The sequence below is a fragment of the Alteromonas sp. LOR genome, from assembly GCF_000753865.1.
Classification (GTDB): domain Bacteria; phylum Pseudomonadota; class Gammaproteobacteria; order Enterobacterales; family Alteromonadaceae; genus Alteromonas.
Genome location: NZ_JQFW01000001.1, coordinates 1 through 115,343, shown reverse-complemented (window position 1 = coordinate 115,343; position 115,343 = coordinate 1). Strand labels below are relative to the sequence as shown.

Genomic DNA, 115,343 nt, shown 5'->3' with positions numbered 1-115,343 from the left:
CATTGCAAATTTCCAATATGCGCAGACAGCCGAGCAATGTTCCGCTGCATTTTGGCTTTGTCTATCAAGCAACAGGGTGTAGGTAAGTCTTCAATGTTGGTTGGAGTAAAATGCATAAGCGCCACACTGTAATTTAGATACTATATACAGTAATGCACTAGGGCTCAGGTTTCGAGTGCATTTCCCTAGGAGAGCTTAGAATTTCACACAAACTTATCAAGATTTAAGTGCGCATGCATATGCGCATATTTATGCGTATACTAAACTGTAATCTCATTGAAGGAGCTGTTTATGGATAAGGTCTACGATCTTCAAGCACCCAAAAAAGCAACTAATGTAAGCATTAATAGCGATTTACTGCAAAAAGCGCGAAAGTTGAAAGTTAATTTATCAGCTACTCTAGAAAGTGCTATTGAAGAGAAGCTAAAAGTTATCGAAGCAGAGCAGTGGCGAAAGGACAACAAGCAATCAATAGAGAAATATAATGATTTCGTAGAGGAAAATGGCTTACTAAGTGATGAGCACAGGGCGTTTTAATGGCGCAATTTGAGGTATATAGAAATCTTAGCAAGTCATCTAAAGATGCATATCCATTTTTAGTTGATATTCAGCATTCAGTGTTAAGTGACTTATCAACTCGATTAGTCGTACCTTTAGCTAAAAGTAATCAGGGTAATAGCTTGGCTATTAAAAAGCTGACTCCTGAAATTGATTTTGACGGTGTCAGCTATGTTTTTCTCCCACAGCAAATAACAACCGTTCCAATAGACACTCTTAAAGTCGCAGTTGGAACGCTTGTGGAATCAAGAGTCATACTTATCGACGCGATAGATTTTGCGATTACGGGTTTTTAATACGTTGTCTATATACTAAATAAACAAAGCCGCAGCATGCATGACTCACACCGCGGCTTCTTGTGATTTTTTCTTGCAACGGTTAGGCTTAGGCCTTACGGCGCACGCTTACTAGTCCGGCGATAGCCATTGCCATTAAACCTAATGATGCTGGCGCAGGAACGTCAACCGCATTATTAACATTTACTAACGCTGGTACAGTGTCAGTAGCAATGTTAACGTCAGGCGTATTGGGGTCTATAAATGATGCAGCGACAGTGCCAAAACCGATAGTTGAACCTGTGACACTCTTCAGTCCACGTAATTCAATTTCTAATACCGAGTATTCGCCTGCCGAAACTTCAAGAAAGTTGGCAAAATCAATGCTAAAGCCATAGCTTTCATCACCAAATAAAAAAATAAAATCTGAAAATGGTGTTAAGTCGCTGCTGAACGTTCCATCAACGAACTCAAATATCGTATTGTCAAACTCAAGTTGAAGCTGAAAACCAGTAAAGGCTTCGGTCATATCAGCAAGGACCGAGACAGTAACGGTTTCGCCAACATCAATATCGTTGTCGCTTACAGATAATGAAATTAACGATGCATTGGCCTGCATTGTCACGAATAAAAATAAGCTAGCTAAAATCTTTTTCATGTTATTTTCCTACTGCTTTTAAGTTTTTTGCCCTTATGCCGCGCAACGGGTGCGCGAGCATAAGGTCATCATTGTTTGAACATCGACAATATTGAATTGACCGTCTTTATTGAGGTCAAAATCGTCGCTAATCGGCTGACGTGTGCGAATAGCTATCATGAAGCTACGCACATCGTTAATATCAACATCGCCGTCTTTATCCCAGTCTCCACGTAACGCTTGAGCTTCAAGCTTCAGTGACACGATAACGGGGTCATGGTCTGACATGCGATATGCATCAGGTGCATACCAACTATCTATCTGCGCGGCTGATTTAAAGTTAAGGTTGTAATCCAATACGATAGGCTCATCAGCGTTAATGTGCCATTCGGTAGTGTCTATCACGCTATCAATTAGAATGTCATTGGCAAGCGCATGGTCCAAGTACCCCAACTCGCCACCAAAGGTGTAGGAGTATGCACTCGCGCCGCCAAATTCATTTGCTAAATCGGTGTACCCTTCGGCTAAGATTGCACGGATAGGGTCTTCTTTCGCATACGCATTTAAATCGCCAATAATCAAAGCCGGTGTATCAACAAACTCATTGGCAATAAACGCGGTCAACGCTTTAGCAGCACGCGTACGAGTTAAATTACAGCTTCCCTGACCAGTTTCATTATCGTCGTCACCTGCACCACAGCTTGACCCTTTAGACTTAAAGTGATTAACGCTTATCACCACTTCTTCGCCGTTTGCATTTAGTGCAAATTTTTGAATAAACGAAGGACGATTGCGGCGGTCGTTAAATAAAGGACCACCTTCATCGCTGATCGAGTTAATACCATCGAGAATGCGTAATGCGCCGCTAAGCGAAACTACACTGGGCTTATAAATCATCGCGACGGTAATCGCATCGGTACCAACTGTTGTTCCTGGGTCAACAATTGCGTAGGCGTCTTCACCTAATTCTGCATTTACCGCATCGACAAGCTCAACAATTGCACTACCTTCACCAAACCCGTTATTTTCAATTTCCATTAAGCCCACGATATCGGCATTCATTGACGCAATGGCGGCAACAGTTTTGAGAGTCTGGCGTTCAAACTCTGACCTGCCAGCGCTATCTGTACCGTTATCGTCAGCTCCGCGACAATCGGCGTTTCCTGCTGGGCCACAAATATCTGGGCCACTGTCGATGTTGTTGAAAAAGTTAAGAACATTCAGACTGGCTACCGAAAGGTTTCCTGTTGCTAGGTCAGGCGCTTCTGAACGAGGGTTTGAGGCAACGAACGTTGGTTCAGCAGTCGAATAAACCATGTATTCACCACGTGTAAAGTCAAGCACACCCGTAAGTGACGATACCGTATCGCCCAATCGCAACGTGTTTGATGCTGACAAATCACCAGTAGGGAATGGCACAACAGCAGGGTTTTGGTTGTCGCTACCGTCATCAAGAATGATGCGGTTCAATCGATTTTGCTCAGCCAATTCAAGATTGTCAGTTGTACCAGGCTCAAAGATATTATTCGGGTTGAATATACGACCGTTTGACAATGTTACTCGACCAAAGCGACCCAAACCAAAGTTATCACTTACCGTCAGCGGTGCAGAAAAATTAACTAGCATTCCTTCAAGCGATTCAAGCACACTTAAAGACTCGACAGGCAAGCTTAACGACGTAGGTGTTATTGCCGCAACTTCTTCTTCGCAAGGCGTTGTTTCCGCGAGTAAACTTAGTTGCGTACGACCAAATCTCTCTGACACGTTACCATTTACTAATACCAGTTCACCAACGTTAGGTAACGTGAAGTTAGTATTTTGAACATACACCCCTTCTGATGTGTCAGGGTTGCCATCTTCGTCTGCTGCTAATTGTTGTACAACAAAAGCATTCAGTTCAGGTAAAACCGATGTGACTACTGCTTTTACCAATACATCCTGGCCTGATATCGGGCTTTCGCTAGCGTTACCCTGAATGGTGGCAATTGGTGTAAAGGAGCTATTCGCATCACAAGATAATGCTTCTACTGTAGTGAAAGAACTTGAGAAATCAGCAGCCAATGCATCTGTTCGCCCGTCAACATCACTGACTTGATCAGCCGATACCAGCAACGTGCACGTTTCACCGTCTGCCAATTCTGTTTCTGGTGTCAGCGTGAGGGCGGTACCATCTAATTGACCGTCAAGTAATACTTCACCTGAAATTGTGCAGTTAAGAGATGGCAAATCACCAAGACTCACATTTTCGCTGAACGTGACAGTGACGGTAGTATCAACACTGATTAACGTAGCTTGATCAGCTGGCGTAACATCAACGATAGTTGGCGCCACATCTGGCACACTACAGCCGGCAAAGTTACTTCCATCTATTCTAGTCCCTGGCGAATAAAGTGCGCCTTCAGAACCAGTCGCAACGCTATGCTTAACGAAGACTTCGCCAGTAATGTCTGGGTCACGTGTGAGTGACTGATTGTCACCGCCTGCAGAGCCATACGCCTGCTCTATACCAATGGCACCGTTACTTAACGTAATAGTGTCACCACCGTTGTTCAAGCCAAGGGCTCCGGTTGATGCCGCTTGAACAAGCGCGCCTGCTAAACCATCGTTTGGTGCGTTTGCGCCGAATACCACCAACGCACAGCCCGCTTCAACACTTGAGCCGCTTGGGAAAACATGACGAACTTGTGCACCATCGCTCAGTTCCCACCCAGTGAGGTCAAAGGCTTGTTCGCTGTTATTAACAATTTCTACAAATTCATCGTCTGAGAAATCTCGTGCGCCATCGCCATTTGCATCGCCTGCATCACCCGAGGCTGGGTCGGCGTGTATTTCATTGACTAACAAAGGAGCGGTGGCCGACTCATCAACCACGCTAAAAGAAATTGTGAAGTCTTCTGCTAGCGTGTCTTGCTCGCCGTCCAAATCAAACACATCCTCTGCGCTTATTGTGAATGAGCATTCATCTGCTGATGTGAAGTTAGTATCAGGAATAATCGTATACGTCGCTTCTTCACCCGACAGCGTACCTTGAATAGCAACGTCGCTAGAACATTCAATGGAATTGATAGCACTTATTGCAACATTTTCACTAAAGCGGAGAGAGATTGATGCGTCAATCGCTACGTTTGTGTCGCCATCAGAGGGGGTGGTCGATACAACCGTTGGCGCATTGTCTACAACTACGCCACCAAACGCTTGATCATTATTAGAAGTGCTAGGAGTTGCTGTCGCTGGTGATTGCCAAACAAAGTCATTGTAGGTCGACCCAGAGCCCGAAAGCTGCAATGAATCACCAATAGCGGTTGAGCCAGGTTCGGAAACACCAATATCAGCGCTTGTCATTCCGAGAGCTACACCGTTAGTCGCTGTTAACTGGCCCTCATAACTTAAAAATTGAACCACGTTACCTGTCGCATCAACCAGTGCCAGTCCATCAGGTGAGCCATTTTGGATACCAGCACGACTGATAGTAGCGAAGCCATAGCCAGCAGCTTGATCGCCTACCACTCCAGACAGAGCTTGCGTACCGTAAGTTGTGCCATTACTTCCGTTATAAAAAACGACAGACCAACCGGTAAGGTCAGTTCCGGCAGGTGCTGCGATTTCCACAAACTCGCCTGTATCACCACCAGTGTTATCATAGTGAATTTCATTTATAAACACAGTTGTAGCTTGTGTTGCTGATGCAAATGCAACAGACATAGCTGCTGCTATCATTGCTTTCATATTGTCTCCCCAGACAGTGATGCGCCAGTTTTCAGTTCTTATGATGTCAAATTTTTGTCGCGTTATCTTCAACCACCAGTGTGACAAACTGATGACAGCTTTTTAATGAGCAAATAAGCCAAAAAATGAAATAAAAAAGCCGGGTATGGAATTTACCTACCCGGCTTTATCGTAAGCGCCTAAAACTATAATAATGTAAAAATTTACGCCATATAGGCGCTACATCACATTAAAAGTTATAACGTGCATTCAACCCAAACGTGCTGAGGTCGTCTGAAGTTTCATAGCTAACACCTACAGCAAAGGCAGGAGAGAAGAAGTAGTCGCCACCAATGAGAAGCGATGTGTCGCTGCCACTGTCAGTATCAATATATTTCACGGCACCGCGAAGTTCTATGTTGTCCATTACCATAGAGCGAGCACCGGCTGTTAAGCCATACCCGTCTTCGCTTTCAGACTCACCACTTCCTGATATTTCAACATCTTCATAGCTAACAATACCGTAAAGGTCTGTTTTGTTTGATAGGGCATAGCGATAGCCTAAACCGAGTGACAATCTATCGAAGTCTACTTCAGTGCTAAAGATATCGTCGTTTTGCATTGAATAGCTACCGGTAACAAACACGTCGTCTGTCACTAGTTTTGATGCTGAAATGGCAAAGCCATCAGGCTCATAGTTTAAATCAGCATCATCAAAATCGGTCATTACATAGCTGGCTTGGACAAAATCCCAAGCAGGAGCAGCTGCGAAAGAGGCTGCAGAAACTGCACTAAGTGCGGCAGCAAGAATTAGTTTTTTCATTTAATCATTCCTTAATGTTTAGTGCCTGTGGTTGGGAACCCCGAATTTGCGACCAGGACCAGGCAGCGTGGAAATATACGCTCTATTTAGAATTAATCTACTTTTTTCAGATGCTTATATGTTACGAGATGTAATTTTTGACACATATCTTTCGCTAATCAGAAAACCCAATTTATTACCGTCAAGCGAGCTGTTTTTTACTAATAATGATAATACTTAATCGATTTACATGTTAACTGAGTGTGAAAGATTAGCTCATTATTTAATCAGCGTGTTGTCTTTTTGTTATTATTTGGCGAGAAAGTATTATCCTAAAGTAGTAATTCGATATCGGGGCAATAGTGATGAATAGTTCTTAAAGATCGAAATAGCGAAATACTTGTACTAATAAGGCGCATTATTGTAGCATCAAAAATGCACAGGGTGAGATTTCACCTCACCGCGTCATTTTGAATATCACAAAACATAATAAAAATAATATTTATACAAACAACACGTCTTGAAGGAGACACACAGTGAACCAAAGTAACTTCACAAAAGGTCGTAAACTTAATCGTATAACCTCAGCGCTGCTAGCTGGGTCTATACCATTATTTGCCGCACTTTCTGCTCCTGCATTGGCACAGGAAGCGGAAGAAGAAGCAGAAAGTTTTGAGAATATTATTGTTACCGGTACGCGCATGACTAACCGTTCTGCGGCAGATTCTCCGGTACCTGTTGATGTGATCAGTGGTGACGAGTTTCGTCAAAACTCATCTTCTGACGTACAAGACATGCTTCGCACCAACGTACCGTCGTTCGATGTAAACACTCAGCCAATCAGCGACGCGGCAACCATCGTGCGTCCTGCCAACATGCGAGGCTTATCACCCGATAACGTACTGGTGTTGGTTAACGGTAAGCGTAGACACCGTGGCTCAATTATCTCATTTTTAGGTGGTGGTATTTCTGATGGGGCACAAGGTGTCGACATTTCAGCTATACCGTCACTGGCATTAAAGCAGGTTGAAGTACTGCGCGACGGTGCATCATCACAGTACGGTTCTGATGCCATTGCCGGTGTGCTTAACTTCTTGCTTCGCGATGACGACGAAGGTTTCGAACTTCGCGCTAACTATGGTTCTACCTATGAAGGCGACGGAGACAACTACACTATTTCTGCTAACGCTGGTTTCTCTTTAGGCGATAGCGGCTTTGTAAACGTAACTGGTGAAATTCGCGACGTAGAAGGCACTATCCGCTCGGTAGTGCGCAACGATGTTGCGGCTATGGTTGATGCGGGATACTTAGCACAGTCAGACTTCTCTACCATTAACGCGTATACAGACGAAGTGCCTCAGTATTGGGGTCAGCCAGATGTTGAAGACGATGTAAAAGTGTTCATTAACTCTGGGTATGAGTTTAGCGATGCAGCCGAGGTTTACCTGTTTGGTAACTACGGTCAGCGTACGGTTACTGGCGGTTTCTTCTATCGTAACCCGGTAACCGAAGGCAGTCAGCGTGGTGGTGTTTACGCCGGCCCATTAGTTGACCCACTAACAGGTATGGAAGATGAGAACGGTGTGCACTCAGTGCTTGTTGGTGACCTAGACGGAGTAGGGGTAGGCGGAAGCTGTATTGCAGGTATCCCAATTGGCGGTAACGGTAATGTCTTTCCAGACCCAACGTTCCTTCAGCAAGTTCAAGCCGATGACAACTGTTTCTCGTTTATCGAAACCATTCCATTGGGCTTTGTGCCGCGCTTTGGTGGTGAAAACGAAGATATGGCGTTCACGGTTGGTTTACGTGGCGACCTAGAAGTGGGTACAGGTCTTTATTACGACGTTAGCGCACAGCGTGGCTCTAACAGAACTGACTTCTTCATTAACAACACAATTAATGCATCGTTAGGTCCTGATACGCCGCGGGATTTCAATCCGGGTGGTCAAGAACAAACAGAAACCTTGTTTAACCTTAACTTTGTGTATGGCATAGACGTTGGTTTTGAATCAGATTTAAACGTAGCCTTTGGTGCTGAATACCGTGAAGAAGAGTTCGACCTGTATGCAGGCGACGCCGCTTCATTTGCGTTAGGTCCATTGGCAAGCCAAGGGTTTTCATCAAGCTCTAACGGCTTTGGTGGTTTCCCAAGCAACACCAGCGCGTCTCAAGACAGTACAGCGTTCTATGTTGATTTAGAAGCTGACGTTACAGAGTCACTTACTTTACAAGCCGCAGTTCGTCGCGAAGATTTTAGCGAGTTTGGTGATACTACCGACTTTAAACTGGCGGGTATTTTCCACGTAACCGATGACTTCCGTATTCGTAGTGCTTATTCAACGGGCTTCCACGCACCAACAGCGGGCCAGGCGAATATTACAAACGTAACTACACAGAACGTGAATGGCGTGCTTATCGACCAAGGTACATTGCCTTTATCATCGGCGGCGGGTCAGCTAGCCGCTGATTTCATTGAGAGCCAGGGTAACGGTCGTCCAGACTTAGGCCCAGAGGAAGCGAAAAACTTCTCTGTTGGCTTCTCGGTAGACGTTGCGGACATGAGCTGGACAGTAGATTTCTACAACATCGAGCTTGAAAACCGCGTAGCACTTGGTGCTAACGTAGACTTCCTAGACGCGCTTAACTTTGCAGGTGGCGGTACGAGCTACGCGTCTGTATCTGAAGCGCTAACGGAACTTGATTCTTCTGGCATCATCGATCGTCAAAACTTTATTGGCTTAGACGACCTATCTCAGTTCAGATTCTTCTCTAACAGCTTTGATACCACCACGCGCGGTATCGACGTAGTTGGTAACTACAGCTTTGATGCATGGGGCGGTAGTTCACGCATAACGTTAGCGGCTAACTACAACGAAACAGAAGTGGACGATGTTGGTACGCTTAACCCAATTGGTGAAGGCCGTGTTGCTGCCATTGAAGACTTACTGCCTAACTTACGTGGTAACGTTTCGTGGACACACACCCAAGGCGACTTCAGAACGCTAGTGCGCGCTAATTACTTCGGTGGTTGGGACGATACTGGCAACGGTGTTAACGGTATTGGTGCTGAGGTATTGGTTGACGTGGAACTACTCTATTCTTACAGCGAGAATCTTGATTTGGTAGTTGGCGCTAATAACTTGTTCGACACTTACCCTGAAGAAAACCCAAGCGCGGGAAGCTTAGGTCAGCTTTATTCTGAAGCTAGCCCGTTTGGTTTCAACGGTGGTTCGTACTACGTACAAGCACGCTACACGTACAAGCACGCTACACGTACTAAACGCTCTACTTACAGAGTACTTCAGTACTGATAATGTGGCTGCTAGCAGCCACATACAAAAATGCCGCTTTCTTGTGTTCTCATATTGAGGCACTGAAAAGCGGCATTTTTATTTATGGAGTGCTAGAGCGTGTGGCCAAAATCTACATGAATTAGCTCAATACGCCCTAGATCAGCACACCCTCGCTCAACACGCGCTAAATCACTTACAGATATTTCTTAAGCTCTAATCTAGACACCATGCCTTTATGCACTTCATCTGGCCCATCGGCTAAACGCAGTGCACGAGCCCCAGCGGCAAAACGCGCTAGCGGGAAGTCGCTACACATACCTGCACCACCGTGTAATTGCAGTGCCATATCTACCACGTCTTGAAGCATGTTTGGCACGACGACTTTAATGGCTGAAATTTCAGTCATGGCGTGTTTAACGCCTAAATTATCAATTTTCCATGCAGCATGCAGTGTGAGTAAGCGGGCCTGCTCAATAGCCATTCGCGCATCGGCAACTCGCTCTAAGTTACCGCCTAATTTTATAATAGGCTTACCAAATGCAACTCGCTCGTGGCCTCGTTTAAGGGCAAGTTCAAGGGACTTTTCTGCCATACCAATGGCGCGCATGCAGTGGTGAATTCGGCCTGGGCCTAAGCGCCCCTGCGCAATGGCAAACCCTTTACCTAGCCCGGTGATCACGTTGGCTTTGCTCACGCGTACGTTATCAAAGTGCATTTCGCCATGACCATATGGCGCATCAAAATCACCATAGGCATCTAGCATGCGTTTAATCGTAATTCCCTTGGTATCAAGAGGCACTATCACCATGCTATGACGGCTGTGTCTGTAGTTGTCAGGGTTAGATAAGCCCATGAATATAGTAAAGGCTGCATTAGGATGGCCAAGCCCCGTAGACCACCATTTCTTACCATTAATAACCACGTCATCGCCATCTTCAATGATGGTGGCGGCCATATTAGTTGCATCAGAAGAGGCCACATCTGGTTCGGTCATGCCAAACACAGAGCGTATTTCACCTGCAAGTAGCGGCGTTAACCACTGGGCTTTTTGTTCGTCATTACCAAAATGGTAAAGCACTTCCATATTGCCCGTGTCGGGAGCATTACAGTTAAAAATTTCTGGCGCGAATAAAAACTTACCCATGCGCTCTGCCATTGGGGCATATTCAAGCGTGGTTAACCCTTTCCCTAATTTATCATCAGGCAAAAAGAGGTTGGCTAGCCCAGCATCGCGTGCCTTCTTTTTGAGCTCTTCGGTTTTAGGGTGCAGCTTCCAGCTTTTCCAATCACTGTGATTATTTTCTTTGTGGTGAAAGTCGTACACCTCATTTTCGATAGGCTCGATATGCTTGGCAATAAACGCATCGAGCTTTTCTAGCAAAGCGTTGGTTTTGTCGTTATGTGAAAAGTCCATGGATACCCTTATTAAGCTAAATATAACACTGCAATGTTACCGCTGTGATGCTGCTAAAAACCCAACTGTGCGGCTCAACGTGTTCAAACTCTGTGTAATTAACCACTGCGGTTAATTGTTGATAGCACCTAGCTTAGTAGAAGAATGGCTTTGAATGAAATGAAATATAATACCAGTAACATATGAATGGTGTTCATAGTATGGTTTACTGAAATGCATTATTGGTGTGGTCGTTTACAGCTCATCAGATGGGTGTAAAAGAAAGCATTTACAAGAAGGGTATGCAGAAAATGATTGATACCAGGCAGTTTGAGAAACTTGATTTAAATTTATTAAAAGTGTTCGAAGCCCTGTGGCAGCAGCGTAATATGTCTCGTGTTGCTGAAACTCTGCATATTACGCCTTCTGCTGTTAGTCACGCCATGCGCAGGTTTAGGGAGTTGCTAGGCGACCCACTGTTCGTGCGAGAAAAGCAGCATATGTTACCTACAGCCGCCTGCGAGCGACTTGCCCCCGATATATTGCATGCCCTTACCCAAATACGAAGTGCGCTAGAGCAGTTTAACCATTTCGACCCTGCTTTAAGTCATCAGCGTTTTGTTATTGCTATGCAAGAGTCTTTAGAGTTAGGTGTGTTGCCCACTTTGCTTAGCCGGCTTGAACGAGCAGCGCCAAACATAGAAATAGTAAGTACACGCTTACAGCGCGATATCATGGAAGCTGATTTAAGCAACCGCAGTTTACATTTGGCCATTGATATTGGCCGCGCTGTGCCAAAGCCCATATCTCACAGCATGCTGCGCCGAGATGATTATCGTGTATTGATAAATCGCAACAATACGCTGGTAAATCAACTAGACAAAAAACACTACCTTGAGGCTAGGCATATTACTGTGTCTAATCGCGCGAAAGGGGCCTCGGTAGAAGAAATAGCGTTACAGCAGCTTGGAGTAAATAGGCCCTCGCTGTGGCGCTGCCAAAATTACCGTGCTGCTGCCGACGTGGTAGCCTGTACTAACGCCATACTTACGCTGCCAGGCTCTGTTGCGGTGGCAATATCAGACGACAAACTTATTTCTGCGCCGCTACCTTATGGATTACCTGCACTAGAAACTCATTTATATTGGCACAGCCAGCACGAGAGTGAGCCGGGCCTTATGTGGTTAAAGGGGTTAATGCTACAGTTGTTCGCCGAATCTGGTCTTACCAGATAATTTTTGCTAGCATGCGAAATGTGCTTATTTAGGTTGTTCTATGAAAATTCATACGTTGCCAGGTTATATACAACACATTTATCTTGCCGAAGATAACGAGGGGCTGCTGTTACTAGACGGCTGCAGCCGCGCGGATGTAGACAAAGTGTGCTTGTATATTACGAGTACGTTAGGGCGGCCATTAAGTGATTTAAAGCTGATAGTAGTTACTCATATGCACCCAGATCATGCCGGTGGCGCCATGCGCTTGCGTAAGAGAACCGGCGCGCAGGTGGCATCTCATCCTAAAGCCGCAGCGTGGTATAAGGGGCTTGGGGGGCGCACTGCTCATATTATCGATTTATTACTCACTTGGTGGGTGGCCGATAGAATTGGCAAAGCGAAAGAGTCTATTTGGTACAACCCTATTCTTGCCCCCGATATACTTTTAAAAGATAAACAAGCGTTGCCTACATTTGCGAATTGGCAGGTGCTTTATACGCCGGGGCATACCGATCACGACCTTTCAGTTATGCACGTACCTAGCAAGCAAGCCTACATTGCCGATGTGCTGGTAAAGGTAAAAGGAAAGCTGGTTCCTCCATACCCTCTTTGTCATCCTAATCAGTACAGAGAAAGTTTAAAAACCTTGGCTCAATCATCTATAGACACTTTCTTCTGTGCCCACGTGCCGCCTACGGCTAAAAGTGATATAGACTTTGAGCATGTCATCGATAATGCCCCTATAAAGCCAAAGAACCACTGGCACTCAAGTAAAAACCGCATCAAGAAAAAACTGTTTGGTTTCACCAAAGATCATTAGCAGCATCGCGTTAATATCTGGCACTGCCCTTGCTTTTAACAACGAAAGAACCACTATTAATAGAACGTACTACCGATAGTTTATGCTGCGTGTTACACAATGCAGACTTTTGCTTGCATGCCACGCGGCTTTAAAAGCGCTGTGAATAACAGTGCGCACCGGTTTACTAGCCATTTTATAGCGATATTAATAGCCGCACAAAACGGGACATTACCTCTACTATGCAAAAAAATATTGCCGCATTGTTTGATAAAACAATGGCAGCAGCGTCGCTGACAAGCAACACGTTAGCGGATGTTTTTAGTAAAGAAACGCATCGATTCACTATTACTGGGCTTAGTCGCAGCGGAAAGTCTATGCTGTTTACTAGCCTTGTAACTATGCTGAAAAGTAGAAGCGAGGAAGGTTATGCCTGCTTACCGCTATTGCGTTACTTGCCGCCATCTCAAGTGCTCGATATTCGAATTGAGCCAATAGAGGGCTATAAGTCTTTTCCCCAAGCAGAAAATTTGGCCGCTTTAGAGCAAGGTCAGTGGCCCGCGGCGACAGAAGAAGCGTTTGGTTTTAAGCTTATTGTTAGGTTAAAGCAAACCGCGTCGATTAAGCGCCACGTGCTTCCCCATACCGACATTGTGTTTGAATTTATTGACTATCCCGGCGAGTGGATAACCGACATTCCCATGCTAAGTAAAACCTATGCACAGTGGTCAGACTCTGCATGGGCACAGCTAAGCGGCGGCCCACAACAGCACTTTGCGCACGATTGGAAGCAAGTCGTTAACAGCTTTGACTTTGAACAGCCGCCAACGCCACAGCGTATTCAACACCTTGTGCATGCATACAGGCAGTATTTAATTGAAGCCAAACGCCAAGGAATATCTTTGCTGCAGCCAGGCAGTTTTTTACTGGATTCCAGCGATTTTGATTGGCAAAGCTTTGGCTTTACGCCACTGCCCTCAAGCATTACCAGTGATGTATCGCACCCCTGGTACAAAGCGTTCGAACAGCATTTTGGTGCGTTTCAAGACAAATGGCTAGCCCCATTGAAGCAGTCAATTTTTAAAGAGACAGATAAGCAAATTATCTTGGTCGATTTGTTTGAAGGGCTTAACCACAGTCGTCAGCATTTATATCAGCTAAAAGAAACCCTCAGTCATTTGGCTGACACCTTTGTGTACGGGCAAAGTAGCTGGTTTTCGCGCAACGTGCTGAAAAAAGAGCAGATAGGAAAAGTGGCGTTTGTGGCAACAAAAGCCGATTTAATTCCTGTTAGTCAGCGAGAGAATTTACTGAGTTTACTGACTCAGATTACCGAAGGTGCAAGAGCTCGCTTTACCGACAAGCCCATTGAGTTTGAGCATTTTTTAGTGTCGGCTATAGAGGTAACAGACAAAGGCAGCACGCCGCAGGCAATTCGTTATAAAAATAGCGATGGTGCTTACGTTGAATCTACGTTCGAGCCTGTGCCTAGTGCGTTAAAAGAAATGGAAGAGGGGGCGCATTTCCCCGTGCCTAATGCAAAGGTGCCCGCAGACTTTAAGGCCAGAATATTAGCCGGCAAAGGACTAGACAGGCTTCTACAATTTTTACTGGGTAAAGGAGAGCAATAATGAAAGAGCGTAATGAAGGCCCGTTTTATACCAGTGATGACTTTGATGATGATGCACCTTCTAAAGGCTCTGCGCACTTAAAAAATAAGCCGGAAACAAATAGGGCTGCAGAGGCCGGGTTTGATTCACACGATGGTAAAAATTACGATAATAGCGACGCTTGGGGCAATGCTAAAGCTGATCAAGCAGCCGACCGCAGCTCTGAAAATAAAGCCGAATACAAAGCGCCTTATCGTTCAAAAGTGACGACGCAAACCCTAGATATAGAGCCCCCGGAAACTAAGCTGCCCGCGCGAGTAGAAAACGATAGCTGGATCTTAGAGGTAGAAAAAGAAGGCGTGTCGTTAGGCAGTGCAACCCTGATATTTGGTGTGCTGTCGGTTTTGGGTTTTTTTACGTTTGATGCTTATACCACCTTAGTGGCCAATGTGAGCGAGCACCCCATTGGTACTGGCGTATTAGGCGCACTGTTAGCAGGTTTTGTTAGCACATTGAGTTATTTAAGCTTTCGTGAATGGCGAGGCTATAAGCAGGTTAATACAGCAATGAATGACGCTGCTGCTATTCGTACATTGCTGCAAGAAAAAAGGGATGCAGCAAAGCAAAGTGATATCAGTATTAATGACGTTAATCGCGTACTTACCGCTCATGGACAGCGTTTTACAAAAGGCTCTTATGCGGCTCACTGTTTTGCGCGCTACAAGCAAACAGTGCAAAGCGATATGACGGCAAGTGAGCTGCTTGGGCTTTATGAAGATACGGTATTAACCCCAGTGCAAGCGAAAGCCCACAAGGTGCTCAACAAAGAGTCGGTAACAGCCGGTAGCTTAGCGTTTATTAGCCCAAACAATCTTATTCAAACCTTTGCGGTTATTTGGATAAGCTTTCGCACAATACGTCGTATGGCCCGGGTATACGGCTTACGCCCAAGTACGGCGGGTAATTGGAAGTTATTAAAAGTGCTGGCGCAAAACATTGCTGCTCAGGGCATTTTCGATTTAGCCACCGACGAAGTCGCCAATCAAATTGGTGGCAGCCTATCGGCTAAATTCATGGAAAATTCCGCCGAAGCCATTGCCGCAGGCGCGCTAAATGCGAGACTTGGCCGAGCGCTTATCGCGTTGCTTAAATAAGGTTTTAGATAGCCTTTAAAGCGATGTTAAGTCGAGTATCAATATGATGACAAAGGCGCTGTTACAGCGCCTTTTTCGTGGGCATAACGACGTTGGCAAATATGAGTCCTGCCACTAAGGACATGAAAATGAGAAACACCTCTTGGCCTAAATGATCAGCCTGCACAAAGTCTTTTCCTGTCATAAACGAGTTCAGCCCAATATAGGTTTTTGAGCCTGGTACCAATACTATTAAGCCATGCATAGCCACAATGGTTGCTGGTTGGTCAGCAATGCGGGTAAACCCGTTGGCAAATATGCCTAATGCAAATGCGCCTACGAATGCGCCTAAGCCTGGGCTCATGTAATCGGCACTCCACGCTGTAGCACTGTAGGCAATAAAAGCTGCAGCCAGTGCCCATGGTATGTGCTTTACCCGGGTTCTAAAAATGGCCACTAGGGCAATGCACAGCAATAATACCGATAGCCAGGTTGCCCAGTAAGGCAGTGACTGCGCTGGAGTATAGATGTTTTCGCCAAACAAATTAAAGCCTGCAGTAACGCCAAGAAAAGCCCCAAAATACAGTTTGAATAACTGCATAATGGCATCCATGGTACGCGCTGTTCCCGACACCATGTTCCTCGAAGACAATTCTGCTAACCCCATAGTTAGGGCAAGACCAGGAACAAATACAATTACCGATGACAGCACAACGAGGGGAATATTAATGCCCGGGTCGATATAACTGCCAATGGCGCAAGCTAATAAGCCTGCGATAAACGCGGTCATTGGCTCTAGCATCAAGTTAACCCGTTTAGAACGGGTTGCCCAAAGTGTCCACACAAAGGCAAGTAGGCCAAGAGCGCTAGACCATCCAATTTCAGACCAGCTGGCTCCCATCAACATAGCAAATGCGCCGGTGGCCATGCCATAAGCAATACCCGTTGGAAGTTTGCCGTATGGGCTGCCCATTGCGTCTATTTCGTCTAGGCGAGTATTGGCTTCACTTAAGGAGAGTTCGCCTTTTAATAAGGAACTGGCTAGCTCATCGGTTAACGAGAGCGCATTCATGTCTAACTCACCAGGCATTAGGCGCGCTGAGTGGTTGTATTCATCTTCGTGGCGATCGCTCCAAATAACAATGGTTAACGAGGTAGGCGTAGAAATAAATGAGGCGTGGACACCAAGGTACGTGGCAATTTCAGTAAGGTAGGCCTCTAGTCTGAATGCAGGCGTACCGTACTTGTGCAGCATTTTGCCAAGCTTAACAATAAACTTTCGAATTTGAATAAATTCAATTGTGTCCAACAGAGTTCCTTAGTGAGTTAGGGCCAAAAACAAATATATAAACTAAATAACCTGAATCCTGTTTAAGAAGCGGCGCTCAGCACCACTAGAAATGCGAATTACTGCGTTGCAAAAGTAAGTAATAGAACAACTATTACGTGACTTTTGCGCCTTGCACTTCGCATTTCTAGCAGTACTGAGTTTGAAATTTTAATTTATATTTAATAAAACAAATGCTTGCACCATTCTTTAAACAGGATTCAGGTTAAATAGCGAGTGAGAAAGCGTTTAAAGATGCAGCTATACCTGCCTTTTAAAAAGTATAGGGCAACACATAACGTCTGGCTAAAATTTGCGCTAGCTAAATTTGTGCGGAGTGTACGGACGCTTGTTTGCGAAAGCAAAACAAATTTTCTCGCTTTTGAGATTAGAAAAAATAATAGTGCGATATAGCAGGTTCTACTGTGGCAGGTACAAAAAAACGCGCCTTTATTTTCATAAAAGCGCGTTTTAAATTGAGCAGCTTATTTGTTTAGCTTACGTGTAAAAAACACGGTGTACTAGGCCACATTAACCCGCTATTTGTTGCCCTTCTTTGTAAAGCTGAAGTGCTGTTGCGGTATCGTGCTGACGTTCACTAATGGCTGACAGTAGCAGTAAATCTTCTTTGCGCGACGCCATTTTGGTGGCTTTTAATAGCGCTTTTTCTGCCAATACGTCGTCGCCAGAATTAAAGGCAACTTGTCCTAAGGTAGAATATAGCTCGATGTTCTTTTCGTCTTTTTTAATCCAGCTCTCTAATAGGCGCAGAGACGGCGACGAATCGGGAATGTTAAGCTGAGTGAACAGAGGGAATAAGCTGCTGTTTGGCCCTCGTTTCTGCCATTCTACTAACAGGGTTTGCGCATCAGAATGCATGCCTTGGTCAAGCAGTTGCTGAACATACGCCGCCTGATAAATATCGTCGTTGCGCATTTTACGGGGTAAGTCTTCCCAGTAACTCTTAAGCTCAACGGCGCCTTGTTTACTGGCAATTTCAGCAAATTTACCTTTTGCGATGCGCTGCGACCAGGCTTTGTAGTCTTCTTTCGCCAGGGCCTTTCGCCATCCGGATAATTTGTTCTGCAGCTCTTGCCACTTACCCAGTTCCGCTAGTATCTGTGCTTTAAGGCGAATAACCTGCTTATTCTCTTGGTCTTTCTCATCTAACGCATTTAGCTTTTCTAATGCTTCAGTATGTTTACCTTCATTGATATCAATGCGGGCTTGCATAACTGTAGCGGCTACTTTTGCATTGGCGTAATCGCTTGCTTGCTCTAAAAAGTAACGGGCTTTGTTTAGCTCGCCACTTGTAAACGCAATTTGCGCAGAGGCAAGATAATTTACCCCTTCAAAATCGCCGTTGGTGGTTTTGCCTAACGATTTTTGAGCCAGTTCAATATCGCCTGCGGCCATCGCGTGTAAGCCATCGTAAAACGCGCGCTTGCGCTTACGTTCGCCTAAGGTGCCAAACCAGCGATGAGAGCCAGTAATTAAACTCAGCGCCCAAAGTGTTAATCGAGACAGCACGTACCATGCGATTACGGCGCCTATTACCAGAATACAAAAGCTGATCACCGTCATTTCTACCGCGGTTTCACCGAGCGATATTAATACGTAACCTTTGTCGCCTAAAATCATAGGGCCAACAATAAGCGCGACAACGAATGCGGCTAATACCGCAAGGGCAATAGCTAACCATTTCATAGTGCGCTTGCTCCTTGACCAAAGACCTGTTTAACACGGCGGTCTAGAAGTTGCTCTAGCGGCTTTTGCGATACAAGCTCGGCAGGAATAGGGCGCGCCACATCAGTTTCTAGCAAGTTTTGTAAAGCGTTTACAAACCCGCTGACCTGGCTTTTCTCCGTATCAAACTTTTCAATAAGCAGGGTTTGTGCATATTGTAGAGACTGCTTATAAAGACCGGCGTCGCCAGTTAATGCACCAGATTGTGCGTGCATAAGCTGCAGTCGCAGCTGCTCTTTAATAAGAAACTGTGCTTCAAGCGACAATACCGGCTCAATAGGGCCTTCAATAGATTTTACCGTTAAAAAGTCATCAACTAATGAGTGCCATACTTTTGCTAAGTTGTCTTTCCAGTCGTCGGTAGACTCAGAAAGGGCATTATCTGCAGCGTCTTTGTCTTCGGGCTTTTCAAAAGTGTCTAAGGGCAGTTTATCAATTTGCGCTACCATGCCAGTTAGCGCTAGGGCTACCGAACTCTGCGACACAGGATTTAGCTGCTGAAGGGTTTGAATATCTTGTGCTAGTGCGGCGCGTACGGGCAATACTGACGGATCGGCTAACGATTTTAAGCGTTTGTCGGCGTTTACTAACAATAAGATAGCGGTGCGAACGTCGTTTTCTAGCCACAGCTTTCGGCCAGCCATACGCACTAAATAGTCAGCTTCGGCAATAAGCCAGTCTGCGGGGCGACGCCCTTCCATTTGATTCAGTTGCTCAAGGGTCGACTCTGCTTGTAGAGACAGAGTTTCGTTTTGCTTTTGAAGGTCGCTAATGGTGTCTTTTAAAGCGTCGTTATCACGAGTAATTCGGCTAAGCGTGCTGTTTACGTCGTCTCTTGCAGAAGCTAATGCATTAATCTTTGCCGTAGTTTGCTGCTGTGCACTTGTCATAGAACTGCTGCTTGATTGCTGCTGCGTGTAATACCAGTAGCCAGCGCCGGCGAGGCCTATTACTAATAAGAAGAGAATAAAAACGACAAACCACAGCAGGCCATTTCCAGATGATTTCTTTTTTGCCTTTTTGTTGGCGTCTGGCTTGGCAGAAGTTGTTGAATCTTCTGCATTGCGTTTTACATCGACACCAATCACTGCGTCATCAGTCTCTTTGCTATCTTGCACGCCATTATCTTTATTATCGGCCATTCAATACTCCCAGTTGTCCTTTACCCAAGCAATTAACGCTTGGTCAGTGGCACGGTGGCATACAAACACCTCTGTCACTCCTCGTTTTCTCAGCGATACGGCTATGCGTTCGCTAACCGTAAGCCAGGGCAGAGATAAAATTGCATGCCCTTGGCTGTGTATAAGTTGCATTGCCATTGCTTCGCTTGTAGCGATGATGCCGCGAACATCTTCAACTTTCCAGCACTTTGTGTAAATTGGGTCAGCAAGTTGCTCGGTTCGGTATACGCAGAAGCTTTGACACGAGGCTCCTTTTGCAGTCAGCCCATCAGCTATGGCCTGTCTACCACCTTCTCCTTTTATAATAACCACTTGTTTGCCTCTTGGCTCATTGAGTAGAGGCATAGCCAATATACCTTCTGATGTATGTATCTCAGGAGTCAGTATAATGAGCGGTGATATTTGCTGTGGTATAGCGCAAAGGGCGTGATGAAGCTTTTTAGCAGTGGCATCACCAACGGCAATAATTAACGGTAGGCTGCTGTTAGGCACCGCTTTTTCAATCAGAGACTGCACCGCATCTTCAGCCGCATCAACAGCGTAAACACTGGTGACAATGATTACATCTACCCTCGTTTCTGCTAAAAATGTGCTAATGGCATTGCGTTCAGATTTAACGTAAACAATGTCACAGGTGGCCGCGCCTACTGCATCAAGTCCGGCAGCATCAAACGCTTTCGCGCTAGAGGCAAGCTTTGGCAGAGGGCGGGTAAAAAGCAGCACTTGGCGTTACTTACTCGTAAAGGGCTTTTAAGATTTCGCCAGCGCCTTGCTCTAGAAGCGCATCGGCGACTTCTACACCAATGTCTTTTGCTTTTTCTGCAGATGCGGTAGCCGAGGCAAACAGTAATGTTGTGCCATCGGGTTTTCCAACCATGCCGGTTAGTGTCAGTGTATTACCGTCGAGGGTAGCAAAACTGCCAATAGGCACCTGACAGCCGCCTTCTAAACGCTCGTTCATTGCGCGTTCTGCAGTTACTCGCACATGAGTTTCGTCATGGTTTAACGCGCTCAATAACTCAATAAGCTGGGCATCATCGTTGCGACATTCAATGCCTACAGCGCCTTGGCCTACTGCTGGCAAAGACACTTCAGCAGGTAACGCCATTTTAATGCGATCTTGCATTTCTAATCGAATAAGGCCCGCCGACGCTAATATGATAGCGTCATAGTCGCCGGCATCAAGTTTGGCTAATCGGGTATTAACGTTACCGCGCAAGTCTTTAATAATGAGGTCAGGGCGGTGTTTGCGAATTTGGCACTGACGGCGCAGGCTGCTGGTTCCAACTACGGCACCATTTGGCAAGGCATCTACGCTGTCATAGTGATTAGACACAAAAGCATCAAACGGATTTTCACGTTCGCAAATGGCGTGTAACCCAAACTCTTCAGGGAATGCCACCGGTACATCTTTCATTGAGTGCACAGCAATGTCGGCTCGGCCTTCAAGCATGGCAATTTCAAGCTCTTTAATGAAAAGGCCTTTACCGCCAATTTTGGCAAGGGGAGTATCTAAAATCTTGTCGCCCTGCGTACTCATCGGCACCAACTCAACGGTTAGCGATGGATAGTGCTTTAATAACTCTGCTTTCACATACTCGGCTTGCCATAGCGCTAGTGCACTTTTTCTGGTTGCAATTCGAATGGTGCGAGACGTACCTTGGTGACTCATGATAATTCCACGCTATAAATAGTTAAAATGATGTCGATGCTAACACTAGGCTATAATGCTGCTCAAATTGGATGCGATACCTGACATTTAGAATTATATTCAGGAAAACGTAAGCTATATTATACGCATATCAGACGAAAATGTGTTGCATTCACATGGTTTTCCTCTGGTTTATATGGAACAAATGCATTGAGTCCAGCGTATTAAAATTTTAAAGAGGCACCGTTCGAAGTGCCACCACTACGTTTAATGAGTAAGAGCTAGGTATATGGAACATTCATTTTTACGCAACCTATTAAAAGGCGCGCACAAGGACGAAGCTGAAGCAAGACGTCGACGCTTAACCTTGTATTTTATTTCCTATGTAGGTGGCACCATCATGGCCATTATGGCGGGAATAAATGTAGGTGGTGATAACCCGTTTTTAGTCACCGCGCTAACTGTGTCAGCCACAGTTATTTACCTAAACTTAATAGCCTCGCATATTTTTCCCCACTCAGTCGTTTCTTATTATGTAGCGGGTCTTATTGTACTGTTTACTTTTAATGCACTTATTTATACGGGGGGATACAACAATACCGGCCTGTATTTTTTATACCCGCTTATCTTTATTCAGATTATTGTAGTGAGCTTTAGGCCAGCGCTACTTTATGTGGCAGCCACCATGATGTTGGCTGTTGTTATGCTATTTAATCAGCACCTTATTTACGCGCAGTACGCTGAAGAAGACGTGTCCCGTTTTCTTATCTCTATGGGGTGCTTTATTTGCGTTGCCTTTATTGCAGAAAACTTTTGGCATCAAAGTAGAAAGGAAATGCTAGAAGAAAACCTAGAGCGCATGCGTCAGGCCAATACCGACCCTCTTACGAAACTGCCAAATCGACGCTTTTTAGAAGCGGTATATTTTGAAAAAGTGTCGAAAGACCCCGCCAGCTATTTTCCACTAAGCACGGTTGTCGTTGATATCGACCACTTCAAAGTGATTAACGATTCTTACGGACATGATGTGGGCGATGAAGTGCTTATACACTTTACCGAGATAATGAAAAGCGCAGTGCGCACAACGGATATTGTAGCGCGCACTGGCGGCGAAGAGTTTTTGGTGATATTTCCAAAGGCAACGCTGACTCAGGCATTAAAATTAGCCGAGATTATTCGCGCTAAAGTGGAGGCTAAGCCTTTTGATAAAGGTGATATTCACCACAAGATAACGGCAAGTTTTGGTGTGGCAACCGCGTTAACCGATGGCAACATCAACGCGACACTAAAGCAGGCCGATGACAACTTGTATCAAGCTAAAAAAAGCGGCAGAAACAAGGTTGTGTGAGGTTTAGGGCTTAAGTTAAAACAGCCAGTCACGTTCTCTTAAGCCTGGCTTTTCAAAAGCTAAATCCATAAAAGCTAAGCCCATAAAAGCTAAGCCCATAAAACCTAAGCCCATAAAACCTGGGCTCACAAAACCTCAGACCATAAAAAGCACTCTTAAGAAAGCACCGACTGCAGCCATGCGCTGATGTCGTTTAGCTCCTGCATGCATACGTTATGCTGCATGGTGTAAGTTTGCCATGTGGCGTTAAAACCATTTTCTGTCATGGTTTTAAACGCGGCGTTACCCATGAATACCGGCACTACCTCATCTTGGTCTCCGTGAGCCATCATTACCGGTGTTTCTTTGTTAATATCGTTTGCCTGGTTTGCCAGCAACGAGGGCTCGCACATATAAGTTGATAACGCCATTACACCTGCCAGCTTAGCGTTAAACCGGGGTGCCAAATGCAAAGCGATGACGCCACCTTGAGAAAAGCCTGCAAGCACAATACGGTTAGCAGGAATTCCACTGTCTATTTGCGCATTGATCAGCTGTTCTACCTGAGTTGCCGATTCTTCAACGCCATCTAGGTCGGCGCGACTTTCAAAATCGAGTGATTTTATGTCGTACCAAGCGCGCATTCTCATACCGCCGTTTATCGTAACAGGGCGCTCAGGGGCGTGAGGAAAAAGAAACTTAACTGCCATGGAGCCAGGAAGCTTGAGCTCTGGCACGATAGGTGCGAAGCCATGCCCTGAGTCGCCAAGTCCGTGTAACCAAATAACGCAGGCGTCAGGCGTGGAGGCGGGTGTGCTTTCTACACAGGGTAAAAGGGGCTGAGTCATTGTTTCCGTTCCTAGTGAGTTATAGTTCACAACCTTCATTGGCGGGTTGTTTTGATTTTTAGCGCATATGCCTAACGTGATAGTTACGGCATAAACATCCAATATGCTATCATTGACATCTAAAATCACCATACTTTAACAAAACTTTATTATTTCATGGCCTCACTACTCGGTAATTTGTTCATTCTTGCAGCGCCATCTGGTGCTGGAAAATCTAGTCTTATCAAAGCATTAATGGAAAAGTATGAGGGTAATGCAAACACCCCCATGCAGGTGTCGGTATCGCACACAACGCGACAGCCTCGACCTGGCGAAGTGGACGGTGTGCATTATCATTTTGTGACTCGTGAGCAATTTGAAGCGCTAATCGAGCAAGGCGTGTTTTTTGAGTATGCAGAAGTATTTGGTAATTATTACGGTACGTCGCGAGTGACCATAGAGCAAACGCTGTATCGTGGAATAGATGTATTTTTAGATATCGATTGGCAAGGTGCGCGACAAGTCACCAAGTTGATGCCAGATACCTGCGGTATTTTTATATTACCGCCATCATTAGATGTTTTAGAGCAACGCTTGAATCAACGGGGCCAAGACAGCGACGAAGTTATCGCTAGCCGCATGGCAAAGGCAGTGGATGAAATGTCTCATTTTAATGAGTTTGGTCATATTATTATCAATGATGACTTTGCTACAGCATTAAATGAGCTAGAGGCCATTGTGATAGCCCAACGCTTGCGCTCTGCTAAGCAGCAAATTCGTCATCAGCCTCTGTTCGACTCGCTGCTAGGAAGCGCATAAGCGCGCCGCCTTAAACCTTCAGGATCGACGCTGCCCAACTGTGTTATATTTCAACAAAGTGCTAGGATCGCAAATGGTATGCGTGTATACTGCGTGGCTGTTTTTTGTATTCCTCGCTCAACCTGATTTTCGGAGAAATAGATGGCTCGCGTAACTGTAGAAGATGCCGTAGATAAAATTGGTAACCGCTTTGACCTAGTGCTAGTTGCTGCACGTCGTGCACGTCAAATTGCCACTGGTGGGAGAGAGCCTATGGTTGACGTTCAAAACGACAAGCCAACCGTAACGGCTTTGCGTGAAATCGAACAAGGTTTGGTTACAGCAGCCACCCTTGAACAAGATGCTCTTCAAACACAAGAGCGTGAAGATAACGTAGAGTTTTCTTCTGTTGCGAATATCCTATCTGAACAGTAAAAATTGTTTAGCTAGACATTGTAACCAGCCCTTTTTAGGTCGGTTACAAGCGAATTTGCGCCAGTGCTTTGAAAAAAGCACTGGCGCTTTGCTTTTAGCGTATTGGATTAATGCGAAAATAAACGTATTCTTAACGAAGTACTGAAATTAGGGGCCGTTTTACGCTGTGTATTTGTTTGAAGGTTTAAAGCAGAAAGTTGTTAAGTATTTGCCCGCTGATTTAGTGCAGCTGGTTCAAGATGCTTTCGTGTTGGCGCAAGAGGCCCATGATGGTCAAATGCGTTCTAGTGGCGACCCATACATCACACACCCTGTTGCAGTAGCCAGCATACTTGCCGATATGCATTTGGACCATGAAACCCTCATGGCTGCCTTACTACACGATGTTATTGAAGACACCCATTACAGTCAGGACGACCTTGCCAAAGCCTTTGGCGATACTGTTGCCGAACTGGTAGAAGGTGTAAGTAAGCTAGATAAAATTGCATTTAGCAGTAAGCAAGAAGCGCAGGCAGAAAACTTTCGTAAAATGATGATGGCCATGGTGCAAGACATCAGGGTTATTCTTATTAAGCTTGCCGATCGAACTCACAATATGCGCACGCTGGGGTCTTTGCGACCAGACAAGCGCCGCCGCATAGCGCTGGAAACCCTTGAGATCTATTCACCTATTGCTCATCGCTTAGGTATTCACGATATTAAAAATGAGCTTGAGGACTTAGGTTTCCAAGCGATGTACCCCATGCGTCATCGCGCGCTTAAATCGGCGGTACGCCAGGCTAGAGGCAATCGAAAAGAAATTATCGAGAATATTCGCGAAGAGCTGAGTCTTCGTTTAGATGCGTATGGCATTGAATCTAATGTGTTAGGCCGTGAAAAGCATCTTTACTCTATTTATCGCAAGATGAAAAACAAAGAGCTTATGTTCGGCGAAGTCATGGACGTGTATGCATTTCGTATTGTGGTAGGGTCTGTAGACGACTGCTATCGTGCGTTTGGCGCTATGCACGGCTTATATAAGCCCATCGAAAACCGTTTTAAAGACTATATCGCCATTCCGCGTACCAATGGTTATCAGTCGCTTCATACCTCTCTTATTGGCCCTCACGGTATTCCAGTGGAGGTTCAAATTAGAACCCACGAAATGGACCAAATGGCAGATAAAGGGGTTGCGGCCCATTGGCTGTACAAAGAGCCTGGTGACAGTGGTACTACGGCGCAAATGCGTGCAAGAAAATGGGCACAAAGCTTATTAGAGCTTCAGCAGTCAGCCAGTTCATCGTTTGAGTTTATTGAATCGGTTAAAACCGATTTATTCCCAGATGAAATTTACGTATTCACTCCTGATGGCCGCATTATTGAGCTGCCTATGGGAGCCACTGCTGTAGACTTTGCCTATGCGGTACACTCTGATGTAGGTAATACCTGTGTTGGCGTGCGCGTAGAGCGTCGCAACTTCAGTTTAAGTAAGCCACTAGAAAACGGTCAAACGGTAGAAATCATTACCTCGCCACGGGCGAAGCCCAATGCCAACTGGCTTAACTTTGTGGTAAGCGCCAGAGCCCGTACTCGTATTCGCCAGTATTTGCGCAAGCAGCATTCACAAGAAGCGGTGAATATGGGTAACCGACTGCTAAGGCATGCGCTTGGCAGCGTAAAATTAGATGAAATACCCCATGCAGACATCGACCGCGTGGTGGCTGAAACGAAGCATTCTGACTTCGATGCGCTGTTAGTAGATATCGGCCTTGGCAACGAGCTAAGTGCTATTGTGGCTCGACGCTTATTGGGCGAGAGCACAACCGATCTATCCAATAAGAAAGGCAACGTTGCAATTCGTGGTACAGAAGGCTTGTTAGTGAATTATTCTCGCTGCTGTCACCCCATACCCGATGACGAAATTGTTGCAGTGCTAAGTCCTGGTCGAGGTATGACCATACACCAAGCGGGCTGTAATAATATTCGCAAGTTAAGCAAAGAAGAGCCGCAGCGCGTGCTGCCTATGCAGTGGGACGATGAACCTCAGGGTGAGTTTAAAGCGTCACTTCGCATTGAGCTGATTAACCATCAAGGTACGCTGGCAACGTTAACAAACACTATCTCCGGGTGTGAGTCCAATATTATTGGTCTGCAAACCGAAGAGAAAGAGAGTAACATTTACTTTATTGACCTAGAGCTAACCACGCACAATCGCGTGCACTTGGCCCGCGTTATGAAGAAAATACGCACCATGCCAGAGGTTCAAAGAGTGTCTCGTCACAGTCAATCTCGACACTAATTTTATCAAAATTTAGGAATATTTATGTCTAAGTCTATTATTCAGACCGATAAGGCACCTGCTGCTATTGGTACTTACAGCCAGGCGGCTAAAGCTGGCACTACGGTATATGTTTCAGGTCAAATTCCACTGGTACCAGAAACAATGGAAATGGTGTCTGAAGAGTTCGAAGCACAAGCCGTTCAGGTATTTGAAAACCTAAAAGCAGTGTGCGAAGCAGCCGGCGGCACCACTAACGATTTAGTAAAGGTAAACATCTTTCTTATCGATTTAGGTCACTTTGCGTTAGTGAACGAAATAATGAGCCGTTATTTCAACCAGCCTTACCCAGCACGCGCTGCGGTACAGGTGTCTGCACTACCTAAAGGCGCTCAAATAGAGATAGACGGAGTTATGGAGCTGCCGGAGTAAGCCATGTCGCCAGAGCGTTATCAGCGCATACGATCTGTGCTGGACAAAAGGCAAACCGACCTTACGGTTTGCTTAGAAAATGTGCATAAACCACATAATGTATCAGCTGTCGTGCGCACCTGCGATGCCGTAGGCATTCATCGTGTGCACACGGTGTGGGAAAAGAAATACCAATTTCGTGGCGGCACCGCCATGGGTAGTCAAGATTGGGTGCGTCAAACCAATCACGACAATATTGGTAGCGCCATGGACACATTGAAAGCGCAGAACATGCAGGTGCTGGTTACTCACCTGTCTGACTCGGCAATAGATTTTCGTGACGTGGATTACACCAAACCCACCGCTATTTTATTTGGTCAGGAAAAGTACGGTGCCACTGACGAAGCGATTGGCCTTGCCGATCAGGACATTGTTATTCCTATGATGGGCATGGTGCAGTCGCTAAACGTGTCTGTAGCGGCAGCGTTAGTGCTTTATGAAGCCCAGCGTCAGCGCACTATTGCAGGTATGTACAACACTCAGCAATTACCAGAACAAGAGTGCCAAGCATTGGCATTTCAAAATGGTTATCCGCGTTTGTTTAAGTTATGCACGCGAAAAGGTCTTCCTTATCCCGCAATCAATAACATGGGTGAAGTGATTGCCGATGAAAGTTGGTGGCGTGAAATGCAAATAACCAAAGCTGAGGCTGAAGCACTAGAAGCCAACTAGCAAGTGGTGTAAGCCTAAGGCCAGTCAGTAAAAACTGGCCTAAAGCGTACTCGCCAACCCCGCAACAATCCTTTACACTTCATTTATCGTTTTAGTATCACAATCAACCGTTTGAATTGAGGATTAAGCTGCATGCAAGCACTCGCCACCACACCTATCACTGCCCTTAAAGGGGTAGGCGCAAAGGTGGCAGAAAAACTCAACAAAATCGGCTTGTTTACGCTGCAAGATATCCTTTTTCATCTTCCCCTTCGCTATGAAGACAGAACTCGCGTTTACAGTGTTGCCGAGTGCCGGCCGTTTACCCATGTAAGCGTGCAGGGCGAGGTAATGAATGCCGATATTCAGTACGGCAAAAAGCGTATGTTGGTAGTCAAAATTAGTGACGGCACTGGCACTATAACGCTGCGCTTTTTTCACTTTGGCGCAGTGCAGCGCACAATGATGACTCCAGGCAATGTGGTTCGCTGCTTTGGCGAAATTCGCACGGGCAAGTGGGGCATCGAAATGATGCATCCCGAATTTAAAGTGGTAGATGAAGACGCGCCGCCAATTGAAGAATCGTTAACCCCTGTTTATCCAACGACAGAGGGCATTAAACAGCTTACCCTTCGCAACTTAACCGAGCAGGCATTAGCGCTTTTAGATAAAGGCGCTCTAGCAGATTTGTTGCCTGAAGGTATTTACGATAATCAAGTTTCCCTTAACGAAGCCCTGCACACAGTGCATCGCCCGCCTCCAGATGCCGATGTGCATGAAATAGAAGAGGGGCTTCACCCTGCGCAATACCGTCTTATTCTTGAAGAGCTATTATCTCACAACTTAAGCGTGCTTAAAGTACGTAAGCAGTCAGACGCCCAGCCGGGGATAGCCATAAAAGTAGACGACAACCTGATTGAAAAAATGCTGGCACAGCTGCCATTCTCGCCTACCGGCGCACAGCAGCGGGTAGTGAAAGATATTCAGCAAGACATGCAGCGCGCCAGACCTATGATGAGACTGGTGCAGGGCGATGTAGGCTCAGGTAAAACCTTAGTGGCAGCCCTTGCTGCTTTATCAGCCATTGGCGCAGGTCATCAAGTGGCGTTAATGGCGCCCACCGAGCTATTAGCAGAGCAGCATGCTAACAATTTTAGAGGATGGCTAGAGCCATTAGGTATTGAGGTAGGCTGGTTAGCAGGCAAGCTTAAAGGCAAAGCTCGAAGCGAAGTGCTAGCAAGGCTTGAAGCTGGTGATGTGCAAATGCTGGTGGGTACCCATGCTGTTTTCCAAGAAAGCGTAAATTACCAGCAGCTGGCATTAGTTATTGTTGATGAGCAGCACCGATTTGGCGTGCATCAGCGACTTGCACTGCGAGATAAGGGCGAGCAGCAAGGGCGCTTTCCTCATCAGCTTATTATGACGGCAACGCCCATACCTCGTACCCTTGCCATGACGGCCTACGCCGACTTAGACACGTCAATTATTGATGAGCTACCGCCGGGGCGTACCCCAGTTACTACCGTTGTCTTGCCCGACACCCGCCGCGCGGATGTTATAGAGCGGGTACGTCAGGCATGCAAAGACAACGGCAGACAAGCGTATTGGGTGTGTACGTTAATAGATGAATCTGAAGTATTAGAGTGCCAAGCCGCCGAAGAGGCTGCCATTACCCTACGTACCGCGTTGCCAGATTTACAGGTTGGATTAGTTCATGGGCGTTTGAAATCTGCCGAAAAAGCGCAAGTGATGGCTGATTTTAAAGAAGGTAAGCTTGATTTGCTGGTTGCCACTACGGTTATTGAAGTGGGCGTAGACGTACCCAACGCCAGCATAATGATTATCGAAAACCCCGAACGCCTTGGTTTAGCACAGCTGCATCAGCTGCGCGGTCGAGTGGGGCGTGGCGCGGTGGAAAGCCAGTGTGTGCTTATGTATCAAAGCCCGCTATCTAAAACCGCCACTCAGCGACTAGGTGTATTGAGAGAAAGTAGCGATGGCTTTTATATCGCTCAGCGAGACTTAGAAATACGCGGGCCGGGTGAGTTTATGGGCACGCGGCAGACCGGCATGGCAGAGCTTAAAATAGCCGATTTAGTGCGCGATGCAGCTCTCATCCCTAAAGTACAAGAGATTGCTTATACCATGTGGGGCAAATACCCCTCCCATGCGCAGGCCATTATTAATCGGTGGATTGGTCATAAGGAGCAGTATGGCAATGCCTAATAATAAAAACATTAGCGCGTCAGACCGCTCGCTCCCCACTTCCTCTGTGCTGATGCCGATAACGGTTGCTACCGACCCAAGCAGTAACTTATATGAAGGTGACAGCCTGCTACTTAACCATGTGGCCGTAAAGTGGGCCAAGGCGATACGTATAGAAGAAAACAAACCCAATGAGGGGTTGTACTTACAGATAAAAGACAATGTGTTGGGTTTAGCCGATGCCAGTGAGAAAAAGGTACTGCCCGTAGACGTTGATTTTGCCTCTCCTGCCAGCATGTATCGCAAGCAGCATGGCGGCGGAAGGAAAGAGCCCATAGTGAAAGCCATTGGCCTAAAAGGGAATGACAGCTGGCATGTTGTAGATGCCACCCCCGGGCTTGGCCGCGATGCCTTTGTGATGGCAAGTGTGGGGTGCAAGGTTACCATGATAGAGCGTTCGCCCATCGTTGCCGCGTTATTAGAAGACGGTATTCGGCGACTAGCGATACATTTTCCAGAACTTGCTGAGAGAATTTCACTTCAACATGGAAATAGTACAGAGGTGATGCAATACTTCGAAGGTGAGAGTGTGAATGCTATTTACTTAGACCCAATGTTCCCACATAAAAAGAAATCAGCCTTGGTGAAAAAAGAAATGCGGTTGTTTCAACAATTGCTTGGTCACGATCCAGATGCAGATGCGTTATTACCGCCGGCCCTTAAGCTTGCTACACACCGCGTGGTGGTTAAACGTCCAAACAGTGCAGATGTATTAGCAGGTGAAAAACCATCAATGGCTATTGAAAGTAAGAAACACAGATTTGATGTGTATTTGTGTCAAAATAAATAGGAGAGCAGCATGTTACGAGTTGGAAGCACTTTACCAGAGGTCGATTTTAGCCTTTTAGTTGACGGAGAAATTACCAATCCTGGTACTAACGAGCTTTTTTCTGAAAAACGCGTGGTAGTGTTTGCCGTGCCGGGAGCGTTTACGCCAACCTGTTCACATTCTCACTTGCCAGGCTACATCGCATTAGCTGATAAAATAAAAGCTAAGGGCGTAGACAGTATTATTTGCCTTTCGGTAAACGACGCATTCGTTATGGACGCGTGGGGTAAAGCAAATAATGCAGAGCATATTACTATGCTTGCCGATGGAAATGCGTTTTTCACCAGCCAAGTAGGCTTAGATATGAATACAAGTAACTTTGGCGGCGTGCGTTCGTTGCGCTACTCGATGCTTGTTGAAGACGGTGAAGTGAAACAGCTTAACGTTGAAGATCCAGGCCGCTTTGAAGTCAGTGATGCAGAGTCGATGTTAAAAAGTTTATAACCACTGCAGACACTACTATTCCATTAAAAAAACCCGCTTTTTAGCGGGTTTTTGTTTTCTAGCGTATTTGTAAGAAAGAGTTAATGTACCTGAGACTCATTTTTATTAATATAACGCCACTCTCATAATCTATCGCATAAAAAAGTGCGCTAACTTACGCAAAACGCGATGACTATCAGTGCTTTTTACCGCTTGAGCAAACAGCTTCCGTCGAATATGTCGCGGGCCTTCCGGGAGTGCGCAAGGCGGGTAGGTCACTTTGAACCTGTGTTAAAACGGACCAGTATTGAATGAGTTCATGCTCTTAAGCATAGGTATACAACCGGTAGCCGAGGTGAGTTGCCTTTACTTAGTTAATGATAATAAGTATCATTTGCGCAGATGCCAACGTTACAGAACAATGTTTTAGGAACAAGTATGACAACAACATTGAAAAAAATGAGTGCTCTTTTGGCTGTATCAGTGATGTCACTATCTATGGTGACAGGACACGCGATGGCGAATGGAGCTATAGGCGACCATGTAAATAATCTGCACGCTCACATCACAGAATATACTGAAGAAGTAGAGTGGTTGGAAAGCAAGTTTGGTGGTGTGGTAGATGCCTACGCCAACAAAGATAAAAGCCTTAAAACAGACGCCCTAATGGAATATTGGGAAGAAGTGGATTTTCACTCGGCAATTGAAACTCAGTATGTCCCTATTTATGCCTCAATTTGGCAGGGTATTTACGGCGTAAAAGTGGCCATTGATGAAGGCAAACCTCTTGATGTAGTGCGTCACGAGCAAGAGAAATTGAACCACGCCTTGTGGCAAGCGCTGGGCGCAGTTAAACTTGCATCGCAATATCAAAAGCGCGGTCTGGTTGGTGAAGTGCAAACCACTGAAGTTGAACCTACCAACGGTCCAGCTGTTATCGACGATATTAAAACTCGACTAGATCGCGTTGTCGCCAAATATGCAGAGCAGCTTAATGAAGTGGCTACCACATTAGTTCACGATACTTACCTTCAGCGCTTTGAAGGGGTAGAAGGCGACCTAATTGCAAAAGACGCTGCATTAGTTGAGTCGTTGGAAAAAGATTTTAACGTTACATTGCCGCAAGCTATCTCCCTAGATAAAGGCGTAGACGGTGTGCGTAGCGTGGTAGAAACCATGCAAAGCAAACTAGACAAAGCGCGTGTACTGCTTGTAGAAGCAGAGAAAGGCCGTAAAGACGTATTTTAAGGAACCTAGATGCAACGAAGAACATTCTTACAAGGTTTAGCTGCCGCTGGTGTATTGGGCAGTGTACCTTTCAGTTTAGCCCAAGCCGCATCTGTAGCCGGTAGCGTTTCTGTAGAATCGCTACCCAAGTTAGAGGGCGACCTAACGCTGTATTTAGGGCGTGGGGAAGGCGGGCTCTACGAGAATGTTCTCGATGCGATTAAAAAACGCAATCCTAAGTTAAGCCTTAAAATTCGCCGCGGTGGCTCTGCCGCGTTGGCGAATACCATTGTTGCTGAGACTAAAGCAGGCGTGAAGCGCGCTGACTTATTCTGGGCGGTAGATACGGGCTCTATTGGTATGGTTACCGATTCGGGCGCAGCAAAGCCCCTTCCTGCAAGCATTACCAATCAGTTAAAGCCCGGTTTTCAATATCCTAGCTGGTCTCCGGTAACTGGCAGAGTACGTACGATACCGTACAACACCGAGCGCGTTAATCTCGAACAAATTCCTGATAGCGTAATGGCATTAGCCGACAGCGATCTAAAAATTGGCTGGGCGCCTGCATACTCTTCATTTCAGTCGTTCGTTACGGCAATGCGCGTGCTAGAGGGCGAAAAAGCCACTCGTATGTGGTTAAAAGGCATTAACCGCAATGCTAAGAAATATGCTGGTGAGCTTGGTGTAGTCATGGGCGTAGAGCGTGGTGAAGTGGATATTGGTTTTGCCAATCATTATTACACCTTACGCTTAAAATCGGGCAAGCCTGACGCTAATGTGGCGTTAGCCTACACCAACAACGATGCGGGCTGTTTGGTCAACGCATCGGGCATTGTCGCCTTAAGCGATGGCGATCTGCCGGTTAACTTCATTCGTTATTTATTGACTCATGAAGTACAAAGCTACCTTGCACGAGAAGCTTATGAAATTCCATTGGTGCAAGATGTTGCTGCACCAGAAGGGCTGGCGAGTTTGACCTCGCTGTCTCCCCCTGAACTCGACCTCCGCAAACTTGCAGACTTGCGCCCAACCCTAAATATGATGAGGGATGTTGGCGTACTGTGACAAATTGGCCAAAGTCGTATCCACTGGCACTACTCATTGCGCTGATGGCTTTATTGCCCGTCGGCGTTTTGTTTTCTCTAGCTCAAGACAGTGCGCAATTATTCGATACTCATAATTTACGAGTACTAGGCAACACGGTTGCATTAATGGTACTGACCATTATTGGCGCAGTGATCATTGGCGTGCCGCTGGCAATGTTTACCGCCTACGTGCAATTGCCGTTTAAACGATTTTGGCTAATTGTATTAGCCGCTCCGCTGGCGTTACCAAGCTATATTGGCGCGTTTGCCATGTACTTCTCGTTTGGTCGCGGTGGTGAAATAGAAAACGTGCTGGGTATCACCACGCCGCCTATCAGCGGCTTGTGGGGCTCGGCGCTTGTCATGAGCCTGTATACCTACCCGTTTGTTATGATGACCACGCGTTCTAGCTTACTCAGTTTAGACGCCAGTTTAGTGAATGCGGCTCGTACGCTAGGGCTTTCATTAGGTGCAAGCCTTTGGCGTGTAGTGTTGCCTCGAGTAGTAAACAGCATTGCGGCGGGGGCTTTGTTGGCCGCGCTTTATGCGCTTTCCGATTTTGGAACCCCAGCCATAATGGGCCTCGATACCTTTACCCGCGTTATTTTCGTTGAATATAATGCGTTTGGTTTAAGCCAAGCTGCCATGTTGAGCTTACAGCTTATGGTGATAGTTGGTCTTATCCTATTTATTGAAAGTCGCATTAGTGGTGCAACAGAGCGCCCTGGTCGACACCTGTCACTTTTCCCAGCGCGTTGGAAATGCAATTTAATGCTGCTTTCTGCTATGCCCATCGTGTTTATGGCAATTGTTTTGCCTCTCACTATATTTACCCTCTGGCTGGTGCGTGAGGGAACCGGTGGTTTCGAACTAAGCTATGCATGGAACTCTGCCCACGCTTCTTTCCTCGCGGCTCTTGTGGCTGTGCTATTGGCAATTCCTGTCGCCCATGCTGCTATTGCAGGGAAAGCAGGCCGTTTGATGGAGCGCATTACCTACTTTGGCTTTGGTGTACCTGGCATCGTTATGGGTACTGCACTGGTTTATGTTGGCCTACAGCTTCCTGCGCTATATCAAACCCTAGGGCTACTAGTCATGGCTTACGTACTGCGCTTTTTGCCATTGGCAGTAGGCAGCGTAAGAACCACCGCCGAAAATATCGATTCAGGCTTAGTAAAAGCGGCAAGAGTACTTGGCGCAAGCCCCAGAGAAGCCTTTACACGAATTACGCTACCGCTAACCCTTCGTGGTATGATTGCCGGTGCTGCATTAGTCTTTCTAGAAGCTATGCGAGAGCTCCCGGCTACCCTTATGCTTGGGCCAACGGGGTTTGAAACACTAGCTACTTATATGTGGCGTGTTTACGAAGCAGGCTATTTTGGCCGCGCCGCTGTGCCGGGCTTGCTGCTAGTTTTATTATCAGGCGTTGGGTTAGTCCTAATGCTGTCGGGCGAACGAAAAGCCCAATTTACCGTTACCGAGGATGAACGTTCGTAATGCTAAGTGTTAGTAATTTGTCAGTGAATTATGGGTCTACCCGCGTTGTCGACAAGTTAAATTTAGAACTTGGGCAAGACGAAATACTCATGTTGGTAGGGCCTACAGGCTGCGGTAAAACCACTATTTTGCAGGCGCTAGCTGGCCTAATACCGTTATCCGAAGGTGAAATTCGCCTAGGTAAGTGGACAAGCACGCCGGCTAAGCATGTTCCGCCTGAAAAGCGCAATGTAGGCATGGTGTTTCAAGACTTTGCGCTGTTTCCTCACCTTACTGTGCAGCAAAACGTATGTTTCCGTTTAAAAGACACCTCCCTTGCCGATCATTGGCTAACGCTGTTGGGGCTAGACAATTTTCGCGACGTTAAGCCAGCCAGCTTATCTGGCGGTCAAAAGCAACGCGTTGCATTGGCAAGAACCCTGGCTCACGAGCCTGCCTTTGTTTTACTTGATGAGCCGTTATCAAACCTTGATGCTGCGCTAAAAGACAGCTTGCGCTGGGAAATACGCGACGCCCTTAAAAAAGCGGGCGTACCGGCTATTTGGGTGACTCACGATCAAGAAGAAGCGCTCAGTGTGGGTGACAGAATTGGCATTTTGAACAAAGGCGTTTTAGAGCAGTTAGACACGCCAGAGTCATGCTACTCAACCCCGAACAGCCGCTTTGTAGCGCGCTTTATGGGTGAAGCGAGTTTCTTAAAAGCCAGCTTCGACAATAGCGCGAGCAATACAGATAACACAGTGATTACCGATATTGGCCGCGTGCCGGGTACGCCACTTCAAAACGCAAACGGCTTAGTAGACCTACTGGTTCGCCCAGACGATTTAAGTTTAGACGCTACTCATGCCTCGCCCAATGGCACGGTAGACTGGGTGCGTTATGAGGGTGAAAGCCGACTTTATGCTGTCACCCACGATAACGGCAGTCAGCTTAAAGTACGCGTAAGTCACGAAAACGCGATTAAGCCAGGTGAGCGTGCGCATATGCAGCTTATTACCACTCACCCGTTAGCAGTATTTCCAAGAGAGGCTTAATACGTGATTAAACGTGATGTGATAGTGCTTGGAGCGGGAGCTGCCGGACTTTTTTGTGCCGCGCAGGCTGGTGCACGAGGGCGTAGCGTAGAGGTACTTGATCACGCCAAGAAAGTAGGCCGAAAAATACTTATGTCTGGCGGCGGGCGCTGTAATTTTACCAATATGTACGCAGGGCCAGAGAACTTTCTGTCTCAAAACCCCCACTTTTGCAAGTCGGCTTTAAGCCGCTACACGCAATGGGACTTTATATCACTCGTTGCCGAGTACGGTATTGCTTATCATGAGAAAACGTTAGGGCAGTTGTTTTGTGACGATAGCGCTAAAGATATCGTTGATTTACTGCTTAAAGAGTGCGAAAAAGCCAAAGTGACGATAACCACACGCTGCGAGATATTGTCGATAGAGAAGCGCGAAAGTAAGTACATACTATCCACTTCAAATGGTGACTACGAATGCGAATCTCTTGTGGTCGCTACTGGCGGCTTAAGCATGCCAAAACTCGGAGCAACGCCTTTTGGCTATAAAATTGCTGAGCAATTTGGGCTAGATGTGCTGCCAACGAGAGCGGCCTTGGTACCATTTACTTTGCATGACAAAGACAAAGAAACCCTTGCCGATTTAAGTGGTGTAGCGGTAGATGTTTACGCAAGCTGCAACGACACCACCTTTAAAGAGGCCATGTTGTTTACTCATCGAGGGTTAAGTGGCCCTTCTATGCTGCAAATTTCCAGCTACTGGGAAGCCGGCGATACATTAAGTATTAATACGACTCCCGATAATGACCCTCACGAGCTGATAAATAACGCCAGAGCACAAACGCCTGACGCACTGCTTGCTACCTGCTTAAATAAAATTTTTCCCAAACGCGTATCGCAAAGTTTTATTGAGCTAAATGAATGGCGCAACGTGCCGGTGAAGCAACTGTCCCACGGGGAATGCGAGAATATAGCAAACACCTTAGAAAACTGGCATATCAAGCCAAACGGCACAGAGGGTTATCGCACAGCGGAAGTCACCATTGGTGGTGTTGACACCAATCAACTGTCGTCAAAAACCATGATGGCCAACAATGTGGAAGGGCTTTATTTTATTGGTGAAGTAGTGGATGTCACCGGCTGGCTAGGGGGCTACAACTTTCAATGGGCGTGGAGCAGCGGCTGGGCAGCCGGGCAGGTGGTGTAGTGATCTGAAGTAATTAAAACGAAGACAGAAGAAATTAGAGCGAAGACAATCTTCTAGCAAACCATGTACTAAAAAAGCTTAACTCATTGAAAGTTAGGCCTTAAAGATTGTCTTCGTTTTTACGAAGCTTAAATTCTTATAACTTTGCATCGCTACTCAAACCCTTCATCAACACATCAAACATTAATCCAGCAAAGCCTTTTGCGATTGCTTCATTTGACAGAAGTTTCATCGCCATGTCGTTATGTACATCCATACTTTCGATGATGGCGCTGTTGATTGATTCTGGGAATTGACCGAGCATCGCTTGTTCTTTAGTGTTGTTGCGAAGCTGGTCCATAACGACTTCATTTTCCGAAATTTTGCCTGCAATTGTATTGGCATAATTGAGCATATCGTTTTCAGATAAGCCATCTTCGATAAACAAATCGTTCATTCGTTGAATGATTTCATTAAGAAGCTCAGTTTTGGGGTCTTTCGGAACTGCACCAGAACCTTCTTTTGCATCAGGCAAATAAGACTTTGGTTCTTCACCAATTTTGACACCGAGTTGCAAGTCAGCCTCTCGCTGCTCGTGTAAACGGTAGTGCGTCATTACCACATCAGATAAATCAATCTCGTCCTCCACCACATCAAGGCGAAGCAGTGGGTAAAGATGTTTGGCGAAAACACTTAGCTTCTCTAGCTCAAGATCATCAAAATTGACAATTTGAGACGTAAACTCGTAGAAGCGATAGAACGACATTAAGTCTTTCTTGAACACTTCCAGAATATCTCGTGCTTCCATTGCGTGTTTAACGCTGTTTTCGGCAAATTTGATTTTCTTATCATTCTGTTCAATCTTTGCTTTAGACAATTCTGCCTGTGCCGATTGAAGCACCTGAGAAGCTTCTTTATAACGAACGGAAAAACGGTCAACTGCGGGTTTACACAAATTGGCTAACTTAGCTTGATTAGCTTGTTTGTTGTTATAGGTCTCAACAAATGCCTCAACCTCTCGCCATTGGTAAATACCGACTTTATCGAGCTTCTTCATTAGCTCATAAACAATATTGGGGTCAGACACACCAGCTAGTTCAGCGGTTTGAAAGTAAACCTTAAACTCCGCCAAAATCTCTTCAGGGTCATTCACAAAGTCGAGCACAAAGGTTTTATCTTTACCTTTGTAGGTGCGGTTTAGCCTTGAAAGAGTTTGAATACACTCAACGCCTTTTAATGGTTTATCGACATACATCGCCACCAATTTCGGTTGGTCAAAACCAGTCTGGAACTTATTCGCAACCAGCATCACCTGATAATCTGTGGTGTCAAATGCTTTACGCATATCACGGCCACGCAGACCCGGATTCATATTATTTTCTGTAAATGGGTGATCGGGTAAATCAGGATCATTCACTTCACCCGAAAAGGCGACCATAGCATTAACATTTGTATAGCCTTTTTCTTGTACGTATTTTTCAAAGACAAGTTTGTAACGTACTGCTTCTAGTCGGCTACTGGTAACAACCATTGCTTTTGCTTCACCGCCCAACAGATGTTTAATTTTTCCATTAAAATGCTCAATGATAGTTTCCACTTTCTGAGCAATGTTATACGGGTGTAAGCGAACCCACTTTGCCATTTTTGAAGCGGCTTTTTTGCTGTCCATTTCTCGGTCTAGATCAGGATTTTCATGGGCTAATTGATAAGCGACACGATAACTGGTGTAGTTTTGTAGAACATCCAGAATAAACCCTTCTTCAATCGCTTGGCGCATTTAGTAAACGTGGAATGGCTGTGGCTTGTTGGTGTCGCTTGCTGGTTCATCAAGGTTTGGTCTGCGACCAAACAGCTCTAATGTTTTCGCCTTGGGTGTAGCGGTAAAAGCAAAGTAGCTGAGCTTGCTTGAACCTTTACGAGCTTCCAGAGATAAACGCAGCATATCTTCACTGTCCAACTCTTCATCACCGTCTAACTGCTCCGCCATCAGCACTTCACGCAATTTGCGAGCAGTCGTTCCTGTCTGGCTTGAGTGCGCTTCATCCGCTATAACTGCGAAGCTGCGACCAGCTAGCGTAGAATCTTTGCGGATAGCCTCCAAAACGTGTGGGAAGGTTTGAATAGTCACGATAATGATAGAGGTGCTAGCCCTTAGCTCCCCAGCTAATTGTCCTGATTTAGAGCCTTGCGCTTCTTCTCGGTTAACACGAGCAATCATTCCTTCATTATGATCAAACTGGTAAATAGTGTCCTGTAACTGGCTATCAAGAACCGTCCGGTCCGTGATCACTATGACAGAGTCGAAAACCTTATCTCCTGCTTGTTTGTTAAGCTCAGGGTGATCGATGTAGTAATGCTTTGAAGCCAATTGATGAGATAGCCAGGCAATCGAGTTAGATTTGCCTGAACCTGCGCTGTGTTGAATAAGGTATTTATGCCCTGTGCCTTCGCTATCCACTGTTTTAAGGAGCTTAGAGACTACCGCCCACTGGTGATAGCGAGGGAAAATCATTGTTTCTTTTTGAGTGATTGAACCGTCTAAGTTTTCAACATCTTTAACTTCGAGGTGAATATAGCGGCTGAGGATCAACAGTAGGTTTTCTTTCTGGAAAATCTCATTCCAAAGGTAAGATGTGGCGTAGCTATCTGAGCCTTCAGCGGATAAAGAGTCAGGGACATCGTTACCTTTACCACCTTCACTTGTGTCTTGGTCAAACGGTAGGAAAAAGGTCTTCTTGCCAGCTAAGCGAGTAGTCATAGCTACGTTATACTGACTTACAGCAAAGTGAACCAACGCACCACGTTTAAAGGTCAATAACGGCTCTAGTTTACGAGTTTTTGGATCTTTCGGCTGCCTGTCCTTCATATACTGGACTTTGGCATTATCAACCGACTGTTTAAACTCAGATTTGAGCTCACAAGTCGCAACAGGGATACCGTTGACGAATAGTGTTAAATCTAAACGTCCATCATAGCCATTAGGGGAATAAACCAGCTCTGGCACAACTCGCAAAATGTTTTGCTCATAATCGGCCCCCATCCCTATGTGGTGCTGTCGTGTCATGCCGCTATTCCAGAGCCTCACCTGTTCCTTTTTTTACGCCTGATGCGTGAGCTCAATACACTCGGCGCAGGTGATTGTGAGTTTCACGTCTTTTACATTGATGTTGATGAGAGAACCGGTATTCCTACACCGCACGTGGATGAGATAGGAAGTCACTCGTTGTGGTTTGATGAAATTGCAGAAAGGTACGAAAAATTGTATCGGTGCGGCAGATAAACCTTCAGTTATCTGTATTTCACGTATTGATACATCGCCGTAGATACACCCTTATAGGGGCAAAGATTAACTGTTGATCTTTAAGGGCATGGGTTTACCATACCCCTAAAAAGCGAAAACCCGAGAGGGACTGTTGTCTGTCTCGGGTATCTAGATAGATTGTTGAAGGCGCATGATAATAAATCAGAGGGACCGTTCAACTGCTCTAATAAGGATTCTAGTAAAATATGGCAGAAAGTCAAGTCCCATATACCTATAACAACAGTGGCGAATTGAAGTCTAACTTATCGGAAGAACGATTTAAGCCCTTTCTGATGAAGGCAGGCTTCAATGAGGAATATGCTTTTAATCTATATTTATACAATGCAAGACTTGCTAAGTCCTTCTTGTATCCATTACACATCTTGGAAGTAACGCTTCGTAACAAGATGAGCGGTATTTTTTCTACTCTTTACGGTCCGGATTGGCCACGCTCCACCACCTTTCGAGGCGAGCTAAGTCAACAGAGCGAAGATGCGCTGGATAAGGGGATCCAGAGGGCGAAATCTCATGACACAGAAGACATCGTGGCAACCCTCACGTTTGATTTTTGGTCCAATCTTTTTCGTTCGGAGTATGACAGGCCATTTTGGCAGTCAAATATGCAAACATTACTGCCAAACACGACCAAAACACGGCATGAATTTCAGCAGCATGTCAAAGATCTGAATAGATTTAGAAATCGCGTCGCCCATCATGAGCCAATATATGGTCTAAATATTTCCAAATATCACACAGACTTACTCGACGTCATTAAGTGGATAAGCGAAGAAACGCATGACTGGACGAAGCATCATTCAACCGTCAATGGTATTTTACGTACGTCACCTAGCGCCAATGGTGAGCCGAAACCTCATTTTGGCGAACGGTGTGATAACCAATTTTTGAGAGTCGACAACACTACGACACTGAACGATATCCCGAGCTGTCGATTTTATTATTATGACGGCGATGTGCCGCTGATCATTGAAAAATCGCACCTTCTCGATTTTATGCTCCGAAACAAAGAGTGTGATGGCACTTTAATGCTGGACTTAACGGAAATTACCTTTGGCGAGATCATTAGCACCCTTCAGCTGCCGTCAAACACTCAACGGTGTGGAAGTACTGAAAGTTTAATAAAAGCGAAACAGATATTTAAGCAGCGAGGCATTGATTACATCATCGTTGAAGAAGCGAGTAATGTTGTTGGCATCATAGCGAAAGCGCATAGACAATATTAATAAAGGAACGTAAGCCCCATAAAGCAACGTTCGCTTCCGTTATTCGGTTAACCAAAATGCTTTTGCCTATGACAATTGGGGCATAATGCGATTGCATTTTCCACGGTATCCTCCCCTCCATGGGCCAACTGTTGAATATGGTGCACTTCTAGATAAGGGGATCCATCTTTTCTACGCGTGAAGGGCGCAGGGGTCTTGCACGATCCACAGATGCCCTTGGCACGAAAGAGGACTTCAGCCACCACATCTGGGTTACGTTGAAATACGCTCACTTCAACAATGGAGGTCTGTGGGATTTTAGGCGCTTTTTGCAATCGACGTTGCCGCTCCTCAGCGGAACGCTGTTGAGAACGGACAACGTCTTTCTCAAAGTCTTTGTCTATGTCAGAGAGTACCACCGCTTTTGGGGCGAGCAGTGCCGATAAAATATGCCTGACGTCGGTTGAGATAGGAGCTCTGAATGACACGCCTTGCGCACAGAAGTGGCGCTTAAAATTGCTCCAATTCTTATTCCCTCTTGTTTCATGGGGAAGTAACTCGCTAAGTACCAATTCATCCAGTGTGATTGATTTATCGGGGACGGTCTGTTCTTGGAGATGAAAGCGTAAAGGACGATTAGCGGTGGGCTCATGATATCGACCTGTCACTTCGTACAACCCACACAGTTCAAACGTGGGCCACTCTTTTAGTTTTTGAATGATAAAGACTTTATCGTTCGGTTGTACGCGTTCGTACTTCCATCGTTGCTTCTCACTCAGTCCGTAGCCCATGCCAGTGGTAAATGCTGAAGTATTTTCAGGACCATGATAAGCATAATAATAGTGAGACATAACCTCTCCATGTCAGGCGTCTTTCAACATACTGCATATTGCATCAACGCCAATGAAATTGGAATAGCCGGAATATGCGAAAATAAAGTAGAGCGGACTATATCTTAATGTGAAAATAAACAACAGGTTGACGGGAAATGGTTACACGTGACGTTAAAAAAACAAAAAATAACGCTACGCAAGAAACGTTGCGTGAACGCGCCAAAAAGATAAGTTTTAAACGCGTCAAACATGCAGAAATGTGCTTGAAAATGTATTAAACATAATCCCTTCTTATGCGCCATTAGGCCCAAAATCGCTGTTGGCGGTCCATTTCCCCTGAACGTGTCATTTATCGCACTTTTCTAATCAATTCTCGGGATAAACGAACGCTAACCATCATGGAGTAATCGGCATGTCCTTACTTTCGCATGCGCTCGACCGTCAGGCCGTGGGCCTGGGCGAATGCTAGGACTTTGCCTTCAGTCGCGACCACATCATGCTGATAGCGACAGCAGAAAGCGATCCAATGTTGTTCCGGTTTGAAGACTGCTCGCACATCATTCAAGCCATGATCAATGCCATATTGAGTGGTATCGATGGGCACAGCCTCATGGGCGTGAAAGTGTTCCTGCGCAAACTGGGTCAGCAGAGGGCGAGGCTCCGTGTCTGCATCCACCTTCCATACATAATTACAATACACTGTCATGGTGTCTCCTTTATGCTGGGTCGAGGGGAAACATCACTGACCCGGATACGTTGCACGGTCACGTGTGCCGCACGCCACTTTGCCAGCTCGCTGTCCAATAAAACCCGTTGTAATGAGCGCACGCAGCCCTCTTTGAGTGGATGCAGTATCGAGATCTCCCCATTTGAGGCCGTCCAATGATAGCTACCTTCTTTCGTATGGATAGGTACAGCAGCTTGTCTTGCGCAGTGAACGCTAATCGAATTGTCATTGAAGAGCGTGACGAGACAAACCTGGGTAGCGGCGTTGTTAGCGGTTAGTGTGTAAAGTAGCCAGCCATCGGGGTAAGTGAGCATGTCATGCTATCGTGTCAGTGGTATCTCTCTTTACGCTAGTATAATGAGAGAAATAGATCAATAGTTTATTATAAACAATGAGTTAGCATTATGTTGATACTAACTCCATTGATGCATTTAACTTGTAAAAACCAATGCCACATGCCACCGTGTGCCATCAACATTCAAAGGTGAGTGATGTCTTATGATTATGGTGTTGGTGCGAACAAAAACCAACTTAACCCATTAAAGCCACCATCATATTCAATCAGCACTGCGTCTGGAATATCGATGATAGCTACCACTTCTGCCGGTGACAGTGATTCAGGGTCCGAAATACCTTGCTGCTTAAGCGCTTCTGCGACTCGCTCTGATACATAGCCAACGCCCTCGCTTTCGAAGCAGGTGTATAACACAGTATCGTCCGCTTCGATATCAGCGACCTCTTCCTCACCATAAATGCAAATCCCCGAAAAGGGTGAATACAAATTTACATCTGATGTTTTTAATTTAATAAGCGCCATGTCATTCTCCTATTTGATAGCAAAAGTCGCGTTATACCATAGGTTTAAAAGCCCAATTACAATAAATTTTGCTTTGCAGTAGCGACTGAGTATTATTTAAACGTGAATGATTAATCAGTAGATGTTTTTGGCTGTAAAGTGTGTGCGTGTGAGCGTACCCGTCTAGATACGACTGCAATAGTTAGACATACGTGATGTTGGAATGAGATTCTATAGGCTAAGTGGTTCTCATGCTGTACCTGTGTCGCAAACATCATTGGCAGCGAGAGGAAAACAAGTATTGCCAGTTTCTAGGAGTTCCTCTATAACCTTGAATTCGGTATATATTATTAAAAAGGGAAGTGAATGAATAAAGAAGATATTTACGCGCAGGTATCTGTTGAAATAGAAGAAGGAAATATATACCAAGGCTTGTGGGCAGAAGCATTTAGTAAGGCTGAAGGCGACCTTCAACGAACTAAAGCTAAGTATATTGAACTTAGAGTCAATGCTATAATTAGACAGTTCAATGATCAGAAAAATCACGAACGAGCAAAGAAACTCAAAAATTTATTTACACCAAAGAGCGAGCCACCCCCAGCGGTTAGCAAATTTGATGGAAAAGAAGGGCTAATGACTGAAAAGGCCAAAGAATCAGTTAGGCGCTTGTTTAGGTGGTGACTCGCCTCACATCCACAAAATATGGTCTTTTACGGAGTTTTCTCTCTCACCAATCTTAATATGCATTCGCAGGCACGTTTGCCTACTTTAATTAGCACTCCAAGTAAAGAGGTTCTAAGTCGAACGTTTGTTCCATTTTGAGAGCGTTGCACAACGCTCATGCGGAGTTTATTGCTAGACCCATAACAATATTACTCTTTGTTCGAATATAGAAGCCACTGCCAGTAAGTTCTCATGCTGACGCTTTTGTTGTAAAAATTTCTATATTGTCTTCCATCTTAAGTCGATAACTAAATCATTTAGCTATGATTTGTTTTGATCGATCATATTGCTTTCCCAATCGTCCCCGTCATAAGGAAATAGCCACTCTTCTCTCTCAGATAAATAGTGCGGTTCTTCATAATACTCAGCGTCAACTGCTTCAGAGAGTGAAAAAGGGTTGAGGTCTTCTTCAACTTCATAGATGTAAGAATTATTTTCTTCTGGCTCGGGCGAGCATCGGCCACTTGCAGTACGGATAGGATTAATTTCATGCAAGTCTATAAAAAACTTCGAAGAGTTTGAAATTACACGAATTGTCGTGCAGTACTTTTTTGAAAGGCGTTTCGCTTGTAATGAAGCTTCTGAAAATGTATTAAAAACTAGCCAATCTGATTGTCTAATTTTTTTCAAGCGTGAGCGTATTGCCCCAGGTGTTCTATTCAGTTTTGAAGCCATTAGGCTTACAGATAGGCCATCAATAATACAATCTATTAACGCATCAACGTCATGAAGTGACCATTTCGCGTAAGATTGTTGGTGTACTTGGCTGGGTATAATAATTGAATATGGGTCGTTTTTCGGTTCAAGAGAGTTACCACGAAGTGTGCTTTGGTTCGCTTCATAACTTGCAAATTTTTCTTTATAGTGTGACTTAGATTGAACCGATTGATGAACTCGCTCTCTTTCTAACGGAGGTGAAACGCTGTTCGCTTTTGATTGAGTTGCTGATTCATCCGACAACAAAAACCAAATGAATAAACCGGTGATAATACTTGATAGGAAAAAAACCTTAGGAAGTGCAGCTTCAACACAGTAAGACTTAAAACAGCCCCCGTAGCCTATTTGATTAATGAACAAAATAGCGATAAACGAAACTACAAAACAGAAAAATGCTCGTAAAATCATTGTTTTTTTGCGATTCCTTATGCAATAGCCGATGTACTCAACATCTACTTGTCTTTGAAGTATAGAGTATTTGATAACAGTTTGATATTTCTACATGAAGCTCATTTACTTATAGAGTTTTCGTGTTTAAGGTCTCCCGCAAAATGTACGAACGATTTTGGTACTCGAGTCAAAATTGCCTCCCAATCTAATAGAGGTTTTCCACATGTTGGGAGTCGAGATTACAGATGATCTTAGACTACCTTCAAGTTCGTACAAACACGTCTTCGTTTTTATTTGAGATTTGTACACGTTTTAAGGCTGTAGCAGTTTCTGCTGCGCAGAAACTTTGTCTTCGTTACAGTTAAAAAAGTTCATAGTTTGTTTTGTTGGTGTTTTGCGACAATAAAGTGCGCAACCAGCTGCCCGTATAAACTGAGTTTTACTCAGACACAAACTCATCTTTTTCCTTCGAAGAAGGCAGTAAAATAATGATAAAGATAAGTACTGCCGTAATGATTAAAAAGTACTTCTCCAGCGAACGATAAGTGCCCATCGACTCGGTGGCTCTTTTACTGACTGCGAGCTTATTTCTGCCCTCTGCCAGCTGAATGTCTGATAGCTTATCTAAATCCCTGTTCAGCGCTTTGAGCTCTAGCTGAAGGGTCGCAATTGCTGCGGTATCAACTGTTTTCTTGTCAGGTGATGATACTTCTTTTTCTAACGCGACAAGTTCAGTAAAGCTGGTTTCAAAATGATTCAGCGTGAACGCTTCAAAGTCGGTCAAATAGGTTTTCTTAAACGCATTGATAATAGCGAAGGCTTGTTTGTTAACCTTTTCATTCTCACTCGTGAAAAAAGTATAGTTTTGAGCCGCAAGTGCGACTTCCTTCTCGTGCAAGAAACCAGCGAGTTCGTAAATCATTCCGTTTACCACAAGGCGATCTTCGTAAATCTCCTCAATAGAATCTTTCACATTGTTAAAGCTATTTAGGTTGGTCTCGCCCTTTGCATATACCAACGCAAGCGACGTAAGAAAAACAACCGTACATAGCCCTTTACTTGCCCAGCTCATGATCCCTCCTTTCACGCTACATTACAGGCACGCTGAACACCAACGCTGAACACCAACGACAGTTCGTTAGCCGTTTATGGGTCTGTAAGTTTTATGTTTACTATTTGTAAAATGATAGGTGGAGCGGCGCAGAGATACAAGGTTGCTAATCGCAATGTTGTCGCTGTTATAGGAGATGCGCCTAATGTGTAGGCGCAGAAAAGGACGTGTGTAATGCAAAACTGTTAACGTGGAACAGACTTAACAGGTTGATAGCCCTCTATGTCTAGCTCTTCATTGATACAACTAAGCAAATAATCATCAAGTGATAAGCCGTCTGTGCCTTCATCTTCGGCAAGTTCTGCACAATACGCTTTATACTCAAGAACAAGTTCCTTGCTCGCAACTGGTCTTTCGTCAGCAAACGTGGTCGCAGAAAAAACTAGCCCTGCTAATAACCAAATATATTTCATGTTATCTCCAAATAAGTTCATTCAGTGAACGTATTAAGCTTAAAATTAATTGGCCAAAATACGAGCAAAATAATATGACCGTTAAGGACAAATTATTTCGTTCAAATACTGCTGCTCATCCATTGATATAGCATCAAAAAAGTCTATATTCCGCGCAATCAACTCAATGTCGCATGTAGTGTGCGACATGTACCTATTTGGAATTAAAAATGATAACAACACTAATTGTTGTCGACTCACTATCTGATGCTCATCAACTGCACTTTCAAAACTGCGAAGTGGTTGATTTTGAACAATACCTTTCACAATTCCCCAAGCGTGGGGAAGGCAAAATGCGCGTTATCAATTTGTGCGCAACCGACCGCTATTTAAGTAAGGGCTATTACTGTTCATTGTTAGCCGAAGCGCGCACGCACAAAGTACTGCCAAGCGTGAATACCATTAATAATTTGATCATTGAAAGTGAAGAGCAGTCGCTTCAAATGAAAACCGTTACGCTGCCAAAATCGTTGAGCGATGAAGCCATTGATGGCAGTCGCTGTGATGTGTTTTTTGGTACCACTAAAGCAGCATCGATGAGCGCAATCGCCAAGTTTGCCTTCGAGCGTTTTCCAGCGCCCTTTTTGCGTGTGTCGGTAAGTAAACAATCAAGCGCTACGGTAATGACGGTAGGTTTTGGTGACTGGTGCACCGCTAACGGTGAAGACAAATCAGCGTTAGCCAATGCGCTTCAAAGCTACGTAGAAAAAACCTGGCTACGTGGAAGTAAGCAAAAGCAAGCCCGCTGGGATATGGCGATTTTATGTAATGAAAATGAAGCGACACCGCCTAGCGACGCTAAAGCGATTAAGCATTTTATTAAAGCGGCGAAGCTTGTGGGTATTAACGCTGAAGTGGTAAATGCAGCGCAGGCCGCAGCTAATATTACTCATTATGATGCGCTATTTATTCGTGAAACCACGGCCATTAACCACCCAACTTATCATATTGCTCGCAAGGCAGAGCAGGAAGGATTAGTGGTAATAGACGACGCGACCAGCATTTTGAAATGTTGTAATAAGGTGTATTTGCACGATGCGTTTAGCTATCACAAGGTGCCCTCGCCACGCAGTCACTTTGTGTCTGATAACACGGCATCAACGTGCCAAATGCTAGCGGATGAGTTTGGTTTTCCGATGGTACTGAAACTGCCAGAGAGCTCATTTTCAATGGGCGTATTTAAAGTAAAGGATAATGACGAGCTGAAAGATAAGCTTGAAGCCATGCTAAACGAATCTGCACTGGTGTTAGTTCAAGAATATATCTTTACCGAATTTGATTGGCGCATTGGCGTATTAAATGGCCGGCCTATTTACGCGTGTCGTTATCATATGGCGCGAGGCCACTGGCAAATATACAATCATGATGCAAAAACCAATACGTCAGGTGGGTTTGAAACACTGCCAACCTTTGAAGTACCAAAGCCTGTGTTAGATGCAGCGATAAAAGCATGCTCAATGATTGGTAAAAGCCTGTATGGCGTTGATATTAAGCAGGCCAACGGCAAAGTGTATGTCATTGAGGTAAACGACAACCCCAGCATCGAGGCTAAGGTTGAAGACCTGTACTTAGGTAAAGAGCTTTATATGATCATTATGCAGGAGTTTGTAAACAGGTTGGAAGCCCGTGGACGCTAGCTTAAAAAGCCAGGCACAACATTGCCCATCTGTGGTTAGTTTTCGACTGGCAAAGGCAGGCGATTTAGATGCCCTAGAGCACATTGAGCAACGCTGTTTTGAAAGCGACAGGCTTTCGCGCAGGCGTATGCGCTATTGGATAAAGGCTGAGCACGGTATTTTGCTAATAGCGGAAAGCGGCAGCGGCATTGTAGGTTACGGCCTTGTTATTTTGCGCAAGGGCAGTCGCTCTGCTCGCCTGTATTCTCTAGCGGTACTTGCTGAAGCTCGGGGGCAGCGGATAGCGCCTTCACTTTTGCAAAAGCTTGAAGCGTTAGCGGCCGAGAAACAAAAGCTGTTTATTCGTTTAGAAGTTGCTGAAGATAACAAAGCGGCAATCAAATTGTATAAGCAGTTAGGCTATCGCAAGTTTGGTATTTATCGGCAGTATTACGCAACAGGTGCCGATGCGCTGCGCTTTCAAAAGCCCATACAGTATGCAAGCGCTATTGGCCCTCAACAACACTACCCGTGGTATAAGCAAACTACGGCGTTTACGTGTGGGCCTAGTGCCTTAATGATGGCGATGAAGTACGTGCAAGAAGATACGCGGTTTGATCAAACCACTGAAATTGCGATTTGGCGACAAGCTACCACTATTTTTATGACCTCAGGCCATGGCGGTTGCCATCCGTTAGGTTTGGCGTTAGCTGGGCACCAGCGGGGTTTCAACGTTGAAGTATATTCCACACAAATAAATGATTTGTTTGTAGATGGCGTGCGCAGCGAACACAAAAAATCGATTATGCGCATTGTAGAGCAGGATTTTATTGAACAGGCTTTAAAGGCCAACATAGCGGTACATAAAACAGACATTCAGCTGGCTGAAATTGAAGCGGCACTAAGCAAAGGTTACGGCGTTATTTGCCTTATTAGTACATATCAATTTCACGGGATAAAAGCGCCTCATTGGGTAGTAATAACGCATGCTGATGAACGTTGCTTGTATTTACATGATCCTGATGGAAGCGAAGGGTTTTATGATGAGGCTGGTGTGAGGCTAGATAGTACGAATCATAATGGTGGCATTGGCTTAAACGGCGCAGCTGTGAGTGACGCAGATACAGCAGACAGCGAAGACATTGATTTAGATTATCAGCACCTGCCTATTCTAAAGCAAGACTTTGCATCATTGTCGGTGTTTGGCAAAACAAAGCTACGAACGTGCTTGGTGATTAAGCCTCGAGGTTCGTAGCTCAGTTTTCGTAACTAGGTTTCTATCCCCACTAATGAATGACAGACGAAGTATTCTGCTCGCTTGGTTTGACGTTTTTGTCATGGCTTAAGTCGACCGTGGCGGCATCTTCAACTAAAGCAGTCATTGCATCGATAATATCGAGAAAACGCCCAAGTTGAGCTGGAGACAGGTCTTTAGAAAGATGTTCAATTTTATTGATGAGTTGCTTAGTAGGTAAACGCATAGTCAAATTCTCGTCGTTTTAGCTCAGGTTTTAGTTAACTGAACATAGACTTACAATTTGCTTGCCAAGTTTTGAGAGGGTCATCAAAAATACTTATATAGGTCGTGATCTAGCGGCCTTGGTAAATTAAGAAATAGAGTTGCGAATTTGGGTTAATGTCATACCGGTAAGGCGTTTAATAAAGCGCCGAAGGTTAGTGGTATCGCTTACAGAGAATGCTTCTGCGAGTTGTTGGGTGTTTGCCCTGCATGTTTGTACCATCATAATTGCGTGCTGCTTTTGAATGCTGTCGCTAAGCTGCTTGAAGCTCATGTTGTGCTCAGCTAAACGACGCTTCAAGGTAGCAAGGCTTATGGAAAGTGTTGAAGCAATTTGCGCTGCTGTTAAGTCAGGCTGTTGTATTAACAAATCCTGGATCCGTTCGGTCAATGCATACATAGGTTGCCTCGACACCGATGCTACACCGGTTGTAACCCAGTCCTCATCGGCAAGAGAAAAACGCTCCTCCCAGGCCTCACGAGGAATTTTGATCATTGTCACAGGTTGTTCAAAAGAAAGCCGCGTACCTAAAAACTCCTCGTAATCGTAGATGTTGCGTGGACGAGCCCATTCAAAATCAAAACTTAAAGGGAACCGTTTGTCTGTTCCTTGACGAACGATAGACATCATCCAAGCAAAGGCCACTTCTACCTGAAAAGACCAGTTTTCTTTTGCACCAAAACTATCTTGAGGTACAAGATAAACCGTATCGTCGTGATAATACGTACGCCAGTGAATAAGTGGCATACAGCTCCAGCGCATGTGAGAAAGAAGCTCAACACAATGCGCTACGTTGCGACATCTCAATAGGATAGATAGCACGCCGAGCATGTGACTAGAGGTGAGCATTCGACCTATTTGTAATCCTGCGTCTCTGCTCTTCACACTCTTTTGAACTCGCTGGCTCAATAGCAGAAGCTGTTTAGCACCTAAACTTTTGCCATTAGCAATATCTTCTATGAAAAGTCCTGTACCTCTTAGCAAAGCATCGCTTTCGATACCTTGTGAAATACTCATATCAACCATAGCCTGCGCTAGCGGCCAGGCAGTTAAGTGCTTGTCAGTAACACCTAGAAGCAATGATTTGGGTACGGTGTTAGGGTGATTAGGCTGCGTGTGCATGCTGCTTATCTAAGCTTTGATTGAGCTTGAGGATGGTTGCGTTTATGTCAGCCATACTTACTATTTCCATTGCAGCGTGACGAGCACTCAAACAAATAGCGGTATTACATTGGTGGGGATAAAAAGCAAAATGATGAATACTTTGGCTGAGTTGGTGTATGCAGTTTGCTGAATCAACCTTTTCATCTTGCAGCAATAAAATGGCGAAGCGGTCTCCAGCAAACCGGCAAACTAGCGCGCCACTTGGAAGTGATAGCGATAGCATTGAGGACAATCCTCGCAAGTAGCGGTTACCTTCATTATGCCCGTACTGGCTATTAAACTGACTAAAGTCATTTATGTCTAACATCACTAACGTTTTATAAGAGTGAGGTTTATGGGCGAAAGCTTGCTCTAAGCGCATCATCCAGTGCTCTCCGCTGTATAACTGAGTTACCGGGTCCAAGTCTTCCGTATTACGAACAAAGCCCTCTCTTGTCTGCCACTGGGCGTTAAGCATCAACTGTTCTTTATGCCATTGCCAAACAGCAATAGTGGTCATTACCATGCCGATAGAGGCAGGAATAGATTCCATCATAGAAACCCAATTAGACGTGGCTGAGTAGTCCATAAACTCATCCATCAAATCTAAAAGTGAAGAAAACAGGATAAGGTTAAGGCCTATCACCAGCAGTTGAGTTAACTTCCCCGAAGGACGACTAATCAGAAGTGCCAATATCCACAGCAATAGTACTAGGGTCACACTCCCTTCACCCAATACATCAAGCCATTCAATACCCGAGGGTTCTGGCGTGCCCGCTAAAATGCATATCGCAAAGGCGAGTATAGGAAGTGTTAGTGACAGCGAGAATAAACCTTGATGCCGTCTTAAATGTGAAACCATGATGAATAACCTAAATACCGTGATATGTGCTGTTTAACGTAATCTACCTTGGCGTAGTAGTGTTATTTTGGCTCACGAATATGACAGTTTAACGATGTGCAGCACCTTGTTAATCGATATTTCGGCTATTAATTCAATGTAAACAGTGGTTTGGGTACAGGTCATTTTGGCTCAGGGAAATGGCGAGTCGGGCTTTATTGATGTTTATCTGCGTATTTTTGGCAGCTAGGTCAAAAAACTGTCACGGAAACGTCATTTATTCACCCTACTTTGAGCTGGCTTTCACACAATCAGAAGAACTCAGGTATGCACACTAGAAAATTATCTCTTATCGCCATTGCTTGCTCGGCAGCGTTGCAATTTGCGGCACCTCAGGCAATAGCGGCCGAAGCGTCGCAGGTAGTAGGCGTAGTCACCAACGTAAACAGCAGCAAATTATTTGCTGGCGCCAAAATCGATATTCAGGAGTTGGGCATAAGTGTTTATGCCGATAAAGAAGGTCGTTTTAGAATTCCACGCATTGCACCAGGCACTTATACGGTTGAAATAGATTATTTAGGTACAGAGCCTTCCACGCAAACAATTGTCGTTGGCGATGATATTACCAATGTTACCTTATTGGTTGGTGCTGCCAACGATACTATCGAAGAGCTTCTGGTACGTGGACAACGAAGTGGGCAAGCGACAGCAATTAACAAACAGCGCATGGCTGATGGCATAACATCAGTCGTGTCTTCGGATGCAATAGGTCAGTTTCCTGATCAGAATGCGGCAGAGTCACTTCAGCGTTTGCCGGGTTTAAGTATTGAGCGCGATCAGGGCGAAGGGCGCTTTGTAGGTATTCGCGGAATCGACCCGAACTTGAATAATGTCACCATTAACGGTTTGAATATTCCTTCTCCAGAGGGCGGCGTTAGGTCGGTAGCCCTTGATGTTATTCCTTCTGAACTCATCAGCAGTTTAACGGTTTCAAAATCTGTCACCTCTGATATGGATGCCGATACCATTGGCGGTAATATTGAAGTGAAAAGTGTGAGCGCGTTTGACCGAGCCACTGACAGCGCCTCATTTACCGCCCAGTTAAGTCAAAACGAGCTTCGCGACGCCTTGAGTCCTAAGCTTGCAGGCAGCGTCACCCATAAAATAAATGATAAGTGGGGCATTGCTGCTGCACTAAGCTACTTTGACCGTGAATTCGGGTCAGACAACATAGAAAGCAATGGCGATGATGAAATTGAACAACGTCATTACGCTATCACCCGTGAACGTCTTGGTGGAGCGGTAAACATTGATTTTCGTCCAGATTTTAATAATCAGTATTATTTACGCACCTTATACAGTCGCTTCTCAGACTCAGAGTTCAGACAAGCCAACGTTTTCGTATTAGATGGCGATGACTCAGAAGTAGAGCGCGAAAGTAAAGACCGATTTGAAGAGCAAAGTATTTTAAGCATATCTGCCGGTGCAGAGCATGAACGCGACGCATGGACGATAAGCTATCAAGCAGGTTACTCCCGCTCAGACGAAGATGAACCAGATGCGCTTTACTACGTTTTCACCGGTGCAGATGCAGGTATTGATGGTGATTTAGAACAACGTATCCCTCAACTTACGGTACCTGAAGCACTCAACGACCTTGGCAACTACGAACTCGATCAAATGAGTTTCGAACGCAATAACGCAAAAGATACAGAGCTGAGCTTCCGCTTCGATATTGCTAAGCGAATAGACTGGTTTGATAGTGAAGGTGAAGTGAAGTTTGGCTCTAAATATCGAGCACGAGAAAAAACCGCTGCGGCCAATATTTCGATTTTTGACGGTGGGTTTGATGGTTTTGACAACGCGGCATTTGCTACCGCTTCTCCAGAATACACCCTCGGAAATTTTGGACCAGGGCTTAATCGCGGTGCGCTAAGAGACAACTTCAATCAGCAGCGCAGTCAGCTCGAATTGGCTGAGTTAGATTCTCGCATAGAGTCTCAGGGTAATTCTTTTAGCAATGATGAAGATATCTTTGCTGCCTATGCCATGACCCGCTTTGACTGGGAAAAACTTCGCTTAGTGGCTGGTTTGCGCTATGAAAGCACGTCGTACAGTACCGCTGGCTCTCAAGTATCGTTAACCGAGAATGAAGACACAGATAGCGTTGATTTAAGCATTGAGCCGGTCAACGCCTCACGGGACTACGACAATCTCTTCCCTAGTATCAACCTGCGTTACGCCTTTACAGAAAAACTCATTGCCCGCGCGGCGTTCACTCAAACCCTTTCCCGTCCAAGCTTTGAAGATGCAGCAGCGTTTCAAATTATTGAGGCGAATGTGAGAACGGAAGATGGCGAGCAGGTAATAGAGCGTGAGGCAAGCGTAGGCAATCCTGAGCTATTACCCTATGAGGCGGATAATTTCGACCTAATGCTTGAGTATTACCCAGGGAGTATTGGCGTTTTGTCTGCCGGATTATTCCACAAGCGTATCGACAACTTTATTGTTGAGGCAAATGTGGCGGGCACGGGGCCATGGGAAGGGTTCGAAGAAGCTTTTCAACCCGTTAATGGTGAAGAAGCCACCCTTACAGGGTTAGAACTAAGCTGGGTTAAGAGTTTCAACAATGGACTTTTATTCTCGGTTAACAGCACATTTTCTGATTCTGACGCGCTCACCATTCTTGATGGCGAACGCTTTGAAACTAAGTTACCAAATCAATCAGACACGGTTGGTAATGTGGTTGTAGGTTATGAAAATGACTCGCTAAGTTTGCGTTTAAGTATGACTTACAAAAGTGACAACCTTGAAGAAATTGATGATGGCATGTTGCGCATTGAAGATGATCACCAGCAAATTGACTTCGTTGCCAAATATTACATAAACAACGATATGCAGGTGTATTTCAATGGCATCAACTTAGGTGACGAACCTATGTACCACTATTTTGATGAGCGCAATCGCAATGCCCAATTCGAACAGTATGGCCGCACCTTTGAAATTGGCTTTATTTGGCGTACTCAGTAATGGGAAGTAATGCAAACATGAAAAAGAGTTTCTTGTTTACGCTTTCCATCGTTCTTATGGGCCTTGCTAGCTTTTCGCTAGCAAGCCATGAGATCTACGATAGCGAGTACTATAGCGAAAATACGATTAAAGGCCTTGAGACAGTAGAAGACGGTTTTAGCTTTCTAGTACTAGGTGATTGGGGCCGAAACGGCCACTTTCATCAACGAACGGTCGCGAAATGGATGGATATTGCAGCGGCACAAGCAGATGCTGAATTTGTTGCTACAACGGGAGATAACTTTTACAGCAACGGTATAGCCTCTATTCACGACCCTTACTGGCGCAGTTCATTTGAAGACGTGTATACCGGCCCCAATTTGTTTATCGACTGGTATGCCACATTAGGTAATCACGATTACAGAGGAAATTGGCAAGCGCAAATTGATTACAGCGACATAAGTCGTCGCTGGCAAATGCCGGCGCCTTACTACGCTAAGACAGTTGATGTTTCCGATAAGGCGTCTGCGCTTATATTGTTTGTAGATACTAGCCCCCTGAACCCTGCATATGAGTCAGAGAAAAAATACGCGGCGGCGATGGCGCAAGATGGTGATGCGCAACTCGCTTGGATCCATAAGCAGCTTAGCGAATCAAAGGCAGAATGGAAAATTGTAATAGGTCACCATCCATTGTATTCCAGCGGCAAACGTTATGGCAAAACAGGCGGTATTCGCAATGTGATTGAACCAGTGCTAGAGCAGTACGGCGTTCAGGCGTATTTTGCGGGTCATGAGCACGATTTGCAGCACAACCGCGCTGCCAATAAAAAGGTAGAGCACTTTGTTTCTGGTGCCGGTTCTGAGCTACGCCCGGTTAAGCAGCGAGAATTTACCTTGTTTGCTGAGTCTCAAGCGGGTTTTGCAATAGTGTCGATGGACAGTGCTAAGTGCCTAGTACAATTTGTTAATGATAGTGGAGAAGTGATTTATCGCTATACCATTTCTCTTAGTAAGGATAAGTAATGTTTCTTCGCTTTTTTACTTATAGTGTAGTTGGACCTTGTTTGGCAGTTTGTGCCCTCGTGTGTCAGGCCTCCCCCAAGCCTCTTCTAGCCCATATTCCAGAGGATGCGGAAATTTATGCAAGTCATAGCATTGATGAAAACAATCAATTGTTGGTGCATATCGACCCACTTACACAAGCGCTGGTGGTCAGTGCCGTTACCTCATTGAATAGCCGCTTTGAAATAAAAGAACAATACCGCTCACCACCACCTGATGCTGACATTGAAACACTGTGTATATTCCAAGATACACAGGGTATTGGCGCGTTTGTTTTCGACGCACGCGGGATGGCCTCACAACAATACCTCTACCTTCAATCTAACGCACAATGGCGACAGGTAGCCATTCGTAATTTTTCGATGGGTGGCGAACCAGAATACTGCATGGTGGATAACGCTTCTGGTCAAATCTTTATTGCTGAAGAGGGGATTGGAGTGTGGCAAATGTCGGTAGCGCCCGAGTCTGAGCTGACGCGATATTTATCACCCTTAGAGCTAGATGAAGATACTGTTTCCATTGCGCTGACATCGGCAGGAAAAGGCGAGTTAACTGACGAAATGGGCATGGTTCATTCGTTTGATGTTAAGCCACAGGACTATCAACGGGGTGATTTAGCTATGCTGACTGCCGATGGACAAACTGACCCAGTACAGCGATTCGGTGATGCTGCTGACGACCCCGCTATTTGGGTAAACAATGAAACACCAGAGCGTAGTCTTATTATTGGAACTGACAAAAAAGCGGGGCTTGATGTTTTCGATTTGAACGGTAAACGGTTACAGCACCTTCCCATTGGAAAAGTAAATAACGTTGATGTGCGACAGTCGGTGCAATTTGGTGAAAATAGCATGGACCTAGCGGTAGCGAGCAATCGTAGCGGCAACCTGCTAAGTGTGTTTGCTATAAACGGAAAAAACCGGAGGGTCACACATATTGGCGATGTGTCGACACCCTTAAACGATATTTATGGTCTTTGCCTTTACCAACCAAAACAAGGCCTTGAGGTGCTAGTTAACGACACTGACGGAACCTACTTGCGCTATGCGTTAACCGTAGCCGGTGACACGGTAAGTGCATCGCTTGTGGAACAGTTTAACGTACCTAGCCAACCTGAGGGATGTGTGGCTGACGATAAACACCAGCAGCTATTCTACGGGGAAGAAGCAAGCGGAATTTGGCTACGCAGTTTGGCAGGCGTTCAGCAGACAAGTACGCGAATAGCCGGTTTGAGCAATACAGTGCATGCAGATATTGAAGGAATGGATATCTTTTATGTTGATGAAAAACGTTATTTAGTTGCTTCTAGTCAAGGCAACAATAGCTATGCGGTTTATGCTATCGATAATGATTTTGACTGGCTGGGAAGCTTTCGTATCACTGCAGATATCGAGAACGGCATAGATGGCGCATCCGAGACTGATGGTCTTGCCATAAGCAGTGTACATCTCGGTAGCAGCTACCCTCAGGGACTGCTAGTTGTGCAAGATGGCCGAAACGTTATGCCTAGTGATAAGCAAAACTTTAAGCTGGTATCAGGCTCAAAGCTGGCTGAATTTATTCGAAAGCACCGTTAAACAAAAGCCGTAAAAAAGAGTCGTGTAAAAAACGCGATTGGCGTCACTAATCAGTGGCGCCAATCAAGCATTTGCCCACATAGGCGATAAGTGCTTAGCTTTGCCATGACTGCGTTTGTTGCCATGTTTGAACCCATGGGTGAATATCTACAGCTGGCATGGGGCGGGCGATACCGTATCCTTGAGCTTGCTCGCAGCCAAGCGCAAGCAGCGCTTCTCCGTGGGCGCGAGTTTCAACACCTTCTGCAATAACGTCCCGTTTAAAAGCGTTGGCTAAACCCACTACGCCTTTAATAATTGCTAAGTCGTCAGGATCTTCTAGCATGTCACGAACAAAGCTTTGGTCTATTTTTACCTGTTGTGCGGGAAGCCTTCTCAAATACGTTAAAGAGGAATACCCAGTGCCAAAGTCATCTAGGGCAAAACGCACACCCAGCTTATGACAAGCGTCCATAACCTCTGACACTTGCGTGATGTCGCTAAGTGCAGCGGTTTCTAAAATTTCTAATTCCAGTAGGTTTGGATCTACATTTGTGTGCTGTTCTAACAATAACGCCAGCCGTTCTGGAAAGTCACTTTGAGTAAGCTGGTAGGCGCTAATATTTACACTTACTGTAAAACTGAGGCCGTCATTATGCCACTGCTTAATTTGGGCTAGGGCACTGCTTATCACCCATTCGCCTAGCTTTATACTCAGATTATGACTTTCTATAGCGGGAAGAAACTCTAACGGCGGAATAAGTCCACGTTCTGGGTGTTGCCAACGAATCAGGGCCTCAACGCCAATAACGTCTCCTGTGCACATGTTTACCTGTGGTTGGTAGTGCAATACAAAATGCTCTTGTTCAAGCGCGTTTCGAATGTGGCCGATTCTTTCCCCTAATGCCTTGTACGCACTGTCTTTTTTGGTATCGAAGATATAAAACTGATTCTTACCTGCCTGCTTGGCTAAATACATGGCTTGATCAGCATGTCGCATAAGCTGCTCTGCGTCCGAGCTATCTTCGGGATAAAAGTTAACCCCTATGCTAGCTGTTACATTCAGCACGTCGTCACCAATGATCACGGGCTCTGCTGCCGCGTCTAGCAGCCGCTGTAGCGCTGGTTCGCTATCATGTGGCCCATTTAAGTCAACCATAACAGCAATGAACTCGTCGCCGCCAATACGAGCCAGCATGTCTCCCTCTCTTAAGCTGCTTTTCATCCGTTGTGATACCGCGACTAAAAGTTCATCTCCCACCTTATGGCCATGATTGTCGTTAATGGCTTTGAATCCATCGAGATCCATAAAGGCAACGGCTAACGATTGTTTACGGCGACGACATTGGGCCATCGACTGACTTAATTGATTGGCAAGTAATACACGATTTGGCAGGTTTGTAAGGGTGTCGTAATGGGCGAGGTGTTCCAGTTTTGAACGATAATTTACAAGTTTGAAAGCCTGTGTTCGCATAAAGCCCAGCATCAAGACCATGGATACAACCAATATGCCAAGTACGATAGCTATCTTTATAAATAGGTCAGTTGAAGCCTCTTCTACTTTACGTGTGTTAAGCGTTAACTCTTCGTCAATGATGATTTCTTTCAAGAGGTCGCGAATATTGCCAATGTATTGTTGGGTTAGCTCCCCAGCAAGCATTGTTGTCACATCCTCATTGGATACTGATTTACTATTAAGCTCTCTTCTCGCTTGAATTTCTGGTATGACAGCATTGCGCAGCCAATCGTCAATGCGGCGTTCCAATGCATCAATATCTGATGCAATTACGTTACCACTGACAGCGTGGCTGCGAACGCGTTCTAGCTGCACAGCTAATCGTTTTTTACCTTCTTCAAATGGCTCTAGTGACTCCTCTGCGCCAGAGAGTAAAAAGCCGCGCTGACCAGTTTCCATATTGACCAAGCTCAGGGTTATTAGGTCGATAAGCTCTTTACCTTTTTCATTGCTTCGCTGCTCAAACTTATCATGTAAAGCAGACAGTAAACCTCGAATGTCGTCAAAAATAGCCTTACCGACTAGTCTGGAAGATAAAGTTTCAAAATGGGTTAGGGCTATATTACTTTGCTCAATCTGCTGCCTTACCGCTATTTCAGGTTGCACAACTTGTTGCTCCCAACGAGTCATGAGCTCTGCCACTTTCGACCAGCGAGCGGCTTGCTGGCCCTCACCAGTAAGGAGTTGTTTACCTTTGCCTATCAACTTATCAAGCTGCTTTTTGTGGCGATTGAATTTTTCTAGTTTGATGTCCTCGCCGGTGAGCAAAAAATCGCTGTAATCAGCGTTAACTTCCATCAAGGTGTCATCGACAGATTCGGCTAACCTTAACAGCTCGTAATTATTTCTAACCTGACGCGACTCACTTAAAATCGCTGAAATACCGGTAAAGATAACCCCCACGATTAATACGATAAGTATCAAAATAATGAGGTAGCTATAGGAAACTTTTCGTTTGTTCTTTTTATTGTTGAATGGCGTCAATGGAGATCTCAGTATTAAAATAAAAACAGCGGCCTCTGAAAGGTTCCACTAATGGTCATTCTGCTGCAGTGCCAGTACTAGTAGCGTGATGCTACTTATGATCTGACTGCTCTAAAAGGGTAACAAACTCTCGTTTAAAGTCATCCTCATTACATTTCCAAAAGACTCTTTCTAGGCATAAGAATAGTTTACAAATATAAGTTCTGCTCGATGGATAGTGCTTTGTGATGACCGTGTTTGTTGTTGGCCAGTAACGAGGTGGAGCAGGCGCGTTATTCATTTCTTAAATAGTCACATATTGAGCTTTGTAGCTCGTATAAAATCTTAACTAATCAATAGCACTAAAGATTTGAAAGAGCCTCTTACCCAACGCGCATCATAAAATTTTTGAAAACATCAAAGTAAAACGTATTCCCATGGCAATAGTTATAATATAACATTACGAAATCAATTTAATTTTATAGCTTTATCAAACAATGCACACAAATTCCGTTATATGCGCAGATGCGCTAACTGTGCGAGTAGATGACCGCACGCTTTTAGATAACCTTAATTTTAATGTAGGAAAAGGCGAGGTTTTCGCCCTTTTAGGTGGAAATGGCGCAGGTAAATCGACCACCCTCAAAACCTTTTTAGGGTTAATGAAGGCAAGTAGCGGTAGTGCAACTGTGCTAGGTAAAAACGCCAGCACCAATACTAACGATGTACAAAAGTCAGTGGCTTACCTTCCTGAGTCAGTCACCTTGTATGGCCATCTTTCTGGCTTAGAAAATATTCGCTATTTTCTATCAGTTGCAGGTGTAGATAAAACAGACGAAGACATTTTTGCCGCGTTACGCAAAGTAGCGCTACAAGAAAACTCGTGGAAAAAGGCGCTGTCGAATTATTCAAAAGGGATGCGCCAAAAAACGGCGATTGCCCTTGCGCTGTTGCGCAATGCACCGGTTTTATTTTTAGATGAGCCTACTTCAGGGTTAGACCCGGCAGCCATCGATGAATTCAATGCGCTAGTGTCTGAGCTTGCCGCAAACGGCGCCACTATTTTTATGGTGACGCACGATGTTTACGGCGCTTGCCAAGTGGCTCATCGTATTGTGCTATTAAGCGACGGTAAACTGACTGGGTCCTTTGAGCGGGTGGCTGATACACCCATCGATACCGAAGCGGTTCACGCAGCGTTTGCAGGGCGTACGCTATGATATTGCGTGTCGCCAACACTATTTGCGCAGAGCAATGGCGCTATTGGCTGCGCACCAAAGTTGCTGCCACCGTACTGATGTTGGGTGCGGTGCTTACCTTAGCAGCGCTCGTTGTGAATGCATTTCATATAGAAGAAGCCGCTCATGCCCGCGAACATCTTCAACATAAAGCGGAGGAGCGTTTTAAAGCGCAGCCTGATAAGCACCCCCATCGCATGGTGCATTATGGTCATTACGTATTTCGCGCGCCAACGCCATTAAGCGTAATTGAGCCAGGGGTAGATACCTACACGGGCAATGCTATTTTCCTAGAGGGCCACAGACAAAACAGTGCAATGTTTGCTGAGCAGCGTCAGTCGGCGGGCCTAACACGTTTTAGCAGCTTAACGCCTAGCTTTTTAGCGCTAGTGCTTGCGCCGCTTTTTATCATTCTTATCGGTTACGGCAGTGTATCTCGAGAGCGTGAAGCCGGTACCCTCACTTTGCTGTTATCTCAAGGTACTAGCCGCTCACAGCTGTTGCTCGGTAAATTGTTAGCCTTAGCGGCGGCAAGCGCTGTGTTTCTGATGCCATTACTTTTAGCGTGTTTTTATGTCGCTTTTTCAGGTGAAAGTGCATCACTGGTTGCGCTATTTAGCGTTAGTTACGCCGTGTACTTTTTACTGTGGACTGTGGTGGTAACGGCGTGTTCTGCACTATTTGAAAAGAGCAGTGCGAGTTTCACAATATTAATTGTCATTTGGATGAGCGCATGCGTGTTGCTTCCCCGTTTAGGTAGCAGTGTAGCGACTAATTTAGCGCCCTCTATGGGCAAGCTTGAGGCCGATTTTAAAGTAGAAGAGAAATTAAGAAGCCTTGGTGATGGGCACGACGTTAACGACCCTGCCTTTAAAAAGCTTAAACAAGACTTACTCGCCAAGTACAACGTGGACTCTGTGGATGACTTACCTGTTAATTTCAGAGGTGTGGTAGCCCAATATTCTGAGCAGCGTCAGGCTGAGGTGTTAAGCGAATTTGCTGAAAATCGTATGCAGCAAGAGCTAGAGCAGGCGCATATTGCCCGTCAATTTGGCTGGTTATCACCTACCGTCGCCATCCGCTCAATTTCAACCGTATTGGCGGGCACGAGTCTTGAAACCCACCACCGCTTTTTACGTGAAGCCGAAGCGCTGCGCTTAGAATTTGTGCAAGGCCTTAATAAAGTGCATGTGGAAAAACTTGATTACAAACTAGACATGAACCGCAATGCCAGTGAGGAAGCAGCCGATAAAGCGGTGGTTGACGCAAGTAACTGGGCATTGTTAGCAGAGTTTAAGTTTGAGCCTGAAAAATCTGCGGTACGAATAAGCAACGCAAACTTGTACTTCTTGCAGCTGCTTTTTTGGGTGGGCATTACCGTGCTGCTGCTTCGTATTGCGGTTAGGAGGTTAAACCCATGATGCGTTTTAATGATATTAAACGTGAGGCGGGCTTCGTTTTTGGGCACCGCCAATTCAAACTTACCATGCTAGTGGTATTGCTGCTAAGTTCCATTTCCCTTTGGGCGGGGTTTGCAGAAATGCAGGAGCAACAAGCCACTATTGAAAGGTTATTAGAAAAAGACCAAGTAGAGCGCGACGCTGTTATCAACCACCAGTCTAATTATGGAATGGTTGCGTACTACTCGTTTCATCTAACGTATGCACCGCCTACCAGTTTGGCGTTTGCCGCGGTAGGTGAGCGGGATGTATTTCCTTGGAAACATCGTATTCGTATGCTCGCTCTAGAAGGACAAATTTATGAAAGCGACACCGACAACCCCGAGCTCGCTTTTTTAGGCCGTTTCGATTTCGCCTTCGTGACCAGTGTGCTTTTGCCACTGTTCATCATACTGCTGCTGTACGATTTAAAAGCCAAAGAGCGTGAAGCACGCCGCTTTGATTTGTTAAACGTAACCGCACGCAATAGTCATGCAATTTGGACGTCGCGGGTGATAGTGACTTTGGTGCCCCTTGCTCTTGCCGTGCTGCTTCCGTTTGTCGCATTTGCTGTACTCAATGGCGCTGAACTAGTCGGTATAGTGAAGGTTTGCGCCATTGTGATTGCCAATATTGCAATGTGGAGTGTGATCGTACTTGCTATTGGTGCGGCAAAACGTTTTTCCCAGTTTAGTGCCACTCATTTGGCTTCTATTATGTTGGGCGTGTGGCTTATGACGACCGTCGTCGTTCCGGTTACCGGCCACACAATCATTAATGCCCTTGTTGACACGCCAGAGGGCGGAGACATTGTGCTTATCCAGCGTGAAGCGGTAAACGGCGCGTGGGACAAGCCTGTAGAAGAAACCTGGAGCGCATTTCTCAAAAGCCATCCGCAGTGGACTCACTACACCGAGTTTGACCCCAAACGCGATAGCTCATTTAACTGGAAATGGTACTACGCCTTTCAGCAAGTGGGCGATGAAAAGGCCAGCGAGCTTTCACAATCTTACCAAGCATCAACACTCAAAAAAGATGAAATAGCGAGTTACATAGCGTGGGTATCACCGTCTCTGCTCACGCAGCGCCTGCTATCAAGCGCCGCCGATACTGACGTACAAGCAATGGTGCACTATGAAAATAGCGTACGACATTTTCACGCCAGCCTTCGCGATTTTTATTATAACCGCATGTTCAAAGCGCCTGCGTTTTCGCTAGAGAGCTTCGAGCAACTTCCACAATTTACACCACAAAAACTAAAAGACTCACAGGAAAACACCGATGAAAACTAATTGGGTAAAAACTACCCTCGCCGTCACTATCGCGACACTGTTTAATGCGTCTTCACATGCACAAGATACTAATGCGCCGAATGAAGCAGATGTTGAAAAGATTACTGTTCACGGTATGCATCGCGCGTATCAGGGCGCTTTTGAATACAAAGAAGTACCTGCCGCAGCGCAAGATATCGACCTTGGATTACTCAGTGATGCTGGTGCTGTGAATCTCAACGATGCATTAGATTTATCGGCGTCTGTGGCTCGCCAAAACAATTTTGGTGGGTTGTGGAATAGCTTTGCGATTCGCGGTTTTTCAGGCGATGAAAACTTACCTAGCGGGTTTTTAGTTAACGGCTTCAACGCCGGTCGCGGCTTTGGTGGGCCGCGGGATTTATCTGGTATCGATCATGTTGAAGTACTGAAAGGTCCAAAAGCAGCATTATTTGGACGAGGAGAGCCTGGCGGTGCCATTAACCTGGTGACTAAGCGCCCACAATTTCGCCAAGGCGGTGAAGTACAAGCCACCTACGGAAGCTGGGAGCAAAAACGTGTAGAAGCAGACTTGCAGACTGTTGCAGGGGCTAGTGAAAACGTGGGTGTGCGTCTTGTTGGCTTTTACGAAGATGCAGAGAGTTTTCGCGACACGGTTGAAACAGAGCGCTTCGGCTTTTATCCGTCGGTAACATGGGAAGTATCAGCAGATACGTCGATTTCCTATGAACTGGAATATACGGAACAAAAAATACCATTCGACCGCGGCGTAGTGGCCATTGACGGTGAGTTAGGTCATCAACCCATCGAAACCTTTACTGGCGACCCTAGCGGCGACACCATAGATACCCAAGTGGTTGGTCATCAAATTGAGATATCACACGAACTAGCCGACGACTGGAACCTGCTTTTAGGCGCCGGTTTACGAGATACGACGTTTGAAGGTAATGCACTGGAAAATAACTTCGGCGGTCGCCAAACGTTGTTTATCGACCCAGACCAAGCACTGCTATCGCGTTTCAAACGGTATCGTAACTTCGAGACAGACTACTTGGTATTGCGTGGCGAAATTGCGGGTCAGTTCGATACGGGGTCTGTCACTCACCGAGTTATTGTTGGTGCAGACTATGACAAGTTTGAAAACGATCAAGAAATCCTTCGTTATCGCCCGCCGTTTTTTGCAAGCGATACTGACATTAATGACTTAGATTTAGATCAGTACTTGGTTTTAGATATTTTCAACCCAGACTATTCGCCGCTTCCAGAGGTTGAACTGTCCAATAACTTGAACCGGTTTGAAGTGCAAAAGGCATGGGGATTCTATTTCCAAGACCAAATTAACATTACCGACAACCTTCAAATTCGTTTAGGTGGTCGTTTCGATAAGTTTGAGCAGGAAATTGACAACCGCTTGGCAAGCCCAGTGTCCACAACATCGCAAGATGATACTCGCTTCTCGCCTCAGGTGGGTGCCGTTTATCTATTTAACGACAGCACGAGCGTGTATGCGACCTACGGCGAAGGCTTCCGTCAGCTCACTGGATCAGACTTTGCGGGTAATCCTTTTGAGCCCAATGAATCTGAGTCGGCAGAAATCGGTGTTAAAGCCGATTTAACGTCGATGTTTGATAACGTGCGTGGCGATATTACTTTCTCGGTATTTAATATTGAGCAAAGCAATATTCTCGTGTTTGATGACAGTGAACAAGCCTCAGATGGTTTTTTCTTAACCCCAGCAGGCGAAGCGCGAAGTCGAGGTGTAGAGTTAGACATTAACGCTGAGTTTGAAAACGATATTTCACTTTGGGTGTCTTATAGCTTTGTTGATGCAGAAAGCACAAATGATGCGGCAGACGCCAACTTTGTATCAGCCATAGAGTCTGGCGACCCGCTTATTAATGTACCAGAAAACCAACTCAGTGTGCAGATAAGTAAAGGACTAGTGATTGCAGATATGCCAGTTCGCATAGGCTCTGGTTTACTTTACGTTGATGAGCGTTTAGGCCAAACCGCTACTGATTTCTATTTACCGAGTTACACCACAGTGCGCGCGTTTGCAGAGATTGAACCTATTGAAAACTTGTCTGTGAGAGTGGCGGTAGACAACCTATTTGACGAAGAGTTTTATACCAACTCTTTTGCCGATGTGTGGGTTGAGCCTGGTGCGCCACAGCGATTTAGGCTGTCGGCAGCGTATCGTTTTTAAACAGTGTTTAAGTAATTTTCTAAGCACGCTATTTTATAGCGTGTTTCCGTTATCTTGCCTTCAGAAAGGGTTTAATTAATGCAATATAAAACAAAATCAGTGGCTTCTTTTGTGGTCGCTATTTTATCTCTGGTGAGTCCGCCTATAAGTGCCAATGCCCCATTCGAGCTCATGGGCAAGACAACTAATACTGGTCATAAAACATCGTATATGGCGAATAAAAAAGAGGTGTCTTTACCAGTTACTGTGATTAATGGTGAAAAAGAAGGGCCTGTGCTCCTGCTTACGGCTGGCATTCATGGCGACGAATACCCTTCTATGTTTGCACTGCAACAGTTGCAGCAAAGCATCAATCCCAAAGAAATGAGTGGAGTGCTTGTTGTGGTGCACTTGGCAAATTTGGACGGTTTTCATGAACATCGGCTAGCGCTGAACCCTCGTGATGAAAAAAACTTAAATAGAGAATTTCCAGGTAGTGCTGATGGGACGCCTACCGAACAAATTGCAGACTTACTGACAAAAGAATTTATCAGTAAAGCTGACTTTCTCGTTGATATGCATTCTGGTAGTGCAAATCAGAGCCTGCTGAACCACGTTTATTCTCCGTTTATTGGTGATGAAGCGTTAGATGAATTGACTCTGGCCTTTGCCAAGGCAACAGGTATGCAACATATTGTGCTTTACGGTGACAGACCAAAGGACCCTAATAATTCTATTTCTTACCCTAACACTGCAATGACACGAGGAAAGCCGGGCCTGACTACTGAAATTGGTCATCTTGCGCAATCAAAGGAAGAATTTGTAAAAGACGCGTTCACAGTGGCTAGAAACACAATGGTCTTTTTGGATATGTTGGAGGGAGAGCCTGCCGAGCATCCAGAGCCTATTATTTATGAAACCCTAAAATCAGCAAAAAGCACTACAACCGGCTTTTTCCAGCCTGCTGTAGTTATTGGGGATAAAGTACAACAAGGCCAAGAAGTGGGCACCGTTTTGGATTACTTTGGAAACCAAGTGGAAACTATCACAGCGCCGATTAGCGGAACGGTAATGATGGTTAATCAAACGCCACCCATAAAAAGCGCAGAGTCTGTTGTCACCATTGGTGTTGAAGTGGTGCAATAAAACGCCTTTCTCAACTTACGACTGCTAAAACGCGATGCCAAAGGCTAGGCCTGCCACTATGGCATCGTCGTGATCGTGATGGTAGTCATAATGAAGTTGTGGTGAAAGCGTAAGGCCCGACAACTCAAACTCGTAAAGCAAACCCAAACGCGCCACAGGAATTTCCTCGCCGTCAAAAAACTCTACACCGGGGCCGACTTGGGCAATAAAGTTATTGGTAATATGTAAATCGGCAACCGCTAAATAGGTGAATGCCTCTATATCTCCAAAGGCATATTCTGCGACTAGCCCTATTCCTAAAAAGTCATTAACGCGATATTCATAATCAACGCCTAGTGTGAATGCGTCACCGTGTTCATCGGTATTCGTTGTTGCTACTAAAAGCGACAAGTGGTGGGGAGACTGTTGCCAATGGTGATGCTCTTCATTTTCTGTGCTCGCACACACGGCGTTTGGCAGAATCAACAAAACAAACAGAATAATTTTAAATTGTAGGCGCATATGGGAACACTCTTCTACGGCTTAATAAAACAGAACGGCTAACTAAATTACCTATAAAGGGGGCATCGATGTTTGCTAAGCAGCGACAGTAAACACGCCCTAGAAAATAACAATAGTTTATAGCTATCGATTTCGCTGTAAGAATAACGCTTTATAACCATAGACTTTCGTAGAGAAAGGCGCCTACGGAGCAATGAAAGTCTTCAATTTTTTCATTACATGATCATAATCTGCGGGCTTTATGAGTTGATGTGGCGTATCAAAATAGACTGAAGTTGCGTTTGATAGCCGAATATTGTCAATTGCTTCGCCTATTTCGTTGATGAAAAACGTTATTGAGAAAAAACGCTGGGTCGGCTTATGTGGGCAGTTTATATAGGCACTTTATATAGGCACTTTGGGGGGACGTTTTCGATACGTTCTGTCATGTGGGAAAAAGCCAGTTTGCAGTCTACACTTAGCTTATGAGTTGTAGTTTGTTTGAGTGTCTCAACCAGGTGATAGCAACGAGAAATGAAAGCGTCTCCCATAAGGGGTAGGTTGTGTTAAGACAGCTAGTGTATAGAAGTAGAGCGTCAACGCTAATAAACCACGAAGGGCTCGATGAGATCACCAAGGATTCTTTAGCGTTTAATTTACACAACGATGTAACGGGGATATTACTGTTTGACGGTGAATACTTTTTTCAGGTGCTAGAGGGGGAAGCCGACATAATACTTGGTCTTTTCGAGCACATTAAGACGGACTCTCGGCATAATAACATCGTTAAAATAACCGATAACGCTATTCACAAGCGCGATTTTGGCAATTGGGCGCTGCGCACTTTTCGACTGGATAAAAAAAGTAACTGCTACTGGCTCCCGCCGGATATTTCTTTTCACCGCGACAGCCGGACCTTTGCATTAATCAACGGTTTTGCCACGGGCAAGTGGCGCATGTGTTTGTCTAATCAAGATTTAAATAACCTTAAGGCCTCTGTAAAGCTCAGTGAAATCTCTATTGCTGAATATTGCAATTCTGATATTCAATTTGCTTTTCAACCTATTGTAGATACCCGCAGGGGCCTTGTGTCCTCCTACGAGGCGCTATTGCGTAGTAGCGACGGTCGATTCCCTGAAGATGTGTTGAATAGTTTAGAGGGCAATCAAAAATATGACTTCGATCTTAAGAGCAAGGCGATAGCCATTGCGCAAGGTGCAAAATTATTAAACGCTGACCAAGCGCTATCAGTCAACTTATGTCCAGGTGCCATTACCTATAGTCCAGATATAACGAGCTATTTACTATCATTAGCAGATGAGAATAACTTAAGGCCGCAACAGCTTATTCTTGAGGTAACGGAAACTGAAATTATTAAAGAGGGGTCGCCGTTTTTCGATGCCATCGAAAACCTCCGGTCAACGGGGATAAGAGTTGCTCTTGACGATTTTGGTGCGGGTTACGCAGGTCTATCGCTTTTGGCCGACTTCCTGCCAGACAAAATAAAGTTAGATCGAAAAATCACCACCAACATTCATGAGAATGGCCCAAGGCAAGCCATATTTGAGGCTGTGTACGAATTTGCAAAGTCGATGGGTATTCCGCTTATTGTAGAAGGTGTAGAAACCATGGATGAGTGGTTATGGTTACAACACGCAGGTGCACAGCGTTTTCAGGGGTTTTTGTTCGCAAGGCCAAAATTAAATGGAGTAGAGGCAATTAACTTTGTCATAGATGGATTAGCAAAGCCCGCTGGGCTGAGGCAAATCGGTTAGGTTGCCAGTAGTGGAATAATTTACAATATTGATAAAACAGAGAGGGGCCACGTGGCCCCTCTCTGTTTTACTGCTGTTACTTCTTTTACAAGCTTACGTGTTTTTGGCTACCCAAGCCTGGACCATAAACAATGGCATTAAGTAGTAACCTGTTGGTACCTAATGCGGCGCCACGGAAGTTAGGTTGGCCTGAAAACAAAATAATTTGCCCTTTACCACTGCGTTCGCGAGTTAAGTAAGCAGTATTAGCAATACGCTGCTGTGCTTCTGGCCACAGTAAGCCACTCATGCGAACGTTAAGCGCTTTATCTTGTGGCAGTGTGAACCAGCGATCGGCGTTTTTCTTACTCTCACTATCCTCTTTTTTCTTGTTAGGACTTGGGCTAAATACGCCCGCTCTAACCACGGCTTCGCTATTATCTGCCGACATAAGTAGCGGTTGATTGCTGTAAAGTAATGGTAGTACTTCAGGAGTGCCGGCTGTTAGCCAATGCTGTTGGTCTGTTCTGCCGGCTACCATAGCGCCACTTGGCATAAAGTGGCTTAACCATTTATCGCGGCGGGTTAGCTCTTCCTCTTTAAGCGGTTTAGGTAAATCGTCCCATGGAAACGCGAAGTCTGCATTTAAGGTATGAGCCATTGCTGCCTTGGTGTCTACCTTGTTTAAGCTCGCCATATATTCACGGTTTAAAGAAATATCGTAATCGAGCGCCTTTTCAAAGCTATTCTCAATGGTTTTCACCTTGGCAATGCCATCTTTACCCGCTAACGCTGCCGCACTTCTGCCGTGAGCGATAAGCGTTCCGCCGTTGTTAACCCATTCATCTAAAAGCGCCTGCTTAGATTTATCTAGTGCTCCATAGCTGGTGGGAAGAACAATGACATTGTAACGACGCAAGTCAGTACGATTTAAAGAGTTAACGTCTATTTGGCTGTGGCGAATGCCCAAATTAGCATCGATGCTGTACCAGGTTGCGCCCACATCATAGCTAGACATATTGCCGTGGCTTAAAATAGCCACCTGGGGCCGAGTAAGAAGATCAAAATGCTTGCCTCCCCACTCAGGTAACTCACCCTCACCAAAGCCGCTTGTTGTGGCGGTTACCGACACCATAAGCTCATCGGCAGTTTGCTTTATTAGGCTTGCAAGATTTTCTGTATTGGGGTTATCGGTGACCGTTACCGCAATAGAGCCTCGATTGAAAACCGTGTTTTCAAACTCTGATTCGCGGTCTATATAACGAACGTGGATACCGCGTTCCATCAGCCTTGCAGCAAAGGCCACAGACCTATCGTCTGCACCGTCTACCATCCATGCAATAGCATTATCAAGTAATGTATGGGTGTGGGTGCTTGGCTTATACAGGCTCATATTACTAGTAAGGTGCTCTGGTACAGTGACGCTTTCTAGACCGTACATCATGGTTAAATTCCATGCAGTTGTGTCATACATTAGCGATGAACCGTCACGCAAGGTTTTCTGGCGCTCTTCCAGTAATACGGCGTTGTTAACACCTGCGTCAAATTCCATGATGGCAGCAATTAACGGCGCCTCGGCTTGGCGGTTAGGCACAACAATACTGCCTTTGGGAATAACAACATCTTCTTTTACGTCGCCTAAATGCGTGGTGGCCTCGTCCACTTCTATATCTTTATCAGTAATATACACCTTGATATCTTGAGCCAACAAACGGCTTACCAGTGCGTCGGTTCTGCCAATGTTGTCATTCGCCATAATCACGTAGGTGCGGTTAGCAAATTTTCCTTTAGAGGCAACGTTGTTCTTACGGCCCTGCCAGTAATCTTGGTACATGGCTTTACTGTTTTTATCCAACGTCTTGAGGTTGGCAAGGGTGGATATAAACTGATGATGCACAGATTCGATATAGGTTTGCACGGTGCCTTCAGGTCGACGCACGCCGTCTTCCGCCATACGAGATTGCTCATAAAGAATGTGCATGGTGCCGCGATATTCAGAGTAGTTTGAATAGCCTGGGTACCAGTTTTCAAACCATTCGCCGGTGTAGTAGCGCCAGCCTTTCTCATCAAAAGCGGCAGACTGATCACGGGCAAAGGTTTTTGCCCATTTTTGCAAATTAGGGTCAATGTTTTGATTTAATGGTTGGCGCGGTGGGCCCATCAGATAGGTGTCTTGGCTTCCCATTTCATGACCATCAATCATGAGCTGGGGCCGCCAGTCATTGATCATTTCAACGCGACCGACGGTTTCAGGCTGCGTTAGATAAAAGAAATCTCGGTTTAAATCGAAAAAGTAGTGGTTTGTTCTGCCGTAAGGCCAGTCACCACGGTGTAACAACGACTGGTCGTCAACATTGGGTGCCGTGCCGCGATATTGCTCTAATGATTTGGCAAATCGAGCGCGGCCGTCAGGGTTCATCATGGGGTCGATAACAACCACCATATCATCAAGCAGCGCTTCCACGTCTTTGTCTTCGCTAGCAATCAGATGATAGATAGCGGTTAACGCTGCATCTGCGCCTGATGTTTCATTGCCGTGAATAGAGTATGCCATCCAGGCAACGGCGGGCAGTGAATCGATGATGTTGCTGGCTTGGCTATCGCTGGTATTTAAAGGGTTAGCAAGCTTATCGATATTACTTTTAATAGTATCAAGCTCACTGAGTAACGCCGGTGTTGATATAAACGCGGCAATCAGTGGGCGACCTTCATGAGTGCGCGCATACTCGACTACGTGTAATCTATCGCTTTGCTCAGCCCAGTGCATGACTGCGCTGTGTATTTGCGCTGGGTCGGCAACGCGAGAGCCAATGGGAAAGCCGAGCAAGGTATCGGGATGGGTTATTTGCTGATTATTAGTGCCAGAAAGTAACTCGCCAGAATACGCTAAATCTGGGTCGTTAATTGGTTTCATTAATATTGCTGAGTAAGCGGGCATAACGGCCAGCCCTAGCAATAGCGTGAACCACTTTGTGATGGATTGCATGAGTGTTCCCTTATCGTTTTTGATCTTATTGTTTATGGCGACTTCTCGCTTAGATGTCTTATTAGAAATTTTCGAGATAGCTTTTCACTGTTTTGATGCTCTTATACTGTAGCGTATAAATTGAACAGTCAATGAGGCTGCGGTGAACGCAGGGGTTATCACGATTTACTTGTTCTGTGAATCAAGAATTTGTTGAGGGTTCAGTGTCGAGAGATGAGCGCAGCGGTGGTAACAAACACCAAGTAAAAAAGGCGTAAGCCCTGAAGTTAAGTGACCCCGAGGCTTCGACTTTAATTATTTTAGGTTTTACGCACTTTCTGTAGAGTGAAGAAAGTTACTGTAAGTGTCTAGAATTGATGGTTTTTCCCAATGCAAGAAGTGGCCAGTATCCGGTACGAGCTTATACACGCAATTGGGAATTTTAGTCACTGCCGCACGAATACCTTCGTGGTCTAAAATGGTGTCATGCTCACCGCAAATAACAAGGGTCTTTGCTTCAATTTCACGTAAGTTAATTAGCTTACTAATGTCTCGACTGGTTTTTACAAACTCGCAGTGCTCGTAGAAATTAAGCAATTCTTTCTCATCCATATTTGAAAATTGGCTGATCATTTGTTGCTTCTGCGACTCAGGAATATATTGACCAAAACACTCAATCATCAAAGGTGCAATGTTTTCAACATCACCGGTTTTAAATGCCGATTGTCCGCGGTGAATAAGCTCTAAAATAGTGTCGTTGGTAGATACACCAAAGCTTCCCAATATCATTTTTTCAATTTTAGTGGGGTACTTTGCTGCAATGTATGCTGCTAATATAGTGCCCCATGACGCTGCTGCAAGTACCACTTTGTCAGTTTTCGCGGTGTCTTCAATAACATCAAGCAGTACTTGTTGCTGCTCTTCAAAAGTCACTTGTGGAGCGCCTGAAAGTATTTCTGCGCGACCGGTGCCGGGCAAGTCAAATACAACGACAGAGAAAGAGGGTACAAAGCGCTTAACAAAACTTCGCCATACTGCCATGGTTTGTTTTGCACCGCTAATGCATACAATAGTGTCTGGTTTGTCTCCATAAATACGATAGGGAACAAGGAATCTATTACAACGTATACTGCCTTTTACAACCTTCACTCAATCGCCCCATTACTCTTATTGCAGTTGATTTGCTATCAACGCTTTATTATCTACTATTGGCTTTTGACCAAACCATATTGACCACAGGGCTCTGGTAAGCTCGCTGTTATCTGTTTCAACGATTTTTCGCCCATTGAAATATACTATAAGTTTACCCACATTCACACGCGATAATACTAACCGCGAATTTTCAGTAATATCGTTATCAAAACCATCTGATAATCGCATTATTTCGGTCTTTATGTTGCTCAAGTCGACATCAGGGTTATTGCGCTCTATGCCGTCCATTAACGCCTCTTCAACTTGTTCGCGAGAGACATCTCGCAGAAACTCTATTTCTACCCGCTGTGAGAGCTGCCCAGAAGAAATAAGTTTGATGAGTTCATCAGGGTTTTCGGAAGTTTCTTGAGGCCAAGCCATAAAGTGGCTAATTTTATACACACTAAAGAAAAAGCGTTTTCTCACCGTTGCACCACTAAGCGCTAATGGCTCAGTCGGCTCAGCATACTGAGTCGACGAGACGGTTTCAGCATGAGCCACAGCACTTTCGTTAACATTTGCGTTAGCACTTACGTTAGCACTTGCGGCTATCGTAGCCCATGAGGCAGTGCTCAAAGCAGCCCAAATTAAGGCTAAAACGCCGTTATGACATATCCATTTCATAGCTAGCCTATTCTAATAATTAACTTCTGAAGCCAGTGAGAGTACGTGGTTCAGTCACGTTTAAAAAGCATATTAACAAATAATTAATGTGAGTGAGAGAGCGGGGGAGTGTTTTCCGTTTTAAGAGGGCTTTTAATAGGAAAATAAGAGGGATAAAAAAGCAGGAAGCGCACAAATGCGCTTCCTGTCCTATCTTTTAGATTCTAGCTTTTAGGCTCTAGCTTTTAGCCATGAGCTTCTAATACCGCAAAGAGAACGTAACGCGCACGTTGCGAGGCTCTACGGGGTGATAATGCAAATCTTCAATGCCTTCTTCAGGTTCGCCAGGTAGCCGTGATGCATAGAAATAGTCAATATCGTGATCGTCGCTATCCAGTGCGTTTAACACTTCAAGGGTGACATCCCACGTGGGCTGGCGGTAGGCAACTTGGGCGTTGAGTAAAAACGTTGCTGGCGGAGAAACTTCATCAAAGCTTTCTACCGTTCGCGAGCTTAAGTAGCGAGCGCGAAGTGTATAGCTCATTCCCAATTGGTCGCTATTTTGATAGTAGGTCGCCCCTGCGCTAACCACGCCGGGAACGGTGCCATCAATATGACGTCCTTCACCCTCAACCCTATCGCTGAAGCGGGCATTGGTGTAGGCAGCTTCAATATCGGTGGTAAGGTGGTGGTTTATCCAGTAGTACGCGCTTATCTCAATACCGTGGCGCTCAGATGGACGGCTTGGCTCGGTAAAGCCTGCATCGCCTACATACAGCAATTCACTGTCTAGCTCTAATCGCCATAATGCGGCAGATACATTGAAGGTTCTTCCGTCTGTATAGTTAATACCTGTCTCATAACCTAACGATTTGACCAATAATGGTGATGCCGGTGTTGGCTCTGAACTGACAGGGTCGATGGTAATGGTTGCACCGCGGGCGTCATTAGAATGAAAGCCTTGGCCAATGTTAGCAAACGCTGTGATGTCGTCGGTAACGGCGTATTTTAGCGCTGCTTTTAGCGTGAATAGGCCATCACTTTTTTCACCGCTATTTGCCGCAAGGTCGCTTGTAACATCCACATCTAAGTAATCGTAACGACCACCGAGAGATAGGCTAAGGGCGTCTGAAAGCAGTATGTTTGACTGTGCAAATAAGGAATAGCTACTGCTTTTTATGGCGTCTTCTCTAATCGTGCCTACACGTTGCAAATTCTGTGTGCGATAAAGGCCTACATTCTCAATATCGTCGAAGCGCCATTGAGCGCCCATGGTAATGGTACTGCCATCGGTTACCGCCAGTGGTACCGTGGTAAATATTTCGCCACCATAAATTTGCCGATCGTCTGCTTGTTCGAACTGGTCTCCCGTTTCTGGGTTATCTAAGAAATAGGTAAAGTTAGAAAAAAGCGTCAAATCAGTATCAATGGCATAAAACGAGGCATTAATGCCATCGCTGGTATAGTTTGCCGACAGTGAATAGCGTGAAGACTCTCCACCAACGTCGGTGTCAATAGAGCCAAGGCGGTCGATGAGGCCGCTTTCAATAGCGCGGGCAGGTACTTGGTCGGCCCCGTTCCAGCTGTTGTCGTATGCCATTCCCGTTACCGTTAACTCACCGTCGAACAAGGGCGTAATATAGCGAATGTTGGCATTCTTTTTTCGCACATCTTCGTTGATATCGGTCCATGGTCCGTCGTATGTCTGGTACTCAAACGCGGCAATAGCCTTACCTTCGCCAATGTCGGCATGGTTGAGTGTTGCAAGTCGCTGATAGCCGTATTCACCAAGGGTGAAAAATAGACGATTGTCGTCAAGAGAATCTTTTAAATTGAAAAATGCACCACCGGCACTAGAGAAGTCGCCAATATTGGCATAGTAGGTGCCTTTAAAGTAACTCAAGTTATCCACCATTTCGGGGATCACAAAGTTAAGGTCGCTGTAGCCTTGCCCGTGACCATGGCTACGCATATTGATAGGCATGCCGTCAACGCTAACAGTAAAGTCGGTGCCGTGGTCTAAGTTAAAACCTCGCAAAAAATACTGATTCGCTTTGCCCGAGCCGCTGTGCTGAGTCACCATCATGCCAGGTATGAATTCAAGCATTTCGCCCGTGCGCAACATGGGGCGCTCAAGTAACGTATCGCCTGAAACCCAGCCTTGGGATGCCGACACAAATTCGCCACTTTTCTGAGACATATCACCGTTCACGCGTATGTGTTCGATATCGCCTTCTGCTGGGTCGTCAAGTGCAAAAGTGGGTGACGCGTATAGTATTGATGCAACGCTTAGAGATAGCGCTGAAATTGCATAACCTGAAGCCATGATTATCCTTAAAGCAAAAACAAGTTCAGTAGTAAAACGTTTGATGCGATGCTTTAGATGCAAATAAAATGTGTTTATTTTACCCAGCTTAAAACGCACAGCCCTGTATGACAGACATTAAAAAAGCCCGCCTTGCTGAGCAAGCCGAGCTTTTATAGATTAGCTATTATAACACCAAACTTATTTTAATGCTTATATTTCAACTATTTATTCTAGGTCAGTGCGTTCTGTCACTGGCTTAGCTAAGTTGTTTTCGAAGCTCTGCCATAAAGGCATTAATGCGTTCTGCATTTTTACCTAAGTCACTTTTGCCTACTCGAGACTTACTACGAACATCAACAAGCGTATTGTCGCCTTTTTCTGTCAGCCTGATTACTACATCGTCTTTAAAGCCAAACCATGTCGTTGTATCTGTGGCTTCAAGCGTGTTAGGCAGGGCGCCAGCGGTAACGTTGTCCCAACCAAGGGTGGCGATGGCTTTTTCTGCAGCTACGTATACTTCACTTACAGGCTGCGGAAGTAGTTGCGTTTTAATCTCTGGATACGCTTCTAATTGCTGCTTAGTAATATCGCCGCCTTCGTAATTAACATCGTTTGGCGCGCCTTCGCGAAGTGGTGCAATAGCAACAAACTCAGGTGGATTTGTAACATCAGTGGTAATGTCGTGAATAGGCGGAACAGTGCTTGCCTTGCTCATCATGCTGACTGGCATTGCAACCGCAATTAACGCTAAAACAGCATATACGATAGTGCTACCCCAGCTAATATTTTTACGATTAATGATCACCTGAAGTACGATAAGGATAAGAGCGGCACCGCCAACGTAAACTCCGTAACGTAAAGACGTAAATGCTGTACCTAAACCCACACCTGCGTACTGATACAAAGGGCCGGGCAATACAACCATCAAAAAACCAAGGATACTGGTTAACGCGACTAATATTTTCAAGGGAACTCCATTATTTTTTTGTTTTATATTTTGGACTACTTTAACAGGCATTTTGGTGTTTTGGATTACTTTATAAAAGATAAATGTGCAATGGTGATTCATTCACTTTTCTCCCAGCCCAGTAATAAGTGCGGTGATAAGTGTAGTGACCAGTGCAGTAATAGGTGCACCAATATATGAGGTTTCTTGCATGTTGCGCCTGCAAAGGGGAAATTCTTGCAGCGTGAAAACGTTGACAGCGTGAAATCATCCGCAGCCTGAATACGCTCGCTTATAAAGTGGCGGCTCCTTAATTGCTCGTGATACCGTGTGCCTACTAAGATGAGATTTTGAGCAACAACACTCTCAAAGACAAGATTTTGAAAAGTAGAATTTTGAAGAGTAGCATTTTTAAGAGAAGTAGTTTGAACGCCAATACTGTAAGCACAGCGCAAGGTGACTCGCCATTACACGAACTCCTTGCTGACATGTTAGTCGATATTCTATCAACCATGGAGAGCATGTTTGAGGAGGGCGTCAGTGAGTACGCCCTTATTTCGATGTTAAAAAAGCCGCCTTATGCGGTTTTTGATGAAGAGGCCCTGCGTGACCCCCTCGTGCTGTTTAAAACTCATTTTATTTTGTTTAACGCGCTCTATCAGCTGCGTTCGATATGGCTTAAGAACGGGGTAGGCAAGCTTGATATTCATACGCTTAACATTCGCCTAGATTCAGATGCAGGTGTCGCTGCGCCTAAACAAGAGCTTGCACCGGAGCCTACACTTGCATCTGAAGATGAATCGGCAACGACAATAAATGCGCACAAGGTAGGCCCTCACGACGCATTGGCTTCTTACTATTTGGATTGGAACAATTTCGAACAAACTGACGAAGAGAGTGTTGAGGCATTACTAGCAAGCTTTTGGACAACAATGGGAAAAGCCCAATACGCTTCTTTCAACGATGGCGATATTGAAGCAGCCCATCGCATACTTGGGCTCACCTGGCCCTGCGCTGCATTACCACGTAAAGAACATGACGCCTATTCTTTGAAAGAGATTAAAAAACACTACAGAAAAAAGCTACAGCAGCTGCACCCCGATAAAGGAGGAAGTCGCGAACAAGCTCAGCAGGTCATTTCGGCATATCAATTATTAGTACGCTTCTATTCGTTTAAATAGGATGTAGTTGCGTTAAAGTCAGCTAGATTTGAGGACAAAGGTAAAGTCGTTAGTTATTTAACGACGACATTTGTAAATTCGGCTACTCAGCCTTTTAATCTTTAGTATAAGAGCGCAAAATAGAGCCAATAAGAACATAGCTTCGTATATATTCGAATTCCAAACTATGTCACACCAATACCGGTACTCAACAGCCACTTTCGCCTCGCCAAAAGTGAGTATCCCGGCACAGTAAAATAGACAAGCTTTGCAAACATTCATTGCGTTATTGCAGATGGCATATCGCGGATGACGTATTTTAGATGGCGTTCAGCCGTCTGCATTTAATTAGTTATTGGGAAATAGAAGATTTATGAGTCGCATTTTTTACCTTACTGCAGCGTTACTAATACTTTTAGGCGTTGCAGCATGTTCAAACGAATCAGCACAATCACCAGACTCGCAGCAGTCAATGCCTGCGCCTTCTGTTTCTGTAGTAACCCTCAAAAGGCAGCCAGTGCAGCATGAAATGGTGTTGCCGGGTCGAGTGAGTCCATCTCGTCAATCACAGGTTCGTCCTCAGGTAGATGGTGTTATTACAGACCGTCTTTTCGAAGAGGGGGCGCAGGTAAAAAAAGGCCAGCAGCTTTACCAAATAGATCAGGCTAGGTATCTAGCGCAATTCAATAGTGCAAAAGCAGATTTGAAAAGTGCCCAGGCTAACTTAAAAACCTTAGAGGCAAAGGCACGTCGCTACGACGACCTGGTCGAGAAAAATGCCGTTAGCAAACAAGAATACGACGATGTTATTGCGCAAAAAGAACAGGCCGAAGCCGCTATTAGCGTTGCTGAAGCTGCGGTGGATGTTGCCAAAGTCAATATGGGTTACACCAAGGTGTATGCGCCTATAAGCGGACAAATCAGCCGCTCTTTTGTTACCGAAGGTACTCTTGTTACTACCAATCAAGCCCAGCAGCTTGCCATCATCACGCAGCTCGACCCAGTATTTATCGACATGCAGGAGTCGGGCGCTTCCATTCTCACTTTACGCCAATCTATGCGAAATCAAGGCGCACTCGATGTAGAGCTAACAGTGGATGAAGTGAGTGGAGAAAAGTACTCACACACCGGTAGCGTTAAGTTTTCTGAAGTCACCGTTGATGAAAGCACGGGCTCAGTGACGTTGCGCGCCGAAATGCCTAATCCCGACAGTATCTTGTTGCCAGGTTTATTTGTTAAAGGTCATGTGATCACGGGACGCGAAAATGCGTTGCTTGTGCCACAGCGAGCTACAACTCGCCAAACTGACGGCTCGCTTTCAGTGTACGTGGTGAATAGCCGCGGTGAAGTTGAGGGCCGAACGCTCAGCGTTGGGCAAATTTATCGCGACCAATATGTGGTAAACGATGGGGTAAGCGAAGGCGAGCAAATCATTGTTACCGGATATCAAAAGGTAAAACCGGGTGCGAAAGTGAATGCATCTGAGTGGCAACCATCATCACGCGGCTCACGATAAGCAAGCAAGGAATTTTTAGTTATGGCTCGCTTTTTTATAGACAGGCCCGTGTTTGCATGGGTATTAGCAATTATTACGATGATGGCAGGTGTACTTGCCATCTATACACTTCCTATTGAGCAATATCCCAAAGTAGCTCCCCCTACGGTAACCATAAGTGCTGCGTACCCTGGTGCATCAGCCGAAACGGTAGAAAACTCGGTTACCCAAGTGATTGAACAGAGCCTTTCGGGCATTGATAACATGCGCTACTTTTCCGCTAGTAGCTCAAACAGCAGTGTCTCTATTAGCCTCACCTTTGAGCCTGGTACCGACCCTGATATTGCGCAGGTTCAAACCCAAAACAAAGTGCAGGGTGCGTTACCTTTATTACCCGCTGAAGTGCAGCAGCAAGGGGTGACGGTGTCGAAGTCGAACAGCTCTTTTGCCTTAGCCGTTGGCTTTTATTCTGAAGACGACTCGATGAACCAGTTCGATTTAAGCGACCTTCTGGTTTCTCAGTTTCAAGACCCTATATCGCGGGTTAATGGTGTGGGCAGCGTACGCGTGTTTGGTGCCCAGCGCTCTATGCGTATTTGGTTAGATCCTAACAAGCTTTACAGCTACAACCTTACCCCTGTCGATGTGCAAGCGGCGGTTCAGGTGCAAAACACCGATGTATCTGCAGGACAGTTAGGCGGCTTGCCAGCCATTAATAATCAACAGATAAACGCAACCATTCAGGCGCAAAGCCGCTTACAAACTGAAAAAGATTTTGAAAACATTGTATTGCGGGTAAATACCGATGGCTCTCAAGTGCGCGTGCGCGACGTAGCTCGCGTTGAATTGGGTGCGCAAAGTTACGATGTCATTGTACGCTACGACAGAAGGCCAGCGTCGGGTATGGCGATTAGCCTTACCTCTGGCGCCAACGCTCTCGATACCATTGAAGCGGTAAAAGCTCGGGTAGAAGAGCTGCGTGCTAACTTGCCAGACAGCGTAAAAGTGGTGTATCCGGTAGACAGTTCACCTTTCATCGAGCTGTCGATTCAGTCGGTGGTGGAAACCCTAATAGAAGCCGTGGTGTTGGTGTTTTTAGTCATGCTTCTTTTCTTGCAAAACTGGCGAGCAACGCTTATTCCTACCATAGCCGTTCCGGTGGTTCTGCTAGGGACCTTTGCGGTACTGTCGCTGTTTGGTTTTAGTATTAATGTTCTCACCATGTTTGCCATGGTACTGGCCATTGGTCTTCTGGTTGATGATGCCATTGTCGTGGTAGAAAACGTTGAACGAATTATGGAAGAGGAAGGGTTGCCGCCTGCCGAAGCCACCAAAAAGTCGATGACACAAATTACCGGCGCGCTGGTGGGCATTGCTGCGGTGCTTTCTACCGTGTTTATTCCCATGGCCTTTTTCAGCGGCTCGGCGGGAGCTATATATCGCCAGTTCTCGGTAACCATTGTGTCTGCAATGGCGTTCTCTGTGCTGGTTGCTATCGTTCTGTCGCCGTCTCTTTGCGCTACATTATTGAAAAAGCACCCAGAAGATCAGGATAAAAACAAAGGCTTCTTTGGCTGGTTTAATCGTAACTTTAACAAGGGGCGCGACTCTTACCAGCGCACCACTACGCACATGGCGAAACGGGTTAAACGCTATTTTGTGGTCTACGGATTATTAGTGGGAGGCATGGCGCTTATTTTCAGTCAGCTACCAGGCGCCTTTCTACCCGATGAAGACCAAGGGCGAATGATGGTACTAGTGAGCACTCCCCCAGGTGCTACCGCTGGCAGAACGCTGGAGTCGATTAAGCAAGCAGAAGACTATTTCCTTAACGAAGAGCAAGAAGCAGTCAACGGTCTGTTCTCAGTTGTTGGTTTTAGTTTTGCAGGCCAGGCGCAAAATGCAGGTATGGCATTTATTAACTTAAATGACTGGAGCGAGCGCGATGATGACAGCTCGGCCTTTGCCGTGCTAGGAAGAGCCTTTGGTGCCTTTAGTCAAATTGAGGATGCCTCTGCGTTTCCAATTGTACCGCCGCCTATTATGGAATTAGGTAATGCCACAGGCTTTGACATGCAGCTAGTCGACAGAGCGGGCAACGGCCATGAAGCCTTAATGAATGCGCGTAATCAACTGTTGGGAATGGCGGCGCAAAATCCGAAGCTGGCAGGTGTGCGTCCTAACGGGCTAAGCGACGTGCCTCAGTTCAAGATAAAAATTGATAGCGAAAAAGCCTCTGCCCTTGGACTGAACTTGAGTGACATTAATCGTACGCTTCAAATTGCATGGGGCTCGAGCTACGTGAATGACTTTATTGATAAAGGTCGTATAAAGCGAGTGTACATGCAGGGTGACGTGCCCCATCGTATGACGCCAGATGACTTAGAAAAGTGGTATGTGCGCAACAGCGATGGAGAAATGGTGGCGTTTAGTACCTTCGCCACCACAGAGTGGGTATACGGCTCACCCAAGCTGGAACGCTTTAACGGCATATCATCGGTAAATATTCAGGGTAGTCCTGCTGAAGGTATATCCTCAGGGGAAGCGATTACCGAAATGGAAAAGCTTGTTGCGCAACTACCGCCAGGCTACGGCATTGATTGGTCGGGCTTATCTTTTGAAGAGCAGCAAGCGGGCTCGCAAGCGCCAATGCTATACGCTATTTCAATACTGGTGGTATTTTTATGTCTTGCTGCATTGTACGAAAGCTGGTCGGTGCCTTTTGCGGTAATGTTGGTTGTGCCGTTAGGTATTTTAGGCTCGGTGACAGCAGCGTTTATCTTTAATTTAGCCAACGATGTCTATTTGCAGGTGGCATTTTTAACCACCGTAGGTTTGGCTGCGAAGAACGCTATTTTGATTGTGGAATTTGCCAAGGAAGAGTACGAGAATGGCGTAGACCTAATGACCGCTGTTTCAAATGCAGCGTCTCAGCGCTTTCGCCCTATTCTTATGACCTCAATGGCCTTCATTTTAGGCGTAACACCACTGGCCTTAGCGAGCGGTGCAGGTGCGGCGAGTCAAAATGCTATTGGTATCGCTGTAATGGGCGGCATGTTTGCAGCGACCTTCTTAGCTATCTTCTTTGTGCCTATGTTTTATGTAATGGTGGAAAAACTGTTTCATAAACAAGACAAGCAGTGAGGATTTACGATACAGTAAATTTTTATCTCTCGTACTGTTAATGAAATTGTAGTTTCAATAAAAAATACAATAAGTACATGCAATAAGGACATGAGCAATGACAACCGTTGTTTTTTCGCACGGCAAAGAAAGCGGCCCTTGGGGCAGTAAAATTACAACGCTTTCGAATGTAGCAACTGATATGGGCTTTGGGGTAGAGAGTATCGATTATCAAGATCTCGAATGCCCAGAAGCCCGTTTATCGCGCCTTAAAGAAACCATTGCTGAAAAGTGCAACGATGTCATTTTAGTGGGCTCTAGTATGGGCGGCTATGTGTCGCTGGCGGCAGCGAGTCAAATTTCTGCTCGCGGTGTGTTTCTAATGGCGCCGGCTTTGTATATGCCAGACTACGAAATTCAGCGCTATCCCTATGACGGATACGTAAGCTTAGTGCACGGTTGGAATGACGATATTATTCCAATTGAAAATAGCCTTAAGTATGCTCGTCATCAAAAAGCGCAGTTGCTGCTATTAAACGACGGCCATCGCTTAGCCAATAGTAAGTCGGTGATTTCGCCCTTTTTTAGAAACTGGCTAGAAAAGTTCCGATATCAATAAGCCCTCGATTTAGCCGAAGAGACAATAGGTAAATAAAGCCTAGGCAAAAATAATCATGTAATACGCCCACGTTAGTGGGCGTTTTTGTAGATAGAGTAACGGATTCTCTAAGACTAATCGCTTAGGCAGGTATTCGTTGATTGAGGCGGGAAAGTCGCTGAATTTATGGCATTATTGATGTATTGGCTTCGCTAGCTCACAGAGGCAGAAAAGTATGGCATTACGCTTACCCCCAGCGCCAGATTGGCCCGCGTTGATAAAATCAGGTTGTCGTGTTTTTGTCGGCGGTAACGCATCAGTACCCCACGCACTTGTGCAGCACCTCATTGATAATAGTGAGGGATTCAGCGACATTGAATTAGTGCATATGCTGGCGTTAGGCGATACCCGCTGGGTAAAACAAGAATACAAAAACCTATTTAAGGCAAATACCTTCTTTATTGGCGGAAGTGCCATGCGCAAAGCGGTTGATGAGGGGCGTGCCGACTATACTCCGGTGTTTCTGTCGGAAATATCCAGCTTATTTAGCGACGGGATACTAGCCCTAGATGCGGCAATGGTCAATGTAAGCCCTCCAGACGAGTTTGGCTATTGCTCGCTAGGTGCATCGGTTGATATTGCCATGTCTGCCATACGCCACAGCAAAAAAGTGATTGCCCAAATCAACCCGCAAGTGCCGCGAACAGCGGGTCATTCCTATATTCATATTAGCGAGATACACGCTTGCATTGAAGCGGATGAACCACTGGTAGAAGTGTCTACACCACCCATAGATAGCGTAGCTGAGCGAATTGGGCAGTATGTAGCCATGTTGGTGAATGACGGCGCCACACTGCAATTTGGCATTGGAAAAATTCCCAGCGCTACCCTTAAGTACCTTTGTACCCATAAAGATTTGGGTATTCACAGTGAAATGCTCACCGACAGTATTATTGAATTACTGGCCTCAGGCGCAGTAACCAATAAGAAAAAGACATTTCACCCCGGTAAGGTAGTGACAAGCTTTGCTATTGGCACGCGCAAGCTGTACGAACTGATTGATAACAACCCACACATAGAATTTTATCCGAGTAGTTACGTCAACAAGCCCACCAATATTGCGAAAAATGACAATATGGTGGCCATTAATAGCGCACTTGAGGTAGACCTTACTGGGCAAGTTGTTGCTGACTCTTTAGGCTATGACTTTTATAGCGGCATAGGGGGGCAGGTGGACTTTGTCACTGGCGCATCCATTAGCAAAGGGGGCAAGGCTATTATTGCACTGCCTTCTACTGCCCAAAATGAGACCATTTCCCGAATTACACCGCAAATTAGCGAGGGCGCTGGCGTTGTCACGTCGCGGGGTAACGTGCAATATGTGGTAACGGAATACGGTATCGCTTCGCTAAAAGGAAAAAGTATTCGAGAGCGTGCGCTAGAGCTTATTCGAGTTGCCCATCCTAAGTTTCGTTCGGCGCTGTTAGAAGAAGTTAGGCAGCATTACTGGGTACCGCATTATCAAGAAAAGTACCCTACCGACATTCCTGAGTTAGGCGCTATACAGCTTAAAAAACTAGATATACGGGGTGAGCGGTTCTATATGCGGCCTCTCAACCCTGCCGACGAACGACGGCTGCAAGAGTTCTTCTACTCACACACTAAAGAAACTTTGCGACTGCGCTATAACTACGATCCAAAGCAAATGTCCCGCGAGAAATCCTGCAATTTAGTCAGTGTGGATCAAAGCTCTGATGCTGGGCTGTGTATTGTGCGCCAAGAGGGCTCTCGTATCACCATTCACGCAGTTGGGCGATTCTACTTTAATCCGTCAGACAATACCTGTGAGGCTGCCTTTGTTACTCGTGAGACTCAGCAAGGAAAGGGCATGGCAAAACTACTGTTAAAAGAGCTCATCAATATTGCGAAAAAGCGCGAGATTAGCAAGATGATGGCATACGTTCGCGGGGATAACATGCCCATGATTGCTATATTTGAACAAGCAAAGTTTAAGCGTAAATTTACCGGTGACCCGAGTGATGTTGAATTGGTCCTTGATGTGGCGTCGCTGACATGACAATAAAAATTTTCCGTGGTAAACACGGCACTAAACACGACCTAGGAAATGAGCATCCGGAATCACCAGACCGCCTATTTGCTATAGACGATCAGTTGTTATCATCTGGGCTAGAGATGATTTGTGAGCATGGGGATGCTACGCCAATCCCTGAGGCATATTTATCATTGGCCCACGACCCTTACTACATTAAAAGTGTATTCGACCGTGCTGCACAGGTGTCTTTTAGTGATGATGAAAAAACAATGTACGCGAGTGAAACAACGGCTACAGCGTGGCTCGATGAAGATACTGGCTTAATGAAGCACAGTTTAACGGCAGCGTTGGAGTCGGCTGGCGCTGGCTGTAATGCCGTAGACTACGTTATGGCGGGTACAGAGCGGCAGGCCTTTTGTGCCACTAGGCCCCCAGGACATCACGCTACCTACGATAGCGCAATGGGCTTTTGCGTATTCAATAATATTGTATTGGCAGCGCGCTATGCATTGCAAAACTATAATTTACAGCGGGTAGCCATTGTGGATTTTGATGTTCATCATGGCAACGGCACAGAGCAGATAGTTGCGGGCGACCAGCGCATTATGCTGTGTTCAAGCTTCCAACATCCTTTTTACCCCCATAGCGGAGCGCCGGTTTCCGCGAGTAATATTTTAGCGGTGCCCCTTGAAGCGGGTATAACCGGCGATGTATTTAGAGAAAAAGTACATCATTGGTTTAATGCGCTTTCTAATTTTCAGCCTCAGCTAATTCTCATTTCGGCAGGCTTTGATGCCCACGCTGAGGATCCCATGGCCCATTTGCGTTTGGTGGAAGACGATTATTTTTGGATAAGCCAAGCATTAAGGCGTGTGGCTGATAGCTGTTGTGAAGGACGAATCGTAAGCATGCTAGAAGGCGGCTATGACTTAAGCGCACTAGGGCGAAGCGTAGTGGCGCACCTTAAAGGCCTAAGCCAGCCCTAGCTGTGGGTAAAGCTTATAATGACTTAAAGAGCGCGTAAACGCTGATAATCATGCTGTAGTGTCTTATCAACAAAAACAGCCTGTGGCGTCGCTGTTGATAATTGCGCCATTGTAGGGGAGTTGATGTGTGTAGCTTACTACTTGGTCCACCAAGTTTTTGCCAGTAAAGCAGCCATAGCCTGTGGCGTATGGGCCTACGTAGCGCAACTGGTAGTTCTCATCAATAACAATTAACGCAGGTACGGTAGTAATTATATTGCTTAGCCCTTTCACGGTGTCTAGCGCAATGTTGACAACGCCGTACTTTGATTCACCAAGGCGATTAAGTAACTGAGTTTGATGGGGCGCAGTGAGCGTTTCGCAGTAGCAATTTTCAGATGAGCCAACGTGGATAATACTGGCACTGGGAACATTACTGTTTTTAAGCAGTTGCGTAAGTTCACTGTCAAATGTCGGTGAGGTTGAGTGATGAAGCAGTATGCCGTCAGGATCGAATTCTGATAGCTGACGCTGACCATACACTAGCATGGCGGCCAGAAGGCCACTTGCCCACAAGGCAAGCAGCGCCCAAGAAAGGCCTTTTGTCATTGCAGATTAAAGCGCTCGATGGCACTGCGCATTTTTTGCGATATTTGTGTAAGAACCTGCACTTCGCCAGCAAGAGATTCTGCGGTCGCGAGCTCTTCAGACGTAAACTCGCTTAAACGAGCCGTGCTTTCAGCAATGGATGCAGACGCTGTTTCTTGCTCGACCGCCGATGTGGCAATTTCTGTCATGCTTTCACTGGCATCGTTAATTTGTAGCATAATGTCGGCCATTGCATTGGTTGCACTTTCACTAGACATAACCGCTTCATCAACAAGACTGATACAGGACTGCATTTGATCGACTGAACTTGCCGTTTGAGAAACAAGCTGCTCAGTGATGCTTGTAATTTGTTCCGCACTTTCTTTCGAACGAATAGCCAGCGTACGTACCTCGTCTGCAACTACGGCAAACCCTCTACCGTGCTCTCCCGCTCGGGCAGACTCAATGGCTGCGTTAAGGGCTAGCAAATTTGTTTGTTCCGCTACGGCTGTAATAGAGCGCATGGCGTCGTAGATGTGCGAGCATTGCTCGTTTAATGCAGAGTTTGTTTTTGCTGCATCATTGAGGGTGCTTCGTAATGAATTAATTGTATTACTGGTAGTGGAAATCGAATCCTTGGTGTTTTGTGATGACGCTTGAGCTGCTGTGGCCTTATCACTGGCTTTAGTCGTCTGTTCTGTCGACATCTGCATGGTTTGCGCAATTTCTTCTGACGAAGCGGACACCATGGCTAACTCTTGGTCAGTTTTGTGGCTTATATCGAACATGCTGTTAGCAGCTTGTTCCATATTACCGCAGCCTCTAACAACGTCATCAGTTAGTGACGACGCAAGCTGAACTAATTCTCTAACTTGGTCAATCAATTCGCCAAAAGGGCGGAGGAGCTTGTTGCTTCTATCGACAGCGACTGTTAAATCCAGTTTGTTGTTTTCCTTTTGCATCTCGTTGATGGCCAATGACAGTTCAGCGGCGCCTGCGCCTTCTTCGTGGGCAGTTTTTGCGACATACATCAGCACACCACCTTCTGCTACGGCAAACGCAGCATGTAAAAGCAATATAGTGAACGTAACGTGGCCTTCTTCGAAAATAACAAGCGGGGCGCCACTAGATTGTAAAAGAAAGAAGCTAATGTGATGTACCGCGACCACTGCCGTACCGGTGGCAATCACCTTCCAATCTCTAAATACCGATAAGAAAGCGAGAAGCACAAAAATTTCAAAATGAATCTCAATAAGACCAAATGACTGGTGAATATGCAGCGCGGTTAGCAGCTGCACACCAATGGCCATAGCATGGCGACTTAATGCAGAATAAGGGGATTGCAAACTCAACACCAAAGGCACCGCGGCAATAGGAATACCAAAAATAAATGCGGGTAAGAGCTCTCCGGTAATAAGGCCAATGACAACTGAAATAATCAGTTGACCAATGATGACTACGCGAAATATTTTCTGACCTTCTAAAAGCCAAGGATACTGCATACAGGTCTCCGCCATGTGTTTGGAATAAGTGTAGATGAAATGTAAGCTCCCTGCTAAATTGACCGAATAATAAACTATTGCAGAGGTTGGCGATATGTGACTTTGGTCTACATTTTTTTCGCGTTATCAGTTGGTTAAGGTTATTAAAAACCGCTAAAATAGTGTTAATTTTCAAATCATAAATGAGACATTCATGTCGCAAATAGTTTTTCTTTCCACCGATAATTTGGACGATTTCTTCGTTTATGATGAATTGCTCATTCCTCATTTTGAGGACATAGGATGGTCGGTAGAGACAATCTCATGGCACGAACAGAATGTGAATTGGGACCAGTACGATTACGTTATTGTGCGCAGTACGTGGGATTACCAACAGCATCCTGATACCTTTCTAAATACATTAGAGATCATTAATAAATCTTCGGCTATCTTGTTAAATCCTTTAGAGTTAATGAGTTGGAATATAGAAAAGCAGTATTTGAAGGACCTCGCAGGGGCTGGGATCCCCATAGTAGATACCCGTTGGGGAGAGCGTTTTGCGCCGCAAGATATACACAATGCTCTAGCGCGGTTTAACACTAAAGAAGTTGTTATTAAGCCGACACTGAGTGCAAACGCCGATGACACCTTTAGAGTTTGCTCCTCAAATATAGCCGATGTAATGCCTTCACTGCTGACTACCTTTGCCGCTCGTCGGTATATGATTCAACCCTTTTTATCTAGCGTGGTTGAGGAGGGGGAATACTCTTTGTTTTACTTTGGAGGGTGTTACAGCCATGCCATATTAAAAGTGCCTCAACAAGGAGACTTTCGAGTTCAGGAGGAGCATGGCGGGCAGCTACTGGCCGTTGAAGCAAACATTGCTCAGCAAGAAATAGCACAGCGAGCACTAGAGGCAATGCCGGCTCAAGCTCTGTACGCACGTGTCGACCTGGTTCGCCAAGAAAATGAGTGGGCAATTATGGAACTAGAACTTATAGAGCCTTCCCTATACTTCAACCTAGATACCTCATCACCCGCTCGCTTTGTGAAGGCACTGTCCACTTTTTCTGAGACTTAGTAAATGTAAGGTGGCGACTACTTTTATCAACACGCCCTAGTAGTCGCCACTGTTTGTTTACATTATTTATCTCTAGAAAGTCTATTTTGAGACTGAGCTCTTTGAGGCAATGCTTTTCGAGACTGGGCGCTACCAGTTCTAATATTGCTGCGCCCCTCGTTACGGCTCACACTTCTTTTTGGCGACACGTTACGAGATACGGTTTGCTTGCTTGTCCGAGTGACCGTTTGTTTGTCCAAGGCTCTTTTGTCCGAGCCCCTTTTATTCGAGCTCATGTCTTTCCTGACTATTTGAGAATTCCGGTTTTGTGACGCTTTACCACGGTAAGCGTCAGCCCTGTAGGTTCGCGCTTTATCTTTAACTGCCTTGTTAGTATCTATTTTGCGTATCGCAGATCCTGGTTTTATAGGCTGGGGTTTTGTAAGCCGAGATTTTACCGATGTTTTCGCCGATGTTTTCACAAAGTGGCGCTTATTAGCATCGAGCTTGTTTAAGATAGCCTGCTTGTTGTACTGCTTTTTTTCAGCAAGCCTCTTATTCGCCTTGTTAGTGCTAACGCTTCGATTATTTGACAACGCGCGATTTTGATTCGGCGCTTTTAACTGTGCGTTTGAAACAGAACGCGCTTTTGATATCGACCTTGAACCCGGCGAAGCAGCAAGGCGCCTTGTCGATACATGTCTATTACTGCCGTGCACAAAACGTGTGGGTTTGGTCTGCACTACGCGCTGTGAGTAGCGAGCACGTCTGTGGTCAACGCGATGCTCCCAGCGCTGATAATCATTGCTAATAACTCGTTTACGCTGGCTACCTCTATAAAACCTGCGCACTGGCTGGCGATGCACAACCACATGGCGGTTACTCCAGTGCACGGCACCGAATGAGAAAAAGGCCGATATTCTCACTCGCGGCGACCAATATACGTTTCTATGACGATGGTAATTAACGTGGTGAGACCAGAATATCGGCGCAATAGGGTGCCACCAATTGCCGTACACAATTTGAGGGTCGTAGTAAGGCACATACACCACCTCTCGCTGACGAGGAGCGATATAGATGATCTCTCTGGAATTGTTTTGCTCCGTTTCTACCTCAACATAGTCGTTGGTATCTAAGTTCCCGGTGTTTCTGGCATGCTGACGCAGTACTTGTACTCGATCGAGTACTCTATCTTGGCTTACTAATACACTGTCGCCAAGCTGCTGCAGCCAGTCTAGGTCATTGGCCATGGTGTTGAGTAAATCAGTAAATGCGGCCAACGCCTTCACGCTTGGATCCCAATCCACATCTTCTAATACGTCTTCAACCTGCTCCGGCGTAAGGTGTTTGTTACTTTGTCGCCACCTATCTGCTGAAATCACATCAAGGGGATAGGTAGAGGCGATGAGTATGTGGGTGAGTAAGGTATCTGGATATAACGCAATAGGTGCGAGAAGACTGTCCAATTGCGCATCGGAGACTTCAGTTTGGCTAGTGCCCAACGTTTGATTGGCAGAAGTATAAACGGTTGATTGTTGAGCAATTACCGGTAAACCAACGGCAGCACCGCCGAGGGCAATCACGATAGATAGGGCTATGTTTTTCATACATTCTCCTTACATTGTCATTGCGCGCTTACTGTAGCGAACAAACAATGCGGGTAAGTCTGTATACGTTATAACCCGTGGATAATTAACCTAAGCTGAATAAAAAACGCCCGCTGAGGGAAGTTGAAGCGGCGGACGTTTTCTTGGTCGTGCAATTTTATTTAAACAGGATTCAGATTATTTAAAAATGTGAGGGTCGAATGCGTGCCCCAGCTTTTCTGTTTTAGTTTTTAAATAGTTTTTATTGTCTTTCGTTACGCCATGGTCGATAGGTTTGCGCGATACAACGTCTATTCCGAGCGCTTCAAGTGCCGCTAGCTTCTTAGGGTTGTTCGTCATTAACTCTACGCGGGTAACGTCTAGCGTATCTAGCATGAGTTTACAGATGTCGTAGCTACGAAGGTCAGCATCAAAGCCTAAATGTTCGTTAGCTTCTACCGTGTCCATGCCGCTGTCTTGAAGATTGTAAGCACGTATTTTATTAAGCAGTCCAATGCCGCGCCCCTCTTGGCGAAGGTATAGTAGTAAGCCAAAGCCGTTATCGACGATGTTTTGCATGGCTTTTTCTAATTGAAAACCGCAGTCGCAGCGGGTACTGAAAAGAGAATCTCCGGTCAGGCACTCTGAGTGGATACGAATTGGCACAATATCGCCTTTCTTCCAGTTGCCGTAAGACAGGGCAACGTGCTCTTGACCACTGGCTTCAACGAAACCGTGTATTTTGAAATCACCAAGCCGCGTTGGCAATTTTGCTGAACTGACAAATTCGTATTTAGGCTGTTTGCTACTCATGTTACTTCTACGCTTAGGACAGTAGGCCATATGTGGGGATAATCACAGCTTTTGCAAGCCTGATATCTGCACTGATCGCTACCGAATTTGGCAGCATCTTTTTTAGGTGTCTTTACAATATCATTCTAACTATAAAGTGTTACATTGTATCATTTATAGAGTGTAATGTTGTACGTTAATAACAATGCGTTGCTACTAACGACCTATGATTATACGCATTTCATCCGGTTTTGGGGTATTTGCTCTATCACTCTTTTTTATTTGTTATAAATCAAAAGCGAGATCAACGATATGAGCCCAACAGAATAAGGGCGTTACAGCGGGGTGAAGTCGACGAGAGGGGCTGGCACTGCTACACCATAGCCCTGAGCGAAATCGATTCCCATGTTTCCTAATTGGGTCATTGTGGCTTCATTCTCCACAAACTCTGCCACTGTCTGCATGCCCATGGCCTTCGCCACATCCTTTATCGATGCAACCATAGCAGTGTCCACGGCGTCGTTAAGCATATCTTTTATGAACATGCCGTCTATTTTCACCTGATCCACAGGAAGACTTTTAAGATAGTTATAGGATGAAAAGCCGCTGCCAAAGTCATCAAGAGAAAATGTGCAGCCTAAGTTTTTGAATGTCTGCATAAAGGCCAGCGTGTCGTCCATTTTAATAATGGCCACTGACTCAATAACCTCAAAGCAAATCTTGTTATACGCAATACCGAAGGTTTCAAACGCATTCAGAATGAACAGCGTAAAATCTCTATCGGCCAGCGAGTGGCAGTTTAAGTTGATGCTACAGCGCTTAAGATTGCTCAAATGCTCAGGGTTTTCTGATAGCCATTTAAATGTATGCGTTACTACCCACTTGTCTACGTTCACGTTCATTTCGAAACGTTCCGCAGTAGGCAAGAAGTTTGCTGGCTCTACAATTTTACCATCACTTTCTCGCAAGCGAAGCAGTACCTCGTAATAATACCCTTCATTGGCTTGGCTGAGTGGTCGCAGCGGTTGGTAATACAGTTCGAATCGGTTTTCTTCTAACGCGTTGTTAATGGTCGATACCCAATCTAGCTCGCGCTGATAGCGCTGGGTGCTCTCTTCATTACTGTTGTATCGATGAATTTGATTACGGCCTTGGTCTTTGGCGAAATAGCACGCCGCATCTGCCATGCTTAAGTACTGCCCAGCACTTGTGGTATTTTCATCGCATACCACCATGCCAATGCTCACGCCTAAATTGAAAATGCGGTTGTTCCACATAAAGCGGTAGTCTTGCACTGCATTGAGTATTTTTTCTGCGTTCTCAAAGACACTTTTCTCATCATAATCTGAGTAAATAATACCGAATTCATCGCCGCCTAAACGGGCAAGAAGGGCATTCTTTAAAAGCGTGTTTTCTATCAGCCTTGCTATATCTTTTATGAGTACGTCACCTGCCTTATGACCGCAGGTATCGTTAACCACTTTAAACCTGTCTAAATCTAAATAAAGCAGACACACAGGGGGGCTGGCCACTGATGCCACCTTACCTTTAAACTCGGTTTCAAACTGGCGTCGATTGTAGGCCCCTGTAAGAGAGTCATGGGTAGCTAAATAGCGTAAATTAAGGTCCGATTGTTTTTTCTCGGTGATGTCGATAATTGAGCCGAAAATATAGGGGCCATCACTATTTTCTTGCAAACGGCAAGACAACGAAATCCAAAACTCTTCACCATTTTTTCTTTTTGCTCTTATTTCTTTGCCAGTTAAGTGACCGGTTTGAGACAGTTCGCCTAAGAGAAGCTGCCTGTCATCAGCGTTAGCATAGAAAACCGATGTTTTTGCGCCTGTTTCCAGCATGTCGTCCTCATCGGTATACCCAAAAAGTTTATACATCGCGGGGTTTACAGACACTAAATTACCTTCCCAGGTTGAGGTGTAATGTCCTTCTGCTGAGTTTCTAAATAAATGATAGAAATGGTTTAAGTTGGTAATGATCTCTTCTTTTTTAACTAACTGTTTTTTGTTGTAAAACCGTTCTTTTGTTGCTGCGGCCATGCCTAAACACAACAGTCCGAAGGCGGCAAAAAACAGCATAACCAAATAGACACTAAAGGTATAAACCATGAAGTGATAGAGGCCTTGAATCGATATTGCAAACAACACAAAAAACGAGAGCCAGCCAATTGAGAACAAGCGACTTGTTTGACGGTTTTCTTTAAACGTTAGCGCCAAAGCAACTTGGCTTACACCCATTACCGCAATAGTGCTAAGCAGAACTACAATTGCCACGGTGGACTCGATGAAAAAGCAATACAAGCACACCAAAGGAATGACAAAATTAAGTGCTTTGAGGAAAGCGGGCACTCGAGGAAATAGATGATGGGTTACTTTGGCTAAGCACAGCAACAGCAAGGTTGATGCAATTATGAATGCCGCCTCAGTTGTGTTGGTTAAGCTTGGCCACAAACCCAGTCCGCTTTGAAAAATGAAAAAAAGCGTCAGCATGGCCAATGATGACATCGTAAGCCAAAATCGAGTGGCAATACGTTGGTTAAAGTAAGAAAGAAGGAAGTAGGTAATAATAAGTGCGAACACGCCAAGCACCGCACCTAAGGCAACCAGCATATTAGTATCGTATTGCTGGAGCGCGTCCCTTTCCCACAGCGCAACAGGTATGTTGCTTAACCCTGTGTCTTTAATGCCAATGAGCAAGCGCACATTTTGATAGGGCTGTAGTGTAAACGACAGTCGAATACTGGGCACGGGTTGTGGCAGAGTAAGGTCGCCTTTTCCTGCTTGATAGCGATACGTTTTTATAATGCGTTCGTTGTCGTTGAGCAGATAAAGCTGCAAGTCGTCAATGTTTAATCGGTCTACATTTACCACAAGGGAGACAGGGCTAAAGCCGCTGTGCTGTATATAGGTAGACAGCCACTGCCGAGTGGATGTGATCTGTTGGCCTGAAAACGCACTCGCGCCTTCTAACACATCAAAGTAGGTCGCCGAGTCAGGTGCGTGAGTTATGTTGCTATTGTGATTAATAAGAATATGTTGAAAAGACTCATCAATATGTATGTTATTTGTCGCGCTATTTGTAGCATTATTAGTCTCGTCATTTTTGGCGTTGGCGGAAAATGACATAAGCAACAACCCGGTCAATACGAGAACATACGAAAGCGCTGAGCGGTTCGGGCTCTGTTTTAACGTGAACCCCCTTACTTTGTCTGACTCTGTATTCCGACTAACTCTGCGAAAGCCAGCACAGGCAAGCGATAGCAGTAATGCCATAGCAAGCCACACTAGCGCAAAAGGGCGAGTAAGCATTGACGGTGAAAACAACAGTGACATGGCGTTCATTGATTAATAGTAATTCATAGGTGGCAACAAAGAAATGTAAGTTTAGAGTGATGCTTACAAAAAAGCGTCTCCCTGTTCTTTTAGATAATCGCTAATGATTTGAGGGCGTTGCTCGCTACCAATAGGCTCAAGCCATATCGCTTCGCATAGCCATTCTATGCATAACAAGCACTGAAAAGGCGGGTGACCTTTTAAAGAAGTTAATACCACCTGAAACCTATCAGCACCCCAATCAGCTTGTGAAGCTTGAAAATGAAATAGTGACACAAACTGAGTTAACCACTGCTCGGTTTTTAGCGGCGTTGTAGGTAGAGGAAGGATTATCTGAACGCTTGACTCGGTGTTGTGAAGCGCGGTGATGACACTTGATGCAAGTAACTGCTGCATAATTTGAAACCCTGTTATTTTAATCTGTTATCTATGTAAGGTGTACGTATACGGTGCTGTTGAATGAACAGCTTGCGCAATGCAAAAGCTTGTTTACGGTTAGTTAATTCCTAGCTGTTTATTTCCTAGCTGCTTAATTCATAGCGATAATATATCGACATAGTTAATGAAAAGCAGACTTTGTCCGAAATTACATGCAGCATGAATCGCTGGCGCTTCTAAACACGCTTTATGTAAAATCGCCTCAAGAGTCCCATCTGTAGGTTTAGGCATTGCATGGCTAAGCACCGCAAGCGTATGAACTGCACTTGCAAGCTCAAGCACTTGCAAGGATAAGTATTTGCAACGGCTTATATCGATGAGTAAAGGTCTAATTAGAAGTAAACCTGCCGCCGCTTATCCATGTATACACTACAGCACAACAATAATAGTTTTTATATGCGTTATGACAACGCAAATTAAGGAAGGGGTATGTTAACACTACATCATTTAAATAACTCTCGCTCTCAGCGTATTCTGTGGTTGCTAGAGGAGCTCGGTGTTGAATACAAAATCGCGTTTTATGAACGAGACAGTCAAACCAATTTGGCGCCCGATTCACTGCGAGCAGTCCATCCCCTAGGACGTTCACCGGTGCTCACCACGCCGCATGGTGCCATCGCTGAATCTGGCGCTATCGTTGAATATTTAGTGCGTAATCATGCTGAATCTGGCTTTGCTGTGCCTGAAGAGGGCAAAGCACTGCAAGACTACCTATTTTGGCTTCACTTTGCTGAAGGGTCTTTGATGCCGCCGCTTGTGGCTAATCTTGTTTTAGAAAAAGCACGTCAGAAGGGCTCTAAACCGTTTTTCATAAAACCCATTACCGACAAGTTAGTGGATGGGATCATTAACGCGTATTACGGCCCTAACTTGGCGCAGAGCCTTCGCTATGTAGAATCGTACCTTGCCAGTAACACATGGTTTGCAGGTGAGGAGCCAACGGGAGCTGATATACAAATGATATTCCCGTTAGAGTCTCTCGTTGCGAGTGGTCGAGCTGATGATTTCGCAGCAATTCGCGGGTACGTTAAGCGTGTACATGAAAGACCAGCCTATCAACGCGCTCTAGAAAAAGGCGGCGAATACGCCTACGCTTAGGGCGGTCAATACGCCCTAGTCATTTCGGTTTTTAATCGTTGCGAGAAATGTAGTCGTCGATAAGTTTGATAAAGGCGTCGCCGTAACGCTCTAATTTGGTTTGCCCAACACCGCTTACTTCAAGCAAGGTATTACGGGTGACGGGCAGCTTACACGCCATATCCACTAAGGTCGCGTCACTGAATACCACATACGGCGGCACTTCGTTTTCTTCGGCCAGCACTTTGCGTAAATGCTTAAGTCGTGTAAACAAGGTGCGGTCGTAATTGGCAGGCGCTTGCTTGGCTTTTTTGTCAGGCTTAAATTCAAGTCGCGGTACTGCAAGCTGTACCGGTACTTCGCCTTTTAGTACAGGGCGCGAGGCCTCTGTGAGGCGCAGCGACGCATGTGCAGTAATATCAACGCGTATCAGCCCTTTATGAACCAGCTGATTCAAAATGTTATGCCAATAGCTGTCCGATTTGTCCTTTCCTATTCCATAGGTGGAAAGTTGATGATGCCCTGCCTCTTGTAGCCTGCGAAGCTGTTTGCCTCGTAAAACATCAATAACGTATTGACTTGATGCCTGCTGAGATAAGCGCAAAATGCATGATAAGGCTTTTTGGGCAATAACAAGGCCATCTACCATTTTGGGGGGATCTAAACAAATATCACAATTCCCGCAGGCACTATCGCTAAACTGAGAAAAGTAGTTAAGCAGTACTTGTCGTCGGCATGTTTGCGCTTCTGAAAAGGCTTCCATAGCAGCAAACTTTTGAAGCTCTATATGATTTCTATCACCGCTTTCGCCTTGTTCAATCCACTGCCTTACTCTGGCGGCATCTTTTTCGTCGAACAATAAAAGCGCTTCCGATTCCAGCCCGTCTCGTCCAGCGCGCCCGGTTTCCTGATAATAGCTCTCGACACTGCGGGGCACATCGTGATGCACCACATAGCGTACATTAGACTTGTTGATGCCCATGCCAAAGGCCACTGTTGCTACCACAATATCAATCTTGTCATTGAGGAACTGACGCTGCACCAATTCTCGTTCATCGCTATCCATGCCGGCATGATAGGCAGCGCAGCGAAAGCCAAGCCTGAATAGTTTGGCGTGTAAATCGTCAACTTTGGCTCGGCTATTACAATAAATAATACCGCTGCCTTCTTGCTGCTTTACGTAGCTAACGACTTGATCGAAGGCTTTGTATTTCGACATAACGCGGTAGCGAATATTGGGTCTGTCGAAACTACCTTTGTACACTAGCGGCTCATGTAACGTGAGCTGATTTAAAATGTCGGCTTGAGTGGCGGTGTCTGCAGTAGCGGTTAAGCCAATAACGGGAATATGTGAAAAACGAGATTTTATTTTACCTAAAGCGCGATAATCTTGACGAAAGTCATGACCCCAATGGGATACGCAGTGGGCTTCATCAATAGCAAATAAGGCAATTTCCGCTCTGTTGAGTAATTGCTGAAATGAATACTGCATTAGGCGCTCAGGAGACACGTAGAGTAAATCTAGCTTTCCTGCAATGAGCGCATCGTTGATATTGGCCTGAGCTTGTGCGTCGAGTGTGGAGTTGAGGTAATCAGCCTTCACACCGAGGGCTTTAAGCTGCTCTACCTGGTCTTGCATTAGGGATATCAGTGGCGACACCACAATGGCGGTACCGTCGCGAACTAATGCGGGTATTTGATAACACAACGACTTTCCACCGCCGGTAGGCAGTAGCACAAGTGCATCACCACCGTTACACACATGGTGAATGACTTCCCCTTGACCATCGCGAAATTCACCGTAACCGAAAACGTTTTTGAGTACGTTCTCTGGCGATACGGTGTTGTCAGAGTGGGGCGATAATTCTGTGGTGGCTAATGCAGTTGTCATGGTTGGGGATTTTACGCTTTTTTTGCTCTGTCTTCACGGGGCATTTGCAAAAACTAGACTAAAATTCAGCGCAAGCCCCTAACATCAAACCAAGCGGTAAAGCATAACCACCTAAGAAAGAGTGAATAAACAAAAACGTATAAGCGCGTGTATAAATCAGTCCGTCATATTCTCATATGCAGCAACATGATAATCTAAGGATTGTAGGATTGAGAAAGCGTGTGTCAACAGGAGGTATAGTGTGGCTGACCAATTACCAGATTTAATCGAAGAGATTGTTACCGAAGGTATGGCTGATGACCCAGCGTCGTTATTAGCGGCGCTTAGTGGTCAAGACAATGTGTATATTGCTACGCTGTTAGAATCGTTGCCTGTTGAACCACGACTTGTGGTGTGGGAAGGAATTCCGCGAGAGCAAAAGCTGAACGTATTGGTTGAGATGCGTAGCGACCCCCGTGAAATTCTTATCGATAATACGCCGCACAACGAATGGGCGTCCATTTTTGCCGACATTTACGCCGATGACTTACTTGAGCTTCTAGACTCTTTACCCAAGCGCCTTGTTGATTTGGCCTATGAGTCACTCGACTCCAAAGAGCGAAAGTACTTTAGAGAAGCCTCACTTTTTCCCGATAATCAGATAGGTCACTGGGTAAACCATGAGCAGCTTGTGCTGCCTTCAAACGCTAAAGTTAGAGAGGCATTGCGCTTATTGAAAAAAGACATCCCTCAGCACTGCGACAGTATTTACCTTGTCAATCGAACGGGGCAGTTTGCGGCACTCGTTAAAATAAACAACTTGTTTTCTGCTTCAGAGGACAAGGCGTTATTGTCTCTTGCAGAAGAAAATATTACTACGTTTAAAGGCGATGATGATGCCATGAATGCATCGCTAATCGTGCAGCGCTCGGGGCTGGCATCACTGCCCGTGGTGGATGAAAATAATACCTTGCTTGGCAGGTTAGATATTACTGCGGCCAGCGAATTAGTGAATGAGTTCTATGAGCGTCAGGTCATGGCCTCAGCAGGTATGGATGAAGACGAAGATTTGTTCTCTCCCGTGGCGAAAAGTGCCAGAAATAGGGCGCTTTGGCTGGGTATTAACTTACTTACTGCATTTATGGCATCGTGGTTTATTGGCTTGTTTGAAGCTACGCTTCAGCAGGTGGTTGCACTGGCAGTACTTATGCCTGTAGTAGCAAGTATGGGTGGTATTGCGGGTAGTCAAACGCTTACCCTTATAGTGCGAGGCTTGGCATTAGGGCAGGTGACTCCAGCCAATATTAAAGCGTTGATGATCAAAGAGCTAAAAGTGGGCGGCGTAAATGGCGTTATATGGGCCTTGGTTATTGGTATTGTTGCCTATTTTTGGTTTACCGATGTGATGCTGGGGGTGGTTATTTGCTTAGCTATTTTGTTCAATATTGTGGCGGCGGCTATTGCCGGTGTATTTGTGCCGATTATTTTAGATAAATTGAAAATAGATCCTGCGCTGTCGGGGTCGGTTATTCTAACAACGGTAACAGACATCGTAGGCTTTGTGGCCTTCTTGGGGCTTGGTACATTATTTTTGCTCTAGTGCACTAAACCATATTCACCGACGGGGTTAACGATGTTTAACCCAAATATGTGGCACTTTGGGCCGCAAGCACCACAGAGCGCTTGTTTAAAATAGCGTTGTATTAAACAATAGCGCGCTTATAGCCTGTTTCGTTTTGGAGTTATCATTGTCTAAGCCAGCTTCTGCCGCCCAAGTGGGCGTTATCTGTGCGATAGCCGCTTACAGTATGTGGGGCGTCGCACCTGTTTATTTTAAACAGTTAATGGTACTTCCTGCTGCCGAAATATTAATGCATCGCGTCATTTGGTCGGTGGTATTGCTTGTGGGGTTTATCGCTGCACTAAAGCAATGGCCTAAGGTGATATCCGCATTAAAAAATAAGCGGGTAATGGTCATTCTCTTTTTCGCTGGCCTGTTGCTAGGGGCTAATTGGTTACTGTTTATTTGGGCCATAAACAACGACCACCTACTCGACGCAAGCTTAGGCTATTACATTAACCCGCTTATAAATGTGTTTTTAGGGCGGGTATTCTTAGGCGAGCGGCTTCGCAATCTGCAGAGAACGGCGGTTATTTTAGCGGTAGTGGGCGTCGGTATTTTGGTACTTTCCTATGGTGAGATACCATGGATTGCGCTGGTATTGGCATCAAGCTTCAGTGTGTATGGCTTGCTGCGTAAGCAGGTGGCAGTAGATTCTCTGCCAGGTTTATTTATCGAGACACTCATGCTATCGCCGCTGGCCATAGGTTACTGGGTGCTTTACGGTTCACAATACAGCAACTTATTTAACAATAGCATCGACTTAAACCTGCTTATCTTCGCCGCCGGTATCGTGACCACTGCGCCGCTATTGTGCTTTACCGCTGCGGCAAGGCGCATCATGTATTCCACCTTAGGGTTCTTCCAATATATTGGTCCAACACTGATGTTTATTTTAGCGGTTTATCTCTACGGCGAACCGCTGGAAGAGGCTAGGCTAACCACCTTTGCGTTTGTTTGGTTGGCACTGGCTGTATTTAGTGCAGACTCTATTTACAACTTTCGCAGACAGCGACAGCAAGCGCGAGCTGCTGCGCTTCAAGCGGCAGAACTTCAAGTCGCAGAGCAAGATAAGTAGGCTATGCGCGTAGTATAAGAAAGGTGCAATTCGTGGGTGTAGATACGTTAGTGTAATGAAAAACTAGCGGCTACTGATGGGTGGCGTGTAGCGCTTCGGTAAACATCACTTTGTTGCGGCCACTGTTTTTGGCTGCATAAAGCTGCTTATCGGCATCGCTAATAAGCTTGTCGATACGCTGGGTGACGGCGCCGCTCATGCCAATACTGCACGTGACATGGGTAGTCCCTTTAGGAAGCTCGATAGACTCATTTTCCACTACCTTTCTAAAGTCATCTAAGCGCTCACAAGCCTCCTCAAATGGTGTGTTAGGCAGGTAAATACAAAACTCTTCGCCGCCAAATCGCGAAATGATTTCGTCGGGAAAATAAAACTCAATGAGTGCAGCAACGGCTTTTAATACCGCATCTCCAGCGTCATGCCCATGAGTATCGTTAATTGCCTTGAAGAAATCTAAATCAATGAGCGCCAGTGCATGGTTGTCGGACAGCTGCTGGTGCTGCATGGTAACGGTATAAAAGAAATGTCTTCTGTTTGGCAGGCCGGTTAAATAATCGGTATTTGCGGCGCGTCTTATTGCTTCAACGCTTTCAATGTATTCCACGTTTTGCATTACCCGGCATAAAAACTCTTCGTGACAATAGGGGATACGCAAAAAGTCGTTGGCTCCGCTTTTAATAAAGTGGGCAGACATCAGCATACCCTGACCGCCGGCAATGCCCATAACCGCTAATTGCTCTTTTGAAAATGCTTTACGAAGACTGGCTACGAATACGGTACCGGACATATCAGGAAGCGTATTATCAGTAATAACGAGTCGAATGTGCTTGTGGGTGGATAGGGTCGTCATGGCTTCACTGGCGGTAAGGCATTCGTATACCACAAAGTTATGGCGCTCAAGTAACGATAATGTTCTGGTTCGTTGCACTCTATTGGTACTTACTACCACTACGCCGGTAGATTTATTCTTTTCAAGACGAGATATTAAGCGAATGAGGTAATCGTAATTTTGTGCGTTTTCTTTGGGGATATAGTCAACCACATCCCTTTCGAGCACTTTGTCGCGAGTAAGGGTGTCTAAACTTTCTGTTGTGGCAATGGTGGGGATATATGCGTCAATGGCAAAGTCGATAGCTTCGCCCTTCGGTGCGTCTGGCAATGTGTAAGCCACAATGGCACATAAAAAGGTTTCTGGCGTGTTTTGCGCAAAGCGGGCTCTGCCCTCGGTTAACGAGGTGGCGCCCACAGGTGTGAGCCCTGCGCGCCTTACGAGCCTGGAAATGATCTCAAGGTTGTTGTCGCCATTTTCAATGACCAGCACATGTTGCTGCATATAGTCCAACTTGGATATAGGCTACCTTGCCGAATAATTGCTACGCTTTATCCAATTTTGCGTAGGCGAGAACTAACCACTTACTGCCAAACTCATCGAAGTTTACCTGCACGCGAGCGTGCTCGCCACTACCTTCATAATTTAGCACAATACCTTCACCAAATTTGCGGTGCACAACCCGTTCGCCAAGCTTAAAACCGGTTTCCTCAAACGACGCATGAGACGTCATCTGATTAAATCGATTGTGTACAGGACGCGAAATAGTGGACTTTAAGCGCACTTCTTCAATGCAGTCCTCCGGCATTTCACGAATAAAGCGCGACGCGGTGTGGTATTTGTCCTGACCATATAATCTACGATTTTCTGCATAAGTGATATACAACTTTTGCATAGCCCGCGTCATTCCAACATAGCAGAGACGACGTTCTTCTTCCATTCGACCAGGCTCGTCATTGGTCATTTGGCTGGGAAACATGCCTTCTTCAACACCTGCCAAAAACACCAAAGGAAACTCTAAGCCTTTCGCGGTGTGGATAGTCATCATTTGCACTGCATCTTGATCTTTATCGGCTTGGGTGTCGCCTGCCTCAAGCGACGCGTGAGCTAGAAAGGCCGCCAGTGGCGTCATTTCTTCTGCTTCATCGGGCACAATAAAGGTTTTGCATGCTGTAACCAGTTCTTCCAAGTTTTCTAAACGGGCTTGCGCTTTCTCGCCGCGTTCAGACTGGTACATGGCATAAAGCCCAGACTGGCGAATAGCTTTGTCTGCCTGTTGTTCTAAAGGATCGTCAGCGGTAGATTGCTCGAGCTCGGTAATAAGCAACACAAAGCTTTGAATAGCATTTAGAGCACGTCCCTTTAACGAGGCCTCGTTGATCAGCAGTTGGCTTGCTTGCCACATAGAACAGTTGTGGGTTCTGGCAGTGTCTCGAACTTGAGACAAGGTCTTCTCACCAATACCACGACTTGGTGTATTCACCACACGCTCAAAGGCAGCATCGTCGTGAGGGTGACTAACCATGCGCATATAGCCTAGCGCATCTCTTATTTCTTGGCGTTCGAAGAAGCGCAGGCCGCCATATATACGATAGGCCAGTCCTTCGTGAAGTAATGCTTCTTCCAGTACACGAGATTGGGCGTTGTTTCGATATAAAATGGCGGTATCGCTAAGTGCATTACCTTGGTTAAGCCATTCTTTTATTTTCGACACAATAAAACGAGCTTCATCCAGCTCGTTAAACCCGGCATACACCGAAATGGGCTCACCTTGACTATCTTCAGTCCAAAGCTCTTTACCTAAACGACCCGTGTTGTTATCGATAACGGTATTGGCCGCTTTCAGTATGTTGCCCGTAGAGCGATAGTTTTGTTCTAGGCGAATGGTTGCTGGTGATTCAAAGTCTTTTAGAAAGTGCTGAATGTTGTCTACATTCGCCCCACGCCAACCGTATATAGATTGGTCGTCGTCGCCCACAATCATAATATTGTTATTATCGCCGCTGCTCAGCATGCGTAACCAAGCATATTGAATGTTGTTGGTATCTTGAAATTCGTCAACTAACACTGCGCGAAAACGACGCTGGTAGTGGGCTAATACTTCAGGATTTTTCGCCCATAGCTCGTGAGCGCGTAGCAGTAATTCAGCAAAGTCTACAAGGCCTGAGCGATCGCAGGCATCTTGATAAGCGGTATACACTTCGCGCATGGTTTTTTGAATAGGGTCGTCAAAGGTTTCAATATGCTGAGGGCGAAGTCCTTCGTCTTTGTTACCATTGATATACCATTGAATTTGGCGAGGTGGATAGTGCTTCTCGTCTAAATTCATGGCCTTTAAAATTCGACGAATTAGGCGATACTGATCGTCTGAATCAATGATTTGAAAATTCTCTGGCAGTCGTGCTTCAGCGTGGTGAGCGCGCAACAGGCGATGGGCTAACCCGTGGAACGTGCCAATCCACATGTTTTGCAGGCTTTTGCCCATGAGCGACTCTATACGACCGCGCATCTCTTTAGCGGCTTTATTTGTGAACGTAACGGCTAAGATTGAGAAGGGCGCAATATTTTCGACTTCCATCAACCACGCTATGCGGTGAACAAGCACGCGGGTTTTGCCACTACCAGCGCCTGCTAATACCAACGCGTTTGAGAGCGGTGCTGCTACAGCCTCACGTTGTTTGTCGTTAAGCTCGTCTAGCAGTCTGGATACATCCATAGTGTGGCACCTGTTATCTTATTTTATTCACAAATTAGAAGCGTAGCTATTATGCCAGCTGACTGTTAATTTATACAGTCTAGTTTTGGCTTCTTGTGTCTTGCAGTGGCGGAAAAAACCTAATGGAATAACTAATAATAAATTGTTTAGCTAAGTTGATCGAAATCCACCGCCAGCAGGTATCACTGTCATATTGCAATTCGTCAATCTCAGGTAAACTCATCGTTTACGCTTCGCTGTTCAATATCACTGCGTCTAAGATAAATACCAACGGGAAATGCTATGTCTGTTACCTCTACGCCCATCGATTTTTGGTCTACTTTAAAACAAGAAGCAAAAGTTGTTGCAGATAATGAACCGTTATTATCAAGCTATGTTCATGCAAGTGTATTGGCGCACCATAATTTCGAATCGTGTTTGAGTTTTATTCTTTCCAATAAAATGGCTGACGACGTGATGCCAGCCCTCGCTATTCGGGAAGTCTTCGATCAGGCCTATTTACTAGAGCCAGGGATCAGTGAAGCGGCAACGGCGGATATTTTAGCCATTAAAGCGCGTGATGCCGCGGTAGGCGACTTCCTAACGCCGCTGCTTCATTTTAAAGGTTTTCACGCTGTTCAAGTACATCGTATGGCGCATTATTTGTGGATGCACGGTCGCCATCAGCTTGCTCTTTTTCTTCAAAGCCGCAATTCAGCTAGCTTTAGTGTGGATATTCATCCGGCTGCAAAAATTGGTAAAGGCGTAATGTTTGACCATGCTACAGGTATCGTTATTGGTGAGACTGCTGTAGTTGAAGATAACGTGTCCTTGCTACAAAGCGTTACGCTGGGCGGTACCGGCAACGAGTCTGGCGATCGTCACCCTAAAATTCGCCAAGGCGTTTTAGTGGGAGCCGGGGCTAAAATTCTGGGCAATATTGAAGTGGGCGAAGGGTCAAAAGTTGGTGCAGGAAGCGTGGTGCTAAACGACGTACCACCCCATGTCACCGTAGTTGGCGTACCGGCAAAAGTGGTGGGCCGCCCAGTGTGTCAACACCCTTGCGAGTCTATGCAGCAAAACGTGCTTGAGGATAATGTCTAAACAATTTGTTTAGACGTTCAAGTCGAGTTTTTAGCGTTTAAACTCAGCCCCCAGCCTTAATTTCAGCCCTAAGCTTAAGCAATCCGCTAAGTTTGCTGGACTGTACTCTTTTTTAAAGCATCCTATTTAAAGCTTCCTGCTTGCAACTCCCAGCGCATAAAACCTTGCTTATAGCGCATCGTTTTAGAAAAAAACGTTAGGCTGCTATGCCTATTAACGACAAAAGTGAGCGAGTTCTGACAATGTGGATAGCGAGACATGTGGCAACACCGAAACAGGCTCGTTTCGTAGCGCCATTGGTCGATTGCAGGCAAACCAAGCTGCCTGAAATTGCGCATTTATCGCCCCAAGCACATCCTTAATAATGTTATCGCCCACATGTAATATGTTGCCGGCGGGAATATCTAATATTGCGGCTGCTTCATTGAACATATCCGGTGCCGGTTTCATTGGCCTAGTTGTACTGGCATGCAAAATAGTCTCAAAATAGGGCGTGATGCCTATTTTATCAGCGTCCACATTACCGTTGGTTATGCCAACAAGGGGCATATTATCACTCAGCAGTTTGAGTACGTTGTGCACCTCATCATCTAAGGTTAAATCACTTCTCGCATCGTAAAAGCAATTAAAGCATGCATCTACAGCGCTGTTTAACTCTGCGTCATCCGGTATTTCTACAGAAAGAGAGTGTGCATTTTTACCAGACAGGGCGGCGGTTAATATCACCTTGCGCAATTGCCCCATGTCAGAGGCTAAGCGACCATCTAGATTAACGGCAGCTTGCTTAAGTAAGTACCAGTCGCGAGGGCTAAGCGCGGCGGCGTTACTGTGATGGGCTTTTAAATGGGCGGCTAGGGCAGCTTCGGCTCGCCGAATAACGGGTTCGTTATTGTATAGGGTGTCATCGAGGTCAAAGGTCATGGCCTTTACTTCGTTAAGGGGTCGGTAAAACTGCATAAACTAGCTGGCCTTAATGTGTCGCGTTTAAATGTCGTGTTTACTTTTTATGCGCGCGAGGGTGGGCTGCATCATAAACATTAGCGAGATGTTGAAAGTCGAGGTGTGTATATACCTGCGTTGTCGACAAGTTGGCGTGCCCAAGTAATTCTTGAACCGCTCGTAAATCACCGCTCGATTCTAGTACGTGGGTTGCAAAGGAATGGCGCAATTTATGGGGGCTTACTTTTTGGGATATAGATTGCTCTTGGGCCATTCTATCAAGACGATTGGCAACTTGGCGGTTAGATATCCGCGTTTTTCGCTTGCTAACAAACACCGCGCTTTCATAAGGAGAGGCAAGAGCCGGCCTTACTTTTAACCAGGCGTTCAGGGCTTTTTGAGCGTGGCGACCTAAGGGCAAAATACGTTGCTTGCTACCTTTACCCGTTACTCTCACCGTGCCGTCTTTCAAACAATCGGCGAGATTAAGCCCGGTAAGCTCGTTTAATCGCAATCCGCAGCCGTACATCAATTCGAACATGGCGTTATCGCGAAGCTGCATTCCCTCATCGTCATCACTTGACGGCCGAGCAGTAAGCAGCTGTTGCATTTCATCAACGCTTAACTGTTTAGGTAAGGGTTTTCCCTGCTTAGGCGCATGGATACCTTCTAAGGGGTTGCTGAACAGCTGTTTCTGCTCAATTAAATAGCGGCAGAAGGTGCGAAGCGCAGAAAGCCTAAGAGCGATGCTGCGAGCGCTGTGCCCCGACATTTTTGAGTCGGCCATAACCCGTTTAATATCGCTTGGGGTTAGCCCTGACCATTCAAATAGACCAAGCAGCTTTGCCACTTCAGTGAGTTGTCGTTGATAATTTTTTACGGTGTGAGCAGACAAGCCGCGCTCTACTTGAAGATGTAGCAAAAACTTATCAAGCCAGTGCTGACAGGCATCGCTTAAAATGGCCTCGTTAGAACCAGGCTGGGTGTTATCTGAGCTAGCGTAGTAATCGTCCGGCATGGGGGCTAATACCCCATCATCTCTGGCAATATAATGTTGAGTACTTGTTGAAGCTGTTGAAGTAGCAAGGTGTCCATCTCAGGCGTGAAATGGCTAGCATCGTTACTGCTTATTCCCAATATGCCTAGTTCGCGGTTGTCGCCTAGCAACATTAGTGCAACTGATTCGGCGCTGCTTTCACCAAACAACAGCTGTCTTTCGTGTTGAGAAAGTCGGCCGAAGAAGAAGTTAGATTCTTTAAAGCGCTTTTCTGTGAATAAACGCTGCTGCAGCTCAGGAATGGCGTGGGGGCCTTTAAAGCTTTTAATAACCGCAGAAGATAATTGAAGACGTTCTTGCAACACGTCTTCAAGCGTAAACTGCACTTCTGCAACACTTTCACAGCGAAGCAGTTGAACATTTAAGTCGGTGTAAACGCGGTATATTTTTTCATTTTGCTTAGCAATAGAAACTAACTGGTTAAGCTTGAAGTTAAGCTGACGTACTTTTTTTCTAAGCTGTTCACTTTGAATTTCTACCAGAGAAACACTTCCTTTTTGTTCATGGGGAAGGTTTATTTTCTCGAGAAGCTCGGGGTATTGCACAAAGAGCTCAGGGTTTTCTAACAAATAGTCACGCACCTGCGCTGGGGTTAGTGCAGAGGTGTCTGTAAAGGGCTCAATAATTTGAGTTGCGTTAGATTGCCCTAGTAATTCGCTCATATCGTTATCTGTCCGTCATATACGTGTTCAGCAGGTCCAGTCATTTTCATCACGCTATCTGGGCCTGGCCAGCGAATACGTAAACTGCCTCCGGGCAAATCTACCCGCACATCGGTTCCTAATTTACCTTGTATTTGACCAATTGCAACTGCCGCGCATGCGCCGCTACCACAGGCCAAGGTTTCACCTGAGCCACGTTCAAATACACGAAGTTTAATATGCGACTCGTTGATAACCTGCATAAAACCCACATTCACACCTTCAGGAAAACGCTCATGTCGCTCTACCAATGGGCCAATTTCATGTACGGCGGCGGTATCAACATCATCGACTTCCATTACACAATGGGGGTTGCCCATTGAGGCGGCGCCAATAAATAAGGTTTTTTCACCTACACGTAAAATGTAGGTGTTTTCTTGCTTATTTGCTTTTAAAGGAACAGATGCTGGCTCAAACATGGGCTTACCCATATTAACGGTAACCTGACCATCTTTTTCGAGATACAGCACCATTTTTCCGGCTTTGGTGCTTACCACAATTTTGTTGCGGTTAATAAGGCCATGCTGTTTTACAAAACGCGCAAAACAACGCGCGCCGTTACCACACTGCTCCACTTCCGAACCGTCTGCATTAAAAATGCGATAGTGGAAGTCTTGCTCTGGGTCATAAGGAGGCTCAACCATCAATAGTTGGTCGAAGCCAATACCGAAATTCCGGTCGGCCAGCTGTTTTATTTTATCTTTTGAGAAAAACACATTCTGGGTAACGTTATCAATCACCATGAAATCGTTACCCAAACCGTGCATTTTAGAAAATTGAACCTGCATTAACGGTGCATCTTTATCTTATAATTGTCTCTAGTTTACGGAAGTTTGTGCTCACCTTTCCAGAGATCTTTTTGAATTTCTCGCTCGCGCACCACAATGGCGGTATCGCCATCAGCCATAATTTCGGCTGGGCGACAGCGACTGTTGTAGTTTGAAGCCATTACAAAGCCGTAAGCGCCGGCACTGCGAACCGCTAATAAATCGGTGGGTTTTATGGATAAAATTCTGTCTTTTCCAATAAAATCGCCAGTTTCACATACCGGACCCACCACATCATAGGTACTTGGTGCAGCGTCGCTATTTTCGTCGACCGGAATAATATTTTGCCATGCTGAATAAAGTGCCGGGCGAAGCAAGTCGTTCATTGCAGCATCAACAATGGCGAAATTTTTCTCTTCACCTTGTTTAATAAACTCGACTTCTGTCACCAAAATACCTGCGTTTGCCGCAATAGCGCGGCCAGGTTCAAGAATTAGTTTTAACGACTCTCGACCTACCATTTTTTCAGCCATCGCTTCAGCATATTCTTTAGGGTGCGGAGGCAGTTCATCATTGTAAGTAACGCCTAAGCCGCCGCCTACATCTAAATGCTCAATAATGATATTGCGTTCGGCTAGTTCATCAATTAAGACCAGCAAGCGCTCTAACGCATCCACAAACGGGCCAATTTCGGTTAGCTGCGAGCCAATATGGCAGTCCATTCCTACTACGTTTAAGTGTGGCAGTGATGCTGCTAATTCATAGGTAGCGAGGGCATTTTCGCGGGCAATACCAAATTTATTGGCCTTTAGCCCTGTAGAAATATACGGATGGGTTTTCGCATCTACATCAGGATTTATGCGCAAAGAAATAGGCGCTTTTACACCTAGCTCGCCGGCCACTTCATTGATACGGTGCAGCTCGGGCTCTGATTCTACGTTAAAACACATGATGCCTTGTTGAAGCGCGTAGCGAATTTCATCGTGTTTTTTACCCACGCCTGAAAATACCACTTTGCTGGCATTGCCGCCGGCTTCAATCACTCTGGCTAGTTCACCTGCAGACACAATATCAAAGCCTGACCCTAGCTTTGCTAATACGCTAAGTACGCCAATGTTTGAATTGGCCTTTACCGCGTAGCAGATAAGATGAGGATGCTCGCCTATGGCGTCATTGAATGCATGCCAATGGCGCTCTAGCGTAGCCCGTGAATAAATATAAACGGGGGTTCCGTGTTGAGCGGCAATATCGGCAACAGCAACGTCTTCAGCGAAAAGCTGACCTTGCTTGTAGGCAAAGTAATCCACTAGTTAGAGTCTCCAAATTTGGTGATAGGTGCAATCATGGGCGTATTCATGAGGGGCGTTTTAGGCGCTGAGCCAGACACAAAATGAGATACTGTGTTTTGGCCGTTGGACGCTTGCTCACTCTTATTATAAAAAGCATCAAAAGAAGCGTTAGAAGAAACGTCTGAAGGTGGAGGCGAGTTTTGCGACGGTGCGTCGGGTATATACAACGCACCTTTATAGCCACAACCGCTTAATGCGGTGAGGGTAAGCAGAAAAACAGCCAACTTATTAAGCACAGAAAAATCCCGCAGAGAATACGATAAATGCCGCTATCATCGCATTGCGGTATTAAATTGCAAGAGACAATAAACGTTCTCTCGTTTTATCTCCATAGTGGACGTTTTTCCAAAGGGTTTCACAAAGCGATTTTGTATCTGCGTAGTTGCCTTGTTTGATCCAATCAATGAGCAAATTTGCATTATCTGGGAAGGTGATTGGCTCAATATCTTCAGACGTCAGCCATTCTTCTAGTACATCGGTGTCTAGCTGAAATAAGGGTTGGCACAAGTTAAGGCTATCAAGCATAAACACATTCGATAACTGCTCAAACTGCCCGTGCAATGGCTTAATAAGTAACTTTTTGCCCAGTTGCAATGCTTCACTAGAAAGTTCAAACCCGCCGTTGGCCACTACCCCATTACAGTTTTGTAAGGCTTTGTGGAAATGCACTTTAGAGGTGGGATTCCACTGAATATGCCCCTGAGTGTGGGCTTGCTCTATATCTGGGTGAAAGCAAAGAAAGGTTTGGTCGGCCAGCGGCTCAAGCATATCCCTTATGTCATTAATATTTTCAAAGGGGAGATAAACCAATATATGGCTGTTTTTTGCATGCGCGATAGGCTTATCAACCACAAAGGGAGGAATAATAGGTTGATTAAAGTGATACCAGTGAACCCCAATTTTCTGCTGGGTTGGCGCAAAAATTTTCATTAAAGCGGTATCAAATAGCGAGTTACCCCGCTTGGGCACATCATACGCAAAGGCCGCTTGATGACTGATAGATATAGAGGGCAACCCTTGGCGTTTAGCAGCCCAGGCGGTAACAGGCTCAAAGTCGTTAATGAGTAAGTCGTACTTACTAGCATCAAACTGCTTTACGTCGTGAATAAACTGCCTAACATTCGCTTGGCGTACTGTGTCCCATTTTTTGACTTTACCGTCTTTGTAGATAAAGCTTAAGCCGCAGAGTGTTCTGTAGTGACCGAACACATCCATATCAAAGTATTTTTCCGGTGCTCGCCCGGTAAATACAAAGTCCACATCAATGTCACTTCGCTCTGCAAATGCAGCAGCCATAATTCTCGCTCGAGCAATGTGCCCATTGCCTGTGCCCTGCACACCGTAAAGTATTTTCATATCACACCAATATAGGAGTACTGAGGAACGCGATGGCAATGCCGAGCAATGCCCCTGCAACTACATCAGAAGGATAATGTACGCCAAGCAATACTCGGGATAACCCGATGAGTGAAGCCCATCCGTAAACCACAACCGAAAAAGACGGGTAAAAATGAGCCACTATGCACGCCATTAGCCATGCCGCAGCCGTATGGCCAGAAGGCAGCGAAAACTTATCTGAAGGCGTAATATGGGCTTTAAAATTAGTCAGAAAATCGCAAGGTCGAGGACGTTTTAAGGTTTTCTTCAACAATAAATAAATGGGCAGCTCTAGTGCATATGCCATAAGGGCTGTGTAGAGGAAAATTTCACCGTGTTCAGGCTCAAATGCCCAAAGCAACATTCCCACAACGAGATAGAGGTAACCATCGCCGGTTTTTGATAACCAAATGATGGAACGACAGTCTCTTTTTTGCGTCAATTTATATAGGCGGTAAAATAAGTCAGTATCGTACTTGGTCAAGGATTTCATAATTATAACCTTGTCCTCTGTTGGTTACTTATCGCACACGTTAGTTAGGTTCTGTGACCAATAGGTGACAGTATGAAGAAACATTTTTGACAGCGGCCAGTTTTTTAGAAAAGCCATTTTTTACAAATGCCAATACGTCAAGTGAGTCTAGCGCCTCGTGTAACCACAGCCTTGCAAAGAGGCACTGGTGGCTTTTCGGTTTAGTCGTATTAGTGAAGGCTAAAAATTGTATCTACGTTCTGACTGAAAGCTGCAAGATCTGTGCTCAATCTTGTTGTTTTTTCCGATAATCGCAACACACAATGAATTTCAATCAAGTGATGAAAACAAGCGTTTTCAACGTGTAATTTAGTGCTATGCTAGTGAAATACAGTGCGTTGTGACTTTTCACACAAATTAACTAATGTAAGGCAGGGCCATGGAATACAACACTTCAGAATTATGCGACTTGTTTGCTGATAGCGTGGATGTCGTAGACCCAATTTTTGCGAGCTTTGGTGGGCGTTATTCATTTGGTGGTGAAATCACAACAATTAAGTGTTTTGAAGACCGTGGCCTTATCGACCGCGTTTTAGCCCAGCCTGGAGCAGGTAAAGTGCTGCTAATTGATGGTGGTGGTTCCGCTCGTCGTGCACTGTTTGACGCTACATCGGCACAAATAGCGATCGATAACGATTGGGAAGGCGTGGTGTGCTATGGCAGCGTAAGAGAAATAGACAGCCTTGCTGAATTAGATATTGGCGTGCTGGCGGTGGCTGCTATCCCAGTGAATGCCGACGCTGAAAGCGTGGGTGATGTAGATATCCCCGTTAATTTTGGTGGTGTAACTTTCCTACCAGAAGATCACCTTTACGCTGATAGCACTGGGGTTATCTTGTCACCAGAGCCGCTAGACGTAGATTAAAGCGAAAGCTCAAAGTAAATTCAAAAGCGAACTAAAAAAGTGAATTGAGTACAAAATAAAAAACGGAGGCCTAGGCCTAATGCCAGTCAGTTAAGCTGACTGGCATTTTTCTTTTTAGTAGGGTACTTGCTAGGTTTGGGTTTGACGCACCGAGG

92 protein-coding genes and 1 pseudogene (1 of these 93 running past the window's edge) are annotated in these 115,343 nt (G+C 45.5%); 47 read left to right on the top strand and 46 right to left on the bottom strand.

All coding sequences use genetic code 11. The annotated features are described in order from the left end of the window. On the bottom strand, positions 1-116 hold the 5' portion of the coding sequence (locus JV36_RS0100465) for an alanine racemase (protein ID WP_032094710.1). It extends 1,069 nt beyond the left edge of the window; 116 of the gene's 1,185 nt are visible here — the first part of the coding sequence; the start codon lies at positions 114-116; its stop codon lies beyond the left edge, outside the window. 175 nt (positions 117-291) lie between these two features. On the opposite strand from JV36_RS0100465, the gene JV36_RS0100460 reads away from it, so the two are divergent. Together JV36_RS0100460 and JV36_RS0100455 are read left to right on the top strand one after the other, a co-directional pair. Then, complete coding sequence (locus JV36_RS0100460) at positions 292-537, top strand: type II toxin-antitoxin system CcdA family antitoxin (protein WP_032094709.1); 246 nt, start codon at positions 292-294, stop codon at positions 535-537. Next, positions 537-854 carry a CcdB family protein gene (locus tag JV36_RS0100455; protein WP_032094708.1) on the top strand — a complete coding sequence of 106 codons (318 nt, stop codon included), beginning with the start codon at positions 537-539 and terminating at the stop codon, positions 852-854. The genes JV36_RS0100460 and JV36_RS0100455 overlap by 1 nt, the downstream gene beginning before the upstream one ends. An 88-nt stretch (positions 855-942) precedes the next feature. Here JV36_RS0100455 and JV36_RS0100450 read toward each other — a convergent pair whose 3' ends face one another. The 3 genes from JV36_RS0100450 to JV36_RS0100440 all read right to left on the bottom strand — a co-directional run bounded on the left by JV36_RS0100450 (position 943) and on the right by JV36_RS0100440 (position 5,998). Beyond that, the gene (locus JV36_RS0100450; protein ID WP_032094707.1) at positions 943-1,491 is read right to left on the bottom strand and encodes a PEP-CTERM sorting domain-containing protein; all 549 of its coding nucleotides are present in this window, start codon (positions 1,489-1,491) and stop codon (positions 943-945) included. Between the two features lie 33 nt (positions 1,492-1,524). Next, positions 1,525-5,196 (bottom strand): ExeM/NucH family extracellular endonuclease, encoded by a 3,672-nt coding sequence (locus JV36_RS19160; protein ID WP_052010035.1) that lies wholly within the window; start codon positions 5,194-5,196, stop codon positions 1,525-1,527. 229 nt (positions 5,197-5,425) lie between these two features. Beyond that, on the bottom strand, positions 5,426-5,998 hold the full coding sequence (locus tag JV36_RS0100440; RefSeq protein WP_032094706.1) for an outer membrane beta-barrel protein: 573 nt from the start codon (positions 5,996-5,998) through the stop codon (positions 5,426-5,428). Positions 5,999-6,513: 515 nt separating this feature from the next. On the opposite strand from JV36_RS0100440, the gene JV36_RS0100435 reads away from it, so the two are divergent. After that, positions 6,514-9,288: a TonB-dependent receptor plug domain-containing protein gene (locus tag JV36_RS0100435; protein ID WP_235207720.1), complete on the top strand. Its 2,775-nt coding sequence runs from the start codon at positions 6,514-6,516 to the stop codon at positions 9,286-9,288. A gap of 175 nt (positions 9,289-9,463) precedes the next feature. Here JV36_RS0100435 and JV36_RS0100430 read toward each other — a convergent pair whose 3' ends face one another. Then, on the bottom strand, positions 9,464-10,684 hold the full coding sequence (locus tag JV36_RS0100430) for an acyl-CoA dehydrogenase family protein (protein WP_032094705.1): 1,221 nt from the start codon (positions 10,682-10,684) through the stop codon (positions 9,464-9,466). A gap of 290 nt (positions 10,685-10,974) precedes the next feature. On the opposite strand from JV36_RS0100430, the gene JV36_RS0100425 reads away from it, so the two are divergent. The 4 genes from JV36_RS0100425 (at position 10,975) to JV36_RS0100410 (ending at position 15,443) form a co-directional block, all read left to right on the top strand. Further along, entirely contained in the window at positions 10,975-11,898 is a 924-nt protein-coding gene (locus JV36_RS0100425; RefSeq protein ID WP_032094770.1) for a LysR family transcriptional regulator, read from the top strand. A gap of 40 nt (positions 11,899-11,938) precedes the next feature. Then, a complete protein-coding gene (locus JV36_RS0100420) occupies positions 11,939-12,700 on the top strand; it encodes an MBL fold metallo-hydrolase (protein WP_032094704.1) in 762 nt (253 codons plus the stop codon). Positions 12,701-12,921: 221 nt separating this feature from the next. Beyond that, the gene (locus JV36_RS0100415) at positions 12,922-14,310 is read left to right on the top strand and encodes a YcjX family protein (RefSeq protein ID WP_032094703.1); all 1,389 of its coding nucleotides are present in this window, start codon (positions 12,922-12,924) and stop codon (positions 14,308-14,310) included. Next, positions 14,310-15,443: a YcjF family protein gene (locus JV36_RS0100410; protein WP_081926466.1), complete on the top strand. Its 1,134-nt coding sequence runs from the start codon at positions 14,310-14,312 to the stop codon at positions 15,441-15,443. The genes JV36_RS0100415 and JV36_RS0100410 overlap by 1 nt, the downstream gene beginning before the upstream one ends. Before the next feature lie 61 nt (positions 15,444-15,504). Here the strand turns inward: JV36_RS0100410 and JV36_RS0100405 are convergent, their stop codons facing one another. From JV36_RS0100405 to hemC, 5 genes are all read right to left on the bottom strand, one after another. After that, positions 15,505-16,731: a threonine/serine ThrE exporter family protein gene (locus tag JV36_RS0100405; RefSeq protein WP_032094702.1), complete on the bottom strand. Its 1,227-nt coding sequence runs from the start codon at positions 16,729-16,731 to the stop codon at positions 15,505-15,507. A gap of 549 nt (positions 16,732-17,280) precedes the next feature. Next, positions 17,281-18,456: a heme biosynthesis HemY N-terminal domain-containing protein gene (locus JV36_RS0100400; protein ID WP_032094701.1), complete on the bottom strand. Its 1,176-nt coding sequence runs from the start codon at positions 18,454-18,456 to the stop codon at positions 17,281-17,283. Continuing rightward, positions 18,453-19,637 carry a uroporphyrinogen-III C-methyltransferase gene (locus tag JV36_RS0100395; RefSeq protein ID WP_032094700.1) on the bottom strand — a complete coding sequence of 395 codons (1,185 nt, stop codon included), beginning with the start codon at positions 19,635-19,637 and terminating at the stop codon, positions 18,453-18,455. Before JV36_RS0100395 ends, JV36_RS0100400 begins: the two co-directional genes overlap by 4 nt. Beyond that, positions 19,638-20,399 (bottom strand): uroporphyrinogen-III synthase, encoded by a 762-nt coding sequence (locus JV36_RS0100390; RefSeq protein ID WP_032094699.1) that lies wholly within the window; start codon positions 20,397-20,399, stop codon positions 19,638-19,640. Between the two features lie 10 nt (positions 20,400-20,409). Next, on the bottom strand, positions 20,410-21,348 hold the full coding sequence (hemC, locus tag JV36_RS0100385; RefSeq protein WP_032094698.1) for a hydroxymethylbilane synthase: 939 nt from the start codon (positions 21,346-21,348) through the stop codon (positions 20,410-20,412). Positions 21,349-21,616: 268 nt separating this feature from the next. On the opposite strand from hemC, the gene JV36_RS0100380 reads away from it, so the two are divergent. After that, positions 21,617-22,675, top strand: a complete 1,059-nt coding sequence (locus tag JV36_RS0100380; RefSeq protein WP_032094697.1) for a GGDEF domain-containing protein — start codon at positions 21,617-21,619, stop codon at positions 22,673-22,675. Between the two features lie 155 nt (positions 22,676-22,830). Here JV36_RS0100380 and JV36_RS0100375 read toward each other — a convergent pair whose 3' ends face one another. Then, positions 22,831-23,502 carry an alpha/beta hydrolase gene (locus tag JV36_RS0100375; protein ID WP_032094768.1) on the bottom strand — a complete coding sequence of 224 codons (672 nt, stop codon included), beginning with the start codon at positions 23,500-23,502 and terminating at the stop codon, positions 22,831-22,833. A 156-nt stretch (positions 23,503-23,658) separates the two neighbouring features. On the opposite strand from JV36_RS0100375, the gene gmk reads away from it, so the two are divergent. From gmk to JV36_RS0100310, 13 genes are all read left to right on the top strand, one after another. Continuing rightward, positions 23,659-24,300 carry a guanylate kinase gene (gene gmk, locus JV36_RS0100370; protein ID WP_032094696.1) on the top strand — a complete coding sequence of 214 codons (642 nt, stop codon included), beginning with the start codon at positions 23,659-23,661 and terminating at the stop codon, positions 24,298-24,300. A gap of 141 nt (positions 24,301-24,441) precedes the next feature. After that, on the top strand, positions 24,442-24,714 hold the full coding sequence (gene rpoZ / locus JV36_RS0100365) for a DNA-directed RNA polymerase subunit omega (RefSeq protein WP_032094695.1): 273 nt from the start codon (positions 24,442-24,444) through the stop codon (positions 24,712-24,714). Between the two features lie 166 nt (positions 24,715-24,880). Next, positions 24,881-26,992, top strand: a complete 2,112-nt coding sequence (gene spoT, locus JV36_RS0100360; RefSeq protein WP_032094694.1) for a bifunctional GTP diphosphokinase/guanosine-3',5'-bis pyrophosphate 3'-pyrophosphohydrolase — start codon at positions 24,881-24,883, stop codon at positions 26,990-26,992. A 24-nt stretch (positions 26,993-27,016) separates the two neighbouring features. Beyond that, on the top strand, positions 27,017-27,403 hold the full coding sequence (locus tag JV36_RS0100355; protein WP_032094693.1) for a RidA family protein: 387 nt from the start codon (positions 27,017-27,019) through the stop codon (positions 27,401-27,403). A 3-nt stretch (positions 27,404-27,406) separates the two neighbouring features. Next, the gene (gene trmH / locus JV36_RS0100350; RefSeq protein WP_032094692.1) at positions 27,407-28,114 is read left to right on the top strand and encodes a tRNA (guanosine(18)-2'-O)-methyltransferase TrmH; all 708 of its coding nucleotides are present in this window, start codon (positions 27,407-27,409) and stop codon (positions 28,112-28,114) included. A 132-nt stretch (positions 28,115-28,246) separates the two neighbouring features. Further along, positions 28,247-30,319 carry an ATP-dependent DNA helicase RecG gene (recG, locus tag JV36_RS0100345; protein ID WP_032094691.1) on the top strand — a complete coding sequence of 691 codons (2,073 nt, stop codon included), beginning with the start codon at positions 28,247-28,249 and terminating at the stop codon, positions 30,317-30,319. Continuing rightward, entirely contained in the window at positions 30,312-31,148 is an 837-nt protein-coding gene (locus JV36_RS0100340; protein WP_235207718.1) for a class I SAM-dependent methyltransferase, read from the top strand. Before recG ends, JV36_RS0100340 begins: the two co-directional genes overlap by 8 nt. 9 nt (positions 31,149-31,157) lie before the next feature. After that, positions 31,158-31,631, top strand: coding sequence for a peroxiredoxin (locus JV36_RS0100335; protein WP_032094690.1), 474 nt, complete (start codon positions 31,158-31,160; stop codon positions 31,629-31,631). A 417-nt stretch (positions 31,632-32,048) separates the two neighbouring features. Further along, positions 32,049-32,858: a hypothetical protein gene (locus JV36_RS0100330; RefSeq protein WP_052010034.1), complete on the top strand. Its 810-nt coding sequence runs from the start codon at positions 32,049-32,051 to the stop codon at positions 32,856-32,858. Between the two features lie 9 nt (positions 32,859-32,867). Beyond that, on the top strand, positions 32,868-33,902 hold the full coding sequence (locus JV36_RS0100325; protein WP_032094689.1) for an extracellular solute-binding protein: 1,035 nt from the start codon (positions 32,868-32,870) through the stop codon (positions 33,900-33,902). Continuing rightward, positions 33,899-35,419, top strand: coding sequence for an ABC transporter permease (locus tag JV36_RS0100320; protein WP_032094688.1), 1,521 nt, complete (start codon positions 33,899-33,901; stop codon positions 35,417-35,419). The genes JV36_RS0100325 and JV36_RS0100320 overlap by 4 nt, the downstream gene beginning before the upstream one ends. After that, positions 35,419-36,453 (top strand): ABC transporter ATP-binding protein, encoded by a 1,035-nt coding sequence (locus JV36_RS0100315; protein WP_032094687.1) that lies wholly within the window; start codon positions 35,419-35,421, stop codon positions 36,451-36,453. Before JV36_RS0100320 ends, JV36_RS0100315 begins: the two co-directional genes overlap by 1 nt. 3 nt (positions 36,454-36,456) lie before the next feature. Next, the gene (locus JV36_RS0100310) at positions 36,457-37,638 is read left to right on the top strand and encodes an NAD(P)/FAD-dependent oxidoreductase (protein ID WP_032094686.1); all 1,182 of its coding nucleotides are present in this window, start codon (positions 36,457-36,459) and stop codon (positions 37,636-37,638) included. A 136-nt stretch (positions 37,639-37,774) separates the two neighbouring features. Here the strand turns inward: JV36_RS0100310 and JV36_RS20030 are convergent. Continuing rightward, positions 37,775-40,645, bottom strand: a pseudogene (locus tag JV36_RS20030) (type I restriction endonuclease subunit R); the annotation flags it as partial. 479 nt (positions 40,646-41,124) lie between these two features. Here JV36_RS20030 and JV36_RS0100300 point away from each other — a divergent pair. Further along, positions 41,125-42,159 carry an Abi family protein gene (locus JV36_RS0100300; protein WP_032094685.1) on the top strand — a complete coding sequence of 345 codons (1,035 nt, stop codon included), beginning with the start codon at positions 41,125-41,127 and terminating at the stop codon, positions 42,157-42,159. Between the two features lie 47 nt (positions 42,160-42,206). On the opposite strand, the gene JV36_RS0100295 is transcribed toward JV36_RS0100300, so the two are convergent. The 3 genes from JV36_RS0100295 to JV36_RS19640 all read right to left on the bottom strand — a co-directional run bounded on the left by JV36_RS0100295 (position 42,207) and on the right by JV36_RS19640 (position 43,854). Then, positions 42,207-42,989, bottom strand: a complete 783-nt coding sequence (locus JV36_RS0100295; protein WP_032094684.1) for an HNH endonuclease — start codon at positions 42,987-42,989, stop codon at positions 42,207-42,209. A gap of 400 nt (positions 42,990-43,389) precedes the next feature. Then, a complete protein-coding gene (locus tag JV36_RS0100290) occupies positions 43,390-43,677 on the bottom strand; it encodes a hypothetical protein (protein WP_032094683.1) in 288 nt (95 codons plus the stop codon). A 33-nt stretch (positions 43,678-43,710) separates the two neighbouring features. Beyond that, positions 43,711-43,854, bottom strand: a complete 144-nt coding sequence (locus tag JV36_RS19640; RefSeq protein WP_160173345.1) for a hypothetical protein — start codon at positions 43,852-43,854, stop codon at positions 43,711-43,713. On the opposite strand from JV36_RS19640, the gene JV36_RS19975 reads away from it, so the two are divergent. Beyond that, positions 43,854-43,976, top strand: a complete 123-nt coding sequence (locus tag JV36_RS19975; RefSeq protein ID WP_268746520.1) for a hypothetical protein — start codon at positions 43,854-43,856, stop codon at positions 43,974-43,976. The two genes, JV36_RS19640 and JV36_RS19975, sit on opposite strands and share 1 nt — an antisense overlap. Before the next feature lie 224 nt (positions 43,977-44,200). Here JV36_RS19975 and JV36_RS0100280 read toward each other — a convergent pair whose 3' ends face one another. Then, on the bottom strand, positions 44,201-44,515 hold the full coding sequence (locus tag JV36_RS0100280) for a hypothetical protein (RefSeq protein ID WP_032094681.1): 315 nt from the start codon (positions 44,513-44,515) through the stop codon (positions 44,201-44,203). Between the two features lie 345 nt (positions 44,516-44,860). Here JV36_RS0100280 and JV36_RS0100275 point away from each other — a divergent pair, with 345 nt between their 5' ends. Next, on the top strand, positions 44,861-45,175 hold the full coding sequence (locus JV36_RS0100275) for a hypothetical protein (protein ID WP_032094680.1): 315 nt from the start codon (positions 44,861-44,863) through the stop codon (positions 45,173-45,175). A 303-nt stretch (positions 45,176-45,478) separates the two neighbouring features. Here JV36_RS0100275 and JV36_RS0100270 read toward each other — a convergent pair whose 3' ends face one another. The 3 genes from JV36_RS0100270 to JV36_RS0100260 form a co-directional block, all read right to left on the bottom strand. Continuing rightward, complete coding sequence (locus tag JV36_RS0100270) at positions 45,479-46,342, bottom strand: hypothetical protein (protein ID WP_032094679.1); 864 nt, start codon at positions 46,340-46,342, stop codon at positions 45,479-45,481. 421 nt (positions 46,343-46,763) lie between these two features. Then, positions 46,764-47,396, bottom strand: coding sequence for an MCP four helix bundle domain-containing protein (locus JV36_RS0100265; RefSeq protein ID WP_032094678.1), 633 nt, complete (start codon positions 47,394-47,396; stop codon positions 46,764-46,766). A gap of 224 nt (positions 47,397-47,620) precedes the next feature. Next, positions 47,621-47,848 carry a hypothetical protein gene (locus tag JV36_RS0100260; RefSeq protein WP_032094677.1) on the bottom strand — a complete coding sequence of 76 codons (228 nt, stop codon included), beginning with the start codon at positions 47,846-47,848 and terminating at the stop codon, positions 47,621-47,623. Between the two features lie 209 nt (positions 47,849-48,057). Here JV36_RS0100260 and JV36_RS0100255 point away from each other — a divergent pair, with 209 nt between their 5' ends. Both JV36_RS0100255 and JV36_RS0100250 read left to right on the top strand, forming a co-directional pair. Continuing rightward, complete coding sequence (locus tag JV36_RS0100255; protein ID WP_032094676.1) at positions 48,058-49,524, top strand: RimK family protein; 1,467 nt, start codon at positions 48,058-48,060, stop codon at positions 49,522-49,524. After that, positions 49,514-50,758, top strand: a complete 1,245-nt coding sequence (locus JV36_RS0100250) for a GNAT family N-acetyltransferase/peptidase C39 family protein (RefSeq protein ID WP_052010033.1) — start codon at positions 49,514-49,516, stop codon at positions 50,756-50,758. Before JV36_RS0100255 ends, JV36_RS0100250 begins: the two co-directional genes overlap by 11 nt. A gap of 31 nt (positions 50,759-50,789) precedes the next feature. Here JV36_RS0100250 and JV36_RS0100245 read toward each other — a convergent pair whose 3' ends face one another. The 3 genes from JV36_RS0100245 to JV36_RS0100235 form a co-directional block, all read right to left on the bottom strand. Further along, positions 50,790-50,984 carry a hypothetical protein gene (locus JV36_RS0100245; protein WP_032094675.1) on the bottom strand — a complete coding sequence of 65 codons (195 nt, stop codon included), beginning with the start codon at positions 50,982-50,984 and terminating at the stop codon, positions 50,790-50,792. 126 nt (positions 50,985-51,110) lie between these two features. Next, positions 51,111-52,145 carry an AraC family transcriptional regulator ligand-binding domain-containing protein gene (locus JV36_RS0100240; protein WP_032094674.1) on the bottom strand — a complete coding sequence of 345 codons (1,035 nt, stop codon included), beginning with the start codon at positions 52,143-52,145 and terminating at the stop codon, positions 51,111-51,113. Next, positions 52,129-53,028: a diguanylate cyclase domain-containing protein gene (locus JV36_RS0100235; protein ID WP_032094673.1), complete on the bottom strand. Its 900-nt coding sequence runs from the start codon at positions 53,026-53,028 to the stop codon at positions 52,129-52,131. Before JV36_RS0100235 ends, JV36_RS0100240 begins: the two co-directional genes overlap by 17 nt. A 306-nt stretch (positions 53,029-53,334) precedes the next feature. Here JV36_RS0100235 and JV36_RS0100230 point away from each other — a divergent pair, with 306 nt between their 5' ends. Genes JV36_RS0100230 through JV36_RS19155 form a run of 3 tightly spaced genes read left to right on the top strand, consistent with a single transcriptional unit; the run spans position 53,335 to position 58,657 of the window. Further along, positions 53,335-56,037: a TonB-dependent receptor gene (locus JV36_RS0100230; protein WP_032094672.1), complete on the top strand. Its 2,703-nt coding sequence runs from the start codon at positions 53,335-53,337 to the stop codon at positions 56,035-56,037. A gap of 17 nt (positions 56,038-56,054) precedes the next feature. Further along, positions 56,055-57,041 carry a metallophosphoesterase gene (locus tag JV36_RS0100225; RefSeq protein ID WP_032094764.1) on the top strand — a complete coding sequence of 329 codons (987 nt, stop codon included), beginning with the start codon at positions 56,055-56,057 and terminating at the stop codon, positions 57,039-57,041. 41 nt (positions 57,042-57,082) lie between these two features. Beyond that, entirely contained in the window at positions 57,083-58,657 is a 1,575-nt protein-coding gene (locus JV36_RS19155) for a phytase (protein WP_160173344.1), read from the top strand. A 94-nt stretch (positions 58,658-58,751) separates the two neighbouring features. On the opposite strand, the gene JV36_RS19150 is transcribed toward JV36_RS19155, so the two are convergent. Next, positions 58,752-61,136 (bottom strand): putative bifunctional diguanylate cyclase/phosphodiesterase, encoded by a 2,385-nt coding sequence (locus JV36_RS19150; RefSeq protein ID WP_081926465.1) that lies wholly within the window; start codon positions 61,134-61,136, stop codon positions 58,752-58,754. Between the two features lie 476 nt (positions 61,137-61,612). On the opposite strand from JV36_RS19150, the gene JV36_RS0100210 reads away from it, so the two are divergent. From JV36_RS0100210 to JV36_RS0100190, 5 genes are all read left to right on the top strand, one after another. Next, entirely contained in the window at positions 61,613-62,335 is a 723-nt protein-coding gene (locus JV36_RS0100210) for an ABC transporter ATP-binding protein (RefSeq protein WP_032094671.1), read from the top strand. Beyond that, a complete protein-coding gene (locus JV36_RS0100205) occupies positions 62,332-63,774 on the top strand; it encodes an ABC transporter permease (RefSeq protein WP_032094670.1) in 1,443 nt (480 codons plus the stop codon). The genes JV36_RS0100210 and JV36_RS0100205 overlap by 4 nt, the downstream gene beginning before the upstream one ends. Further along, positions 63,771-65,084, top strand: a complete 1,314-nt coding sequence (locus tag JV36_RS0100200; RefSeq protein ID WP_032094669.1) for a DUF3526 domain-containing protein — start codon at positions 63,771-63,773, stop codon at positions 65,082-65,084. Before JV36_RS0100205 ends, JV36_RS0100200 begins: the two co-directional genes overlap by 4 nt. Continuing rightward, positions 65,074-67,269, top strand: a complete 2,196-nt coding sequence (locus JV36_RS0100195) for a TonB-dependent siderophore receptor (RefSeq protein ID WP_032094668.1) — start codon at positions 65,074-65,076, stop codon at positions 67,267-67,269. The genes JV36_RS0100200 and JV36_RS0100195 overlap by 11 nt, the downstream gene beginning before the upstream one ends. Positions 67,270-67,347: 78 nt before the next feature. Continuing rightward, a complete protein-coding gene (locus JV36_RS0100190; RefSeq protein ID WP_032094667.1) occupies positions 67,348-68,394 on the top strand; it encodes a succinylglutamate desuccinylase/aspartoacylase family protein in 1,047 nt (348 codons plus the stop codon). A 24-nt stretch (positions 68,395-68,418) separates the two neighbouring features. Here the strand turns inward: JV36_RS0100190 and JV36_RS0100185 are convergent, their stop codons facing one another. Beyond that, a complete protein-coding gene (locus JV36_RS0100185; RefSeq protein WP_032094666.1) occupies positions 68,419-68,895 on the bottom strand; it encodes a hypothetical protein in 477 nt (158 codons plus the stop codon). A 542-nt stretch (positions 68,896-69,437) separates the two neighbouring features. On the opposite strand from JV36_RS0100185, the gene JV36_RS0100180 reads away from it, so the two are divergent. Further along, the gene (locus JV36_RS0100180) at positions 69,438-70,649 is read left to right on the top strand and encodes a diguanylate phosphodiesterase (RefSeq protein WP_032094665.1); all 1,212 of its coding nucleotides are present in this window, start codon (positions 69,438-69,440) and stop codon (positions 70,647-70,649) included. Positions 70,650-70,734: 85 nt separating this feature from the next. On the opposite strand, the gene JV36_RS0100175 is transcribed toward JV36_RS0100180, so the two are convergent. From JV36_RS0100175 to JV36_RS0100155, 5 genes are all read right to left on the bottom strand, one after another. Then, positions 70,735-73,614 carry a M14 family metallopeptidase gene (locus JV36_RS0100175; protein ID WP_032094664.1) on the bottom strand — a complete coding sequence of 960 codons (2,880 nt, stop codon included), beginning with the start codon at positions 73,612-73,614 and terminating at the stop codon, positions 70,735-70,737. A 306-nt stretch (positions 73,615-73,920) separates the two neighbouring features. Next, positions 73,921-74,742: an alpha/beta fold hydrolase gene (locus JV36_RS0100170; RefSeq protein WP_032094663.1), complete on the bottom strand. Its 822-nt coding sequence runs from the start codon at positions 74,740-74,742 to the stop codon at positions 73,921-73,923. Positions 74,743-74,760: 18 nt separating this feature from the next. Next, complete coding sequence (locus tag JV36_RS0100165; RefSeq protein ID WP_032094662.1) at positions 74,761-75,408, bottom strand: chalcone isomerase family protein; 648 nt, start codon at positions 75,406-75,408, stop codon at positions 74,761-74,763. A 238-nt stretch (positions 75,409-75,646) separates the two neighbouring features. Next, positions 75,647-77,713 carry a TonB-dependent receptor gene (locus JV36_RS0100160; RefSeq protein ID WP_032094661.1) on the bottom strand — a complete coding sequence of 689 codons (2,067 nt, stop codon included), beginning with the start codon at positions 77,711-77,713 and terminating at the stop codon, positions 75,647-75,649. A gap of 238 nt (positions 77,714-77,951) precedes the next feature. Next, positions 77,952-78,662 carry a DUF1499 domain-containing protein gene (locus JV36_RS0100155; RefSeq protein ID WP_032094761.1) on the bottom strand — a complete coding sequence of 237 codons (711 nt, stop codon included), beginning with the start codon at positions 78,660-78,662 and terminating at the stop codon, positions 77,952-77,954. 404 nt (positions 78,663-79,066) lie between these two features. On the opposite strand from JV36_RS0100155, the gene JV36_RS0100150 reads away from it, so the two are divergent. The 6 genes from JV36_RS0100150 to JV36_RS0100125 all read left to right on the top strand — a co-directional run bounded on the left by JV36_RS0100150 (position 79,067) and on the right by JV36_RS0100125 (position 88,056). Further along, positions 79,067-79,822: a DNA-J related domain-containing protein gene (locus JV36_RS0100150; protein WP_235207715.1), complete on the top strand. Its 756-nt coding sequence runs from the start codon at positions 79,067-79,069 to the stop codon at positions 79,820-79,822. 352 nt (positions 79,823-80,174) lie between these two features. Continuing rightward, entirely contained in the window at positions 80,175-81,317 is a 1,143-nt protein-coding gene (locus JV36_RS0100145; RefSeq protein ID WP_032094660.1) for an efflux RND transporter periplasmic adaptor subunit, read from the top strand. 21 nt (positions 81,318-81,338) lie between these two features. Further along, positions 81,339-84,440 (top strand): efflux RND transporter permease subunit, encoded by a 3,102-nt coding sequence (locus tag JV36_RS0100140; RefSeq protein WP_032094659.1) that lies wholly within the window; start codon positions 81,339-81,341, stop codon positions 84,438-84,440. Positions 84,441-84,537: 97 nt separating this feature from the next. Beyond that, positions 84,538-85,038, top strand: a complete 501-nt coding sequence (locus tag JV36_RS0100135; RefSeq protein WP_032094658.1) for an alpha/beta hydrolase — start codon at positions 84,538-84,540, stop codon at positions 85,036-85,038. Between the two features lie 214 nt (positions 85,039-85,252). Further along, the gene (locus JV36_RS0100130; protein WP_032094657.1) at positions 85,253-87,094 is read left to right on the top strand and encodes a bifunctional acetyl-CoA hydrolase/transferase family protein/GNAT family N-acetyltransferase; all 1,842 of its coding nucleotides are present in this window, start codon (positions 85,253-85,255) and stop codon (positions 87,092-87,094) included. Next, complete coding sequence (locus JV36_RS0100125) at positions 87,091-88,056, top strand: histone deacetylase family protein (RefSeq protein WP_032094656.1); 966 nt, start codon at positions 87,091-87,093, stop codon at positions 88,054-88,056. The genes JV36_RS0100130 and JV36_RS0100125 overlap by 4 nt, the downstream gene beginning before the upstream one ends. A 66-nt stretch (positions 88,057-88,122) precedes the next feature. Here the strand turns inward: JV36_RS0100125 and JV36_RS0100120 are convergent, their stop codons facing one another. Next, on the bottom strand, positions 88,123-88,644 hold the full coding sequence (locus JV36_RS0100120; RefSeq protein WP_032094655.1) for a DUF6436 domain-containing protein: 522 nt from the start codon (positions 88,642-88,644) through the stop codon (positions 88,123-88,125). Then, positions 88,641-90,125, bottom strand: coding sequence for a methyl-accepting chemotaxis protein (locus JV36_RS0100115; RefSeq protein ID WP_032094654.1), 1,485 nt, complete (start codon positions 90,123-90,125; stop codon positions 88,641-88,643). Before JV36_RS0100115 ends, JV36_RS0100120 begins: the two co-directional genes overlap by 4 nt. 193 nt (positions 90,126-90,318) lie before the next feature. On the opposite strand from JV36_RS0100115, the gene JV36_RS0100110 reads away from it, so the two are divergent. Continuing rightward, complete coding sequence (locus tag JV36_RS0100110) at positions 90,319-91,185, top strand: ATP-grasp domain-containing protein (RefSeq protein WP_032094653.1); 867 nt, start codon at positions 90,319-90,321, stop codon at positions 91,183-91,185. A 62-nt stretch (positions 91,186-91,247) separates the two neighbouring features. Here the strand turns inward: JV36_RS0100110 and JV36_RS0100105 are convergent, their stop codons facing one another. From JV36_RS0100105 to JV36_RS0100090, 4 genes are all read right to left on the bottom strand, one after another. Continuing rightward, positions 91,248-92,771, bottom strand: a complete 1,524-nt coding sequence (locus JV36_RS0100105) for a DUF3300 domain-containing protein (protein WP_032094652.1) — start codon at positions 92,769-92,771, stop codon at positions 91,248-91,250. Positions 92,772-92,948: 177 nt separating this feature from the next. Then, positions 92,949-93,563 (bottom strand): GTP cyclohydrolase II, encoded by a 615-nt coding sequence (gene ribA / locus JV36_RS0100100; protein ID WP_032094651.1) that lies wholly within the window; start codon positions 93,561-93,563, stop codon positions 92,949-92,951. Positions 93,564-93,877: 314 nt separating this feature from the next. Further along, positions 93,878-96,889, bottom strand: coding sequence for an EAL domain-containing protein (locus JV36_RS0100095; protein ID WP_235207714.1), 3,012 nt, complete (start codon positions 96,887-96,889; stop codon positions 93,878-93,880). Positions 96,890-96,952: 63 nt separating this feature from the next. Continuing rightward, positions 96,953-97,285, bottom strand: a complete 333-nt coding sequence (locus tag JV36_RS0100090) for a hypothetical protein (RefSeq protein WP_052010030.1) — start codon at positions 97,283-97,285, stop codon at positions 96,953-96,955. A 471-nt stretch (positions 97,286-97,756) separates the two neighbouring features. On the opposite strand from JV36_RS0100090, the gene JV36_RS0100080 reads away from it, so the two are divergent. Next, positions 97,757-98,425, top strand: a complete 669-nt coding sequence (locus JV36_RS0100080; protein ID WP_032094649.1) for a glutathione S-transferase — start codon at positions 97,757-97,759, stop codon at positions 98,423-98,425. Between the two features lie 31 nt (positions 98,426-98,456). Here JV36_RS0100080 and recQ read toward each other — a convergent pair whose 3' ends face one another. After that, positions 98,457-100,295: a DNA helicase RecQ gene (gene recQ / locus JV36_RS0100075; RefSeq protein WP_032094648.1), complete on the bottom strand. Its 1,839-nt coding sequence runs from the start codon at positions 100,293-100,295 to the stop codon at positions 98,457-98,459. A 241-nt stretch (positions 100,296-100,536) separates the two neighbouring features. Between recQ and JV36_RS0100070 the strand changes: the two genes are divergently transcribed. Both JV36_RS0100070 and rarD read left to right on the top strand, forming a co-directional pair. Continuing rightward, positions 100,537-101,874, top strand: a complete 1,338-nt coding sequence (locus JV36_RS0100070; RefSeq protein WP_032094647.1) for a magnesium transporter — start codon at positions 100,537-100,539, stop codon at positions 101,872-101,874. 148 nt (positions 101,875-102,022) lie between these two features. Then, positions 102,023-102,973: an EamA family transporter RarD gene (gene rarD / locus JV36_RS0100065; protein ID WP_032094646.1), complete on the top strand. Its 951-nt coding sequence runs from the start codon at positions 102,023-102,025 to the stop codon at positions 102,971-102,973. 70 nt (positions 102,974-103,043) lie between these two features. On the opposite strand, the gene JV36_RS0100060 is transcribed toward rarD, so the two are convergent. Next, positions 103,044-104,306, bottom strand: a complete 1,263-nt coding sequence (locus JV36_RS0100060; protein ID WP_032094645.1) for a GGDEF domain-containing response regulator — start codon at positions 104,304-104,306, stop codon at positions 103,044-103,046. A 40-nt stretch (positions 104,307-104,346) separates the two neighbouring features. Continuing rightward, entirely contained in the window at positions 104,347-106,518 is a 2,172-nt protein-coding gene (gene uvrD / locus JV36_RS0100055; protein WP_032094644.1) for a DNA helicase II, read from the bottom strand. 282 nt (positions 106,519-106,800) lie between these two features. Between uvrD and cysE the strand changes: the two genes are divergently transcribed. Then, on the top strand, positions 106,801-107,601 hold the full coding sequence (gene cysE / locus JV36_RS0100050; RefSeq protein WP_032094643.1) for a serine O-acetyltransferase: 801 nt from the start codon (positions 106,801-106,803) through the stop codon (positions 107,599-107,601). Positions 107,602-107,814: 213 nt separating this feature from the next. On the opposite strand, the gene JV36_RS0100045 is transcribed toward cysE, so the two are convergent. From JV36_RS0100045 to JV36_RS0100010, 8 genes are read right to left on the bottom strand one after another with little or no spacing between them, the layout of a single operon-like run. After that, the gene (locus JV36_RS0100045; RefSeq protein ID WP_032094642.1) at positions 107,815-108,558 is read right to left on the bottom strand and encodes an HAD-IA family hydrolase; all 744 of its coding nucleotides are present in this window, start codon (positions 108,556-108,558) and stop codon (positions 107,815-107,817) included. A gap of 40 nt (positions 108,559-108,598) precedes the next feature. After that, positions 108,599-109,558, bottom strand: coding sequence for a tyrosine recombinase XerC (gene xerC / locus JV36_RS0100040; protein WP_052010029.1), 960 nt, complete (start codon positions 109,556-109,558; stop codon positions 108,599-108,601). A 5-nt stretch (positions 109,559-109,563) separates the two neighbouring features. Then, positions 109,564-110,259 carry a DUF484 family protein gene (locus tag JV36_RS0100035; protein WP_032094641.1) on the bottom strand — a complete coding sequence of 232 codons (696 nt, stop codon included), beginning with the start codon at positions 110,257-110,259 and terminating at the stop codon, positions 109,564-109,566. Then, complete coding sequence (gene dapF, locus JV36_RS0100030) at positions 110,256-111,086, bottom strand: diaminopimelate epimerase (protein WP_032094640.1); 831 nt, start codon at positions 111,084-111,086, stop codon at positions 110,256-110,258. The genes JV36_RS0100035 and dapF overlap by 4 nt, the downstream gene beginning before the upstream one ends. Before the next feature lie 35 nt (positions 111,087-111,121). After that, positions 111,122-112,372, bottom strand: coding sequence for a diaminopimelate decarboxylase (gene lysA / locus JV36_RS0100025; protein WP_032094639.1), 1,251 nt, complete (start codon positions 112,370-112,372; stop codon positions 111,122-111,124). After that, positions 112,372-112,650, bottom strand: coding sequence for an LPS translocon maturation chaperone LptM (gene lptM / locus JV36_RS19030; RefSeq protein ID WP_235207713.1), 279 nt, complete (start codon positions 112,648-112,650; stop codon positions 112,372-112,374). The genes lysA and lptM overlap by 1 nt, the downstream gene beginning before the upstream one ends. A gap of 52 nt (positions 112,651-112,702) precedes the next feature. Then, on the bottom strand, positions 112,703-113,770 hold the full coding sequence (locus JV36_RS0100015) for an MJ1255/VC2487 family glycosyltransferase (RefSeq protein WP_032094638.1): 1,068 nt from the start codon (positions 113,768-113,770) through the stop codon (positions 112,703-112,705). Between the two features lies 1 nt (position 113,771). Then, on the bottom strand, positions 113,772-114,284 hold the full coding sequence (locus tag JV36_RS0100010; RefSeq protein ID WP_032094637.1) for a phosphatase PAP2 family protein: 513 nt from the start codon (positions 114,282-114,284) through the stop codon (positions 113,772-113,774). A gap of 418 nt (positions 114,285-114,702) precedes the next feature. On the opposite strand from JV36_RS0100010, the gene rraA reads away from it, so the two are divergent. Further along, complete coding sequence (gene rraA / locus JV36_RS0100005; protein WP_032094636.1) at positions 114,703-115,188, top strand: ribonuclease E activity regulator RraA; 486 nt, start codon at positions 114,703-114,705, stop codon at positions 115,186-115,188. The last annotated feature ends 155 nt before the right edge of the window (positions 115,189-115,343 follow it).

What these genes read in the sequence shown, in the direction of transcription:
- JV36_RS0100145 (WP_032094660.1), top strand. Translation starts at nt 80,175, where the DNA reads ATGAGTCGCATTTTTTACCTTACTGCAGCGTTACTAATACTTTTAGGC.
- JV36_RS0100460 (WP_032094709.1), top strand. Translation starts at nt 292, where the DNA reads ATGGATAAGGTCTACGATCTTCAAGCACCCAAAAAAGCAACTAATGTA.
- uvrD (WP_032094644.1), bottom strand. Translation starts at nt 106,518, where the DNA reads ATGGATGTATCCAGACTGCTAGACGAGCTTAACGACAAACAACGTGAG.
- ribA (WP_032094651.1), bottom strand. Translation starts at nt 93,563, where the DNA reads ATGAGTAGCAAACAGCCTAAATACGAATTTGTCAGTTCAGCAAAATTG.
- JV36_RS0100235 (WP_032094673.1), bottom strand. Translation starts at nt 53,028, where the DNA reads ATGGTTTCACATTTAAGACGGCATCAAGGTTTATTCTCGCTGTCACTA.
- JV36_RS0100135 (WP_032094658.1), top strand. Translation starts at nt 84,538, where the DNA reads ATGACAACCGTTGTTTTTTCGCACGGCAAAGAAAGCGGCCCTTGGGGC.
- JV36_RS0100355 (WP_032094693.1), top strand. Translation starts at nt 27,017, where the DNA reads ATGTCTAAGTCTATTATTCAGACCGATAAGGCACCTGCTGCTATTGGT.
- JV36_RS0100125 (WP_032094656.1), top strand. Translation starts at nt 87,091, where the DNA reads ATGACAATAAAAATTTTCCGTGGTAAACACGGCACTAAACACGACCTA.
- JV36_RS0100105 (WP_032094652.1), bottom strand. Translation starts at nt 92,771, where the DNA reads ATGAAAAACATAGCCCTATCTATCGTGATTGCCCTCGGCGGTGCTGCC.
- JV36_RS0100245 (WP_032094675.1), bottom strand. Translation starts at nt 50,984, where the DNA reads ATGCGTTTACCTACTAAGCAACTCATCAATAAAATTGAACATCTTTCT.
- JV36_RS0100290 (WP_032094683.1), bottom strand. Translation starts at nt 43,677, where the DNA reads ATGACAGTGTATTGTAATTATGTATGGAAGGTGGATGCAGACACGGAG.
- trmH (WP_032094692.1), top strand. Translation starts at nt 27,407, where the DNA reads ATGTCGCCAGAGCGTTATCAGCGCATACGATCTGTGCTGGACAAAAGG.
- dapF (WP_032094640.1), bottom strand. Translation starts at nt 111,086, where the DNA reads ATGCAGGTTCAATTTTCTAAAATGCACGGTTTGGGTAACGATTTCATG.
- JV36_RS0100010 (WP_032094637.1), bottom strand. Translation starts at nt 114,284, where the DNA reads ATGAAATCCTTGACCAAGTACGATACTGACTTATTTTACCGCCTATAT.
- JV36_RS0100045 (WP_032094642.1), bottom strand. Translation starts at nt 108,558, where the DNA reads ATGCAGTTTTACCGACCCCTTAACGAAGTAAAGGCCATGACCTTTGAC.
- JV36_RS0100415 (WP_032094703.1), top strand. Translation starts at nt 12,922, where the DNA reads ATGCAAAAAAATATTGCCGCATTGTTTGATAAAACAATGGCAGCAGCG.
- JV36_RS0100165 (WP_032094662.1), bottom strand. Translation starts at nt 75,408, where the DNA reads ATGAAATGGATATGTCATAACGGCGTTTTAGCCTTAATTTGGGCTGCT.
- JV36_RS0100340 (WP_235207718.1), top strand. Translation starts at nt 30,312, where the DNA reads ATGCCTAATAATAAAAACATTAGCGCGTCAGACCGCTCGCTCCCCACT.
- JV36_RS0100335 (WP_032094690.1), top strand. Translation starts at nt 31,158, where the DNA reads ATGTTACGAGTTGGAAGCACTTTACCAGAGGTCGATTTTAGCCTTTTA.
- hemC (WP_032094698.1), bottom strand. Translation starts at nt 21,348, where the DNA reads ATGAGTCACCAAGGTACGTCTCGCACCATTCGAATTGCAACCAGAAAA.
- rpoZ (WP_032094695.1), top strand. Translation starts at nt 24,442, where the DNA reads ATGGCTCGCGTAACTGTAGAAGATGCCGTAGATAAAATTGGTAACCGC.
- recQ (WP_032094648.1), bottom strand. Translation starts at nt 100,295, where the DNA reads ATGACAACTGCATTAGCCACCACAGAATTATCGCCCCACTCTGACAAC.
- JV36_RS0100110 (WP_032094653.1), top strand. Translation starts at nt 90,319, where the DNA reads ATGTCGCAAATAGTTTTTCTTTCCACCGATAATTTGGACGATTTCTTC.
- JV36_RS0100270 (WP_032094679.1), bottom strand. Translation starts at nt 46,342, where the DNA reads ATGATTTTACGAGCATTTTTCTGTTTTGTAGTTTCGTTTATCGCTATT.
- JV36_RS0100400 (WP_032094701.1), bottom strand. Translation starts at nt 18,456, where the DNA reads ATGAAATGGTTAGCTATTGCCCTTGCGGTATTAGCCGCATTCGTTGTC.
- JV36_RS0100240 (WP_032094674.1), bottom strand. Translation starts at nt 52,145, where the DNA reads ATGCACACGCAGCCTAATCACCCTAACACCGTACCCAAATCATTGCTT.
- JV36_RS0100295 (WP_032094684.1), bottom strand. Translation starts at nt 42,989, where the DNA reads ATGTCTCACTATTATTATGCTTATCATGGTCCTGAAAATACTTCAGCA.
- JV36_RS0100210 (WP_032094671.1), top strand. Translation starts at nt 61,613, where the DNA reads ATGCACACAAATTCCGTTATATGCGCAGATGCGCTAACTGTGCGAGTA.
- cysE (WP_032094643.1), top strand. Translation starts at nt 106,801, where the DNA reads ATGTCTGTTACCTCTACGCCCATCGATTTTTGGTCTACTTTAAAACAA.
- JV36_RS0100455 (WP_032094708.1), top strand. Translation starts at nt 537, where the DNA reads ATGGCGCAATTTGAGGTATATAGAAATCTTAGCAAGTCATCTAAAGAT.
- JV36_RS0100060 (WP_032094645.1), bottom strand. Translation starts at nt 104,306, where the DNA reads ATGCAGCAACATGTGCTGGTCATTGAAAATGGCGACAACAACCTTGAG.
- JV36_RS0100330 (WP_052010034.1), top strand. Translation starts at nt 32,049, where the DNA reads ATGACAACAACATTGAAAAAAATGAGTGCTCTTTTGGCTGTATCAGTG.
- JV36_RS0100280 (WP_032094681.1), bottom strand. Translation starts at nt 44,515, where the DNA reads ATGGCGCTTATTAAATTAAAAACATCAGATGTAAATTTGTATTCACCC.
- JV36_RS0100275 (WP_032094680.1), top strand. Translation starts at nt 44,861, where the DNA reads ATGAATAAAGAAGATATTTACGCGCAGGTATCTGTTGAAATAGAAGAA.
- JV36_RS0100315 (WP_032094687.1), top strand. Translation starts at nt 35,419, where the DNA reads ATGCTAAGTGTTAGTAATTTGTCAGTGAATTATGGGTCTACCCGCGTT.
- JV36_RS0100450 (WP_032094707.1), bottom strand. Translation starts at nt 1,491, where the DNA reads ATGAAAAAGATTTTAGCTAGCTTATTTTTATTCGTGACAATGCAGGCC.
- gmk (WP_032094696.1), top strand. Translation starts at nt 23,659, where the DNA reads ATGGCCTCACTACTCGGTAATTTGTTCATTCTTGCAGCGCCATCTGGT.
- xerC (WP_052010029.1), bottom strand. Translation starts at nt 109,558, where the DNA reads ATGCCGGACGATTACTACGCTAGCTCAGATAACACCCAGCCTGGTTCT.
- JV36_RS0100410 (WP_081926466.1), top strand. Translation starts at nt 14,310, where the DNA reads ATGAAAGAGCGTAATGAAGGCCCGTTTTATACCAGTGATGACTTTGAT.
- JV36_RS0100425 (WP_032094770.1), top strand. Translation starts at nt 10,975, where the DNA reads ATGATTGATACCAGGCAGTTTGAGAAACTTGATTTAAATTTATTAAAA.
- JV36_RS0100035 (WP_032094641.1), bottom strand. Translation starts at nt 110,259, where the DNA reads ATGAGCGAATTACTAGGGCAATCTAACGCAACTCAAATTATTGAGCCC.
- JV36_RS0100420 (WP_032094704.1), top strand. Translation starts at nt 11,939, where the DNA reads ATGAAAATTCATACGTTGCCAGGTTATATACAACACATTTATCTTGCC.
- recG (WP_032094691.1), top strand. Translation starts at nt 28,247, where the DNA reads ATGCAAGCACTCGCCACCACACCTATCACTGCCCTTAAAGGGGTAGGC.
- JV36_RS0100175 (WP_032094664.1), bottom strand. Translation starts at nt 73,614, where the DNA reads ATGCAATCCATCACAAAGTGGTTCACGCTATTGCTAGGGCTGGCCGTT.
- JV36_RS0100380 (WP_032094697.1), top strand. Translation starts at nt 21,617, where the DNA reads ATGGAACATTCATTTTTACGCAACCTATTAAAAGGCGCGCACAAGGAC.
- JV36_RS0100015 (WP_032094638.1), bottom strand. Translation starts at nt 113,770, where the DNA reads ATGAAAATACTTTACGGTGTGCAGGGCACAGGCAATGGGCACATTGCT.
- JV36_RS0100230 (WP_032094672.1), top strand. Translation starts at nt 53,335, where the DNA reads ATGCACACTAGAAAATTATCTCTTATCGCCATTGCTTGCTCGGCAGCG.
- JV36_RS0100225 (WP_032094764.1), top strand. Translation starts at nt 56,055, where the DNA reads ATGAAAAAGAGTTTCTTGTTTACGCTTTCCATCGTTCTTATGGGCCTT.
- JV36_RS0100255 (WP_032094676.1), top strand. Translation starts at nt 48,058, where the DNA reads ATGATAACAACACTAATTGTTGTCGACTCACTATCTGATGCTCATCAA.
- JV36_RS0100375 (WP_032094768.1), bottom strand. Translation starts at nt 23,502, where the DNA reads ATGACTCAGCCCCTTTTACCCTGTGTAGAAAGCACACCCGCCTCCACG.
- JV36_RS0100190 (WP_032094667.1), top strand. Translation starts at nt 67,348, where the DNA reads ATGCAATATAAAACAAAATCAGTGGCTTCTTTTGTGGTCGCTATTTTA.
- JV36_RS0100195 (WP_032094668.1), top strand. Translation starts at nt 65,074, where the DNA reads ATGAAAACTAATTGGGTAAAAACTACCCTCGCCGTCACTATCGCGACA.
- JV36_RS0100200 (WP_032094669.1), top strand. Translation starts at nt 63,771, where the DNA reads ATGATGCGTTTTAATGATATTAAACGTGAGGCGGGCTTCGTTTTTGGG.
- JV36_RS0100265 (WP_032094678.1), bottom strand. Translation starts at nt 47,396, where the DNA reads ATGAGCTGGGCAAGTAAAGGGCTATGTACGGTTGTTTTTCTTACGTCG.
- JV36_RS0100430 (WP_032094705.1), bottom strand. Translation starts at nt 10,684, where the DNA reads ATGGACTTTTCACATAACGACAAAACCAACGCTTTGCTAGAAAAGCTC.
- JV36_RS0100440 (WP_032094706.1), bottom strand. Translation starts at nt 5,998, where the DNA reads ATGAAAAAACTAATTCTTGCTGCCGCACTTAGTGCAGTTTCTGCAGCC.
- JV36_RS0100115 (WP_032094654.1), bottom strand. Translation starts at nt 90,125, where the DNA reads ATGCAGTATCCTTGGCTTTTAGAAGGTCAGAAAATATTTCGCGTAGTC.
- JV36_RS0100300 (WP_032094685.1), top strand. Translation starts at nt 41,125, where the DNA reads ATGGCAGAAAGTCAAGTCCCATATACCTATAACAACAGTGGCGAATTG.
- JV36_RS0100325 (WP_032094689.1), top strand. Translation starts at nt 32,868, where the DNA reads ATGCAACGAAGAACATTCTTACAAGGTTTAGCTGCCGCTGGTGTATTG.
- JV36_RS19975 (WP_268746520.1), top strand. Translation starts at nt 43,854, where the DNA reads ATGATAGCTACCTTCTTTCGTATGGATAGGTACAGCAGCTTGTCTTGC.
- JV36_RS0100095 (WP_235207714.1), bottom strand. Translation starts at nt 96,889, where the DNA reads ATGTCACTGTTGTTTTCACCGTCAATGCTTACTCGCCCTTTTGCGCTA.
- JV36_RS0100395 (WP_032094700.1), bottom strand. Translation starts at nt 19,637, where the DNA reads ATGGCCGATAATAAAGATAATGGCGTGCAAGATAGCAAAGAGACTGAT.
- JV36_RS19160 (WP_052010035.1), bottom strand. Translation starts at nt 5,196, where the DNA reads ATGAAAGCAATGATAGCAGCAGCTATGTCTGTTGCATTTGCATCAGCA.
- JV36_RS0100140 (WP_032094659.1), top strand. Translation starts at nt 81,339, where the DNA reads ATGGCTCGCTTTTTTATAGACAGGCCCGTGTTTGCATGGGTATTAGCA.
- rraA (WP_032094636.1), top strand. Translation starts at nt 114,703, where the DNA reads ATGGAATACAACACTTCAGAATTATGCGACTTGTTTGCTGATAGCGTG.
- JV36_RS0100130 (WP_032094657.1), top strand. Translation starts at nt 85,253, where the DNA reads ATGGCATTACGCTTACCCCCAGCGCCAGATTGGCCCGCGTTGATAAAA.
- JV36_RS0100080 (WP_032094649.1), top strand. Translation starts at nt 97,757, where the DNA reads ATGTTAACACTACATCATTTAAATAACTCTCGCTCTCAGCGTATTCTG.
- JV36_RS0100205 (WP_032094670.1), top strand. Translation starts at nt 62,332, where the DNA reads ATGATATTGCGTGTCGCCAACACTATTTGCGCAGAGCAATGGCGCTAT.
- JV36_RS0100160 (WP_032094661.1), bottom strand. Translation starts at nt 77,713, where the DNA reads ATGGCTTCAGGTTATGCAATTTCAGCGCTATCTCTAAGCGTTGCATCA.
- JV36_RS0100090 (WP_052010030.1), bottom strand. Translation starts at nt 97,285, where the DNA reads ATGCAGCAGTTACTTGCATCAAGTGTCATCACCGCGCTTCACAACACC.
- JV36_RS0100185 (WP_032094666.1), bottom strand. Translation starts at nt 68,895, where the DNA reads ATGCGCCTACAATTTAAAATTATTCTGTTTGTTTTGTTGATTCTGCCA.
- JV36_RS0100260 (WP_032094677.1), bottom strand. Translation starts at nt 47,848, where the DNA reads ATGAAATATATTTGGTTATTAGCAGGGCTAGTTTTTTCTGCGACCACG.
- JV36_RS0100120 (WP_032094655.1), bottom strand. Translation starts at nt 88,644, where the DNA reads ATGACAAAAGGCCTTTCTTGGGCGCTGCTTGCCTTGTGGGCAAGTGGC.